Source organism: Bradyrhizobium sp. USDA 336, assembly GCF_044908355.1.
In the GTDB taxonomy this organism is placed as follows: domain Bacteria; phylum Pseudomonadota; class Alphaproteobacteria; order Rhizobiales; family Xanthobacteraceae; genus Bradyrhizobium; species Bradyrhizobium yuanmingense.
In genome coordinates this window covers 5864434-5977906 of record NZ_JBIYDC010000002.1, presented here as the reverse complement: position 1 = coordinate 5977906, position 113473 = coordinate 5864434, and the positions used below count along the sequence as shown (strand labels likewise).

At 65.2% G+C, this 113473-nt stretch carries 104 protein-coding genes, 1 tRNA gene and 3 pseudogenes (1 of these 108 cut by a window edge); 54 read left to right on the top strand and 54 right to left on the bottom strand.

What is annotated here, in order from left to right; all coding sequences use genetic code 11:
- Positions 1-913: the 3' portion of a S1C family serine protease gene (locus ABIA45_RS29035; RefSeq protein ID WP_404655768.1), read on the top strand. Its footprint begins 335 nt before the window's first position; only the last 913 of its 1248 coding nucleotides appear in the window; its start codon lies off the left edge, out of view; the stop codon is at positions 911-913.
- A 231-nt stretch (positions 914-1144) separates the two neighbouring features.
- On the opposite strand, the gene ABIA45_RS29030 is transcribed toward ABIA45_RS29035, so the two are convergent.
- The 4 genes and pseudogenes from ABIA45_RS29030 to ABIA45_RS29015 form a co-directional block, all read right to left on the bottom strand.
- The gene (locus tag ABIA45_RS29030; RefSeq protein WP_404654524.1) at positions 1145-1882 is read right to left on the bottom strand and encodes a DUF899 domain-containing protein; all 738 of its coding nucleotides are present in this window, start codon (positions 1880-1882) and stop codon (positions 1145-1147) included.
- Positions 1883-1898: 16 nt separating this feature from the next.
- Positions 1899-2234, bottom strand: a pseudogene (locus ABIA45_RS29025) (SRPBCC domain-containing protein); the annotation flags it as partial.
- Between the two features lie 8 nt (positions 2235-2242).
- Positions 2243-2695, bottom strand: a complete 453-nt coding sequence (locus tag ABIA45_RS29020) for a helix-turn-helix transcriptional regulator (RefSeq protein WP_036038647.1) — start codon at positions 2693-2695, stop codon at positions 2243-2245.
- 149 nt (positions 2696-2844) lie between these two features.
- Positions 2845-3819, bottom strand: a complete 975-nt coding sequence (locus ABIA45_RS29015; protein ID WP_157284857.1) for a tripartite tricarboxylate transporter substrate binding protein — start codon at positions 3817-3819, stop codon at positions 2845-2847.
- Positions 3820-3942: 123 nt separating this feature from the next.
- On the opposite strand from ABIA45_RS29015, the gene ABIA45_RS29010 reads away from it, so the two are divergent.
- Positions 3943-4353 carry a VOC family protein gene (locus ABIA45_RS29010; protein WP_275511846.1) on the top strand — a complete coding sequence of 137 codons (411 nt, stop codon included), beginning with the start codon at positions 3943-3945 and terminating at the stop codon, positions 4351-4353.
- A 242-nt stretch (positions 4354-4595) separates the two neighbouring features.
- The gene (locus ABIA45_RS29005) at positions 4596-6176 is read left to right on the top strand and encodes an AMP-binding protein (protein ID WP_404654523.1); all 1581 of its coding nucleotides are present in this window, start codon (positions 4596-4598) and stop codon (positions 6174-6176) included.
- Positions 6177-6305: 129 nt separating this feature from the next.
- Here ABIA45_RS29005 and ABIA45_RS29000 read toward each other — a convergent pair whose 3' ends face one another.
- The 3 genes from ABIA45_RS29000 to ABIA45_RS28990 all read right to left on the bottom strand — a co-directional run bounded on the left by ABIA45_RS29000 (position 6306) and on the right by ABIA45_RS28990 (position 10583).
- Complete coding sequence (locus ABIA45_RS29000) at positions 6306-7400, bottom strand: HD-GYP domain-containing protein (protein ID WP_036024045.1); 1095 nt, start codon at positions 7398-7400, stop codon at positions 6306-6308.
- A 412-nt stretch (positions 7401-7812) separates the two neighbouring features.
- Complete coding sequence (locus tag ABIA45_RS28995) at positions 7813-10095, bottom strand: molybdopterin cofactor-binding domain-containing protein (RefSeq protein ID WP_404654522.1); 2283 nt, start codon at positions 10093-10095, stop codon at positions 7813-7815.
- The gene (locus ABIA45_RS28990) at positions 10092-10583 is read right to left on the bottom strand and encodes a (2Fe-2S)-binding protein (protein WP_025033225.1); all 492 of its coding nucleotides are present in this window, start codon (positions 10581-10583) and stop codon (positions 10092-10094) included. Before ABIA45_RS28990 ends, ABIA45_RS28995 begins: the two co-directional genes overlap by 4 nt.
- A gap of 518 nt (positions 10584-11101) precedes the next feature.
- Between ABIA45_RS28990 and ABIA45_RS28985 the strand changes: the two genes are divergently transcribed.
- Both ABIA45_RS28985 and ABIA45_RS28980 read left to right on the top strand, forming a co-directional pair.
- Positions 11102-11866: an alpha/beta fold hydrolase gene (locus ABIA45_RS28985; RefSeq protein WP_404654521.1), complete on the top strand. Its 765-nt coding sequence runs from the start codon at positions 11102-11104 to the stop codon at positions 11864-11866.
- Between the two features lie 24 nt (positions 11867-11890).
- The gene (locus ABIA45_RS28980; RefSeq protein ID WP_157284861.1) at positions 11891-12226 is read left to right on the top strand and encodes a hypothetical protein; all 336 of its coding nucleotides are present in this window, start codon (positions 11891-11893) and stop codon (positions 12224-12226) included.
- Between the two features lie 10 nt (positions 12227-12236).
- On the opposite strand, the gene ABIA45_RS28975 is transcribed toward ABIA45_RS28980, so the two are convergent.
- Positions 12237-12368: a hypothetical protein gene (locus ABIA45_RS28975; RefSeq protein ID WP_404654520.1), complete on the bottom strand. Its 132-nt coding sequence runs from the start codon at positions 12366-12368 to the stop codon at positions 12237-12239.
- Positions 12369-12427: 59 nt separating this feature from the next.
- On the opposite strand from ABIA45_RS28975, the gene ABIA45_RS28970 reads away from it, so the two are divergent.
- Positions 12428-13099, top strand: coding sequence for a dienelactone hydrolase family protein (locus ABIA45_RS28970; protein WP_271541607.1), 672 nt, complete (start codon positions 12428-12430; stop codon positions 13097-13099).
- Positions 13100-13238: 139 nt separating this feature from the next.
- Here the strand turns inward: ABIA45_RS28970 and ABIA45_RS28965 are convergent, their stop codons facing one another.
- Together ABIA45_RS28965 and ABIA45_RS28960 are read right to left on the bottom strand one after the other, a co-directional pair.
- On the bottom strand, positions 13239-13985 hold the full coding sequence (locus ABIA45_RS28965; RefSeq protein WP_225131885.1) for a polysaccharide biosynthesis/export family protein: 747 nt from the start codon (positions 13983-13985) through the stop codon (positions 13239-13241).
- A 267-nt stretch (positions 13986-14252) separates the two neighbouring features.
- The gene (locus ABIA45_RS28960) at positions 14253-14570 is read right to left on the bottom strand and encodes a hypothetical protein (protein ID WP_025033220.1); all 318 of its coding nucleotides are present in this window, start codon (positions 14568-14570) and stop codon (positions 14253-14255) included.
- 423 nt (positions 14571-14993) lie between these two features.
- Here ABIA45_RS28960 and rpsT point away from each other — a divergent pair, with 423 nt between their 5' ends.
- From rpsT to murA, 9 genes are all read left to right on the top strand, one after another.
- Entirely contained in the window at positions 14994-15260 is a 267-nt protein-coding gene (gene rpsT / locus ABIA45_RS28955; RefSeq protein ID WP_157284863.1) for a 30S ribosomal protein S20, read from the top strand.
- Between the two features lie 1255 nt (positions 15261-16515).
- A complete protein-coding gene (dnaA, locus tag ABIA45_RS28950; protein ID WP_157284864.1) occupies positions 16516-17925 on the top strand; it encodes a chromosomal replication initiator protein DnaA in 1410 nt (469 codons plus the stop codon).
- A 380-nt stretch (positions 17926-18305) separates the two neighbouring features.
- Positions 18306-19424, top strand: a complete 1119-nt coding sequence (gene dnaN / locus ABIA45_RS28945; RefSeq protein ID WP_036002613.1) for a DNA polymerase III subunit beta — start codon at positions 18306-18308, stop codon at positions 19422-19424.
- A gap of 162 nt (positions 19425-19586) precedes the next feature.
- The gene (gene recF / locus ABIA45_RS28940; protein WP_404654519.1) at positions 19587-20726 is read left to right on the top strand and encodes a DNA replication/repair protein RecF; all 1140 of its coding nucleotides are present in this window, start codon (positions 19587-19589) and stop codon (positions 20724-20726) included.
- A 120-nt stretch (positions 20727-20846) separates the two neighbouring features.
- Positions 20847-21581, top strand: coding sequence for a hypothetical protein (locus ABIA45_RS28935; RefSeq protein ID WP_404545157.1), 735 nt, complete (start codon positions 20847-20849; stop codon positions 21579-21581).
- Between the two features lie 120 nt (positions 21582-21701).
- The gene (locus ABIA45_RS28930; protein WP_404654518.1) at positions 21702-23864 is read left to right on the top strand and encodes a hypothetical protein; all 2163 of its coding nucleotides are present in this window, start codon (positions 21702-21704) and stop codon (positions 23862-23864) included.
- A 433-nt stretch (positions 23865-24297) separates the two neighbouring features.
- Positions 24298-26733, top strand: coding sequence for a DNA topoisomerase (ATP-hydrolyzing) subunit B (gyrB, locus tag ABIA45_RS28925; protein WP_157284869.1), 2436 nt, complete (start codon positions 24298-24300; stop codon positions 26731-26733).
- A 196-nt stretch (positions 26734-26929) separates the two neighbouring features.
- Entirely contained in the window at positions 26930-27397 is a 468-nt protein-coding gene (locus tag ABIA45_RS28920) for a hypothetical protein (protein ID WP_404654517.1), read from the top strand.
- Between the two features lie 259 nt (positions 27398-27656).
- On the top strand, positions 27657-28949 hold the full coding sequence (gene murA, locus ABIA45_RS28915; RefSeq protein WP_036024088.1) for a UDP-N-acetylglucosamine 1-carboxyvinyltransferase: 1293 nt from the start codon (positions 27657-27659) through the stop codon (positions 28947-28949).
- A 387-nt stretch (positions 28950-29336) separates the two neighbouring features.
- On the opposite strand, the gene ABIA45_RS28910 is transcribed toward murA, so the two are convergent.
- The 4 genes from ABIA45_RS28910 to ABIA45_RS28895 all read right to left on the bottom strand — a co-directional run bounded on the left by ABIA45_RS28910 (position 29337) and on the right by ABIA45_RS28895 (position 31576).
- Positions 29337-29780, bottom strand: coding sequence for a periplasmic heavy metal sensor (locus ABIA45_RS28910; RefSeq protein ID WP_157284907.1), 444 nt, complete (start codon positions 29778-29780; stop codon positions 29337-29339).
- A complete protein-coding gene (locus ABIA45_RS28905) occupies positions 29777-30205 on the bottom strand; it encodes a hypothetical protein (RefSeq protein ID WP_404654516.1) in 429 nt (142 codons plus the stop codon). Before ABIA45_RS28905 ends, ABIA45_RS28910 begins: the two co-directional genes overlap by 4 nt.
- Positions 30202-30768, bottom strand: coding sequence for an RNA polymerase sigma factor (locus tag ABIA45_RS28900; protein ID WP_275501917.1), 567 nt, complete (start codon positions 30766-30768; stop codon positions 30202-30204). Before ABIA45_RS28900 ends, ABIA45_RS28905 begins: the two co-directional genes overlap by 4 nt.
- 79 nt (positions 30769-30847) lie before the next feature.
- Positions 30848-31576 (bottom strand): outer membrane protein, encoded by a 729-nt coding sequence (locus tag ABIA45_RS28895; RefSeq protein ID WP_271541587.1) that lies wholly within the window; start codon positions 31574-31576, stop codon positions 30848-30850.
- A gap of 160 nt (positions 31577-31736) precedes the next feature.
- Here ABIA45_RS28895 and ABIA45_RS28890 point away from each other — a divergent pair, with 160 nt between their 5' ends.
- On the top strand, positions 31737-33137 hold the full coding sequence (locus ABIA45_RS28890; RefSeq protein ID WP_271541586.1) for an MATE family efflux transporter: 1401 nt from the start codon (positions 31737-31739) through the stop codon (positions 33135-33137).
- Positions 33134-33622: a DUF2867 domain-containing protein gene (locus ABIA45_RS28885; protein WP_271541584.1), complete on the top strand. Its 489-nt coding sequence runs from the start codon at positions 33134-33136 to the stop codon at positions 33620-33622. Before ABIA45_RS28890 ends, ABIA45_RS28885 begins: the two co-directional genes overlap by 4 nt.
- A 36-nt stretch (positions 33623-33658) precedes the next feature.
- Here the strand turns inward: ABIA45_RS28885 and ABIA45_RS28880 are convergent, their stop codons facing one another.
- Complete coding sequence (locus ABIA45_RS28880) at positions 33659-34153, bottom strand: septal ring lytic transglycosylase RlpA family protein (RefSeq protein ID WP_404545120.1); 495 nt, start codon at positions 34151-34153, stop codon at positions 33659-33661.
- 308 nt (positions 34154-34461) lie between these two features.
- The gene (locus ABIA45_RS28875) at positions 34462-35577 is read right to left on the bottom strand and encodes an aromatic acid exporter family protein (RefSeq protein WP_404654515.1); all 1116 of its coding nucleotides are present in this window, start codon (positions 35575-35577) and stop codon (positions 34462-34464) included.
- Positions 35578-35694: 117 nt separating this feature from the next.
- On the opposite strand from ABIA45_RS28875, the gene ABIA45_RS28870 reads away from it, so the two are divergent.
- Complete coding sequence (locus ABIA45_RS28870) at positions 35695-37062, top strand: MmgE/PrpD family protein (RefSeq protein ID WP_275501718.1); 1368 nt, start codon at positions 35695-35697, stop codon at positions 37060-37062.
- 61 nt (positions 37063-37123) lie between these two features.
- Here ABIA45_RS28870 and ABIA45_RS28865 read toward each other — a convergent pair whose 3' ends face one another.
- Positions 37124-38551 (bottom strand): serine hydrolase domain-containing protein, encoded by a 1428-nt coding sequence (locus ABIA45_RS28865; protein ID WP_404654514.1) that lies wholly within the window; start codon positions 38549-38551, stop codon positions 37124-37126.
- Between the two features lie 331 nt (positions 38552-38882).
- Positions 38883-39938 carry a helix-turn-helix domain-containing protein gene (locus ABIA45_RS28860; protein ID WP_404654513.1) on the bottom strand — a complete coding sequence of 352 codons (1056 nt, stop codon included), beginning with the start codon at positions 39936-39938 and terminating at the stop codon, positions 38883-38885.
- A gap of 317 nt (positions 39939-40255) precedes the next feature.
- Between ABIA45_RS28860 and ABIA45_RS28855 the strand changes: the two genes are divergently transcribed.
- Positions 40256-41173, top strand: a complete 918-nt coding sequence (locus ABIA45_RS28855) for a pirin family protein (RefSeq protein ID WP_404654512.1) — start codon at positions 40256-40258, stop codon at positions 41171-41173.
- A gap of 62 nt (positions 41174-41235) precedes the next feature.
- Positions 41236-42150 (top strand): phosphoribosylaminoimidazolesuccinocarboxamide synthase, encoded by a 915-nt coding sequence (locus ABIA45_RS28850; protein ID WP_404654511.1) that lies wholly within the window; start codon positions 41236-41238, stop codon positions 42148-42150.
- Positions 42151-42318: 168 nt separating this feature from the next.
- Here the strand turns inward: ABIA45_RS28850 and ABIA45_RS28845 are convergent, their stop codons facing one another.
- Together ABIA45_RS28845 and ABIA45_RS28840 are read right to left on the bottom strand one after the other, a co-directional pair.
- Positions 42319-43812: an NAD-dependent succinate-semialdehyde dehydrogenase gene (locus tag ABIA45_RS28845; RefSeq protein ID WP_404654510.1), complete on the bottom strand. Its 1494-nt coding sequence runs from the start codon at positions 43810-43812 to the stop codon at positions 42319-42321.
- Positions 43813-43971: 159 nt separating this feature from the next.
- Positions 43972-44292 (bottom strand): hypothetical protein, encoded by a 321-nt coding sequence (locus ABIA45_RS28840; protein WP_100236193.1) that lies wholly within the window; start codon positions 44290-44292, stop codon positions 43972-43974.
- Between the two features lie 346 nt (positions 44293-44638).
- Between ABIA45_RS28840 and ABIA45_RS28835 the strand changes: the two genes are divergently transcribed.
- Positions 44639-45835 carry a serine hydrolase domain-containing protein gene (locus ABIA45_RS28835; RefSeq protein ID WP_404654509.1) on the top strand — a complete coding sequence of 399 codons (1197 nt, stop codon included), beginning with the start codon at positions 44639-44641 and terminating at the stop codon, positions 45833-45835.
- Between the two features lie 243 nt (positions 45836-46078).
- Here the strand turns inward: ABIA45_RS28835 and ABIA45_RS28830 are convergent, their stop codons facing one another.
- Positions 46079-47080, bottom strand: coding sequence for an adenosine kinase (locus tag ABIA45_RS28830; RefSeq protein WP_404654508.1), 1002 nt, complete (start codon positions 47078-47080; stop codon positions 46079-46081).
- Positions 47081-47204: 124 nt separating this feature from the next.
- On the opposite strand from ABIA45_RS28830, the gene murJ reads away from it, so the two are divergent.
- The 4 genes from murJ (at position 47205) to ABIA45_RS28810 (ending at position 51289) form a co-directional block, all read left to right on the top strand.
- The gene (gene murJ / locus ABIA45_RS28825; RefSeq protein WP_404654507.1) at positions 47205-48737 is read left to right on the top strand and encodes a murein biosynthesis integral membrane protein MurJ; all 1533 of its coding nucleotides are present in this window, start codon (positions 47205-47207) and stop codon (positions 48735-48737) included.
- 81 nt (positions 48738-48818) lie between these two features.
- A complete protein-coding gene (gene trpS / locus ABIA45_RS28820; protein ID WP_404654506.1) occupies positions 48819-49871 on the top strand; it encodes a tryptophan--tRNA ligase in 1053 nt (350 codons plus the stop codon).
- Between the two features lie 105 nt (positions 49872-49976).
- Positions 49977-50471, top strand: a complete 495-nt coding sequence (locus ABIA45_RS28815; protein ID WP_404654505.1) for a universal stress protein — start codon at positions 49977-49979, stop codon at positions 50469-50471.
- A 248-nt stretch (positions 50472-50719) separates the two neighbouring features.
- Positions 50720-51289, top strand: coding sequence for a NifU family protein (locus tag ABIA45_RS28810; protein WP_271541556.1), 570 nt, complete (start codon positions 50720-50722; stop codon positions 51287-51289).
- Positions 51290-51294: 5 nt separating this feature from the next.
- Here the strand turns inward: ABIA45_RS28810 and ABIA45_RS28805 are convergent, their stop codons facing one another.
- On the bottom strand, positions 51295-52329 hold the full coding sequence (locus tag ABIA45_RS28805; protein ID WP_404654504.1) for an aspartate-semialdehyde dehydrogenase: 1035 nt from the start codon (positions 52327-52329) through the stop codon (positions 51295-51297).
- A 117-nt stretch (positions 52330-52446) separates the two neighbouring features.
- Between ABIA45_RS28805 and ABIA45_RS28800 the strand changes: the two genes are divergently transcribed.
- Positions 52447-53235, top strand: a complete 789-nt coding sequence (locus ABIA45_RS28800) for a hypothetical protein (protein ID WP_404654503.1) — start codon at positions 52447-52449, stop codon at positions 53233-53235.
- Between the two features lie 170 nt (positions 53236-53405).
- Positions 53406-53792, top strand: coding sequence for a hypothetical protein (locus ABIA45_RS28795; protein ID WP_404545097.1), 387 nt, complete (start codon positions 53406-53408; stop codon positions 53790-53792).
- A 181-nt stretch (positions 53793-53973) separates the two neighbouring features.
- Here the strand turns inward: ABIA45_RS28795 and ABIA45_RS28790 are convergent, their stop codons facing one another.
- Entirely contained in the window at positions 53974-54609 is a 636-nt protein-coding gene (locus tag ABIA45_RS28790; RefSeq protein ID WP_275501698.1) for a DapH/DapD/GlmU-related protein, read from the bottom strand.
- A 130-nt stretch (positions 54610-54739) separates the two neighbouring features.
- On the bottom strand, positions 54740-55852 hold the full coding sequence (gene leuB, locus ABIA45_RS28785) for a 3-isopropylmalate dehydrogenase (protein WP_404654502.1): 1113 nt from the start codon (positions 55850-55852) through the stop codon (positions 54740-54742).
- Positions 55853-56084: 232 nt separating this feature from the next.
- On the opposite strand from leuB, the gene ABIA45_RS28780 reads away from it, so the two are divergent.
- Positions 56085-57278: a YbfB/YjiJ family MFS transporter gene (locus tag ABIA45_RS28780; RefSeq protein WP_404654501.1), complete on the top strand. Its 1194-nt coding sequence runs from the start codon at positions 56085-56087 to the stop codon at positions 57276-57278.
- Positions 57279-57350: 72 nt separating this feature from the next.
- Here ABIA45_RS28780 and ABIA45_RS28775 read toward each other — a convergent pair whose 3' ends face one another.
- The 4 genes from ABIA45_RS28775 to ABIA45_RS28760 form a co-directional block, all read right to left on the bottom strand.
- Entirely contained in the window at positions 57351-58133 is a 783-nt protein-coding gene (locus ABIA45_RS28775; protein ID WP_271541542.1) for a molybdopterin-binding protein, read from the bottom strand.
- Positions 58134-58147: 14 nt separating this feature from the next.
- On the bottom strand, positions 58148-58777 hold the full coding sequence (locus ABIA45_RS28770; protein WP_036002769.1) for a cytochrome b/b6 domain-containing protein: 630 nt from the start codon (positions 58775-58777) through the stop codon (positions 58148-58150).
- A gap of 182 nt (positions 58778-58959) precedes the next feature.
- Positions 58960-59514, bottom strand: a complete 555-nt coding sequence (locus ABIA45_RS28765; protein WP_404654500.1) for a fasciclin domain-containing protein — start codon at positions 59512-59514, stop codon at positions 58960-58962.
- A 363-nt stretch (positions 59515-59877) separates the two neighbouring features.
- Positions 59878-60639 (bottom strand): SDR family oxidoreductase, encoded by a 762-nt coding sequence (locus ABIA45_RS28760; protein WP_157284932.1) that lies wholly within the window; start codon positions 60637-60639, stop codon positions 59878-59880.
- 86 nt (positions 60640-60725) lie between these two features.
- Here ABIA45_RS28760 and ABIA45_RS28755 point away from each other — a divergent pair, with 86 nt between their 5' ends.
- Both ABIA45_RS28755 and ABIA45_RS28750 read left to right on the top strand, forming a co-directional pair.
- Entirely contained in the window at positions 60726-62255 is a 1530-nt protein-coding gene (locus ABIA45_RS28755; protein WP_404654499.1) for a malonyl-CoA synthase, read from the top strand.
- A gap of 29 nt (positions 62256-62284) precedes the next feature.
- A complete protein-coding gene (locus ABIA45_RS28750) occupies positions 62285-62782 on the top strand; it encodes a hypothetical protein (protein ID WP_404545081.1) in 498 nt (165 codons plus the stop codon).
- Between the two features lie 137 nt (positions 62783-62919).
- Here the strand turns inward: ABIA45_RS28750 and ABIA45_RS28745 are convergent.
- A pseudogene (locus ABIA45_RS28745) lies at positions 62920-63141 on the bottom strand (sulfite exporter TauE/SafE family protein); the annotation flags it as partial.
- A 450-nt stretch (positions 63142-63591) separates the two neighbouring features.
- Between ABIA45_RS28745 and sdhC the strand changes: the two are divergent.
- The 10 genes from sdhC to ABIA45_RS28695 all read left to right on the top strand — a co-directional run bounded on the left by sdhC (position 63592) and on the right by ABIA45_RS28695 (position 75553).
- Positions 63592-63990: a succinate dehydrogenase, cytochrome b556 subunit gene (sdhC, locus tag ABIA45_RS28740; protein ID WP_025033170.1), complete on the top strand. Its 399-nt coding sequence runs from the start codon at positions 63592-63594 to the stop codon at positions 63988-63990.
- Positions 63987-64403, top strand: coding sequence for a succinate dehydrogenase, hydrophobic membrane anchor protein (sdhD, locus tag ABIA45_RS28735; protein ID WP_036002745.1), 417 nt, complete (start codon positions 63987-63989; stop codon positions 64401-64403). Before sdhC ends, sdhD begins: the two co-directional genes overlap by 4 nt.
- Before the next feature lie 3 nt (positions 64404-64406).
- Positions 64407-66242, top strand: coding sequence for a succinate dehydrogenase flavoprotein subunit (gene sdhA, locus ABIA45_RS28730; RefSeq protein WP_036002747.1), 1836 nt, complete (start codon positions 64407-64409; stop codon positions 66240-66242).
- Between the two features lie 42 nt (positions 66243-66284).
- Positions 66285-67067 (top strand): succinate dehydrogenase iron-sulfur subunit, encoded by a 783-nt coding sequence (locus ABIA45_RS28725; RefSeq protein WP_036002750.1) that lies wholly within the window; start codon positions 66285-66287, stop codon positions 67065-67067.
- A gap of 186 nt (positions 67068-67253) precedes the next feature.
- Positions 67254-69398: an ATP-binding protein gene (locus ABIA45_RS28720; protein WP_404654498.1), complete on the top strand. Its 2145-nt coding sequence runs from the start codon at positions 67254-67256 to the stop codon at positions 69396-69398.
- A 52-nt stretch (positions 69399-69450) separates the two neighbouring features.
- The gene (locus tag ABIA45_RS28715) at positions 69451-71406 is read left to right on the top strand and encodes an ABC transporter ATP-binding protein/permease (RefSeq protein WP_404654497.1); all 1956 of its coding nucleotides are present in this window, start codon (positions 69451-69453) and stop codon (positions 71404-71406) included.
- Positions 71407-71569: 163 nt separating this feature from the next.
- Positions 71570-72394 carry an FkbM family methyltransferase gene (locus ABIA45_RS28710; RefSeq protein WP_404654496.1) on the top strand — a complete coding sequence of 275 codons (825 nt, stop codon included), beginning with the start codon at positions 71570-71572 and terminating at the stop codon, positions 72392-72394.
- A gap of 24 nt (positions 72395-72418) precedes the next feature.
- Positions 72419-72805, top strand: a complete 387-nt coding sequence (locus tag ABIA45_RS28705; protein WP_404654495.1) for a VOC family protein — start codon at positions 72419-72421, stop codon at positions 72803-72805.
- A gap of 83 nt (positions 72806-72888) precedes the next feature.
- Positions 72889-73131, top strand: a complete 243-nt coding sequence (locus ABIA45_RS28700) for a hypothetical protein (protein ID WP_036002774.1) — start codon at positions 72889-72891, stop codon at positions 73129-73131.
- A gap of 184 nt (positions 73132-73315) precedes the next feature.
- A complete protein-coding gene (locus tag ABIA45_RS28695) occupies positions 73316-75553 on the top strand; it encodes an OmpA family protein (RefSeq protein WP_404654494.1) in 2238 nt (745 codons plus the stop codon).
- Positions 75554-75603: 50 nt separating this feature from the next.
- Here ABIA45_RS28695 and ABIA45_RS28690 read toward each other — a convergent pair whose 3' ends face one another.
- The gene (locus ABIA45_RS28690) at positions 75604-76560 is read right to left on the bottom strand and encodes a homocysteine S-methyltransferase family protein (RefSeq protein ID WP_404654493.1); all 957 of its coding nucleotides are present in this window, start codon (positions 76558-76560) and stop codon (positions 75604-75606) included.
- Positions 76561-76790: 230 nt separating this feature from the next.
- On the opposite strand from ABIA45_RS28690, the gene ABIA45_RS28685 reads away from it, so the two are divergent.
- Positions 76791-77411 carry a TetR/AcrR family transcriptional regulator gene (locus ABIA45_RS28685; protein ID WP_404654492.1) on the top strand — a complete coding sequence of 207 codons (621 nt, stop codon included), beginning with the start codon at positions 76791-76793 and terminating at the stop codon, positions 77409-77411.
- Positions 77412-77501: 90 nt separating this feature from the next.
- On the opposite strand, the gene ABIA45_RS28680 is transcribed toward ABIA45_RS28685, so the two are convergent.
- The 7 genes from ABIA45_RS28680 to ABIA45_RS28650 form a co-directional block, all read right to left on the bottom strand.
- Positions 77502-79259 carry an alkaline phosphatase gene (locus ABIA45_RS28680; RefSeq protein ID WP_404545072.1) on the bottom strand — a complete coding sequence of 586 codons (1758 nt, stop codon included), beginning with the start codon at positions 79257-79259 and terminating at the stop codon, positions 77502-77504.
- Between the two features lie 116 nt (positions 79260-79375).
- Positions 79376-80713, bottom strand: a complete 1338-nt coding sequence (gene argG, locus ABIA45_RS28675; RefSeq protein ID WP_404545070.1) for an argininosuccinate synthase — start codon at positions 80711-80713, stop codon at positions 79376-79378.
- 91 nt (positions 80714-80804) lie between these two features.
- Positions 80805-81581: a phosphatase PAP2 family protein gene (locus ABIA45_RS28670; protein WP_404545068.1), complete on the bottom strand. Its 777-nt coding sequence runs from the start codon at positions 81579-81581 to the stop codon at positions 80805-80807.
- A gap of 83 nt (positions 81582-81664) precedes the next feature.
- Positions 81665-82159 (bottom strand): hypothetical protein, encoded by a 495-nt coding sequence (locus ABIA45_RS28665; protein ID WP_271543106.1) that lies wholly within the window; start codon positions 82157-82159, stop codon positions 81665-81667.
- A gap of 170 nt (positions 82160-82329) precedes the next feature.
- Positions 82330-83532: a 23S rRNA (adenine(2503)-C(2))-methyltransferase RlmN gene (rlmN, locus tag ABIA45_RS28660; RefSeq protein WP_404545066.1), complete on the bottom strand. Its 1203-nt coding sequence runs from the start codon at positions 83530-83532 to the stop codon at positions 82330-82332.
- Positions 83533-83689: 157 nt separating this feature from the next.
- The gene (locus ABIA45_RS28655) at positions 83690-84358 is read right to left on the bottom strand and encodes an invasion associated locus B family protein (protein ID WP_404654491.1); all 669 of its coding nucleotides are present in this window, start codon (positions 84356-84358) and stop codon (positions 83690-83692) included.
- Between the two features lie 116 nt (positions 84359-84474).
- Positions 84475-85314 (bottom strand): SDR family oxidoreductase, encoded by an 840-nt coding sequence (locus ABIA45_RS28650; RefSeq protein WP_404545064.1) that lies wholly within the window; start codon positions 85312-85314, stop codon positions 84475-84477.
- A 255-nt stretch (positions 85315-85569) separates the two neighbouring features.
- Between ABIA45_RS28650 and ABIA45_RS28645 the strand changes: the two genes are divergently transcribed.
- Complete coding sequence (locus tag ABIA45_RS28645) at positions 85570-86544, top strand: NADPH:quinone oxidoreductase family protein (RefSeq protein ID WP_404545062.1); 975 nt, start codon at positions 85570-85572, stop codon at positions 86542-86544.
- A 29-nt stretch (positions 86545-86573) separates the two neighbouring features.
- Here ABIA45_RS28645 and ABIA45_RS28640 read toward each other — a convergent pair whose 3' ends face one another.
- Positions 86574-86966, bottom strand: a complete 393-nt coding sequence (locus ABIA45_RS28640; RefSeq protein ID WP_157285090.1) for a YkvA family protein — start codon at positions 86964-86966, stop codon at positions 86574-86576.
- A gap of 100 nt (positions 86967-87066) precedes the next feature.
- The gene (locus tag ABIA45_RS28635) at positions 87067-87357 is read right to left on the bottom strand and encodes a 4a-hydroxytetrahydrobiopterin dehydratase (protein WP_036002826.1); all 291 of its coding nucleotides are present in this window, start codon (positions 87355-87357) and stop codon (positions 87067-87069) included.
- 153 nt (positions 87358-87510) lie between these two features.
- Here ABIA45_RS28635 and ABIA45_RS28630 point away from each other — a divergent pair, with 153 nt between their 5' ends.
- The 3 genes from ABIA45_RS28630 to ABIA45_RS28620 all read left to right on the top strand — a co-directional run bounded on the left by ABIA45_RS28630 (position 87511) and on the right by ABIA45_RS28620 (position 91505).
- Positions 87511-88956: a TAXI family TRAP transporter solute-binding subunit gene (locus ABIA45_RS28630; RefSeq protein ID WP_271543115.1), complete on the top strand. Its 1446-nt coding sequence runs from the start codon at positions 87511-87513 to the stop codon at positions 88954-88956.
- A gap of 184 nt (positions 88957-89140) precedes the next feature.
- Entirely contained in the window at positions 89141-90682 is a 1542-nt protein-coding gene (locus ABIA45_RS28625; protein ID WP_271543117.1) for an alkaline phosphatase, read from the top strand.
- 199 nt (positions 90683-90881) lie between these two features.
- Positions 90882-91505, top strand: a complete 624-nt coding sequence (locus ABIA45_RS28620) for a hypothetical protein (protein WP_271543119.1) — start codon at positions 90882-90884, stop codon at positions 91503-91505.
- A 4-nt stretch (positions 91506-91509) separates the two neighbouring features.
- On the opposite strand, the gene ABIA45_RS28615 is transcribed toward ABIA45_RS28620, so the two are convergent.
- Positions 91510-91890, bottom strand: a complete 381-nt coding sequence (locus ABIA45_RS28615; protein WP_128265823.1) for a response regulator — start codon at positions 91888-91890, stop codon at positions 91510-91512.
- A 178-nt stretch (positions 91891-92068) separates the two neighbouring features.
- Between ABIA45_RS28615 and ABIA45_RS28610 the strand changes: the two genes are divergently transcribed.
- The 6 genes and pseudogenes from ABIA45_RS28610 to ABIA45_RS28585 all read left to right on the top strand — a co-directional run bounded on the left by ABIA45_RS28610 (position 92069) and on the right by ABIA45_RS28585 (position 98757).
- Entirely contained in the window at positions 92069-92833 is a 765-nt protein-coding gene (locus ABIA45_RS28610; protein ID WP_404654490.1) for a Crp/Fnr family transcriptional regulator, read from the top strand.
- Positions 92834-92900: 67 nt separating this feature from the next.
- Complete coding sequence (locus ABIA45_RS28605; RefSeq protein ID WP_271543123.1) at positions 92901-93617, top strand: prolipoprotein diacylglyceryl transferase; 717 nt, start codon at positions 92901-92903, stop codon at positions 93615-93617.
- Complete coding sequence (locus ABIA45_RS28600; protein ID WP_404545056.1) at positions 93614-95059, top strand: radical SAM protein; 1446 nt, start codon at positions 93614-93616, stop codon at positions 95057-95059. Before ABIA45_RS28605 ends, ABIA45_RS28600 begins: the two co-directional genes overlap by 4 nt.
- Complete coding sequence (locus ABIA45_RS28595) at positions 95056-95343, top strand: hypothetical protein (RefSeq protein ID WP_271543127.1); 288 nt, start codon at positions 95056-95058, stop codon at positions 95341-95343. Before ABIA45_RS28600 ends, ABIA45_RS28595 begins: the two co-directional genes overlap by 4 nt.
- A 238-nt stretch (positions 95344-95581) precedes the next feature.
- On the top strand, positions 95582-97408 hold the full coding sequence (typA, locus tag ABIA45_RS28590; RefSeq protein ID WP_036002847.1) for a translational GTPase TypA: 1827 nt from the start codon (positions 95582-95584) through the stop codon (positions 97406-97408).
- A gap of 101 nt (positions 97409-97509) precedes the next feature.
- Positions 97510-98757, top strand: a pseudogene (locus tag ABIA45_RS28585) (flavin monoamine oxidase family protein).
- Positions 98758-98780: 23 nt separating this feature from the next.
- Here ABIA45_RS28585 and ABIA45_RS28580 read toward each other — a convergent pair.
- Genes ABIA45_RS28580 through ABIA45_RS28565 form a run of 4 tightly spaced genes read right to left on the bottom strand, consistent with a single transcriptional unit; the run spans position 98781 to position 101940 of the window.
- Positions 98781-99188: a thiol-disulfide oxidoreductase DCC family protein gene (locus ABIA45_RS28580; RefSeq protein ID WP_275500322.1), complete on the bottom strand. Its 408-nt coding sequence runs from the start codon at positions 99186-99188 to the stop codon at positions 98781-98783.
- Positions 99189-99248: 60 nt separating this feature from the next.
- Positions 99249-100568: an SDR family oxidoreductase gene (locus tag ABIA45_RS28575; protein ID WP_271543134.1), complete on the bottom strand. Its 1320-nt coding sequence runs from the start codon at positions 100566-100568 to the stop codon at positions 99249-99251.
- A gap of 8 nt (positions 100569-100576) precedes the next feature.
- Entirely contained in the window at positions 100577-101044 is a 468-nt protein-coding gene (locus ABIA45_RS28570; protein ID WP_271543136.1) for a DUF2269 domain-containing protein, read from the bottom strand.
- On the bottom strand, positions 101041-101940 hold the full coding sequence (locus ABIA45_RS28565) for a S9 family peptidase (RefSeq protein ID WP_271543138.1): 900 nt from the start codon (positions 101938-101940) through the stop codon (positions 101041-101043). The genes ABIA45_RS28570 and ABIA45_RS28565 overlap by 4 nt, the downstream gene beginning before the upstream one ends.
- Positions 101941-102207: 267 nt before the next feature.
- Between ABIA45_RS28565 and ABIA45_RS28560 the strand changes: the two genes are divergently transcribed.
- Together ABIA45_RS28560 and ppa are read left to right on the top strand one after the other, a co-directional pair.
- Positions 102208-102717, top strand: a complete 510-nt coding sequence (locus ABIA45_RS28560) for a GNAT family N-acetyltransferase (RefSeq protein WP_024338772.1) — start codon at positions 102208-102210, stop codon at positions 102715-102717.
- A gap of 179 nt (positions 102718-102896) precedes the next feature.
- Positions 102897-103433, top strand: a complete 537-nt coding sequence (gene ppa / locus ABIA45_RS28555) for an inorganic diphosphatase (RefSeq protein ID WP_036002867.1) — start codon at positions 102897-102899, stop codon at positions 103431-103433.
- Between the two features lie 113 nt (positions 103434-103546).
- On the opposite strand, the gene folD is transcribed toward ppa, so the two are convergent.
- From folD to ABIA45_RS28540, 3 genes are read right to left on the bottom strand one after another with little or no spacing between them, the layout of a single operon-like run.
- Positions 103547-104431: a bifunctional methylenetetrahydrofolate dehydrogenase/methenyltetrahydrofolate cyclohydrolase FolD gene (gene folD / locus ABIA45_RS28550; protein ID WP_404545049.1), complete on the bottom strand. Its 885-nt coding sequence runs from the start codon at positions 104429-104431 to the stop codon at positions 103547-103549.
- Between the two features lie 10 nt (positions 104432-104441).
- A complete protein-coding gene (locus ABIA45_RS28545; RefSeq protein WP_051056859.1) occupies positions 104442-104807 on the bottom strand; it encodes a DUF167 domain-containing protein in 366 nt (121 codons plus the stop codon).
- A gap of 15 nt (positions 104808-104822) precedes the next feature.
- A complete protein-coding gene (locus ABIA45_RS28540) occupies positions 104823-105113 on the bottom strand; it encodes a YggT family protein (RefSeq protein ID WP_036002872.1) in 291 nt (96 codons plus the stop codon).
- 204 nt (positions 105114-105317) lie between these two features.
- Between ABIA45_RS28540 and ABIA45_RS28535 the strand changes: the two genes are divergently transcribed.
- Positions 105318-105393: transfer RNA gene (locus ABIA45_RS28535), tRNA-Ala, on the top strand.
- Between the two features lie 107 nt (positions 105394-105500).
- On the opposite strand, the gene ABIA45_RS28530 is transcribed toward ABIA45_RS28535, so the two are convergent.
- The 7 genes from ABIA45_RS28530 to ABIA45_RS28500 form a co-directional block, all read right to left on the bottom strand.
- Positions 105501-106313 carry an enoyl-CoA hydratase gene (locus ABIA45_RS28530; RefSeq protein WP_271543147.1) on the bottom strand — a complete coding sequence of 271 codons (813 nt, stop codon included), beginning with the start codon at positions 106311-106313 and terminating at the stop codon, positions 105501-105503.
- Between the two features lie 98 nt (positions 106314-106411).
- Positions 106412-107206, bottom strand: coding sequence for a glutamine amidotransferase (locus ABIA45_RS28525; RefSeq protein WP_271543149.1), 795 nt, complete (start codon positions 107204-107206; stop codon positions 106412-106414).
- 129 nt (positions 107207-107335) lie between these two features.
- Positions 107336-108115 carry an SDR family oxidoreductase gene (locus ABIA45_RS28520; RefSeq protein ID WP_271543151.1) on the bottom strand — a complete coding sequence of 260 codons (780 nt, stop codon included), beginning with the start codon at positions 108113-108115 and terminating at the stop codon, positions 107336-107338.
- A 187-nt stretch (positions 108116-108302) separates the two neighbouring features.
- Positions 108303-108824: a TerB family tellurite resistance protein gene (locus tag ABIA45_RS28515; protein ID WP_271543153.1), complete on the bottom strand. Its 522-nt coding sequence runs from the start codon at positions 108822-108824 to the stop codon at positions 108303-108305.
- Between the two features lie 298 nt (positions 108825-109122).
- On the bottom strand, positions 109123-110532 hold the full coding sequence (locus ABIA45_RS28510) for an adenylate/guanylate cyclase domain-containing protein (protein WP_036038810.1): 1410 nt from the start codon (positions 110530-110532) through the stop codon (positions 109123-109125).
- Positions 110533-110582: 50 nt separating this feature from the next.
- Entirely contained in the window at positions 110583-111953 is a 1371-nt protein-coding gene (locus ABIA45_RS28505) for a cytochrome P450 (RefSeq protein WP_404545046.1), read from the bottom strand.
- A 34-nt stretch (positions 111954-111987) separates the two neighbouring features.
- The gene (locus ABIA45_RS28500) at positions 111988-113361 is read right to left on the bottom strand and encodes a hydrolase (protein ID WP_404545044.1); all 1374 of its coding nucleotides are present in this window, start codon (positions 113359-113361) and stop codon (positions 111988-111990) included.
- Between the last annotated feature and the right edge of the window lie 112 nt (positions 113362-113473).

Below are 113473 nucleotides of genomic sequence, written 5' to 3'. Positions count from 1 at the left end.
GACGACCATCCTGCCCCCCAACGTCGCTCGCACCTTCCAGAAGGCAAGCCTGATGGTGGTGACGACCAACGGCAGCAAGCCACTCCAATTTGTGCTGACGTCGACGGCGCCCCTGATCGCGGCGCTGGCGAACTGCGTCACGCGGGTGAAGGCAGATGGGCTCAGCAAGGCAGGCGATTTCACCAAGGGTGCGGCCAAGCCGGCGGCCACGGCGGAGAAGCAGGCGGCAGCGCCGGCCGGCGGCAAACCTGCCCGAGCCAGGAGCGGCAGCGGCTTCGTCGTCAGCACGAGCGGGCACATCGTCACCAACCATCATGTGATCGACGGCTGCGTCGGCGACATCAAGGGCAATCTCACCGGCGAGGCCGCAATGGTGTTGCGCGTCGTCTCGAGCGACGCCAACAACGATCTCGCTTTGTTGCAGGCGCCGTCGACAACGACCTTCAAGGATTTTGCCCGGATCCGCGACCGCTCGATCCGCTCCGGCGATTCCGTGATCGCGATCGGCTTTCCCTATCACGGCATCCTGACCTCGGACTTCAGCGTGACCACCGGGATCGTGAGCTCGCTCAGCGGCATGCGCAACGACTCGCGCTTCCTGCAGATCAGCGCACCCGTGCAGCCCGGCAATAGCGGCGGGCCGCTGTTCGACAACACGGGTCAGGTCGTCGGCGTGGTCACGGGCAAGATTCCAGCCTTGCGGATCGCGGTGGCGACCGGCAACATCCCTGAAAACATCAATTTCGCCATCAAGACCGGAGTGCTGCGCGATTTCCTCGACAATTCGATCGTGCCCTATCAGACCGCCGAGCCAAAGAGCGAGCGCAAGACCACCGACATCGCCGCCAACGCCCGGCCTTACACGATGCTGATCTCGTGCAACGCGGCGGAGCAGGCGGAAGCGAAGCGGTAGCTATCGGGGCAACGCACACCCTGCACCTCACCCGTAGCTGTCATTCCCCGCGACCCGGCTACGCCAAGGCTTCGCCGGGGTTGAGGTCCAGGGGCGCCGAAGCTTTAGCGTAGGCGGCAGGCGGGGAATCCAGTACGCCGCGGCCTCTCGATTCATCACTGCCGTCTCGGAATACTGGATCGCCCGGTCAAGCCGGGCGATGACACCTTTGATGTGCGTCGAGCGCTCCCCTCACCCGTGGCAGCACGCACCCTTCGCCGGCTGCGGCTCGTACTGGTCGCGCAGGCGCACCCAGTCCATCGGATAGGGCAGGCCTTCCTCATAACGGCCGAGCGGGGTGAGATCGAGATATTGATAAGCGGCGTTCATCATGTCGAGGCCGCGGGCGAAGCAGGAATAGGTGTGGAAGATCGCGCCGGCCTCGTCACGGTAGAACACGCTGATGCCGGGCAGCTCGGGGCCGTAGAGCGGCGTGGTGCCGAAATTGTACATCGGCTTGCCAGTCGCAACCTCTTCCTGTGAGAACGTCACGCCGTAATCGCGGTTGAAGTCGTTGCCGCCCGAGGAAACCCAGTCGAAGGTCCAGCCCATCCGCTTCTTGAAGTCTTCGAGCTTTGCGCTTGGCGCCAGCGAGACCGCAACCATCGCGGTGTCGCGCGCGGCCAAATGCGGCACCATGCGCTCGAACCCGTCTGCCCAGAACGAGCAGCTCTTGCAGGCCGCGTCCCAATCGGGTGCGAACATCACGTGCTGCACGATGAGCTGCGGCCGGCCCTTGAACAGATCGCCCAAGGACACAATGCCGTTCGGCCCTTCGAATTCGTATGCCTTGTCGACCTTGACCCAGGGGAGCCGGCGGCGCTCGTCGGCAAGCCGTTCGCGGGCCTGGGTCAATTCCTTCTCATGGGCCAGAAGGGCCTTGCGCGCGACGATCCATTGCTCGCGCGAGACGATCTGATGTTGCTGCATGGCGTTCTCCTTGGGGTCAGGCGACGAAAGCATCGAGCTTGTCGAAAATCGAGCTCCAGCCGCGCTGGTGGTTGTCGCGCGCGGTCTCGTCGAAGAACTGGGCGTGATGGAAGATCATCAAGGTGCCGGCAGCGTCCGGCTTCATCGAGATCGTCACCAGCGATTCACGCTCCGGCGTCGAGTGCCAGGCCCAGGTGAAGACCAGAAGCTCGTTCAGCACCACCTCGCGATAGCGGCCGCCGGCCTCGAAATATTCTCCGTCGTCCCCGGTGAAGCTGATGCGAAACCGGCCGCCGACGCGAACGTCGAGCTCGGCTTGAAGCGTCGCCGGCTTCATGTTCGGCGGCCCGAACCATTGCGCTAGCTGCGCGGCTTGCGTCCAGGCGGCGTAGACCTTTTGCGGCGGTGCGCGGAGCCGGCGCGTGAGCGTGAGGCTTGGTCGTTCTGCCGGGCGTTCGGCGGTGTTGGCGGCTGCGTTGGCCATGTCTCTTCCTCCACGAAGGCGGCAAGGCGATCAAGATTGTGGGACCAGAACTGCGCATAGCGATTGAGCCAGTTCATCGCCTGCTCCATCGGCTGCGCGGTCAGCCGGCAGGCGACCGTGCGCCCGGTCTTCTCGCGCACGATCAGCCCGGCATCGGTGAGCACGTCGAGATGCTTCATGATCGCCGGCAACGATACCGCAAACGGGGCCGCCAGCTCGCTCACCGACAGGCCGTCCTGCTCGCCGAGGCGCGCCAGCAAGGCACGCCGCGTCGGGTCTGACAGCGCCGCAAAAGTCCGGTCCAGCGTCTCGTCCTGATACTTAACCATGTGGTTTAGTATAGACGCGAGCGCGGCAACGTCAAGCCGGAAGGCGCAGGCGCGGATCCGCACGAGAGCGTGATCGGGTTGCCGGCAATGCAGCCAAGAAAAAAGCCCTGCCGAACGGCAGGGCTCTCTTCCTCGTCATCACGAGATTTCTACTCGACCTTCAGGCCGGCGAAGTCGACGACCTTCTTCCACTTCTCGGTCTCGGCCTTGATCTCCTCGCCGAACGCCTCGGGCGTCTGCACCCGCGGCTCGCCGCCGAGCTCGACCAGGCGCTTGGCCATGTCGGGGTCCTTGAGCACCGCGTTGACCTCGGCGTTGAGCTTGGCGATGATTTCCTTCGGCGTGTTCTTCGGCGCGCCCATGCCGAACAACGCGCTCGCCTCATAGCCCTTGACGGTGTCGGCGATCGGCTGCACGTCGGGCAGCTGCGGCGAGCGTTCCGTGGTGGTGACACCGATCGCGCGCAGGCTGCCGGAGCGGATGTGCTGAATGATCGAGGGCATGTTGTCGAAGATCACCTGCACCTGGCCGGCGAGCATGTCGGTGATCGCGGGCGCGGCGCCGCGATAGGGCACGTGCTGCATCTTGCAGCCGGTCATGGCCATGAACATCTCGCCGGACAGATGCACCGAGGTGCCGTTGCCGGACGAGGCCATGTTCACCTTGCCGGGATTGGCCTTCACGTACTCGATGAACTCGGCGACGTTCTTGGCCGGCACGTCCTTGTTGACGGTCATCACGTTCGGCACGCGCTGGAACGAGGCGACCGGCGCGATATCGTTCACGAAGTTGAACTTCAGATTCTTGTAGAGCGAGGCGTTGATGTAGTTGGCCGGATTGACCAGCTGCAGCGTGTAGCCGTCGGGCTCGGCATTGATGACCGATTCGGTCGCGATGTTGTTCCCGGCGCCGGGCTTGTTCTCGACCACGAATTGCTGGCCGAGCTTTTCCGACAGGCGCTGGCCGATCAGCCGTGCCAGGATGTCCGTGGCGCCGCCCGGCGGATAACCCACCACCCATTTCACTGGACGGACCGGATAATCGGCGGCAAGGGCCTTCGACAGCGGGGTGGCTGCAAGCGGACTGGCGGCGAGCAGGCCCAGCGCGGTACGGCGAGTGATCATCTCAAGGGTTCTCCCAGTGTTGTTCTTGAAGTCGGATGGCTTGAAAGCCGCGTCGCTGCGGTTGTAACAAAGCTTGCCCCGTGCGGAAAGTGCGCGGGGCACATCACGACGAAAGGATGAGACATGCCGGTCAAGGTTCATGCCCTGGATCATCTCGTGATCAATGTCAGCGACGTCGCGGCAAGTGCTGCGTGGTACGGCAGGATTCTCGGCATGGAAGTCAAGGTGTTCGATCCCGGCGGCGGCAAAGCGCCGCGGACTTTCCTTGAATTCGGTAACCAGAGGATCAACGTCCGACAACGCGATGCCGACAAGGTGGAGTGGTTCACCGCGAGCCATCCGACCGCCGGCAGCGAAGATTTGTGCTTTCTCACCTCGGCCACACCGGACGAGGTGGTGGCGCATTTGCAGGCACATGGCGTCGCGATCGAGGAAGGTCCGGGCCCGAGGCAAGGCGCCCGCGGCACGCTGCGCTCGGTCTATTGCCGCGATCCCGATGGCAGCCTGATCGAGATCTCGTCGTACGAGGATTGAAGCGCGCTCTCGCTCTTTGCTCCATCGTCATGCCCGGGCTTGTCCCGGGCATCCACGTTCTTCGCGCGGCAAGACGTGGATGGCCGGGTCGAGCCCGGCCATGACGGCGGAGAGAGTGTGTGCACCAAGCACGACACGCCGCGCCCCCCTCCCCCCGATTGCGTCCCGCATCATCCAATGGCAGGAAGACGCAATCATCAAAAGACAGCCGCCGGCAAGATGCGGCTGCACCGGGAGGAGCCATGCCAGTTCAACAGACCACAGCTGGAATCGTGGGCCCGTTCGACGGGCTCGACGTGCCCTGGCTGCTCAAGCTGCGCGCCGAGGTCCGGCGTGATCATCCATTCCTGATCTGGGCGCCGTTCGACGTGCCGGCGCGGCGCTGGAGCTACGGCGAGTTTCACGAGCGCGTCGGCGCGCTCGCGGCCGGCCTCGCCAGGCGCGGCATCAAGCCGGGCGAGTATGTGCTCATCCATCTCGACAATTGCATCGAGGCGATGCTGGCCTGGTTCGCTTGCGTCGAGCTCGGGGCCGTCGCGGTCACCACCAACACGCGCTCGGCGCCGGCCGAGATCGCGTATTTCGCCGATCATTGCGGCGCGGTCGCCGCGATCACGCAGCCGGCCTATGCGGAAGCCGTCGCGCAGAACTGCCGCAATATAAGGTGGCTGGCGGTGACCTCGCACGATGCGGGCGCGGCCCCCGCGCGGGGCGTCTCGCCCGGCGACAGCTTCGAATCGCTGTTCGCCGACAGTGCCGATCGTCCCCGGCGCGCGTCCGATCCGCTGGCGCCATGCAGCGTGCAATACACCTCGGGCACGACGTCGCGACCCAAGGCGGTGCTGTGGACCCATGCCAACGCGCTGTGGGGCGCCAAGATCAACGCCGCGCACGAGGACCTTCACGCCGGCGACGTGCACCAGGCCTACCTGCCCCTGTTCCATACCAATGCGCTGGCCTATTCCATGCTGGCGACGCTGTGGGTCGGCGCCACTTGCGTGATCCAGCCGCGCTTCTCCGCCAGCCGGTTCTGGGGCGTCGCGCGCGAGCATGGCGCAACCTGGACCTCGACGATTCCGTTCTGCATGAAGGCGCTGCTCGAGCAGGAGATCCCGAAAGACCACAAGTTCCGCCTGTGGGGCACCGCCATCAACGAGCCGCCGGCCTTTGCCGCCTTCGGCGTCAAGATGATCGGCTGGTGGGGCATGACCGAGACCATCACCCACGGCATCGTCGGCGAGGTCGATCAGCCCAACATCCCGATGTCTATCGGCCGCGCGGCGCCCGAATATCAGATCCGCATCACCGACGACGACGGACGACCGACGGAGGTCGGCGGCACGGGCAACCTCGCGATCAAGGGCATCCCCGGCCTGTCGCTGTTCGCCGAGTACCTGCACAACGAGAAGGCGACGCGCGAGAGTTTTGACGAGCACGGCTTCTTTCTCACCGGCGACCGCGTCGAGCGATTGCAGAACGGCTTCATCAAGTTCGGCGACCGCGCCAAGGACATGCTAAAGGTGGGCGGCGAGAACGTTGCGGCCTCAGAGATCGAGCAGGTGATCGCACTCGTGCCGGGCGTGCGCGAGGCCGCAGTGGTGGCGAAGACGCATCCGATGCTGGACGAGGTGCCGGTGGTCTTCATCATCCCGCAGGGCGGCGTCGCGGGCGCTGCACCCGATCTGCATGATCGCGTGATGGAAGCCTGCCGCAAGGGCCTCGCCGACTTCAAGCTGCCGCGCGAGATCAGGCTCGTTGACGACATGCCGCGCTCGACACTGGAGAAGGTGGCGAAGGCGGAGCTGCGGAAGCTGGTGGGGTGAGCTCGTGGGGTGGGTTAGCCGAAGGCGTAACCCACCAACTTCGTTCGGCAATTGCGGAGGCATGGTGGGTTACGCCTGGCGCCTGCGCTTCGCGCAGCCGCGAGGCTAACCCACCCTACGGCATCCCGGCTAGAACGACCCCAGCGCGACCGGGCGGAACGCCTGCAGCAGCTGCTGGTCGAGCTTGCCGCCCATGCCTTCCATCATCGTGAAGGCGCGGGAGTGGGTGAAGGGCATGCGGTAGGCGCGCTTCTCGACCAGCGCGGCGTAGATGTCGACGATCGTCGTCAGGCGCACGATGTCGCTGATCTGGTTCGACGACAGGCCGTTCGGATAGCCGGAGCCGTCGAGGAATTCGTGGTGATGCAGCACCACGTCGAGCATCTCCGGCGGGAAGCCGCCTTGCGCGGCGAGCGCGTCATAGCCGCGGCGCGGATGCTGGCGGACCTCGGCCATCTCCTCGTCGGTGAGCTTGCCGGGCTTGTCGAGCAGCCAGGCCGGAACGAAGGCCTTGCCGACGTCGTGCAGCAGCGCGGCGCGGGTCAGGCGGCGCTGGTCGTCCTCGCGCATGCCGAGATGCTGGGCAAAGGCGACGGCGAAGCCGGTGACGAACAGGCAATGGCGGTAGCTGCCGACATGGTGACAGCCGACCGTGGTGAGCCATTCGCGCAGCGAGGAATGCTTGATCGCCTTCAGGATCTTGCTCTCGGCGGCGATGACGTCGTCGAAGGTCAGAGGCACTCCGAGCGGCAGCTTCTCGAACATCTTGGTCAGCACCGCATGCGCCGCCTCGACCCCGCGGTTGAGCGTCTTGCCGCGATCGGTCGCGTCATAGGCCGCGGTGTCCGGGAAGGCGGCGCGGATGCGCTGCAGGATGGCCTCAGCCTGGAGCGGGCGTGAAATGGTGTCGGTGGCTCCTAGCGCCCAGGCCTGCATGGTGCCGTGATGCAGGGCGTCCGCGAGCACGAACAGCCGCGGCATCGAACGATAGGCGTCGCCGCGCAGCTTGTTGCGGACCCGCTGCACGCTGTCGGGCGAGCGCAGGTTGATGTCGACCACGAGGCCGGAGAGATCGCGCGAGGGCTGGGCGGGGATCTCGTCCGTCTTCACCGTGGAGACGTCGCCGACCGCTTTCAGGATGCTGGCGAGCTCGCTGCTCCCGTCGCTCCGATCGGAGGCGAGCAGGAGCCGGCGTTTGGCGGCGGATTTGGCTGTGGCGTTCATGGCTTCCCCACAAGGACCGGAAACTCGGGCGTATTGGCCGATGAGCCTAAGCCGGATCAGGTTCTCTGGCCCTTAAGAGGCGTGCTCAATGGAACCTTGGGGAATTGGGTGCAATTTTACGGATTTGGGTTCAGGGGGGAGTTTCACAACAACCCCATGCACAGTAGAAATGGCATTGATGGATAAGGGGAATTTTGGACGCTATCGCCCCGCCCTCCGCTGTCGTCGCCCGGCTTGACCGGGCGACCCAGTATGCCGTGACGGTACCGCTAGGGCCGAGAAGCCGCGGCGTACTGGATGCCCCGGTCAAGCCGGGGCATGACACCGAGATAAGGGAGACAGCTTCCAAAAACAGATCCGCCGGAGGGCATGCCCTCCGGCAGATCAGCTCATTTGGCAATCACGGCTCGACTTACGCCTTCATGCTCGCCTTCACGACTTCCGCGGTGATCGGCAGGGCGCGGACGCGGGCGCCGCTGGCATTGAAGATTGCGTTGCCGATGGCCGGCGCGACCACGGTGACCGCGGGCTCGCCGACGCCGGTGGCCTTCTCGCCATTTGCGATCACGGCGATCGCGACCTCGGGCGTCTGACTCATGCGCAAGGGCGTGTAGCCATCGAAATTGGTCTGCTCGATGCCACCGTCCTTCAGCGTCGCCTTCTCGTACATCGCCAGCGACAGGCCCCACAGCGCCGCACCCTCGACCTGGGCGCGGACATTGTCGGGATGCACCTGCGTGCCGACGTCGGTTGCGACCGTGAGCTTCTTCACGGTCACCTCCCCCGACGGCGCGACGGCGACGTGAGCCACGCACGCCGTCCAGCTCGCGGTCGCCCGCTCCTGCGACGAGACGCAGGCGACGCCCATGCCCTCGCCTTTCGGCAATTGCTTGGTGCCGTAGCCAGACAGTCCCATCGCGGCGAGCAGCGTGTTGCGCAAGCGCTGCGCGCCGCCGTCGTTCTTGCCGGCACCGTCGAGCAACGAGATGCGGAACTGGGCGGGATCCTTGCCCGTCGCCGCCGCGATCTCGTCGATCATGCTTTCGACCGCCCAGAAGGTCCAACCCGGCGCCACCGAGCGAAGCTGGCCGGACGGCGTGGCGTTGTGCGCGAGCTCGTTCTTGATCGCGCGCACATAATGGTTGGGCACGGTGTAGAAGAAGTCCGCCCCGTTCACCGTAAAGGAGTCGAGCGGGCCCTTCTTGTCGACCGAGGGCGTCAGGAAATCGGGGATTCCCCAGCGCGCGGTCGGCCAGGCCGAGACCACGTCGTGGCTGATCGCAATAAGCTTGCCATCGCCGTCCACGCCGGCCTTCACCTTTTGATAGGTGAGCGGACGCGAGAAATCCATCGTCATGTCGTTCTCGCGCGAATAGATCACCTTCACCGGCTTGCCGACGGCCTTGGCCGCCTGCACCGCCGGAATCATCATGTCGGCATCGAGACGCCGGCCGAAGCCGCCGCCCAGCCACATCTGGTGCATGACCACGAACTTCGGATCGATCCCGGCCGCCCCCGCCGCAATCGCGCCGGAGCGCGTCGCGAACTGGTTGCCGGAATAGATGTGCAGGATGTCGCCCTTAAACTCCGCAGTGGCGTTCATCGGCTCCAGCGGCGCGTGGATGTTGATGCTGGTGGTGTATTCCGCCTCCACCACCTTGGCCGCCGAACCGAAGGCTGCATTGGGATCGCCGTCCTTGACGAAGAACTGGCCGGAATCGTCCAGCTTCTGGAGCCGCTTGGCCTCGTCGAGCAGCGACTCGCTCGACAGCTTCGCGTTCGGACCCGCGTCATAGGCGATCTTCAGCGCCTGCGCGGCCTTCTTGGCGTTGGCGTAGGTGCTGGCGACGGCGACGACCCAGCCCGACGTCGTCCCGGTCTTGTCGTCGAGCGTGACGGCCTTGATGAAGCCCGGCACCTTCTTTGCCGCGCTATCGTCGACCGATTTCACGGTGGCGCCGAAGCGCACCGGCGGCGTGACCAGGGCGCCATAGGCCATGCCCGGCAGCATCACGTCGATGCCGTACTTGGCCGTGCCGTTGGTCTTGGAGGGGATGTCGAGCTGCGGAACCGAGACGCCGATCATGGTGTACTGGTCCGGCGATTTCAGCTTGATCGCCTTCAGCTCGTCGGGCGTGAAGGTTTTCGTCGCCTTGCCGCTTTTCACGACATCGGCAAACGACATCTGCTTCTTCGATTTCGGATGCACGATCATGGAATCGCGCACCACGAGCTCCAATGCCGGCACGCCCATGGCGGCGGCGGCACCTTCGGTCAATGCGATGCGACCGGCGGCGCCGGCGCGGCTCATCGCTTCGAAGTTCATCATGGTCGACCAGCTGCCGCCGGTGATCTGCGCGCCGAGCACGGGATCGTTGAACTTGGGATCGTTGGAGGCGAGCTGCACGCGCATGTCGCTCCATTTCGCGCCCAATTCCTCGCAGACGATCTGCGCCATGGTGGAGGCGATGTGCTGGCCCATGTCCGCCTTGCCGCAGGTCACGGTGACCAGCCCGTCCGGCGCGATCGCGTACCAGACGCTCGGCTCGAAATTGGCGGGCGCGGCGGCTGCCGATTCGATGCCGGGCACGCCGGCATAGCCGAGCACAAGGCCGGTCGCGGCGGCGCCGACGAGGAAGGAGCGGCGGCTGAGATCCGTCGTCTCGGGTGTCAATTTCTTCACATGCTCGTTCATGTGGGCCTCCGCTCGCTCGAGGTGGCCGAGGCGGTGCGCATCTCGGATGCGGCGCGCATGATCGCCTTCTGAATCCGCGAATAGGTCATGCAGCGGCAGAGATTGCCGTCCATATGGGCGACCACCTCTTCCTTGGTTGGATTGGGATTCTTGGCGAGCAGCGAGGCCGCCTGCATGATCTGGCCGGACTGGCAATAGCCGCATTGCGGCACCTGCTCGGCGATCCAGGCCTTCTGCAAGGGATGATCGCCCTTGGCGGAGAGACCTTCGATGGTGGTGATCTTCTTGCCGGCGACGTCACTGAGCATGGTCTGGCACGAGCGCACGGCTTCACCGTTGACGTGCACGGTGCAGGCCCCGCACAGCCCGGCACCGCAGCCGAACTTGGTGCCGGTCATCTGCAATTGCTCGCGGATCGCCCAGAGGAGCGGCGTGTCGTTCGCCGCATCCACGGACAGACTCCGCCCGTTGATGGTGAGAGTTGGCATAGGCGTCTTCCCCTGCCGGTGCATGAAGCCGCTTACGGCGGCAACTTGAATGGCGGACGCCCACCGGGCTGGCGTCAGCCTTGCCGGCGAGAATGATCGCGTTCCGACGCGGAGGCAAACGCAATTTGGAACGAGTCGAAAAAACGACCGCCACACTCGCTCGTTGTGCGCCGCGCCAAAGGCCGCGACGCAGCCACTGGACACAACAGCGCGTGCTCCGGCATGCGTGCCATCGCATTCAGGCAGTTTCTTCGAGGTAACTTGGCGAGCTAAGGTGCAGCCGCACGCAAACCTTACCCTCCCTGGAGGGGAAGGGTCGATCGCGCGGAGCGCGAGCGGGGTGGAGTGATCTCTCCACACGAACACTGTTGGAGGTGGAGAGACCGTCACCCCACCCCGTCTCACATTTCGCAGCGCTCCATGTGAGCCGACCCACGGGCGAGCTGCGCTCGTCCCGGACCCCTCCAGGGGAGGGTGAAGCACCGAGTTGGTGGCGAGAAAAGAAAGGGCCGGAAACAATGCCGGAGATCAATCGCGACGGCGTCAACATCTACTACGAGGTTCATGGCAACGGGCCGCCGCTGCTGCTCACCCACGGCTATTCCTCGACCTCGGCGATGTGGCATGGGCAAATCGACGCGCTGGCGAAGGACCACACGCTGATCCTGTGGGACATGCGCGGCCACGGCCAGTCCGATTACCCTGACGATGCGAGTGCTTATAGCGAAGACCTCACGGTCGGTGACATGGCGGCGATCCTCGATGCGGTCGGCGCCAAGCGCGCCATCATCGGCGGGCTTTCGCTCGGCGGCTACATGTCGCTGGCGTTCTACCGCGCACATCCGGAGCGGGCCCGCGCGCTGCTGATCATCGACACCGGCCCCGGCTTCAGGAAGGACGATGCGCGCGAAGCCTGGAACGCGCGGGCGCTCGCCACCGCCGACCGGCTCGACCGCGAAGGCCTCGAGGTCTTGAAAGCGGCGACGCGCGAGCGCGCAACCGCGAGCCATCGCAACGCTAGGGGCCTTGCGCTCGCCGCGCGCGGCATGCTGACCCAGCGCGATGCGCGCGTGATGGAGCTGTTGCCTGAGATCAAGGTGCCCAGCCTGATCGTTGTCGGCGCCGACGACACCCCGTTCCTCGCCGCGTCCGACTACATGGCCGCGAAGATCCCGGGCGCACAAAAGGTCGTGATCCCCGCCGCCGGCCACGCCGTCAACATCGATCAGCCCCAGGCTTTTGTTGACGCGGTCGTGCCTTTCCTGAAGAACTTGCCGGCATAGGCCGATCGAGCAGGGACACAGGCGATGAAGCTGATGATGCTGGCTGCGGGGACGATGTTGCTGTCGCTATCCGCACAGGCCGAGCCGATCGGCGCCGTGCCGCAGCGCCAGCCTTTCGTCACGACCTTGTCGAACAACATTCCGCTCGCCTTCGGCATGGATGCCGAACAGACCGCGCGCGCCCTCGGGCAGCAGCTGCAATATGTGCGGGGACGTCCCGGCCACGAGATCTATCTCGCCTTGCGCAACATCGGCGGCAGCGGCCTGATCCCCTATCGCCATCGCCTGTTTCTGCAGTTCCGTCACGGCCGGCTGGCCGGATGGAAGGAGGACTACGGCGAGAACTGGATGTGGGAGTGAGATCGGTTTTTCAAGTCGTGGAGAAGTCGTATTCGCGCTTTCCTGCGTTGAAGTTGCCATCGTCATGGCCGGGCTTGTCCCGGCCATCCACGATCTTTGGTGCAGCACGAAGGACGTGGATGCCCGGGACAAGCCCGGGCATGACGAGTTCGTGGAACGATCGAACTTCATAGCAACGACCAACCAAGAAGGACAACCCGCGTGGGACAGGACATCAAGCTGACGGCCTCGGACAATTTCCAGCTCGGCGCCTATCGCGCTGATCCCGCCGGCACGCCGAAGGGCGCGGTGGTGGTGATCCAGGAGATCTTTGGGGTCAATCACCACATCCGCTCGGTCTGCGACCGCCTTGCCGGGGAAGGCTATGTCGCGATCGCGCCGTCGATCTTCGATCGGACGGCGCCGAACTTCCAGTCGGGCTATTCGCCCGACGAGATCGCAGAGGCGCGCAAGTTCGTGGCCAATCCGGACTGGGCCGCGATGCTGCGCGACACGCAAGCTGCGATCGATGCGGTGAAGAGCGTCGGGCCCATCGGCATCATCGGCTTCTGCTTAGGCGGCAGCATCGCCTTCGTCGCGGCGACCCGACTGACCGGCCTGAAGGCGGCAATCGGCTATTACGGCGGCGCTGTCGTGCGCTTCGCCGACGAGGTGCCGAAGGTACCGACCCAACTGCATTTCGGCGAGAAGGATGCCGGCATTCCGCTCGCCGATGTCGAGACCATCAAGACTAAGCGGCCCGAGGTCGAAGTTCACATCTATCCGGGCGCCCAGCATGGTTTCCATTGCGACGAGCGCGCCAGCTACGACAAGGCCAGCGCCGACATCGCCTGGCCGCGCAGCATGGCGTTTTTTGCGAAGCATTTGAGGTAGAGCCCCGCCTCTTTCCACCGTCATTCCGGGACGCGCCGACAGGCGCGGGCCCGGAATCCATCAAGGCGGCAGAGTTGGTGGAGGAATGGATTCCGGGTTCGCGCTAACGCGCGCCCCGGAATGACGAGGGGAGAGAGTCTTAAAACCAGCGCTCGCCGACGAACACGGTGTCGCCGGGCGCGAGCGGCGTGCCGAGCGGCACCACGGCGCGCATGGCGCCGCCGTTCTCGGTGTGCGTGACGGTGACCATGTCACGCTTGGCGCGCGGCGAGAAGCCGCCGGCGATGGCGACCGCGCTCTCGACCGTCATGTTCGGCACGTAAGGATATTGGCCGGGTGCGAGGACCTCGCCGAGGATGAAGAACGGACGATAGGTCTCGATCTCGACCGCCACCGAAGGCTCGCGGATGTAGCCGTTGCGCAGGCGTGCGGCGATCTCGCCGGCCAACCCCGCCGTGGTGCGGCCGCGGGCCGGCACCGCACCGATCAGCGGCATGGTGATGGAGCCGCCGGCGTCGATCGCATAGCTGTTGGTGAGACCTTCCTGGCCGTAGACCACGACGCGAAGCTTGTCGCCGGCGTCGAGATGATAGGAGGCGCCATTGCGCACCGGCACCGCCATCGGCGCGGCGTAGCCGACCGGCATCGGTGCGGGCGAAGCGGCAAAAGAATTGCTGAGCGCTGCGATCGCGCCACCGCCGTTGTTGGCGACGACGACCGGCCGCGGCGCATTATAGGGCTGGCCATAGGCCATGGCATCGAGATCGGGACGAGGCTGCACCATCGCGACGGGAGTTGCGGTCTGCATGCAGCCGCCCAAAGCGAGCGCGGCGGACGCTGCCAAGGACGCCAAGTTCGACCATCGAAACGCGCGTGCAACCGGCACCGGACCCATCCTCGAAACGAGACAGCTCCAGTGATGCACCGGTTATGGTTAATAAAGCGTTGAGTGGAGGCTCCAACCCTCCCCTGGAGGGGGAGGGTCGATCGCGCGCAGCGCGAGCGGGGTGGGGTGATCTCTCCACTCGGGCAGTGTGGACGTGGAGAGACTGTCACCCCACCCCGTCTCACATTTTCGCTGCGCTCAAATGTGAGCCGACCCTCCCCCTCCAGGGGAGGGTAAGAGGCAGCTCGGTTACGCGCTCACGCGAGCTCAATCCCGGGAATAGCCGATCAGCGGTTTCCGCGGGCGGAACAGGATCATCAGGAGGATTCCCAGAATGCCGAGGACGGCGAAGACCGGCTGCTCCAGCACCAGGCGGATCACCGATGTCCAGAGCCAGGGCGCCTTGGCCTCGACCCAGGTGCGGAAGGCCGATTGGCTGGCCTGATTGATGTCGTTCCAGAACTGGCCGAAGCGGGTGAATTTGAGGGTCTGGTCGGCCACCCAGCGGGCGCCGTCATAGACCATGAAGATGAACCCGCCGGCGAGCAGCAACAGCCCAATCAGTCGGAAAAAGCCGCGGATCATGCCTCACCTACGATGGCCGTCCGAGCGGACGACCTTTTCGGAACGATGCCAGCCAATAGCCGGCCGACGGCAGAAATTCAACCTCTTCAGGGCGTTACGGCACTCATCCAGGCCGCCAAAGGCGCGTTTCCGGCGCCCGAAAGCGTTGACGGTGCGAAAGACCCTCTCTATAAGGGCGCCAACTGGCGGTGGGCGCAATCCCGCCGCCGCTGTTCTTTGAGCAGTTGCAGGCACCCTGGGCTTCAGGACTCATCCGAGCTTGAAGACACCTTGGAGCCTCAGAGACAGCCGCAAGGCGGTCGCTCATGTTCCGGGAACGGCCCAGCAACCGAACACCCTAAATCCGAGCGTCGATTCCGCGGTCAAGCAAGCCGGCGCTACCCGACCAAGACGCGACCGGTACCCGCAAAGGACATTGAGACCATGGCCAATACCACTTCCGCCAAGAAAGCGACGCGCAAGATCGCCCGCCGCACCGCCGTCAACAAGTCGCGCCGCACCCAGATGCGTGGCGCCGTGCGCAACGTCGAGGAAGCCATCAAGAGCGGCGACCGCGCCGCTGCCGTGAAGGCGCTCGCGACGGCCGAGCCCGCCTTGATGCGCGCCGCCCAGCGCAACATCATTCACAAGAACAACGCCAGCCGCAAAGTCTCGCGCCTCACCGCGCAGATCGCCAAGCTCGCAAAGTAAACCTTGCTAAGTCATCTTGGCGACATCGCCTGATCGGTCGATCCGGTCAGCGCGTCAAACAGCCCGGCCTCGCGCCGGGCTTTTTCGTTGGCTGTCATATTTACGCAAGCAGTCGCGCGAGGCTCACGCGTCGCTTGGACGATTTGCATCGTCCGTCAGTCTTCGTTCCGTAATTTTACCTGCTGATGTTCTGCAACAGCGGAAACTTCACTGCGTTGCAAAAAACCCCTGTGAGGCGGGCGCGAATTGAATCGGTGGCGGACGAGAGTTCTGCACACCGTAGATTCACAGGAATGCGTGTGACGATGGAGTTACCCTGTGAAACGAGACTCAAAAAACGATGTCTCGTTAATCACTTATCGACATAGCGACCGCAAGCATTTGGAAAATTCGGCCCGCGCGTCGAACGCGTGACAAATTTGTAAAAAAAATCGGCGGTGGCGGAGAATTGTCACATGAGGTCCGGCATTTTCGATTCTGTGCACGAATCCAAAAACTTGCTCCGAGCCTGTGCACAACCCACGTGCGACGTTAACTGACGTCAAGTTTTTTTGCTGGCTCAAGTGTGAATCAATTCGTTGCGAGTCTTTCCGCTTAGTGTATTCCTTAGGTCGTCAGCGGCGCCCACGATCTTGAGACCAGCGCGGTATCGGAAACGGGGCGAGCGTGCAAATCGGCGGCGATGTGCACGTAGGCGACGCTTCAACAAGTGATTGTCGGACGAACCCACAGCAATGTGGGAAGGGTAGTACTTTGTCTGAATGTCTCCAAGCGGGTTCTTATCCATCCCGTCGCGCCAAGGCGTACAAGAGAGACATCGCGAAGCTATCCCGGCACACAAGGTGGCGAAGTCGAGCGGACGGCTAGTACATTTGGGCAGGCATCCGCGACAGGAGTACGGCGCGGTTGTCTTCAGGACACGCAGGACCTTGTCGTGAGCGATCACGGCAGGACGGGGAGGTATCATGTCTTACGGACTCAACGCGGTATTTCAGCACGTTTCCTTTTCCAACGATGCCGTTTCAGCTCCGTCGGATCTCCAGCCTCCCGCGTGTGACGGAGCGCCGAGTACGCGCTGACCTCGCGACCCCTCCATCTCTGACATCGCTGATCTGACCCGCGGCGTTCGCGCCGAACGGTCGAGCTATGCCCGACGATGGACTCGCTCGAGGTCGCGCCACTTCAGGGACCGTGGCAAGAACCCTGCATGGCGCTCACAAACGCAACTATATCTCTCAAGAGAAGTTTTCTGACGATGACAATGGAACAGGATCGCTGGTCACGCGTGAAGGGTCGGTTGCGCTCGAGCGTTGGCGAGGACGTCTACACCAGCTGGTTTGCACGCATGGATCTGGAAGGCGTGCAGGACGAGAGCGTGCGGCTCTCGGTGCCGACGCGGTTCCTGAAGAGCTGGATTCAGGCCCATTATGCCGAGCGCGTGCTGTCGTGCTGGCAGGCCGAGATGCCGGAAGTGCATCGCATCGATCTCACGGTGCGGTCCGCCGTGCGCCCCTCGGCGCAGCCGAAGGAAGCGCCGGTGCCGGTCGAGGCGCGCCGCGCGCCGACGCCGGAATTGCGTTCGACCGCGACCGCGCCGGTCTCGGCCAATCACGACGCGCTCGGCGGCTCGCCGCTCGATCCGCGCCTGACCTTCGCCAGCTTCGTCGTCGGCCGCTCCAACACGCTGGCCCATGCGGCCGCGCGCCAGGTCGCCGAAGGGCGTCGGGGCGACCCCGTGATGTTCAACCCGCTCTACATCCATGCCGGCGTCGGCCTCGGCAAGACGCATCTCTTGCAGGCCGTGACCTGGGCCGGCAATTCCGGCAACGAGCGCAAGGTGCTGTATCTCACGGCCGAAAAATTCATGTACGGCTTCGTCGCCGCGCTGAAGACGCAGACGGCGCTGGCCTTCAAGGAAGCGCTGCGCGGCATCGACGTGCTTGTCATCGACGACCTCCAATTCCTGCAGGGCAAGTCGACGCAGGCCGAGTTCTGCCACACGCTGAACGCGCTGATCGATGCCGGCCGCCAGGTCGTGATCGCGGCCGACCGTCCGCCGTCGGATCTGGAGAGCCTCGACGATCGCGTCCGCTCGCGGCTCGCCGGCGGGCTCGTGGTCGAGATGGGCTCGCTCGGCGAGGAGCTGCGCCACGGCATCCTGAAGTCGCGCGTCGCGGCGGCCCGCGCCCATCACGCCACGTTCGAGGTGCCCGAGGAGGTGCTGCATTATCTGGCGCGCACCATCACCCATAACGGCCGCGACCTCGAAGGCGCGATCAACCGGCTGCTGGCGCATTCCAAGCTCAACAACCGGCCGGTGACGCTCGAGATGGCCGAGCACGAGGTGCGCGACCTGGTGCGGCCGCAGGAGCCGAAGCGGATCAAGATCGAGGACATCCAGCGCGTAGTGGCGCGGCAGTATAATGTCAGCCGCTCCGACCTCTTGTCCTCGCGCCGCACCGCCAACGTGGTTCGCCCGCGCCAGGTGGCGATGTATCTCGCCAAGACGCTGACGCTGCGCTCGCTGCCCGAGATCGGCCGCCGCTTCGGCGGGCGCGACCACACCACCGTGCTGCACGCGGTGCGCAAGATCGAGGCGCTGGTCTCCAAGGACACCGCGCTGTCGGAGGAAGTGGAATCGCTGAAGCGCCAGCTTCAGGAATAAAGGCCTATTTCTCCTTTCACCTCTCCCCGCTTGCGGGGAGAGGTCGGATCGCTCTTGCGATCCGGTGAGGGGGTACCGATCCAACGGCAGGCTCGCCCGCGGAGAGAAGCCCCTCACCCCAACCCTCTCCCCGCAAGAACGGGGCGAGGAAGCGCACCTACCCCTGGCGGCGGCCTTCGTTTTGGGGCGGTAAATCGTGGGGAACTGGCCCCAATGCCTTGAATCTGCGGGCCATCCGAGCCACCTTGCGCGGCCCTGAAGGCTTTGGTCATATCGGCAGGAATGATCCGGCTGGTCGGGGTCTTCGATGCCGTGGCGCGCGTCCCGCCGCCCGGCCTTCTCAACGCTGTGTTTTCCTAAGGGATCGGGCGAGTAGTGCAATGAAGGTTACGGTCGAACGCGCACAACTGCTGAAGTCGCTGGGCCACGTCCACCGCGTGGTCGAGCGCCGCAACACGATCCCGATCCTCGGCAATGTGCTGGTGCGCGCCGAGAACGCGAAATTGTCGCTGAAGGCGACCGACCTCGACCTCGAAGTGACCGAGACGCTGCCGGCGGAAACCGCGACCGCGGGCTCCACCACCGTGCCGGCGCACATGTTCTACGACATCGTGCGCAAGCTGCCGGACGGCTCGCAGATCGTGCTGGAGGCCGACGGCGACCGCGCGGTGCTCGCGATCCGCGCCGGCCGCTCGCGCTTCACGCTGCAGACGCTGCCGGAGAACGATTTCCCGGATCTGGCCGCCGGCGACATGTCGCATTCGTTCTCGCTCGCCGCCAAGGACGTCAAGCGGCTGATCGACCGCACCCAGTTCGCGATCTCGACCGAGGAGACGCGCTATTACCTCAATGGCATCTATCTGCATGCCGCCGGCACGCCAAAGGCCGCCACCCTGCGCGGTGTCGCCACCGACGGCCACCGCCTCGCCCAGCTCGACCTGGTGCAGCCCAAGGGGGCCGAGGGCATGCCCGGCGTGATCGTGCCGCGCAAGACGGTCGGCGAGGTGCAGCGCCTGATCGAGGACACCGAGGCCGAGATGACGATCGAGCTGTCGCAGGCCAAGATCCGCTTCACCATCGGCAACGTCGTGCTGACCTCGAAGCTGATCGACGGTACCTTCCCCGATTACGGCCGCGTCATTCCGCAGAACAACGACAAGGAGCTCGTGGTCGACAAGAAGGATTTCGAGAACGCGGTCGACCGCGTCTCCACCATCTCCAGCGAACGCGGCCGCGCCGTCAAATTGTCGCTGTCGGCGGGCAAGCTGGTGCTGTCGGTGACCAACCCGGATTCCGGCAGTGCGACCGAAGAGCTCGAGGTCGAATACGCCTCCGACGCGCTCGATATCGGCTTCAACTCCCGCTATCTGCTCGACATCGCCGCCCAGATCGAAGGCGACGTCGCCACGCTCCGCCTCGCCGACCCCGGCTCGCCGACCCTGGTGCAGGACCGCGACGACAAGAGCGCGCTGTACGTGCTGATGCCGATGCGGGTGTGAGGGGCTACCGGCATCCATACCTGTCACTACATCGTCATGGCCGGCGTAGCTGTCCGAAAGGACGGCGTCGCTTTGCTCCGCCTATGTCCCGGCCATCCACGTCTTCGGAGCCAAGAACGTGGATGCCCGGCATAAGGCCGGGCATGACGGAAAACGGATCTCATGACCCCCTCCCGCATTCATCGGCTGACGCTGACGCATTTTCGCAATTACCGGGCGGCGGGGCTCGAGACGGCGGCTGATCTGGTGGCGCTGGTCGGGCCGAACGGGGCGGGCAAGACCAATTGCATCGAGGCGATCTCGTTCCTGTCGCCGGGCCGCGGCCTGCGCCGGGCGACGCTGGAGGATGTCGCCGACAACCAGGGCGACGGCTCCTGGGCGGTGTCGGCGCAGGTCGAGGGCGCGCTAGGGCTGGCGACGCTCGGCACCGGCATCGATGCGCCGCGCGCGGACACCACGGTCAGCAGCCGGCGCTGCCGCATCGACCGCGAGCCGGTGGGCTCGGCCAGCGCCTTCGGCGATCATATCCGCATGGTGTGGCTGACGCCGGCGATGGACGGGCTGTTCATGGGCGCAGCGTCCGAACGGCGGCGCTTCTTCGACCGTCTCGTGCTCGCCATCGACAGCGAGCATTCCAGCCGCATCAACGCGCTCGAGCGCTCCTTGCGCTCGCGCAACCGCCTGCTGGAGACGCGCAATTACGACGACCATTGGTGCGACGCGATCGAGCGCGAGACGGCCGAGCTCGCCGTCGCGGTGGCGGCCACGCGCGGCCAGACCGCGGCAAGGCTCACCGGCATGCTCAACGCGCGCGCGCAAGAATCCGCATTTCCGTCCGCTCAAATCGCGCTCGACGGCTGGATGGAGAATGCGCTGCTCGAGGAGACCGCGACCTCGGTCGAGGACCGCTACCGCCAGATCCTGCGCGACAACCGTCCGCGCGATGCGATCGCCGGCCGCACCACCGACGGCCCGCATCTCACCGACCTCCAGGTGATCTACGCGCCGAAGAGCATGCCGGCGCGCGATGCCTCCACCGGCGAGCAGAAGGCGCTGCTGATCGGCCTCGTGCTGGCGCATGCGAGCCTGGTCGCAGAGATGACCGGCATCGTGCCGCTGCTGCTGCTCGACGAGGTGGTTGCGCATCTCGATCCGAACCGCCGGGCGGCGCTGTTCGATGAGCTGAAGAAGCTCGGCGCGCAGGTGTGGCTGACCGGCGCGGATCCTGCCGCCTTCGCCGAGATCGGCGCGGGGGGCGAAGTGTTTGACGTCGAGAGCGGACGAGTCTCGGCCCGCCTCTAGGCCGCCGCATTGAACCCGCCTGTTCCAGATCGCGACTAGCTGCTTGAGGCCGCAAGAAGCGGCCATCGCGCAGCACTCGGACATGCGCGATATCCTCCGCGATATTTTTGGAGCATGAGCATGACGGCGGTGAGGCATGGGGCGCAAGCCCCGGCACGATGGCAGTTGTTTGCGTGCGGCTTCGCCCTGCTTGCGATGTGCATGCTCGCGGCCAGCGCCGGTGCCTCGCTGCCGCATCTGTTTCCGACGACGCTCACGCTGGATTCCGATGCCAAGCTGCCCGCACCGACCCGCTACACTTACAGAGGGATCCACACCACGCTGATGCAGGGCGTCGACGCGCCGCTCCGCGTCAGGCTGGAGGCCACCGTGCCCGCAGGGCTCAGCGACGTGCTCGCCTTCTACCGGACCGAGCTTCGCAAGCTCGGCTGGCAAGAGCAGCATGATGGCGCCGTGGTCAACGCCGATCACGTCCGGCTCGCCTTCGTCTCGCCGCTGGGGCCGGCCGCGCTGAAGCTCGCCCGCAAGGATTCCGGCACCTCGGTTCATCTGGTGCAGAAGAACGCGGACATGGCGATGAAGGCGAACGTGCTGCCCGAGCCCGGCCAGGCGAAGCTGGTGTTCAGCAATATCGGCGACAAGGAAGCGGTCCTCACCATCAACGAGCGGACCATCCCGCGTCCGGCCGGCGCGAATGCCGTCGCGCTGGACCTCGCGCCGGGCGAATATTCGTACAGGCTAGCCGTCCCGGGCCAACCCGCCACCACGAACATCCTCACCGCCGCCGCCGGCGACACCTGGGAGCTCACGGTCGGGCGCGACGGTGACGCCTGGCCGCCGCTGCAGCTGTACTGAGCCTGTTGAACCTCTCCGGTTCCCGGCGCGACTTCTCGTCTGAGGCCGCGCCGACGGCGCCGCAGCCCGCCAACGCGCAAGGGCATGAAGACCCGCGCGACATCCAGGAGTTTTTTGACGATGCCGATGATCCGGCGCGGGACGCAAGTCCCGGCAAGATGGCTGCTGCTTGCCTGCGGCATTCTCGCGATAGGGATCCCCTCGCGTCCCGCCGGCGCGGCAGATGATGGCATCGTCGACGTCCATACGCTGCCGCGGCTCGACGGTGCGGTGGAGGACACTTCGCGTCCCGACACCTATCGCGTGATCTACACCGTGCCGACCCCGCTTGCCGCCACGTCGGACGCCACCAGGAAGCTGCTGAGCGCCGACGGCTGGGTGCCCTATGTGTATCCGCTGGATGAGAAAAGCGCAGCGTTGACCTTCAAGAAGGGACGGCAAGGGCTGCGCGTTTCCTTCACACAGGCGCGCGGGCGACCCGACCAGTCCGCCGTGTTCTACACGCCGAACCGGATCTATGCGAACGTGCCCTTTCCGGAAGGTGCGATCGATCTCGTGTTCGACGAGACCCGGCCCTATCTCAGCTGCATTGCGCCCGGCGCGCTCGATGCGACCGCAGCATTCTTTACCAAGGACATGGCGGCGATGGGGTGGCGCAAGCTGAACCCAGAGACGGCCTTGCGCTGGCCGAACGCCGATCTTGCCGGGACCGTTCCGAACGGCGTTCGCGTCTTCTATGACCACCCCGATCGCGACGCGACGCACGTCTACCAGAAGCCGGTGATGCTGACCCTGACGCGCCGCGACGATGGCCGCACCAATGTCGAGATCCGGGTCGCGCCGTTCGCGCTGCCGGAGGTGCTCGAGGCCGACGACGACATGGCCGGTCTGCCGCGGCCGAAGCCAACCAAATCTGCGCGGGGCCTCGGCAGCGCCAGCTCGAACAAGCGCGAGATCTCGGCCGCCGCGATGGCCGAGCTGCCCGCCGTGCGCGCCTTTTATCAACGCGAGCTCGCCGCGCGCGGCTGGCAGGAGGATGGCAGCGCACCGCTCGCGCCCGGCGACGAGGTGGCGATCAAGATCTCCAACTCTGATGAAACCGGCGTGCTGCGGCTCGGCCGCAAATATGATTTCACCATGGTCAGCCTGACCGCGCAGGTGAAGGAATCCGCGCTCGCCGCCCGCGCCAAGGCGAAGAAGGAGGCCGACGCGAGATTCCTGAGCGATGCCTTGGGTACGGCTCAGCAGCTCATTGCGGCCGATGATATCAGGCGCAAGACGCAGGCCGCCTCCCTGTCGGACGCCCCGCTCACCGCGCTCGCTGACAGCAAGACGCCGGTGCCGCTGCCCGAAAACGCCGAAACCGTGACGTTCGAAGGCGGCGACGGCCACCTGGAATTCTCCTCGGCGTCGAGCGTGAAGGCGCTCAGCAGCTTCTATCGGACCGCGCTGAAGAGCTCGGGCTGGAAGGAGCAGCCTTCCGTCATCAACCAGCCGAACATGGCGGTGATGGCGTTCTCGAAGGGCGGCAAGTCGATCTCGATGACGGTGATGCAGATGGGCCCGAAGGTGAATGTCCGCGCCGACGGATCGGGCCTGGTGACCGAAGCGGCCAAGCCTGCGGCCGGCGCGGCGGTGGAGATTCAGGCCAAATCCGCCGAGCCGCTCAAGCCCGATCCTGAGTCCCCGCTGCCGGTGCCGACGCAGCGTTCGTCGAAATCGCTCGCCACCACCAAGATACCCGGAGGCGAAGCGCCGCTCCGCCGCGAGCTCGAGGCCCGCATCCCCGCTTCGCTCGACGAAGTCCTCGCCTTCTACCGGGCCGAGCTTGCAAAGCTGGGCTGGCAGGAGAGAGCCGACGGCGCGACCGTGTCCGCGGAACGCGCGCAGATCGACTTCACCTCGCCGCAAGGTCCCGCCATGCTCAAGCTCGGCCGCGCCAAGGGCGAGACCACGGTCAGCCTGGCGCAGAAGAATGCCGATGTCGCGGCCAAGGCCGAGATCATGCCGAAGGCGGGACAAGCGCGGCTCATGCTCGGAAATATGGCAGCGAACGAGGCCGCGCTGACGATCAACAAGCAGACTGTGAAGATCGCAGCCGGCGCCGGCGGCCCGCAATCACCGAAAGGCCCGATGCTCGACCTGCCGCCCGGCAAATACGCGTACGCGTTGCGCCTGCCCGGCCGGCCTGCGCGTAACGAGTCCCTGACCGTTGCCGCCGGCGAGGCCTGGGGCCTTCTGGTGGGCCCGAGCGGCGACGTGCTGCCGCTGCAGATGTATTGAGGCGCCACGAAGCAGGTGCGCTCCCTCTCCCGCTTGCGGGAGAGGGTTGGGGAGAGGGTGCTTCCGCATTGGGACAATCCCCAAGATGAAAAAGCCCTCACCCGGCGCGCGGGACGATTCTTCGCATCGCTCGGACGCGCCGATCCCGTAAGCGGGAGAGGTTGCACCGACGCTGTGGCCCGACCAAAACCGAACCTTTCACCCCGCAGAATCCACGGCTTTTCGAGGAAAAAAACTGCCCTCGAATCGGGCTTTTTGCGGCGCCCAGAATCGGCCCTCCGGCGCCTTGAAAACCGGCCGAAAAACCCTATCTTCTCAAAGGGTTGCCGGAGGATACTTTGCGCTAGGCGCAAGCGGTCTTTCATGGCACAAATAGCCCCGCAAATCAGCGCCTTCTGCGCCGCTGATTCGGGCGACATCTCGAAGGCCTCTCATGACAGAACCTGCTCGGCAGCACGCTGCCGAAAACGAGCCCTCCAACGCGAGCGATTACGGCGCGGAATCGATCCGCGTGCTCAAGGGACTCGATGCCGTCCGCAAGCGCCCGGGCATGTATATCGGCGACACCGACGACGGCTCGGGCCTGCACCACATGGTCTACGAGGTCGTCGACAACGCCATCGACGAAGCGCTCGCCGGCCATGCCTCGCGCGTCGAGGTGATCCTCAACGCGGATAATTCCGTCACCGTGCGCGACGACGGCCGCGGCATTCCCGTCGACATCCACAAGGGCGAAGGCATCTCGGCGGCCGAGGTCATCATGACCCAGCTGCACGCCGGCGGTAAGTTCGACCAGAACTCCTACAAGGTTTCCGGCGGCCTGCACGGCGTCGGCGTCTCCGTCGTCAACGCGCTGTCGAGCAAGCTCGGCTTGCGCATCTGGCGTGACAACAAGGAGCACTATATCGAGTTCGCCCACGGCGATGCCGTGGCACCGCTGAAGGTCGTCGGCGATGCCCCGGGCAAGCGCGGCACCGAGGTGACGTTCCTGGCCTCGACCGAGACCTTCAAGAACGTCGAATACGACTTCGCCACGCTCGAGCATCGGCTGCGCGAGCTCGCCTTCCTCAATTCCGGCGTCAACATCGTGCTCTCCGACATGCGCCACGCGGTCGAGAAGCGCGAGGAGATGTTCTATTCCGGCGGCGTCGAGGAGTTCGTCAAATATCTCGACCGCAACAAGAAGGCGCTGGTGCCGGCCCCGATCATGGTGCGCTCGGAAGCCAACGGCATCGGCGTCGAGGCCGCTTTGTGGTGGAACGACAGCTACCACGAGAACGTGCTTTGCTTCACCAACAACATCCCGCAGCGTGACGGCGGCACCCACCTCGCCGGCTTCCGCGGCGCGCTGACGCGCCAGGTCAACGGCTATGCCGAGGCCAATGCCAAGAAGGAAAAGATCGCGCTGACCGGCGACGATTGCCGCGAAGGTCTCACCGCTGTTCTCTCGGTGAAGGTGCCCGATCCGAAATTCTCGTCGCAGACCAAGGACAAGCTGGTGTCCTCGGAAGTGCGCCCCGTGGTCGAGAACGTCCTCAACGAGGCGCTTGCCGCCTGGTTCGAGGAGCACCCGAGCGAAGCCAAGATGATCGTCGGCAAGGTGATCCAGGCCGCGGCGGCCCGTGAAGCTGCGCGAAAGGCGCGCGAGCTGACGCGCAAGAGCCCGCTCTCGGTCTCCTCGCTGCCGGGCAAGCTCGCCGACTGCCAGGAAAAGGATCCGGCCAAATCCGAGCTCTTCATCGTCGAGGGCGACTCGGCAGGTGGCAGCGCCAAGCAGGGCCGCAACCGCGAATTCCAGGCCGTCTTGCCGCTCCGCGGCAAGATCCTGAACGTCGAGCGCGTGCGTCCCGACAAGATGCTGTCGTCAGAGCAGATCGGCACGCTGATCACCGCGCTCGGCACCGGCATCAGCGACGAGTTCTCGGTCGAGAAGCTGCGCTATCACAAGATCATCGTGATGACGGACGCCGACGTCGACGGCGCTCACATCCGCACGCTGCTGCTGACGTTCTTTTACCGGCAGATGCGCGACATCATCGACGGCGGCTATCTCTATATCGCCCAGCCGCCGCTCTATAAGGTCTCGCGCGGCAAGTCCGAGCAGTACCTGAAGGACGAGCGGGCGCTGGAAGACTATCTCATCGACGCTGGCCTCGATGATTGCGTGTACATCCCCGGCACCGGCGGCGACCGCTCCGGGCGCGATCTGCGCGCGCTGGTCGACGACGCCCGCGTAGTGCGCAGCGTCCTGCGCAACCTGCACAGCCGCTATAATCGCAAGGTGGTCGAGCAGGCCGCCATCACCGGCGTGCTGAACAAGGAGATCTACGGCGATCCCGAGAAGGCGGCGGCCGCCGCGCAATACATCGCGAGCCGGCTGGACAACCAGGCCGAGGAGGTCGAGCGCGGCTGGGTCGGACAATTCGTCGAGGGCCAGGGTTTCCTGTTCGAGCGCACCGTGCGCGGTGTCAAGGAAGCCGCCGTCATCGACGACGCCCTGCTCGGCTCGGCCGAGGCGCGCAAGCTCGACGAATACACGACCAAGCTCCAGGACGTTTACGCCCGCTCCGGCAAGCTGCGGCGCAAGGACTCAGAGCACGTGGTCCACGGCCCGGTCGATCTGTTCGAGGCCGTGACCGATTCGGGCCGCAAGGGCATCAGCCTGCAGCGCTACAAAGGCCTCGGCGAGATGAACCCGGAGCAGCTCTGGGAAACGACGCTCGACACCGAGGCACGCTCGCTGCTCCAGGTGAAGGTTAAGGAGGTCGACGAGGCCGACGACATCTTCACCAAGCTGATGGGCGACGTCGTCGAGCCCCGCCGCGATTTCATTCAGGAACATTCGCTGAGCGCGACGATCGATATTTGAGGGCTCGCTGCTTCCGCGGCGTCGTGGCCGGGCTTGTCCGGCCATCCACGTCTTGCCCCGCGGAACAAAGAACGTGGATGCCCGGGACAAGCCCGGGCATGACGGCGCACCAATTCGGCTCTGAACCTCACCACGGGCCGTCGCGACGAAACGGCATGAACCCGCAAGGCCAATTCCGGCCGGGAAATGTCGCGCCATGACCGCCTCTGCAACGCCCAGCTCCGCTGTGCCCTCGCGCCGCCTCGGCATCATCGGCAGCATCGTCGGCGTGCTGGCGCTGATGGCGGCGGTGCTGCCGCATTGGGTCGTGCCGATCGTGTTTCCGCCGCCGCCGGCGGACAAGGTGATCGTCGACACCGGACATCGCATCAAGGACCGCATCGTCGCGAAGGTGAAGGGCGTCGAGTATCAGGCTCCGAAGGTCGAGAAGTCGGCTGGACGAAGCTGGAGTGAAACCGCATCGGTCACGGCAATCTCGCTCGGCCTGCTCGCCATCCTGCTTTCGGTGCTCTCCCTGATCTTCCGGGAGGAACGGCTCCTCGCCGCCGTCGCCGCCACGCTCGGCACCGGCGCCATCGCCATCGAAATCTCCTTTTTCATGATGGCGGCCCTGATCCTGATCGCGATCCTCTATGTGATCGGGAATATCATCGGGCTGTTTTGAGGGCCGCTTGCCACAAGCTCCCGTCCTCATCCTGATGAGCCCGCAAAAGCGGGCGTCTCGAAGGATGGCCACGGGCGACATAGGGGCTTGCATGGTTCGAGACGCGCGTTCCGCGCTCCTCACCATGAGGGATCAGCAGCCTCGCCTGGGCTCACGGAACGGCCACGAACCACCGCCCAGTACAATTGCTCCCGCGCTCAAATCTCTGTAGTTTCCGCCCGAAACAGGCCCTCCCACTCAACAGGACAGCGAGAACCCCGTGGCGCCCATCCAATACATCGTCGAGGGCGGTCACCGGCTCTCGGGCTCGATCGAGCCGTCCGGCAATAAGAATTCGGCGCTACCGATCATCGCCGCCGCGCTGCTGACCGAGCATCCGGTCGTGCTGGAGAACGTGCCGCGGATCCGCGACACCGAGACGCTGGTCGAGCTGGTCCGCTCGGTCGGCGCGTCGGCCGAATGGTCCGCGCGCAACACGCTTCATATCCATGCCAAGAGCATCCGCGCCGCCGACCTCGACCCCGAGCTGTGCGTGCGTATTCGCGCCTCGATCCTGCTCGCCGGGCCGCTGCTCGCCCGCTGCGGCGAAGTGATGCTGCCGCCGCCGGGCGGCGACGTCATCGGCCGCCGCCGGCTGGACACGCATGTGCTCGCGCTGGAGCAGCTCGGCGCCAAGGTCACCGCGACCGACCGGCTCGAATTCCGCGCGCCAAAGCTCGCGGGCGCGGACGTGTTCCTGGACGAGCCGAGCGTCACCGCCACCGAGAACGCGCTGGTCGCGGCGGTCGCCGCCGACGGCATCACCTATTTGCGCAACGCGGCCTCCGAGCCGCATGTGCAGGACCTCGCCAATTTCTTGGTCGCGCTCGGCGCCAGGATCGAAGGCATCGGCACCAACACCATGATCATTCATGGTCAAGCGACGCTCGGCGGGACGACGTACCGGATCCAGCCCGACCACATCGAGGTTGGCTCGCTGATCGGGCTTGCCGCGGTGACGCGCTCGCCCTTGCGCATCGCGCGCGCGGGCGTCGAGCATCTGCGCTCGATCCGCATGGGCTTCGAGCGGCTCGGCATCGTCTGCCGGATCGAGGGCGACGACCTCATCGTGCCCTCCAATCAGACATTGAAGATCCAGGACGATTTCGGCGGCCATGTGCCCAAGCTGGAGGACCAGCCCTGGCCGGCCTTCCCCGCCGACCTGATGTCGATCGCCATTGTCACCGCCACGCAATGCGAGGGCGTGATCCTGATGTTCGAGAAGATGTTCGAATCCAGGATGTTCTTCGTCGACAAGCTGATCGCGATGGGCGCGCGCATCGTGCTGTGCGACCCGCACCGCGCCATCATCGCCGGCCCCAGCCGCCTGCACGGCGCCACGATGACCTCGCCCGACATCCGCGCCGGCATGGCGATGCTGCTCGCGGCCGTGTGCGCCGAGGGCACCTCGACGATCAACAACGCCGACCAGATCGAGCGCGGCTATGAGCGCATCGAGGAGCGGCTGAACGCGCTTGGCGCGAAGATCAAGCGCGTGCCGGAGCGGAGCTAACCTGGTCTATTTTGACGGATTCGCGTCGACGGCCTGTTTGCAGGCCCCGGACAAGCTCGCGTAATTGTCGCCGAGGCATTTGCGGATGCGGCCGCCCCCGGGCATGGTGCCGGCGCAGAACCGTGAATAGTCTGCCTTGCAGGCCTGCTTCGCCTCACTCCGCGCATCGCCTGCGGAGGCTTGCGAAAGAAACAGCACGAGAAGTGCGACCAGACTCGCGGCCGCAAGACCCGCACGCACGTAGACGGCCGTCCGATGCGAGAACCTCACCACTGGTCCGCTTGCCGTCCTGTCAAATCGTTGCACCATATCATCTCCACCAATTCGCAGACATCGATGTAGGTGATACGTCTGGACGGGCCGAATCCCTCGTTCACTCTGCGCGGCTCAGCGAAAATAGCCGCCGACGAGTTGTCGGCGTCCTTTCGCTGAAATTCGTTCCAGCATCTCGACGAAGGTCGAGACGACGAGGTCACCGATCTTCACGCGCTTGTCGCGGGCATCCTTCACGGCTGCTTCCAGCTCGGCCTTGTCGAGATTCGTCTGCGCCGCCGTTTTCATCGCCTTCATCAATGCGAGCCGGTACTCGGCCTGGAGCGGAGCCAGCTCCGCCTCCTTGCCGCGATAGATGCTCCACAGGATCTCCGCGTCTTCCGCCGGAAGTCTTTCGGCGACACGCTCGATCATGCGTAGCGGCACGGCTGCGCCCGGTCGAAAGCCGCCGGACAGCAGCCATTGCGCCGAGACATAGGTGAACAGCACGACGTTGACGCACAGCGACAGCAGCATGAGCGCCCGCCAGGGAGTGGACCATTCTCGCCAGAACTTCATTGCACCGATCCATAGCCGATTGCGTAGATGTCGAAGACGCCGCTCATGACGGATAGGGGGTCCGACGGCGCGTGGGCATAGGGCAGCGCTCCCGCCAGCCACACACCCACCATCACGGAGCAGGCGAGACTTGCGGCGGGAACGAGCGCCGGCCGGCGCAGCAGGCGCTGATGCCATGCCGGCCTATGCTGCTGCGGGATGGCGGCGAGCCTTTGCAGGACCAGAAAGCTCGAACGATCCACCCTCGCCGTCTCGATCTCTGGGGCGACGGCAAGGAGCCGGTCGAGGCGCGACTGCTGGTCCAGGACCGCAGCGCCTTCCGCAGTCGCCGCAATCCGCCGCGCGGCCTCGCGCGTCGGCGCGGGCCAGCGCTCGACGTCACCTCCCCATGTCTCGGCCAATTGTCTGAACTGTTCGGGCGTCATACGTGGCTCCCCGTCTGCTGTATTTTCTGAACATTTGCCTTGAGCGCCGTGCGGGCGCGGCCCAGCAGCGATTCGAACGCCTTGGCGCTGAGATTCATCGCGTTCGCCGCCTCCTCACCGCTCAATCCCTCCATGTGAAAGAGGGCGATCGCGCCGCGCTGCCGGTCCGACAGGCCGGCCATCGCGCGGTTGAGAAGGCGAACCTCCTCATCGGCGATGAGCCGTTCGACGGCGTGCGGTCCCGAATCGGGCACATCGCCAGCGTCTTCGAGGGGCTGGAACGTTCGGCGCCGCGTGCGGTCGAACGTCAGGTTGAGGACGATGCGGTAGAGCCAGGTCGTGAATTTCGCAACCTCTGGGTCGAAAGAGGCTGCGTGCGTCCAGACACGCATGAACGCCTCCTGGCCGATGTCGTCGGCCTCGACCGGGTCGCGCACGATCCGCTCCGCGACCCGCAGCGCCCGAGGCATATGGCGCCGCATGAGGACGCGAAACGCGTGCTGCCGCTGCGCCGAAACCTCCGCCATCAAGGTCTCGTCCGATGGCTCTTCCATCACATCGATCTGTTGCTCTGGCCTGCGGACATCGTAGCCGAGAATTGCGAACCGATCCTACCAGGCGATAGCCGCCTCCAACCGAGCATCAAAAGCGCCAATAGACTCCGGCTCGTACTGTGTGCGTGTCGAGCCGGGACTCGCGCGCGCCGAACGTCGTCGCGCCGATCGTCTGGGCGGCCAGCGTCTTCGAGCCGTAATTGTCATAGAGATATTCGAGCCGGACCGAGGCCTGCGGTGCGAAGCGGAATTCCCCGCCCGCTCCGATCGACCAGCCGATCCGTGTATCGCTCCAGCTCGCAACGGCGCCGATCCCATTGTCGAACGCCTTGCTCTCGACGCCCGCGACGGCAAGGCCACCGGCGGCGAACAGCAGCGTGCGGTCGAAAGCATAGCCGATCCGTCCACGGAGGTGGCTGTTCCAATTGACCGCGGATTGGAGCTGCGTGACGGCGGGTGTCGGCGCAAAGCCGGTATCGATCGTCGCGCGCGCATCGACGAAGTTCACGTCGCCCTCGAGCCCGGCGACGATCCGGCCCCATTGCGCCGAGAAGCCCGCCGTTGCACCGACGATCGCGCCCTTCGGATCGACAAAGTGGAATTCACCCGTCGCCGGCAGCGAGATCTCGGAGCGGCCCGACAGATAGCCGGCCAGAACGCCGAAATAGGGCCCCGCCCAGCTCAGCAGGGCTGCCGACGCCGCATGCGGGGGCGGCGCTGCGGGCAGCCTCAGGTCGGCCGCTGCAGCGGCGCCGGCACTCAGGATGGCAGAACCGATGAACAGCGCGGCGAACGTCAGTCTGAATCTCGTTATCATGCTCAATTTCCAATGTGAGACCGGCCCAGATTCGCCGCACATGACGAATACGGCGCAACCCGACCTTTCCTTCGCCTGAGCCCGCCCTTTTTTTTCAGCGGCACCCGCCCTCACATTTCTTTGCCGTTACTTCGCCGATCGAGGCTGCTATGTCCCCGGCATGACCGAGCTTTTGGACACCAAACGGCGGTACCGGGCACGCCTGGACGCACGGCGGAACCACCTTGCCGAAGAATTCATCGAGACGCTGCGCCTCGCCGTGCCGCTGATGCTGACGCAACTCGGGCAGATCGCGATGATCACGACCGATCTTGCGATGATCGGGCGGCTCGGCGAGGAGGCGGTGGCCGCGGCGGCGCTGGCCCATACGGTCTATTTCGTCAGCTTCACGTTCGGGCTCGGATTGACGTCCGCAGTGTCGCCGCTGGCGGCGCAGGCGTTCGGCGCCGGCGACGTCAGGCGCATTCGCCGCTCCTTGCGCGTCGGTCTATGGGCCGCGCTGCTGATCTCGCTGCCGATGATGGCCTCGCCGCTCTATGGTGAGCAGATCTTGCTCGCACTCGGTCAAACACCGCACTCGGCCGCGCTTGCGCAGCACTATCTGAACGGCCTGGCCTGGGGCATCGCACCGGCGCTCGGATTCATCGCGCTGCGCAGCATGATGAGCGCGGTGAACCGGCCGCAGGCGCCGTTGTGGATCACGCTGGCGGCGATCCCGGTCAATGCCGCGCTGGTCTATGCCCTGATCCACGGCCTGTTCGGCCTGCCCGAGCTCGGCCTGTTCGGCGCGGGGCTTGCGACCACGCTGGTCAATCTCGGCACCTTCCTCGCCGCGCTCGCGATCGCCGGGCTGCGCAAGCCGTTCGTGGACTATCATCCGCTCGCCCGCCTCTGGCGGATCGACTGGCCCTTGATGCGCCAGCTGATCGCGATCGGCGCGCCGATCTCGTTCTCGCTGCTGCTGGAATACGGATTGTTCTCCTCGGCCGCGCTGCTGATGGGCCTGATCTCGACCACCGCGATTGCCGCGCACCAGATCGCGCTCCAGATCACCGCCGTGCTGTTCATGGTGCCGCTCGGCATCGGCATGGCGGCGACGGTACGAGTCGGTCATGCCTTCGGCCGCAATGATCCGGCGGCGGTGAAGCGCGCAGGGCTCGTCGCAGCCGTGCTCGGCCTCGCGCTGGTCTCCGCGCTGACGATCGCCATCGTGATCGGTCGCTATCAGCTCGGCCGGCTGTTCTTCGGCGGCGGCAGCGAAAGTGCGGCCACCGTCGAGCTGACGGCAACGCTGCTGCTGGTCGGGGCCAGCTTCTTCATCGCCGACGGCCTGCAGACCATCATGGGCGGCGCGCTGCGCGGCATCAACGACACCAAGATGACGCTGCTGTTCGCCGCGATCGGCTATTGGGGTGTCTCTTTTCCCATCGGCTGGTTGCTGGCGTTCCACACAGGGCTGGGCGCGGTCGGCGTCTGGATCGGATTCTCGATCGGCACGTTCGTCTATGCCGGGCTCCTGATCTTGCGCTTCCGGATGCTGACGCGCAAAATGGCGGGATGATCGGGACGGTCCGCGAAGTCGCGCCTGAAGTCGATGCCGATGCGCTGCTCGGCGGCGCGCAGTTCATCGACGCGTTTTGCGTGGACATCGGCGCCGCAGCGGTGAATGCCCGCGAGGCCTGCACGAGAATGGTGCTGAACGGGCCGCGCTGGATCGACGCGTTGCTGCGGCTGCGCAACATTCTGGTGAGGCCGTTCGGGCTGAAGACATCGGGCGAAGGCGCGCCGGCCCCACGCGGCATGATCGGCCTGTTTCCGGTGCTGAGCGAGACGCCGGAGCAGCTGGTCGCAGGCTTCGACGATTCGCACCTCGACTTCCGCATCGTCATCGACGTTTCAGGCGATGCCGCGAGCCGGCAGGTGACCTCGACCACGCTGGTGCGCACGCACAACCGGCTCGGCCGGACCTATCTTGCGCTGATCATGCCCTTCCACAAGCTCGTGGTCCGCAACATGATGGGACGGATCGTGGAGTCTGTCCGATGAACTGTGCGGGCCGATATTTGAACGAACACCCCGTGTTCAGCCCACCGGCCCTGGAGTCCAATTGTCGCCCGCGAGCGGACTGACTTTCACGTCAGGAATGACGCCGAGGTCCATGCTCGGATCGAAATGGCGCATCGTCCGTTCATTGAAGTCGATGATGCGGCCAGGTCTTAATGGCCCGACGTCGTTGATCTTGACGATGACCTTCTTGCCCACGGCCTCGACGAGAGCATATTTCGGCCTCGCGCCAAATCCGACTCCACCGAATTTCCGGCGCAAGCTCGTCTTGATGGCGGCGGTCCAGGCAGAGGGATCATAACGCTCGCCGGAGGCCGTCTGCGGACCGCCCTCCTCCTTGCCAGGCTTGAACGGATTGTAGGTGGACGCCGCGCCAATGATCGCATCGCCGGAGGCGGCATCGACGACGGCACTTGAGTGATCCCCACGCGTTTCACTTCGAGCAACGGCAACAGAGAAGGCAAGCGTAACCAGGGCGCCGCAAACTGCGGCGCTCGAGCGGAAGAGCATCATGAGTCCTGTGATTTTTTAGATTGTCCGGTTCCAGAACCGCAAACGTGGTCAAGCGAACGCAGCAGCGCTCATGAACTTGCCGATCGTTTTGCGGATTCGAGCCAACCCCTGGCTACGGAACCGTTGTGAGAACCGGGGTGGTCCTCACGTCGTGCTTCTCTGCGATTAAAACAGAGAATGCGTCAGCAACATGACCCGATGGAACCTCGTGCGTGGAGCGACTCAGAGCCGCAGACCGCCGATCACCGCCGCGCTTCGCATACGCGCATTACTGTCGAAAGCCGACGTTGACGACGACGCGCCCGAACTCACTCCGCAACGCGTGCGGTTTTATCTGTCGAGGCCTCCGACCATTCGCCGACGACGCGGTCGAGGTCGCCGAGATTCTGGTGCATCTGCTCCAGGGAGAAGCCGAGCGCGAAGAAGCGCTCGGCGGTGTCGCTGGGGTGACCGCGGATCAGGCCATCCTGACGGACGGACGCGACGGCCTCGGCGTAGTGCTGGAGCGCGACATGGACGGGATGGATCGGCGGCGCGCCGGCGCCCTCGCGCAAAGCGCCAGCGGCCGAGCGGAGGAAGCGGGCGATCACGGTCGACACTTCCGACAGGGGCGCTGCCAGCCGCAATTGCACTTCCACCGGCAGCGGCACCACCGTGGCGCGGCCGATCATCACGACGTCATGGCGCAGCCGCAGGATCGTTCGCAGCAACGGGCCGGTGTCCGGACCGCTCGACAGCCGCGCCGCGCGCTCACGCTCGGCTTCGGAGCCGATCGCATCCAGATTGACCATCGCGGTGCCGATGCCGTCCTGGATCCGGTGCAGCGCGTCGTTGTCGCGACCGCGCGTGAGGCCTGCCAGCAGCTCGGCGAGGGCATCGGCGATCAATTCGAGCAGAACCGCCGCGCTGGCGCGGATCTGCCGCACCGCGCGCGAGGGCAGCACCAGGAAGGAGACCAGCAATCCCGTGACGGCGCCGACACCGACCTCGCTGACCCGATCGATCGCCGAGGTCAGGGGATCGGCATGATGCAGGGTCGGAACCAGGAGCACGATCACGGCGGTGACAGTGGCGGCGCTGAGGCTCGGATTGATCGCGGCGATGAAGGCGAGCGGGGCGACGGAGAGGACCAGCAGGCCGAGCAGGCCCGCCTCGCTGGAATAGGGAATCAGGATGGCGATGGCGCCGCCATAGACGGCTCCGCCGATGGTGCCGAGCATGTAGTCGCGCGTCGCCTTCAGCGAGCGGCCGACGCTCATCTGGGTCACGATCAGCGAGGTCAGCACCGCCCAGAGCGGCAGCAGCAGATGCAGCGCGGTCGCGATCGCATAGGCCGCGGTCGCGGCGACGGTGACCCGGATCGCCAGCCCCAATTGCGTCCGCCGCGCGCGAATCCGGTCGAACAGCTGCCTTGCGCGCGTCATGCGGAATATCCCGATCCTTTTCGCCTAAGCAAAAGCATGGCTGATCCCCGCCGACGCAAGGCCGCTTGAAAGGCCAAATCAGCCCGCCTAACTTGCGCGCCAAATCGAGGAAACACGATGGCTCACGAAACCGCAACGCTCGCCGCCTATGTCTTCAATCTCAAGTACCAGGATATTCCGGCGGAGGTGCTGGAGCGCGCCAAGGTTCTGACGCTGGACTTCCTCGGCAGCGCCATCAGGGCACGGCGCGAGGCGGAATCGACCCCGTCGATGCTGAAGATGCTGGAGGCGCTGGCGCTCGACACCAAGGGCGAGTCCACCGTGTTCGGCGATACCAAGACCTGGACGCCGGCGGTCGCGGCGCTGCTCAACGGCGCGCTCGGCCACTCCCTCGATTTCGACGACACCCATGCCGATTCCTCGCTGCATCCGAGCGCACCGGTGGTGCCGGCCGCCTTCGCCGTCGGCGAGATGGTCGGCGCCTCCGGGCGCGACGTGCTGACGGCGATCGTCGCTGGCTATGAGGTATGCTGCCGGCTCGGCAACGCGCTCGATCCGACCTCGCATTACGCGCGCGGCTTCCACCCGACGGCGACCGCCGGCACCTACGGCGCGGCTGCGGCGGCCGGAAAACTGTTCGGCCTCAGCGAGAAGCAGCTGATCGCCGCGTTCGGTGTCTCCGGCAGCCAGGCCGCGGGCTCGCTGCAATTCCTGGTCAACGGCGCCTGGAACAAGCGCTACCAGGTCGGCGCCGCCGCGATGAACGGCGTGATCGCCGCGACGCTCGCGCGCAACGATTTCGTCGGTGCGACGGAATCGGTCGAGGGCAAGCACGGCCTGCTCGCCGGCTACACCGACGATGCGCATCCGGACAAGGCGGTCGCCGAGCTCGGCAAGACCTATGAGACCATGAAGATCGGCGTGAAGCCCTATCCGAGCTGCCGCTACACCCATGCCGCGATCGACGCGCTGATCGCGATGCGGCGCGAGCACAATCTGACGCCGGAGCAGGTCAAGCGCGTCGAGATCGGCCTGCACCGCAACGGCATCACGCTGACCGGCGACGCCGCGACCAAGCGGCACCCGCGCTCAATCGTCGGGGGCCAGTTCTCGATGTTCTTCACCGGTGCGCTCGCACTCGACCAGGGCTCGTTCGGCTGGGACGATTACAACCGTCTCGGCGACGCCGCCATCGACGCACTCGCCGACAAGTTCGACGTGGTGCAGGACGACCGGCTCGAGATCGGCCGCACCCATCCGTTCGGCGCGCGCGTGAGCATCACCACGGACGACGGCGTGCACGAGCGGCTCTACGCCGATCCGTCCGGAGAGCCGACCTCGTTTCCGGATACGCAGGCGATGCAGCAGAAGTTTTTGACGCTGGCCCGTCCCGTGCTGAACGCGCGCGCGGAGAAGTTCGCGGATGCGATCATGACCCTGGAGCGGTTCGACCGCGTGGCGCAGGCGACGGAATTGGGGAGGTAAGAGCTAGAGCCGCAGCCGCTTCTTACCCTCCCCCTCCAGGCAGGGGAGGGTAAGAGGCGTCTTAATCCTCTCCCGCCAGCTTCCCATTCTCGCGCGTTGCTGCCACGACATCCCGCACCAACTCGAACACACCATCGGCTTGCGGCGGTGCGTTTGGGGAACGTCCGAGCCGCACGATCACCAGCTGCTCCGACGGGACCACGATCGCGTACTGCCCGATCGTGCCCTTGGCGAAGAAGGCATCGCGCGGCCAGCCGTGCTCCACGCGAAAATTTGCGCCAAAGCTGTCGCCCTGGTTGGTCCAGAAGCCGGCGCCGATGCCGACCCACGCGTTTGGCGTGGCCGTCGCCGAATAGCTGACCCACCCTTCCGGCAGGATGCGCTTGCCGCCGGCGACGCCGTCATTGAGATAGAGTTGGCCGAAGCGCGCCCAGTCGCGGGCGGAGGCGAGCATCTCGCTCGACCCTTCGATCGTGCCGGCGCCGTCGAGCTGGAGCACCACATTCCGCATGCCGAGCGGGGCGAACAATTCGCGGCGCGCAAAGCCCAGCGCGTCTTGCGGTGTGCCGCCGGCCGCATCACGGATCAGACGCGAGAGAATGAGGGTGTTGCCGTCGTGATAATTCCATGCGGTGCCGGGCGCGGTTGCGAGCGGCATGCTCTCGGCATAGGCGGCCATGTCCTTCTCGGCGAATTTCATCCGGTTGACCGGCTCGAAGGCGGAGCCGAGCGAGGCCTGCAGCGAGCTGCCGAGCGCAAGACCCGCGGTGTGACGCAGCAGCTGATCGACATTGATGGCATGGCGCGGATCGTCGGGATCTTTCCAGGCGGCGACCGGTGCGGGGCCGTCGAGCTTCAGCTTGCCCTGGCGCACCAGCACGCCGATCAGCGCCGAGACCACCGACTTGGTCATGGAGAAGCCGAGCAGCGGCGTCTCGGGGCCGATGCCGTCGGCGTAGCGTTCGGCGACGACGCGGCCGGCCTTCATCACGACGATGGCGCGGGTGCGGCGGTAAGGCGGTTGAGCGGGCTCGGCGAAGGCCCGGTCGAGCGCGGCGCCGAGCTCGGGGCTCTGCGGCGGCACGATCGCGGGGCCGGCGATCGCGGGAAGCAACGCGGGCCGCTTGTCGTCAGGCAGCGGCTCGACGGAGGCAATGCCAGCGCCGTGCTCGAGCGTGCAGCCGAGGCCCTCGCGATACATGGCATGGCTGCGGCCGAGGCCGAACAGCGTCACCGTGACATCCTTGCGGACGCGGTCGACCCTGTACTCCATCGCCCAGTCGATCAGACTCGCTCCTGGCATGGCATCCGTGGTCTCGGCGAAGTTGCGCCTGGGATCGAGGCCGGAGACGAACGTCTCGGCGCACAGGATGTCGGCGACGAAGCCGGTCGCGACCTTCGGCACGTCGCGAGCCCGGGCCGCGCCGAGCGCGAGGCCGGCTGCGGCGATGGCGGAGGCGATGAGGAGGATCTTGCGGCGGCGGGTCACGGGCGTTCTCCGGCTGGGGCGTATGCCGGGAGGAAGCGGGATGCGGGCGGGAGATGCTCGCCGGATTTGGAAAAGGGGTTGGTTGAAATCGGGACGGGCTGGCCGATTTTGGAATAAGCGAGCAATTTCAGAGTGATACGAGAATGAGACAGCGATGGGTCTGCTTCCCTCTCCCCGTTCTTACGGGGCCGCGACGAGCTTCGCTCGCGCTGAGAGGGTTAGGGTGAGGAGCCTCTCTCCGCACGCGAGACTGCCGACGGACCTGTACCCCCTCACCCGGATTGCTTCGCAATCCGACCTCTCCCCGCAAGCGGGGAGAGGTAAAGAAGGATCAAGCCGCACTCGTCTTCAGCCGCCGGTACTCGGTCGGCGTCACGCCTGTCACCGCCTTGAAGGCGCGGTTGAATGGGCCCAGCGACTGGAAGCCGGCGTCCATGGCGATGGTGATGACGGGGACCTCGGCCTGGGAGGGATCGGCGAGCGCGGCCTTGGCTTCGTCGATGCGGTGGTTGTTCAGGAATACATTGAAATTGCGATAGCCGAGCTGCTGGTTGATCAGCCGGCGCAACCTGTATTCGGGAATCTTCAGCCGGCCCGCCAGCACACCGATGGTGATGTTCTCCTGGCGATAGATCCGCTCGTCCGCCATCAGGCGCATCAGGGCATCGATGAGTTTCTGGTTGGAGTCCTCGGCCAAAGGCTGGATCGGCGCGATCGCCAGTGCGGGCTCTGGCGCAATCGGAAACAGATCGGCGCCATCGACGCGCAACATGGCGTAGGCGATCGCGGCAACGATGCAGGCGAGCACGCCGGTATTGATCGTGTCGGCGACATCGCCCACGCTGAAGGCCACGAGGATCTGGAGCAGCGCATTCGACCCGCCATAGAGTGCGGCGGCGCAGACGATGAACACGCGCAGGCGGCGGCGGCGCTCGACCAGATCGGCGGACCACGATCCGATCGTCTGCGCCACCGCGAGCGCGATGAAGCCGAGCACGATCAGGTTCACTGCCGTCACAGAGAACCGCGCGTTGCCGCCGGGCGCGATCCAGAGACATCCGACCAAGCTGAAGGCGGTCACCGCGGCCCAGATCAAACCATGCCACCAGCGTAGCCGAAAGTCGTCGTCGAACAGCGCGCGAGTGAACAGCCAGAACACGACGATGTTGCCGGTCGACAGTGCAATCAGCGGCGCGTGCCAGATCGGAACGGGCGACGACACGCCGATGGAATAGCTCGCGGCATGCGCCGCCGAGCCTAACGCGAAGACGGCGCCGAGGCGGGCTGCCAGCACATGACGGAGGCCGGAGACAAGCGAGGCCGCGAGCACAAGCAGCAGCGCGACGCTGGCAGCGCGGAAGGCGAGCTCGGTTGCGGCAAGGGTCATCGGCTGGGTCGAACGGTCGCAGTTGAAGGCAGCCGAACATCGTTCGTCAGGCTCGCTTTTTCAAGGTCCATCCGCATGCAAGGGCTAGCGGCGGCATCCACAGCTGTCATCGCCCGGCTTGACCGGGCGATCCAGTACTCCGAGACGGCAGCGGTTGAACCGATGGGCTGCGGCGTACTGGATGCCCCGGTCAAGCCGGGGCATGACAGCGGAGTATGTAGGCTATCGCAGCTGCGACGTCGGGCGCTCGCTTTGTCGCGACGCTGATGTGAAAGTCTGCTACCGTCGCGTCCAACAAAGCCAAAAGGAGTCCACTCATGAGCTGGCAGCCCTCGAACGATCCCGTGCTCGGCGATCCCATGTCCTGCGATGCGCTCGATCTCGTCATCGTGCCGCGCACCCGCGATCTCGGCGACGGGTTCGCGGTGCGGCGGGCGCTGCCGCACGGCAAGCGGCAGATGGTCGGTCCTTTCATCTTCTTCGATCATTTCGGCCCGGTGCAGTTCGTCTCCGGCAAGGGCATGGACGTGCGGCCGCATCCGCATATCGGGCTTGCCACCGTCACCTATCTGTTCGACGGCGCGATCATGCATCGCGACAGCGAGGGCAATGTCCAGGAGATCGCGCCCGGCGCGATGAACCTGATGACCGCCGGACGCGGCATCGCGCATTCCGAGCGCACGCCGGATGCGCAGCGCGCCTCCGGCCAGAAAATGCTCGGCCTGCAAAGCTGGATCGCGCTGCCGGCCGGATCGGAAGAGATCGCGCCGTCGTTCCAGCACTATGGGGCGGGCGATCTACCGATGATCTCCGAGCGCGACTTCACCGCGCGGGTGATCGCGGGCTCCGCCTTCGGCATCACCTCGCCGGTGTCGATGGTCTCGCCCTGGTTCTACACCGAGGTCACGGCGGTCGCGGGCGCGAGCGTGCCGCTCGACCCCGATCACGAGGAGCGCGCGATCTACGTGGTCGACGGCGAGGTCGAGATCGCGAGCGAGCGCTACGAGGGGCCGCGCCTGCTGATCTTCCGGCCCGGCGACCGCATCACCGTGAAGGCGCTGAAGGCGACGCGGATGATGTTTCTCGGCGGCGATGCGCTGGAGGGCCCGCGCCACATCTGGTGGAATTTCGTCTCCTCCAGCAAGGAGCGGATCGAGCAGGCCAAGCAGGACTGGAAAACCGGCCGCTTCGCGGCAGTTCCGCAGGAACACGAGTTCATTCCGCTGCCGGAATAGGCTAATCCGGTGTCCGGCCGCACAACGAATGCGGCTGGATTCCCTGTGCGAAGGCTTTGCCGATGACCACCATGCTCTCCAGCGACCTGCCGCTTGCCAAGATCGGACGCGGCAAGGTGCGCGATATCTACGCTGTCGACGACGACCGCCTGCTGCTCGTCACCACCGACCGCATCAGCGCCTTCGACGTCGTGATGGGCGAGACCATCCCGATGAAGGGCGCAGTGCTGACGCAGATCAGCGCGTGGTGGTTCAATGAGCTCGAAGGCGTGGTGCCGCATCACATGATCAGCGCGGATACCGACGAGATCATTGCCGCCGTGCCGGCGTTGAAACCGCATCGCGCGGAGATCCTTGGCCGCGCCATGCTGTGCAAGCGCACCACCGTGTTTCCGATCGAATGCGTGATCCGCGGCTATCTCTCAGGCTCCGCCTGGAAGGAATATGCCGCGAGCGGCACGCTCGCCGGCGAGAAGCTGAAGGCCGGCCTCGTCGAGAGCGAGAAGCTGGAGCCCGCGATCTTCAGCCCGGCGACCAAGGCCGAGAGCGGCCATGACGAGAACATCACCATCGCGAAGATGCGCGCCGTGGTCGGCGACGAGGTCGCTTACACGCTGGAGAGCATGACGCGCGCGATCTACACGCTCGGCGAGGAGCTCGCCCGCGAGCAGGGCATCATCATCGCCGATACCAAGTTCGAGTTCGGCCGCGACAAGGACGGCCGCATCATCTTGATCGACGAAGTCATGACGCCGGACTCGTCGCGCTTCTGGGCGGTAGATGCCTACAAGCCGGGTCAGCCGCAGGCGAGCTTCGACAAGCAGCCCTTGCGCGACTATCTCGACGTCGAACGCCGCGCCGGCCGCTGGAACGGCGACGCCCCGCCGCCGCCGCTGCCGGCCAGCGTGGTGGACGCGACCAGCAAGCGGTACCTGGAAGCGTATCGGCGCGTGACGGGGACAGAGCTGAAGATTTAGGCCCGACTGTTACCGCAGCTCCGTCATTGCGAGCGCAGCGAAGCAATCCAAAGTCTTTCCGTGGAGGGATTCTGGATTGCTTCGCTCCGCTCGCAATGACGTGGAGAGGCCGGGAGCCCCTCTCCACCATTTCTGCCTGCCTCGCGTTCGCGAAGAGGACGGCGGCTCTCACACCCCCGCCATCATCACGTATTTGATCTCGACATATTCTTCCATGCCGTGACGCGAGCCTTCGCGGCCCAGGCCGCTTTCCTTGACGCCGCCGAAGGGCGCGACCTCGGTGGTGATGAGGCCGGTGTTGACGCCGACCATGCCCGATTCCAGCGCCTCGGCGACACGCCAGACCCGGCCGATATCGCGGGAGTAGAAGTACGAGGCGAGGCCGAAGGGCGAGGCGTTGCACATCGCGATGACGTCCGCCTCGTCCTTGAAGCGGATCACGGGTGCGAGGGGGCCGAAGGTCTCCTCCTGCGACACCAGCGAGTCAGGCTTGACGTCGGCCAGCACCGTCGGCTCGAAGAAGGAGCGGCCGAGCTCGCTGCGCTTGCCGCCGGTGACGACCTTGGCGCCGCGCTTGACGGCATCGGCAATGTGGCGCTCGACCTTGTCGACCGCCTTCATGTTGATCAGGGGCCCCTGCGTCACTCCGCTCTCGGTGCCGTCGCCGATCTTCATTGCCGCGACCTTCTTCGACAGCTTCTGCACGAACTCGTCGTAGATCTTGTCCTGGGCGTAGATGCGGTTGGCGCAGACGCAGGTCTGGCCCATGTTGCGGTATTTCGAGACGATGGCGCCTTCGACCGCGGCGTCGATGTCGGCGTCGTCGAACACCACGAACGGCGCGTTACCGCCGAGCTCGAGGCCGAGCCGCTTCACGCCGACCGAGGCCTGCTGGTAGAGGATCTTGCCGACGGCGGTCGAGCCGGTGAAGCCGACGAAACGCACGGCCGGATGCTCGCACAGCACCTTGCCGATCGGCGGCGCATCGCCCGTGATGATGTTGAGCACGCCCTTGGGGACGCCGGCCCGCTCGGCGAGCACGGCCAGCGCCAGCGCCGACAGCGGCGTCTCGTTGGCGGGCTTGAGCACCACCGTGCAGCCGGCCGCCAGCGCCGGCGACACTTTGCGCGTGATCATCGAGTTCGGGAAATTCCACGGCGTGATCGCACCGCAGACGCCGATCGGCTGCTTGATGGCGAGCAGGCGCGCATCGGCGCGCTGGGTCGGGATGGTCTCGCCATAGACGCGCCTCGCTTCCTCGGCGAAGAACTCGATATAGGCCGCGCCGATATCGACCTCGCCGAGCGCCTCGGTGAGCGGCTTGCCCTGCTCGGAGGTGAGGATCAGCGCGAGATCCTCGCGATTGGCCGTGATCAGCTCGAACCATTTACGCAGGATGTTGGAGCGCTGCTTGGCGGTGTGCTTTGCCCAGGCCGGAAAGGCGCGCTCGGCGGCTTCAACCGCCCGGGTGGTGTCGTCGGCACCAAGCTGCGGCACCTTTGCGAGCTCGACGCCGGTGGCGGGATTGTTGACGGCGAAGACCGGCGTGCCGACCCAGGCGCCGTCGATGTAGCAGGCCTCCTTCAGCAGCGATGGGTCCTTCAACCGGTCGCGCAGAGTGGCGGTGGCTTGCGAGGCGCGTGCGGCGGCGGTCGGTGTCATGGCGTTTCTCCCTGGGCGATCGGATCGGCCGCAATATAGGGACAGACGGTACGCAATGCACCGCCCGGCAACGCACATCTGCTGGGAGTTAAGCTGAGGGCCGCTGGTCCTTCACCTCTCCCCGGCGGGGAGAGGTGAAGCACCACCGCCGCGGAAGGATCAGGCTGCGCCGCTCATATAGGTCTCGCGGCGTCCGATCATGCGTTCGGCCGCGGCCTTGGCGTCCGCCTTCGTGGAGGTCGCGCAGGTCCGGTATTCCAGATCGGGAACGTGGGAGGTGTCGCGACGGCCGAACCACGACTTCGAGCCGACCGGCAGCAGCGCCAGCGCCTGCGCCAGATTGTCGACGGCGCCGAAGGAATAGAGCGCGCCGGTGCCGGCGATGCGGACCTCGTAAATGCCGGGCGAAATCGGCGCCTCCAGATTCTCGCCTCGTCCGGCACGGGGATAGCGTTTCCATTCGCTCCAGGTCGAAATCATCTGAGGTCCCCCTCGCCGCCCATCCACGGCCGGCACATTTGCATCAAGTCTTAACGGCTCGTCGATCGGGCCGGGTGCTGAACGCGGCAGCTCACGAAATGTTTCAGGGGTTCGAAAACCACGAAGCATATCGCGAGAAACCCATCCAAGGTGAGGCGAGACACGCCGATCCACCGCAGATTGTAAAAGAGCGTACGCGCTCAGCCTCGTTGTCGTCCTGCGTTGGATCAAGACCGTCAAGTCACGACATCGCGACCGGTGCAGGTACATAGATGGCGCTTGCCGCGCCGGAGATCCGGGAAGACAATCGATCACTTCCAACAATAATCAAACCCGAGGAAACGCCATGCAAAGCCAAGCCCAGATCGATGAGATTCTGCGTCAGAAGAGCGAGACCAAGGAGATTCCGGGCGTCGTCGCCATCGCGGCCAGCGGTCAAGACGTGCTGTATCAGGGTGCGTTCGGCAAGCGCGATCTGTCCAAGCCCGATCCGATGACCGCCGACAGCGTGTTCTGGATCGCATCGATGACGAAGGCGGTGACCACAGCGGGCGCCATGCAGCTGGTCGAGCAGGGCAGGCTGTCGCTGGATGCGCCGATCGGCGATGTTTTGCCGGAGCTCGCCAATCCGCAGGTGCTCGAAGGTTTTGACGCCAATGGCGAGGCGAAGCTGCGCCCGGCCAAGGGGCCGATCACGCTGCGCCAGCTCATGACCCACACCGCCGGCTTCTGCTACAACATGTGGAACGGCGATCTCGCGGTCTATCTGGACAAGAACGGCATTCCCGCCATCACCACCTGCCAGAACGCGGCATTGAAGACGCCGATCATGTCCGACCCCGGCACGCGCTGGGAGTACGGCACCAACATCGATTTCGTCGGCAAGGCCGTGGAGGCCGCCAGCGGCAAGCGGCTCGACGCGTACCTGCGTGACAATCTGTTCGCGCCGCTCGGCATGCGCGACACCGCTTTCAAGATCACCGACGACATGCGCAAGCGCCTGGTCGGCATGCATGCGCGCGGCGAGGACGGCCAGCTCGCAGCGATCCCGTTCGAGCTGGAGCAGGAGCCGGAATTCCACATGGGCGGCGGCGGCCTCTACTCGACCGCGTCCGACTACATCAAGTTCACCCAGATGATCCTCAACAAGGGCCGCGGCAACGGCAACCAGGTGCTGAAAGCCGAGACGGTCGCCATGATGAGCCAGAACCAGATGGGCGATCTCAACATGACCAAGATGACGACGGCGGCGCCGATGTACACCAACGACGTCGATCTCTATCCGGAGCAGGTGAAGAAGTGGGGCCTCAGCTTCATGATCAACACCGCGAAGACCGCCGAGGGCCGCAGCGCCGGCAGCCTCGCCTGGGCGGGCCTCGCCAACACCTATTACTGGATCGACCCGGCGCGAGACGTCACCGGCGTCATCCTGATGCAGCTGCTGCCGTTCGCGGACGCGAAATGCCTGGAGGCGTTCGCAGGCTTTGAGCGCGGCGTTTATGCCGGGCTCGATGCTGCCGGAAGCGGACAGAGGGCGGCGTGAGGGGGCGCGCGGCTTTCACCATGCGTCATGGCCGGGCTTGTTCCGGCCATCCACGGCTCACCGCACGGCACGTAGTACGTGGATGCCCGGGACAAGCCCGGGCATGACGACAGTGAGTGGGAGGCGCACATGCATCAACAGCGTCATTGCGAGCGCAGCGAAGCAATCCAGTTTGCCGCCCTGGAGAGACTCTGGATTGCTTCGTCGCTGCGCTCCTCGCAATGACGGGGAGAGAGCCTCGCCCTACCCCGTCAGCCCGCGCTGCTCGGCCAGCTCCTTCAGCGACACCAGCGGGCGGGCGCCGATGTGCTGGATGACTTCGGCGGCGGCGAGTGCGCCGAGCTCGCCGCACTGCTTGTATCCGAAGTTGCGCGCGAGGCCGTAGAGGAAGCCGGCGGCGAAGAGATCGCCGGCACCGGTGGTGTCGACCACCTTCTCGACCGGGAAGGCCGGCGCGGCGACCGCGTCTTCCGACGACACCACCATGCAGCCCTTCTCGCTGCGGGTGACCACACCGAGGTTGACGTCGTTGCGCAGCTGCTTCAGCGCGGTGTCGAAATCCGAGGTCATGTAGAGCGAGTGCAGCTCGGACTCATTGGCGAACACGATGTCGACGGTGCCGCTCCGCATCAGCGAGAGAAACTCGTCGCGATAGCGATCAACGCAGAAGGAATCCGACAGCGTCAGCGCCACCTTGCGCTTGGCGTCATGGGCGATCTTGGCCGCCTTGACGAAGGCCTCCTTGGCGTTCTTGGGGTCCCAGAGATAGCCCTCGAGGTAGACGATGCCCGCGCCCGCAATCTCGGCCGGATCGATGTCGGCGGGCGACAGGTCCTGCGCCGCGCCGAGATAGGTGTTCATGGTGCGCTCGCCGTCGCCGGTGACCAGGATGTAGGAGCAGCCGGTGGCGGGGCCGTCCTTGGCAGCGGGCGTGTTGAAGGCGACGCCGGCGGCGCGAATGTCGTGCACGTAGAGCTTGCCGATCTGGTCGTCCTTGACCTTGCCGACATAGGCGGCGCGCGCCCCCAGGCTGCCGATGCCGACGATGGTGTTGGCCGCAGATCCGCCCGAGACTTCCGTGGCCGGACCCATGTCCTTGTAGATGGCCGCCGCGCGCGCCTCGTCGATCAGCGACATGCTGCCCTTCGCCATGCCATGCTTGGCCAGAAAGGCCTCGTCGGTCCGAACCAGCACGTCGAACAGCGCGTTGCCGATGCCGAGAACGTCGTATTTCACGTCAGCCATTCACCTTGATCCTGTTTGCCGGATTGCGATCTAACCAGAAATCCGCTTCCTGTCGGCCTGAAATCCAAGCTCGCGGCCTATCACGACCGGGCCTCGGCGGGCAAGCAACGGTATTTTCGAGAGCATGATCCGCTCCTTCCTGACCGTCTCGACGGGAACGCTGGCCTCGCGCCTGCTGGGTTTCGCCCGAGATTCCCTGATTGCGGCGCTGCTCGGCACTGGCGCGGTGGCGGACGCGTTTCTGGCGGCGTTCCAGCTCGTCAACGTGGTGCGGCGGCTGCTCAGCGAGGGCGCGCTGAACGCGGCGCTGATCCCAGCCTGGCTGCGGGTGCGGGACCGCGACGGGGTGGCGGAAGCCGCGGCGTTCGCCGGGCGCGTGCTCGGTACGGTCAGCGCGGCCCTGATCGCGAGCTCGATCCTGATCGCCTTGTTGATGCCGCTGATCATGACGATCATCGCGCCGGGATTCCTCGGCAGCGGCACGCTCGATCTCGCGGTTCAGAACGCGCGGCTGATGCTGCCTTACCTCGCCTTCGCCGGTCCCGTCACCGTGCTGATGGGGCTTCTCAATGCGCAGGGGCGCTTCGCGCTGACGGCGTTCTCGCCACTGCTGTTCAACATTGCGCTGATCGCGGCGATCGTGATGCTGCTGGTCTGGCATGCAGACGCCGGCTTCGCCGCGTGGATCCTGGCGGCGACGGTCGGCCTGGCCGGCCTGCTGCAATTGCTGATGCTGCTGTCGCGGCGAAGCGCGCGCCTGGCGACACCGCTGCGCGCCAGTTTCGACAAGGAGATGCGCGGCTTCTTCGCCAAGGCGATCCCCGGCATGATCGCAAGCTCGGGGCCGCAATGGCTGATGGTGGCGGGTGCGATCATCGCGTCCGCAACGCCGTCCGCGGTGTCCTGGCTCTATTTCGCCAACCGCTTGATCGAGCTGCCGCTCGGCATTGTCGGCGTCGCCATGGGCACCGTCCTGGTGCCGGAGCTGACGCGCGCCGTCGCTAGCTCCGATCGCGACGCGGTGGCGCATGCCGAATCCCGCGCGCTGGAGCTTGCGGCCGGGCTGGCACTGCCGGCCACGATCGGCCTGATCGTGCTCGCCGAGCCGATCGTGCGGCTGTTGTTCGAGCATGGCGCGTTCGGTGCGGAGGACAGCTCGGCCACTGCGCGTGCGCTGATGTGGCTGGCGCTGGGCCTGCCGGCGCATGTGCTGATCAAGGCGCTGTCGCCGGCCTTCTATGCCCGCAACGACACGATGACGCCGCTGCTCGCGACAGCCAAGGGCTTCGTGGTGACGGTCGTGCTCGCGATTCTGCTCGGCCATCTCCTTGGCGCGAGCGGTATCGCGACTGGTATCGCGGCCGGCGCCTGGAGCAGCGCGCTCTCCTTGATCCGGAAGGGCACGGCCGCGTTCGGCTTCTCGATCGATGCGAGTGCCCGCACGCGATTGCCGCGGATCGTGCTGGCCGCGATCGCCATGGGCGCCCTGCTCTGGCTGACAACGGGTCTGGTGCCTGCCGGCGCCCATGGGCTCATCCACTTCATTGCGCTGGGTGTACAGATCGTGGCCGGGATCGCCGTCTACGGCTTGCTGCTGCAAACCGTCGGCGCCGCCTCCTGGCGTGAGGCGGTTAACGCGTTGAAACGGCCCGGCTAAACCGCGAGCCCGGCGAAAGACCCTTGACGGGGCAGCGCCGCTGTTGGAAACGACGGCCGAATACCTATGGGAAGGCTGACCATGCCATTCGTTGAACGGGTCTTTTCGGGCGTCCAGCCGACGGGCAATCTCCACCTCGGCAATTACCTCGGCGCCATCGTCAACTTCGTGAAGATGCAGGAAACCCACAATTGCATCTATTGCGTCGTCGACATGCACGCGATCACGCAAGGGGTGGACGTCTGGGGCGGGCCGGTCGAGCTCGCGCGCAACACCCGCGAGGTGACCGCCGCGTTCATCGCGGCCGGCATCGATCCGAAGAAGCACATCGTGTTCAACCAGAGCCAGGTCTCGGGCCATGCCGAGCTCGCCTGGATCTTCAACTGCGTCGCGCGCATGGGCTGGCTGGGACGCATGACCCAGTTCAAGGAGAAGGCCGGCAAGGACCGCGAGAACGCCTCGGTCGGTCTATTCGACTATCCCGTGCTGATGGCGGCCGACATTCTGCTCTACCGCGCCACCCACGTTCCCGTGGGCGAGGACCAGAAGCAGCATCTCGAGCTTTCGCGCGACATCGCGCAGAAGTTCAACAACGACTTCGGCGACTCGATCCGCGCGCAGGGCGTCAATGACGGGCTGTTCTTCCCGCTGCCGGAACCCTTGATTACGGGTCCGGCGACGCGCGTGATGAGCCTGCGCGACGGCACCAAGAAGATGTCGAAGTCGGACGCCTCCGACAATTCGCGCATCAATCTGACCGACGATGCCGACACCATCGCGCAGAAGATCCGCAAGGCGAAGACCGATCCGGAGCCGCTGCCGACGGAAGAGAAAGGCCTGGAAGCGCGGCCCGAGGCCGACAATCTCGTCGGCATCTTCGCCGCGCTGTCCGGCCGCTCCAAGGCGGACGTGCTGCGCGAATTCGGCAACGGCCAGTTCTCCAGCTTCAAGAACGCGCTGGCAGAGCTGTGCGTGACAAAGCTCGCGCCGATCGCCGGCGAGATGAAGCGCCTCGTCGCCGACCCCGGCCATATCGACGCGATCCTGAACGAGGGATCCGATCGGGCGCGCGCGATCGCCGACGAGACCATGAAGCTCGCCAAGGACATCGTTGGCTTCATCCGCCGGCGCTAGGGCGCGCTTCACGATACCGGCTGGCGCCACGGCGCCGGCCGCTTCGCCCCTCCCAAACATCGCGGGAGTGTGGCAGCATGCTCCCGTGCACAATCCGGGACATGCATGACCAGCAAGCGACTTTGCTACGAGCCGGGTCACAAGCCCAAATGCCTCGTCATCGTCGACGACAGCGCCGAATGGGATCGCGCCGTCTATTACGCAAGCCGCTGGGCGATCCGCGCTGGCGGCGGCGTGGTGATGCTGCGCATCATCGAGCCGGAGCAGCAGAGCCAGGAATGGCTGGGGGTCGCCGACATCATGCGCGCCGAGGCGCAGGAAGCCGCCGAAGCCGCGCTCGACCGCGCCGCCGGGCGCGCCAACGGCATCGCCGCCATCACGCCGGAGCGGGCGATCCGCGAAGGCAGCGCTATGGAACAGCTGCTCGCAGTGATCGACGAGGACCCCGATATCGCCATGCTGGTGCTCGCCGCCAATCCTGGCGCGGAGGGGCCCGGACCATTGGTCTCGCTGCTCGCAAATGCGCTCGGCACCTTCCCGGTGCCGGTGACGATTATCTCGGGCGCGCTGAGCGACGAAAGCGTGGATTCGCTGTCGTAGGCGGCTCTGCCGGTGGGTTACTCGTCATGCCCGGGCTTGTCCCGGGCATCCACGTTCTTGGCACGACGAAGCAAAGCGTGGATGGCCGGGACAAGCCCGGCCATGACGACGAGAGAAGATTGCGTACCTTAACCCACTGAAATTGCACCGAAACGTCCAGCCTTCCCCTTGACCGTGCGTTCGCCGTCGCCATCTGCTAGGGGATAGAGCACGCGCCGGCCTTGAACCGGCGACGTCTGGAGAAAACCATGTTCATTCAAACCGAAGCCACCCCCAATCCCGCCACGCTGAAGTTCATTCCCGGCCGCGTCGTGGTCGACGGCAGCCCGATGGAATTTTCGAGCCGCGAATCGGCGGCGCGTTCGCCGCTCGCCGAAAAGCTGTTCGAGGTGCCCGGCGTCACCGGCGTGTTCTACGGATCGGACTTCATCACCGTGACGAAGGCGAGCGGTGAGTGGCAGCAGCTCAAGCCCGCGATTCTCGGCGCCATCATGGAGCACTACATGTCCGGCGCGCCGCTGCTCGCCGACGGCGAAGCGCACAGCGATGCCGATCTCGACGACGAGGACGAGTTCTTCGATGAAGCCGACGCCGAGACCGTCGACATGATCAAGGACCTGATCGAGACCCGGGTGCGGCCGGCCGTCGCCAATGACGGCGGCGACATCACCTTCCGCGGCTTCAAGGACGGTATCGTCTATCTCAACATGAAGGGCGCCTGCTCCGGCTGCCCGTCATCGACGGCGACGCTCCAGCACGGCATCCAGAACCTGCTCAAGCACTTCGTGCCTGACGTGGTCGAAGTCCGGCCGATGTAAGCCCCTTACGCCGCCTTCTGCTTGGCGGTGATCAGCTTGCGGTTGATCAGCACTTCGGCGATCTGGATCGCGTTGAGGGCGGCGCCCTTGCGTAAGTTATCGGATACGCACCACAGCACGAGGCCGTTCTCCACGGTCGCGTCCTCGCGGATGCGGCTGATGTAGGTCGCGTCCTCGCCGGCCGCTTCATAGGGCGTGGCGTAGCCGCCGGGCTCCTGCTTGTCGATGACGAGGCAGCCCGGCGCCTTGCGCAGGATCTCGCGGGCTTCGTCAGCGCTGATCGGGGACTCGAACTCGATGTTGACGGCCTCGGAATGGCCGACGAACACGGGCACGCGCACGCAGGTGGCGGACAGCTTGATCTTGGGATCCAGGATCTTCTTGGTCTCCGCCATCATCTTCCACTCTTCCTTGGTGTAGCCGTCCTCCATGAAGACGTCGATGTGGGGGATGACGTTGAAGGCGATGCGCTTGGGGAATTTCTTCGCGACCAGCTCGTCGTTGGTGTAGACGGCCTTGGTCTGCGAGAACAATTCGTCCATCGCGTCCTTGCCGGCGCCCGACACCGACTGATAGGTCGAGACCACGACGCGCTTGATCGTCGCCTTCTCGTGCAGCGGCTTGAGCGCGACCACGAGCTGCGCGGTCGAGCAGTTCGGGTTCGCGATGATGTTCCTCTTCTTGAAGCCTTCGGTCGCGGCCGCGTTCACCTCGGGCACGATCAGCGGCACGTCCGGATCCATGCGCCAAGCCGAGGAATTGTCGATCACCACAGCGCCGGCGGCGCCGATCTTCGGCGACCATTCCTTCGACACCGACCCGCCCGCCGACATCAGGCAGATGTCGACGTCGGAGAAGTCGTAATGCTCGAGCGCTTTGACCTTCAGGGTGCGGTCGCCATAGGAGACTTCGACACCGACGCTGCGGCGCGACGCCAGGGCCACGACCTCGTCCGCGGGGAATTTGCGCTCATCCAGGATGTTGAGCATTTCCCGACCGACATTGCCGGTCGCGCCGACGACTGCGACTTTGTAACCCATCGTTCACTCTCCGATGAAAAAGCCCGTTCCCGAAGCTGACGCTTAAACAGGAAGAGCAGCGCTTCTATGCGAGAACCGGCCTCAAGACAACGTTAAGACCATGCCTTAGGGACGTGGATGCAGTCGCCTGAGGCCAGCACGGCCGTTAGCCCTACCCAGATCCAGCTGACGCTCTTGGCCTTGGCCGACGAGGTCGTCGGCACGCTGGCGCATCTGGTCGCCTATGTGGGGGCGCTCGCCCTGTTTGCCATCCTCGCCCTTGCGGCATTGGGACAGCTGCCTGACCTGCGCGGCGATGGTCCCGCGGACAGACCGGGTTGGAGCATCGCCGACCGCTCGCACCCAGCCTTCGCCGTCAGCCGGATCGATTCATCAGAGAAAACAGCCTCTTACATCATCTTTCGGCATCCCGAAGGCGGCCGCAGGGACGTGCTGCACTGGACCGATATGGCGGACAAGCCGGTGGCCGAGCTCGAAATCTACCGCCAAGGCGCCGAATTCGACGTGACACGGCCGGCGGCCGCGGGCTTGGCCGCTCGGATGGGTTTGAGTGCAGATGCCCCGCTCGAGCAGGCCGGCCTGATCGACAGCAAATTCGGCCCCGTCGCCCTGTTCCGGCCGGTCGGCGCGACAGAGGGTACGCGGGCCTGCCTCGGCTATCTCAAGCGCTACGAGGAGCCTGCCTTGCAGATCTCCGGCTTCTCTTGCCAGGGCGACAGCTTGCCCGCCCGGCGCGCGGCGATCGCCTGCACGCTGAACCGGCTGACGCTGCTGGCCTCGGGCAACGAGCCGAGGCTGGCGGAATTGTTCGCCCATGCCGAGCTCAGGCGCCGCGGCTGTGACCCCCAGGGCTCGCCGGACTGGCTGCTGGGCGCCGCGAACGCGCAATTGCGTGGAGCGCTTTGACCTGCATCAAGGCTTCTGCATCAAGCTCAAGTGGCTGGTTTGCATGCAACTTTTGCCGGCGCGCACGATTATTCCGAGCTGGTGTGACCCAATTGACCTAGTTGCGTCCGCCCCGGCCGGGCTAGTATGGGGTGAAATCGACTGGCGGCCTGCCGCCTGAAGGGGACGTGATGAGCTTGAAATTTTCTGCCGCGAACAAACTGGCGACATTGCTTGCGGCGGGCGCCGCAATTGCCGTTGCGTTCGCGACCCCGACTTCCGCCGACACCAGGACCAAGCAGCGCTATGACGACCGCGGCCGGCCCTATTACGGCCCGAGCGGCCCCAACACGGTCTACCAGCAGGGCCGCACGCGCCTCTATGTGAGCAAGCGCTCCTGGCTGGACGGCGGCACCGAGGTCAATCCGGGCGACCGCAAGTTCACCGACTATGCCTTCCCCCCGGCCGTGGGCTATCCGTCCTTCGCCCGCGAGAACCTCAACCGGCCGATCGACCGCCAGCCGCTCTCCCCGCCGCAGGATGTCGGCGGCTATCCGCAGAACTTCCCGCTGTACTGAGGCGGGCAGCGATCCGAATCAAAATGGCCGGGCAAAAGCCCGGCCATTTGTTTTCGGGGCAGTGCCGTGGGCACTTCCGCTTCTCCATCGTCATTGCGAGCGCAGCGAAGCAATCCAGAATCTCTCCGCGGAACGTTTCTGGATTGCTTCGTCGCTTCGCTCCTCGCAATGACGGCTGAGGCTACGCGTTGGCTGCCGGGTCATAGCGCCGGCAAAATTCTTCGATGGCCTCGGAGCGGAAATCACTGAGGCGCTCGAAGATCAGCGCATCCGGCCAATCCCACCAGGCGATGCGGCGCAGGCTTGCGGAAACGGTATCGTCAAAGCGCTTGCGGATGGGACGGGCGGGAACGCCACCGACGATGGTGTACGGCTCGACATCGCGGCTGACGACGGCGCCTGCGGCGATCACTGCGCCATCGCCGACGCTCACACCCGGCAGCAGGATGGCGGCGTGGCCGATCCAGACGTCGTTGCCGACGATCACCCGGTCGCCGCGCCTACCTGCGAAGAAGTCGCGGTCGCGCGTCGCGCCCCCCTCGTAATATTCGGGGACGTAGGTGAAGCGGTGCTGCGAGGGACGGCCCATCGGGTGGTTTGGCGCACCGATCCGCACCGAGTTGGCGATCGCCGTGAACTTGCCGATCACGGCGTCGGCGACGTCGCAATTCTCGCCGAGATAGGAGTAGTCGCCGAGCGAAGCATATTCGATGCGCGTGCCCGCAAGCACCTCGCAACGCCGCCCGACCTGCGCCTCGCGCAGGCGCACCGTCTCATGGATGACGGTTTCCGCGATCTTGGGGCGGGGTGTATCCATGAGGCGGCTCCGATGAGGCCGTAGGGTGGGCAAAGGCGCGCTTGCGCCGTGCCCACCATCTCTCGGCAATCGCGATAGAAGCGGTGGGCACGCTTACGCTTTGCCCACCCTACGATGGCGGTGCTTGTGGCTACGCGTGCAGCTTCTGCAATTCCTTCAGGATCGCTTCGCCCATCTGCGTGGTCGAAGCCGACGTCGTGCCTTCCGACTTGATATCGGCGGTGCGCAGGCCGCTGGCCAGCACGGCAGCGATTGCCTGGTCGACCTTGTCGGCGAGATCGCCCATGTCGAAGGAATAGCGCAGTGCCATGCCGAAGGACGAGATCATCGCGATAGGATTGGCGAGGCCCTTGCCGGCAATATCGGGGGCCGAGCCGTGCACGGGCTCGTACAGCGCCTTGCGCTTTTTGGTCTTGACGTCGACCTCGCCGAGCGAGGCCGAGGGCAACATGCCGAGCGAACCCGTGAGCATCGCCGCGATGTCGGAGAGCATGTCGCCGAACAGATTGTCCGTCACGATGACGTCGAACTGCTTCGGCCATTTCACCAGCATCATGCCGCCGGAATCGGCGAGCTGATGCTCGAGCGTGACATCGGGGTATTCGCGCTTGTGGACCTGAGTCATGACCTCGTTCCAGAGCACGCCCGACTTCATGACGTTGCGCTTCTCCATCGACGTCACCTTGTTCTTGCGCTTCCGGGCAAGCTCGAAGGCGACGCGGCCGATGCGCTCGATCTCATAGGTATCGTAGACCTGGGTATCGATGGCGCGCTTCTGGCCGTTGCCGAGATCGGTGATGATCTTGGGCTCGCCGAAATAGACGCCGCCGGTGAGCTCACGCACGATGACGATGTCGAGGCCCTCGATCGCCTCGCGCTTCAGGCTGGAAGCATCCGCGAGCGCCGGATAGCACACGGCGGGACGGAGGTTGGCGAACAGCGCGAGATCCTTGCGCAGGCGCAAGAGGCCGGCCTCCGGGCGCACCTCGTAAGGCACGGCATCCCATTTCGGGCCGCCGACCGCGCCGAAGATCACGGCGTCGGCGTCCTTGGCCTTGGCCATGTCGCCTTCGGAGATCGACACCTTGTGCGCATCATAGGCGGAGCCGCCGACGAGGCCGGTGTCGGTCTCGAACTTGGCGATCCCGGCCGAATTGAGCCAGTCGATCAACCGCTTCACCTCGCCCATCACCTCGGGGCCGATACCGTCGCCGGGAAGCAGCAGCAGTTTGTGGGTCGCCATGGTCGTGTCCTTTTCGATCCTCTCTCGTCATTCCGGGACGCGCCTCTTAGCGCGGGCCCGGAATCCATAGCCACCAGCCGGGGTTATGGATTCCGGGCTCGCGCTTCGCGCGCCCCGGAATGACGGCGCCGGAGTGCTAGAGCGGCGTTGCGCGCTTGGCAAGACACCATTGCCGCCGCGCCGCTGTGCAAGGCCGGCGGGGCCTGCCACACTGGGTAGGCCGGAGTACCCCTTGCACGCACCTGATCGCCCCCTGCCCGCCGCGCATCCCGCGCGGCTGATCCTGACGCTGTCGCTGGCCGCCACCGTGGGGCTCGGCATCGGCCGCTTTGCCTATGCGCTGGTGCTACCTGACATGCGGGAGGACCTCGGCTGGTCCTACTCGGCGGCCGGTTTCATGAACACGATCAACGCCGTCGGCTATCTCGTGGGCGCGCTGGTGGCGTCCCGCCTGATCCGGCGCGTCGGCTGGGCCGCCGCGATCCGCGGCGGAACCATTGCCTGCGTCGCAGCGCTCGCCACCTGCGCGCTGACGGGGGATTTCGTCGCGCTGAGCCTGGCGCGCCTGGTGCTGGGCCTGGGCGCGGCGGCCGGCTTCGTCGCCGGCGGCGCACTCGCTGCCACCATCGCCCAGTCGCGGCCCGAACGGGCCAACTTCCTGCTCAGCCTGTTCTATGCCGGACCCGGCATCGGCATTCTGTCCTCGGGGCTGATCGCCCCGTTCACGCTGCAACATTTTGGGCCGGGCTCGTGGTGGATCGTGTGGTGGGCGCTGACGCTGCTGTCGGTCGCGATGACGATCCCGCTGTTCCTGATCCGGATCGAGAGCGGCGCGCGCTTCTCCGAAGGCGGTCATGCCTCGTTCGCGATCCTGCCGGTGCTGATTTATCTGGCCGGTTATTTCCTGTTCGGCGCCGGCTATATCGCCTACATGACCTTCATGATCGCCTATGTGCGCGACGGCGGCGGCGGGGCCGCGGCGCAGGCGGCGTTCTGGGGCCTGATCGGCCTATCCGCGTTCGTGACGCCCTGGGCCTGGCGCGGCGTGCTGGCGCTCGATCGCGGCGGACTTGCCACCGCCATCATCCTCGGCACCAACGCAGCCGGCGCAGCGCTGCCGATGATCGGGCATTCGCCGGCCTGGCTCGCGGTCTCCGCGATCGTGTTCGGCGTCGCCTTCTTCGCCGTGGTCGGCTCGACCACCGCCTTCGTCCGCTTCAACTATCCGCCAGAGGTGTGGCCGACCGCGATTGCGGCGATGACGATCTCGTTCGGCGTCGGCCAAACGCTCGGGCCGATCGTGGTCGGCGCGATTACGGATGCGCTGGGGAGCCTGAGTTACGCGCTGAATGTGTCGGCGGCGCTATTGGCGCTGGGCGCGGTGGCGGCGCTGTGCCAGAGGAAAGTGGGTCCGAAAGGCGAATAGCGAGTAGCGAATTGAGAGCGGGTTGGCTTCATTGCTTCCCTATTCGCCACTCCCGATTCGCTATTCGCCCTCTCAGCTCCCGCTGAACGAATTATATCCCTGGTCTTCCCAATAGCCGCCCTTGTAATCGTTGGTGACTTCCATCGAGACCACGTATTTCGGGTTCTTGAAGCCCAGCTTGGTGGGCACGCGGATCTTCATCGGAAAGCCGTAGGCGCGCGGCAGGATCTCGTTTGCGTATTTGAACGTCATCTGGGTCTGCGGATGCAGCGCACTGCGCATGTCGAGCGGTGAATTGTAGCCGTCCTTGTCGGCGCACTGGAACCAGACATAATTCGCGCGCGTGTCGGCGCCGATCAGCTTGAGGAAATCGCGCAAGGGCGTGCCGGTCCAGCTGCCGATCGCGCTCCAGCCCTCGACGCAGATGTGACGCGTGATCTGCGTGACCTGCGGCAATTGATGGAGTTCATCCAGCGTCCAGGACTTCTTGTTGTCGACGAGGCCGCGCACCTCGAGCTTCCAATCGGCGGCCGAGATATCGGGCGCGTCGTCGAGATCGTAATAGGCGTTGAACGGGAAGGGCTTTGTGATCGCGCTTTCGGGGAAGGTCGGCGCCAGCGCGTCGGGATTGAACATCCAGGCCTGCACGGCATCGTTGAACTTCGAGACCTTCGCCAGCATGGTCTCGGCCGAGGACGAGTCGATGACGTCGCAACCCGTGAGCAGCGTCAGCGCTCCCAGGCTGGCGCCGCCCGCAATGAAGCGGCGGCGCGTGACGTCAGGCATCGTCTTGATGGAATCCTTGATCAGCAGCCGCTTGTCGACGCCGGGAATGAGGAACGGACGCTTCGCCATGACGATTCTCCTCCTCAGCGACCGATGATCATCGCGCGCAGACTCTTCGGCACGAGCAGCGCAAGCAAGACGTGAACGACCAGAAACGCGCAGATCGCGGCCATGCAGAAGAAGTGGACATAGCGCGCGGCCGGATAATCGCCGAACAGCATCACGAGATAATAGAGCTGCACGGGCTTCCAAATCGCAAGGCCCGACAGCACGATCAGCACGCCGACCACGATGATGCCGGCATAGAGCAGCCGCTGCACGTAATTGTAGACGGTGAGATCGTCATGGCCGAGCTTGAAGGTCAGCGCCGCCCTGACGTCGTGGAGCACGCCCGATGCCGTGATCGGCAGCAGCTTCTTGCGGAAGCGGCCGGTGGCGATGCCGGTGACGAGATAGGCGAGGCCGTTGATCATCAGCAGCCACATCGCCGCAAAATGCCAGAGCAGGCCGCCGCCGAGCCAGCCGCCCAGCGTGTACTCGCGCGGAAAGCGGAAGTCGAACAGCGGCGAGGCGTTGTAGATCTGCCAGCCCGACAGGATCATCAGGATCATGGCGAGCGCGTTGATCCAATGCATGACCCGCACCCAGGCCGGCTGGATCACTTTGGACTTGGTGGCCGTGACCTGCTCGTCGGTGACTGTGAGGCTCGCCATGGCGGGTTCCATCCTGAGGGCGTGTGACAGCGATTATACGCCGGTGTTTCGGCTTTCGTTACATCCCGTTCGCCATCGAATCGATGTCGTGAGGCTATTGTGGTCACAAAAGAGCGAGCCGGGTATCCCCGGCTCGCGGTCTGAGGACGTCCTGTTCGGGGATGAAACAGGATCGCGCGGTGTTACGTCGCCGGCATCAGCACGGTATCGACCACATGGATCACGCCGTTCGACTGGTTGACGTTGGTGATCGTCACCATCGAGGTGCCGCCCTTGGCGTCGACGATCCAGACCTTGCCGTCCATTTTCTTCACCGTCAGCTCCTCGCCTTCGGCGGTCTTCAGCTTCTTACCGTCGGTGAGGTCGGAAGCCGCGAGCTTGCCGGGCACGACATGGTAGGTGAGGATCTTGGTCAGCGTCGCCTTGTTCTCGGGCTTGACCAGGTTGTCGACGGTGCCGGCCGGCAGCTTGCCGAAGGCGGCGTTGGTCGGCGCGAACACCGTGAACGGGCCCTTGCCTTCGAGCGTCGGCACCAGGCCGGCCGCCTTCACCGCCGCCACCAGCGTGGTGTGATCCTTGGAGTTGACCGCGTTCTGGACGATGTTCTTGGACGGGTACATCGCGGCGCCGCCGACCATCACGGTCTTTTCCTCGGCACTGGTGGGCGCGACGACGGTCGCGGTGAGGGCCAGGGCGCTGAAGGCGGCGGCAGCGAGATAGGTAATGCGCTTCGACATGAGAGAGTCTCCCGATTGAATTGAGACCGGCGAGGGCCGGCGTTGAGCTGAGCAACAACGGCGCCTGCGACAGTTGAGGGTGATGCAGCAGTGCCGTCGTTGGACCGAACTACGGGAGGGTTTCAGGTGCGGTTTCGGGGAAAAATTCTTTGTGATGGGTGAAACTATCGGCGGGGATGTTCGTGTGCGAACCAGAGCACGCGACAAAACCCCACTGCCGTCCTGGACAAGCGTAGCGAAGCCGTAGGGTGGGCAAAGCGAAGCGTGCCCACCAAACGCAAATGCGGAGAGAGACGGTGGGCACGGCGCTTCGCGCCTTTGCCCACCCTACGACGGCGTGCCCGTTGAGGCAGTGTCCTCGCCTCAATCCCTGTTGTTCGGGGTCTGAATGAAGCCGCGATTATGCGTCGGGCTGATCAGCACTTCGTTGATGCAGACTCTCGCCGGCATGCTCGCGATGAAGGCGATGGTACGACCGAGGTCTTCGGGCTGCAGCATCTTCGCCTGCTCGGCTTCGCTCGGCACCACCGGGCGCAGCTTCAGGATCGGCGTCGCCACCTCGCCCGGCATCAGGCAGCAGGCGCGCAGGCCGTTGACGCATTCGTCCATGTTGAAGGAATGGGTCAGTGCCAGCACCGCGTGCTTGGTGGTGGTGTAGGCCGGGCCCGGCATCTTCGAGACGTGACGGCCGGCCCAGGACGAGACGTTGATGATGGAACCGTCCTGCTGCTGGCGCATCGTCGGCAGCACGGCGCGCATGCAATAAAGCACGCCGTTGAGATTGACCTGGACCAGTCTGTCCCAGCCCTCCAGCTCCATGTCCTTCCAGCTGCGTTTGGGGACATTGATGCCGGCATTGTTGACGAGCAGGTCGATGCGCCCGTGCTTCGCGACGATCTGATCGGCCGCCTTCTGGGCTGCGGCCGCGTTGGCGACGTCGAGCGCAATGGCCTCGGCCGCCCCACCGTCCCCCGTGATCTTCGCCACCACGGCATCGAGGGCTGACTGCCGCCGGCCCGAGACCACCACCGTCCAGCCGTCGGCAGCTAACGCCTCGGCGCCGGCCTCCCCGATCCCGCTGCCACCACCCGTGACCCAGGCCACGCGTTTCCCGCTTTTTGACATGCAAACTGTCTCCGTTGCTTCATCGGGGCGGTTTTTGCTAATCCAGCCCTCGGTTTTGACCGGCCTATGCCGGCGAGGAATGTTGCATGAACCAAGCTGCCAACGCCAATTTGTTTTCCCGCCTGTTCGAGGGCCTCGCCGATCCGAAGCGGCTCGCGATCGAGACGCACGACGGCGCCCATATCAGCTATGGCGACCTGATCGCGCGCGCGGGCCAGATGGCGAACGTGCTGGTCGCGCGCGGCGTGAAGCCGGGCGACCGCGTCGCGGTACAGGTGGAGAAGTCGGTCGCCAACATCGTGCTGTATCTCGGCACGGTGCGCGCCGGCGCGGTCTTTCTGCCGCTGAACACGGCCTATACGCTGAACGAGCTCGACTACTTCATCGGCGATGCCGAGCCGTCGCTGGTGGTCTGCGATCCCGCCAAGGCAGAAGGCCTCGCGCCGATCGCAGGCAAGGTGAGGGCGAAGGTCGAGACGCTCGGGGCTGACGGCAAGGGCTCGCTGACGGAGGCCGCAGACAAGGCGAGGAGCGAATTCACGACGGTGCCGCGCGAAAACGACGATCTCGCCGCGATCCTCTACACCTCGGGCACCACCGGCCGCTCCAAGGGCGCGATGCTGACGCATGACAATCTCGCGTCCAACTCGCTCTCGCTCGTCGACTATTGGCGCTTCACCGACAAGGACGTCCTGATCCACGCGCTGCCGATCTACCACACCCACGGCCTGTTCGTGGCGACCAACGTGACGCTGTTCGCGCGCGCCTCGATGATCTTCCTGCCGAAGCTCGATCCGGACCTGATCATCAAGTTGATGGCGCGCGCGACGGTGCTGATGGGCGTGCCGACCTTCTACACCCGCCTGCTGCAGAACCCCGCGCTGTCGCATGAGACGACGAAGCACATGCGGCTGTTCATCTCGGGCTCGGCGCCGTTGCTCGCCGACACCCATCGCGAATGGTCGGCGCGCACGGGCCATGCCGTGCTCGAGCGCTACGGCATGACCGAGACCAACATGAACACGTCGAATCCCTATGACGGCGAGCGCGTGCCCGGCGCGGTCGGCTTCCCGCTGCCGGGCGTCTCTGTGCGCGTGACCGATCCCGAGACAGGAAAAGAGCTGCCGCGCGACGAAATCGGCATGATCGAGGTGAAGGGACCGAACGTCTTCAAGGGCTATTGGCGCATGCCGGAGAAGACCAAGGCCGAATTCCGGCCCGACGGCTTCTTCATCACCGGCGATCTCGGCAAGATCGATGCAAAGGGTTACGTGCACATCCTCGGACGCGGCAAGGATCTCGTGATCTCGGGTGGCTTCAACGTGTATCCGAAGGAAATCGAGAGCGAGATCGACGCCATGCCCGGCGTGGTGGAGTCGGCCGTGATCGGCGTGCCGCATGCCGATTTCGGCGAGGGTGTCACGGCCGTGCTGGTGCGCCAGCCCGGCGCGAGCATCGATGAAGCAGCCGTGCTGAAGGGCCTCGACGGGCGCCTCGCGAAATTCAAGATGCCGAAGCGAGTCTTCGTGGTCGACGAGCTGCCGCGCAACACGATGGGCAAGGTGCAGAAGAACGTGCTGCGCGAGACGTACAAGGACATTTACGCGAAGAAGTAGGAGCGAATGCTCCGGGGCTGGAGAGATGCATGAAGCGCGAGCAGGCTGTCCGGATCAACGATCATCTCCTCGATGCTTATAGGGCCCTCGACCAGGCCCGAATGGGCATCGCGGCACTTGGCAAGGCTGAGCGGATCGGGTTCGGAGATTGGCTTGAGGAAGTCGTTGCCGCCTTAGAGGACGAACTGCTCCAGCCGATCTACGATCAGTACCCGGATCTGGAGCCGCCAAAATCCGATCGAGAACCGCTGAGGTATATTTGCGAACTCACGTGGGATGAGGTGCAGCTCCCGGCGTCGACGACCGAAAAGCAACTCGACGAGATTATTTTTTCGGTCATGAAGCCGACCTGGCGAAAAACCGCGATGATGGTCACCTATGTGTTGGATCGCTGCAAAGAGCTTGGATTGCAGATCGAAGGCGAAGTGATTGCTGCGCGATTGAAGGTGCTTTCCGACTCCGATCGCATCGAAGGCATCGGCGATCTCCGATCATGGTTCCACAGCGAAGTGCGACTGAAGGATTAGTCCGCCTTGCGATTTCTGAGCTCTGCTCTCCCCGTCATTGCGAGGAGCACTTGCGACGAAGCAATCCGGAATCGTTCCGCAGAGACAGCCTGGATTGCTTCGCTTCGCTCGCAATGACGGTGGATGTGGCGGCTACAGCTGCCTACGATCAACAGATAACACCCGAACGCCATCTCCAGCGTGCGCTTCGACATTGCATCCGCGGCCTTCACGCCGAGCGGCAGGGTGACGAGGCTCATCGGCATCATCAGCGCGGCGCGGAGCAGCGAGACGAGCTGAGCCCGAAGGGCACTTGCAGGGCTGCGACAAGCCGGATAGCTCGCCGCGGCGGGCCATCCGGCATAGATGTAGCCGAGCGCATCGGCAGCAGTAGGCGATCCGATCTGGGCGGTCGAACGTCGCGCGGCCCGGCTGGGGTGGAATGCAGGTTGCGCATATCGGCCCGAAGCGCGTGAACCGGTGAGAGTGCCAAAAACCCAATCGGGCAACGGCCGGGCCCGGCATCCTTCGCTGGCGCATTGCCACGCCCCGGCGCGCAACGGCTTAGAGGCGTTCCAATAGTGATTTCAATGCGCCAAACGCCGGCCCCGAAGTGATGAATTTAGATTCCTGTGTTCGCTTGCGGACCGATATGCTGGTATACCAAGACCCTGATTGGCCTTGGTTCATCAAGGCCATAGAGCTGAACCACAGTTCGGTTTATGGCGATTTGGTGATTGCGCAGGCCAGATCGACTCCGTAAATAGAGCCCACCTTTCGCGATCCCCGCGCGCCCCATGCTGGGCCGCAACAAACATCAAAAGCCGCCCATGACCGCACGGATCGAACGACCGCTTTCGCCGCACATCCAAACCTATCGCTGGACGCTGACGATGGCTCTATCCATCGTGCACCGCGCCACCGGTATCGCCCTTTACGTCGGAACCCTGCTGCTGGTCTGGTGGCTGGTTGCCGCGGCCTCCGGCCCGGCCGCCTATGCCCATGTCCAGGCTTTCTCCAGCAGCATCATCGGCCGGCTGATTGTGTTCGGCTACACCTGGGCCCTGATGCACCACATGCTCAGCGGCATCCGGCATTTCGTCTGGGATCTCGGCTACGGCTTCAAGGCCAATGAGCGCGAAGCGCTGACCTGGGGCGCCCTGATCGGCGGCATCGCGCTGACGGTGCTGATCTGGATCATCGCCTATGCGAACGGAGGCGGCCGATGAGCTTCGACGAATCCCACGGCTCTCCGAAGCGTCCCTCGATGCGCACCCCGCTCGGGCGCGTCCGCAATCTCGGCGCCGCGCATTCCGGCACGTCCGATTTCTGGCGCCAGCGCATCACCGGCGTCGCCATGACGCTGCTGATGATCCCGGCGCTGGTCATCATCATGATGCTGCTCGGCCGCAACCAGGTCTACGCGGCGCAGACCCTGAGCTCCATTCCCGTTGCGGTGATCCTGCTCCTCTTCATCTTCGCCAGCGCCTGGCACATGAAGATCGGCATGCAGGTGGTGATCGAGGACTACGTCCATAACGAGAAGCTCAAGCTCACCGCGATCATGCTCAACAATTTCTTCTCGGTCGCCGTGGCGCTCGCCTCGACCTACGCGATCCTGAAGCTCTCTTCCGGAGTGTAACCCATGGCCGCTGAGACCAATGGCAAGGGCAACGGCGCTCCCGCCACCAACGGAAAAGCCTATCCGATCGAAGACCACACCTATGATGTCGTCGTGGTCGGCGCCGGCGGCGCCGGCCTGCGCGCCGTCGTCGGCTGCAGCGAAGCCGGCCTCCGCACCGCCTGCATCACCAAGGTGTTTCCGACCCGTTCGCACACGGTCGCGGCGCAGGGCGGCATCTCCGCCTCGCTCGGCAACATGCATAAGGACGACTGGCGCTGGCACATGTACGACACCGTGAAGGGGTCGGACTGGCTCGGGGACCAGGACGCGATCGAATACATGGTGCGCAACGCGCCCGACGCGGTCTACGAGCTCGAGCATTGGGGCGTGCCGTTCTCGCGCACCGAGGACGGCAAGATCTACCAGCGTCCGTTCGGCGGCATGACCACCGAGTTCGGCAAGGCCCAGGCGCAGCGCACCTGCGCCGCCGCCGACCGCACCGGCCACGCCATGCTGCACACGATGTACGGCCAGTCGCTGCGCCACGCGGCCGAGTTCTTCATCGAGTTCTTCGCCATCGACCTGATCATGGACGACCAGGGCACCTGCCGCGGCGTCATCGCGCTCAAGCTCGACGACGGCACGCTGCATCGCTTCCGCGCCCAGACCACGATCCTAGCGACCGGCGGCTATGGCCGCGCCTACGCCTCCTGCACCTCGGCGCACACCTGCACCGGCGATGGCGGCGGCATGGTGCTGCGCGCCGGCCTACCGATGCAGGACATGGAGTTCGTGCAGTTCCACCCGACCGGCATCTACGGCTCGGGCTGCCTCGTCACCGAGGGCGCCCGCGGCGAAGGCGGCTATCTCGTCAACGCCGAAGGCGAGCGCTTCATGGAGCGCTATGCGCCGTCGGCCAAGGACCTCGCTTCGCGCGACGTGGTCTCGCGCGCGATGACCATCGAGATCCGCGAGGGACGCGGCGTCGGCAAGAAGAAGGACCACATCTTCCTGCATCTCGACCATCTCGATCCCGCCGTGCTCGCCGAGCGTCTGCCGGGCATCTCGGAATCGGCCAAGATCTTCGCCAATGTCGACGTGACGCGCGAGCCGATCCCGATCGTGCCGACCGTGCATTACAACATGGGCGGCATCCCCACGAACTATCATGGCGAGGTGCTGACCAAGAAGGACGGCGACGACAACGCGGTGATCCCCGGCCTGATGGCGATCGGCGAAGCGGCCTGCGTCTCCGTGCACGGCGCCAACCGCCTCGGCTCCAACTCGCTGATCGACCTCGTCGTATTCGGCCGCGCCGCCGCGTTGCGCCTGGCCGAAAAGCTCACACCCAACGCCAAGCAGCCCGAGCTGCCGACGAACTCGGCCGAGATGGCGCTCGGTCGCCTCGACCATTACCGCTACGCCTCAGGCGGCACGCCGACCGCGAAGCTGCGCGAAGGCATGCAGCACGTGATGCAGAACAATTGCGCGGTGTTCCGCACCGGTGAAGTGCTGAGCGAAGGCCAGAACCTGATCGCGAAGGTCCACAGCGGCATCACCGACATCGCCGTCTCCGACCGCTCGCTGGTGTGGAATTCGGACCTCGTCGAGACGCTGGAATTCGACAATCTGATCTCGCAGGCGGTGGTGACGATGAACTCGGCCGCCAACCGCACCGAGAGCCGCGGCGCCCATGCCCGCGAGGACTTCTCCGAGCGGGACGACAAGAACTGGATGAAGCACACGCTGGCCTGGCTGGACGATGCCGGCAAGGTCAGGATCGAGTATCGCCCGGTTCACAACTACACCATGACCAACGACGTGCAGTACATCCCGCCCAAAGCTCGCGTTTACTAAACGTCGCGCGTGTATTGATCGAACAGCGAAGGCCTTAATCGAATGGTTGAATTCGCACTTCCGAAGAACTCCAAGATCACTGGCGGCAAGACCTGGCCGAAGCCCCCGGGCGCGACCGAGCTCCGCGAGTTCAAGGTCTATCGCTGGAATCCGGACGACGGCAAGAATCCAAGCGTCGATACCTATTACATCGACACCAATGATTGCGGCCCGATGGTGCTGGACGGCCTGATCTGGATCAAGAACCACATCGACCCGTCGCTGACCTTCCGCCGCTCCTGCCGTGAAGGCGTCTGCGGCTCCTGCGCGATGAACATCGACGGCCAGAACACGCTGGCCTGCACCAAGTCGATGCACGACGTGAAGGACGGCGCGGTCAAGATCAACCCGCTGCCGCATCAGCCGGTGGTCAAGGACCTCGTCCCCGACCTCACCAATTTCTACGCGCAATACGCCTCTGTGGAGCCCTGGCTGAAGACGACCTCGCCGACCCCGCAGAAGGAGTGGCGCCAGAGCCACGAGGACCGCGAGAAGCTCGACGGCCTCTACGAGTGCATCCTCTGCGCCTGCTGCTCGACCTCCTGCCCGAGCTATTGGTGGAACAGCGAGCGCTATCTCGGCCCCGCCGCGCTGCTCCAGGCCAACCGCTGGGTCTCGGATTCGCGCGACGAGGCCACCGGCGAGCGGCTCGACAATCTCGAGGACCCGTTCCGGCTCTATCGCTGCCACACCATCATGAACTGCGCCAAGGCCTGCCCGAAGGGCCTCAACCCGGCCGAAGCCATCGCCGAGCTCAAGCTCAAGATGGTCGAACGCCAGATCTGAGGCGAAGTCCCCCTTCCGCCCCGGCCAAACCGGCCGGGGTGTTCTGCATTTGCCGTCAATTCGAGCAGAATTTTTCTCTGACCCGCTCGACGCGCAAATTTCCGGCTCGCAACCAACGGTTCCAGCACAAGCTGCTTCCTTCCTTGCGCGGGATTCAGTTAAGCTCCCGTCAGGGACGGAGCGACTGTGCAGAGGGCGCAACGCAACTCGCTGAGGCTGTTACAGTGGATGATGGCGGCATCCCTGGCGCTGCCGATTGGGCTGTTCGCAATCGCCGCCGCGATCTCCTACACATCGACCAAGGATACCGCCGACCGCGAGATCGAGCGCACGGTCGATGTCGCACATGAGCACGCGCTCAAGGTCTTCGAGACCATCGACCGCAGCATCGCCGAGCTCAACGAGGTCGTGCGTGGCCTGCCCGACGGCATCATCCGCGACCGGGAGCCGACGCTGCATCGCCGGCTGAAGCGGCTGACCGATTCGCTGCCGCAGCTCAAATCGGCCTGGATCTTCGACGCGAACGGAAAGGCGCTGGTCAACAGTCTCGTCTCGCCGCCGCCGGACCTGAGTTTTGCCGACCGCGATTACTTCTATTCCCATGTCGACCAGAGCATCGGCACGTTCATCGGCACGGCCCTGACGCCACGACCGCCCTATCAGGGCGCCCGATTCTTCGGAGTCAGCCGCCGCCGCGACTCCGACGACGGCCGCTTCATCGGCGTGATCCAGGCCTCCGTGCTGCCGGAATATTTCGAAAGCTTCTATGCCAGGATCGGCACCGATCCCGGCAGCTTCTTCGCGATGGGGCGCACCGACGGCGCAATGCTCGCGCATTTTCCCCGGCTCGACCACGAGCTTCGGCTCGATCCGACCGGACCGGTGGGCCAGAAGATCGCGACCCAGCCCGTGCACGGCCTCATCACGGTCGCCTGGCCCTCGGACGGTATCGAGCGGCGCATCGCCTATCGGCGCGTCGCCGAATATCCGATCTATGTCAGCGCCGGGTTGGAGACCTCTGCGATCCGCGCACGCTGGCTCGCCACCATCGGCCAGCATCTGGTGTTCGGCATTCCCGCCACCGCGCTGCTGTTCCTGCTGCTGGCGCTCGCTCTGCGGCGCACCCAGCACCTTCAGGCCGAAGCTGCAAAGCGGCGCGAGGCTGAGGAGGCGCTCAAGCACAGCCAGCGCTTGGAAGCGCTCGGCCAGCTCACCGGCGGCGTCGCGCATGATTTCAACAACCTCCTGACGGTGATCCGCGCTTCGGTCGATCTCTTGAACCGTCCGCAGCTGACGGAGGAGCGGCGACAACGCTACATCACGGCCATTGCCGATTCGGTGGCGCGTGCGGCCAAGCTGACTTCGCAACTGCTCGCCTTTGCGCGGCGCCAGACCCTCAAGCCGGAGGTGTTCGACGTCGGCGCACGGGTGCAGTCGCTGCACGACATGCTCGCCACGCTGCTGGGCCCCGCGATCGAGATCGTCATGCAGCTGCCGGCGGAGCCGTGCCTCGTCAATGCCGATGCCAGCCAGTTCGAGACGGCGCTGATCAACATGGCGACCAATGCGCGCGATGCCATGCAGGGCCAGGGGCGAATCGTTTTCAAGGTCGAGGCCACGACGACCGTTCCGGACGCGCTGGTGCAGCTTTCGGCCAGCCCGGACCACGGCTTCGTCCGCGTCACCGTCAGCGATACCGGCGTCGGCATTCCCGCCGCGCGGCTCGGGCGCATCTTCGAGCCGTTCTTCACCACCAAGCAGGTCGGCCGCGGCACCGGTCTCGGCCTGTCCCAGGTGTTCGGCTTCGCCCGGCAGTCCGGCGGCGAGGTGACCGTGACGAGCGAGGTGGGGCACGGCAGCACCTTCTCGCTCTATCTGCCGCGCGTGCCGCCGGGCCTGCTGCCGCAGCGCCAGGCCCCCAACACGGCGCCGGCGGTGGCCGGCAGCGGCATGTCGGTGCTGGTGGTCGAGGACAATATCGAACTGGCCAATTTCGCCGCCGATGGCCTCACCGAGCTCGGCTACAGCATCACGCTGGTCGACAACGCGGCCGACGCGCTCGCCGAGCTCGTCGTGGACGCCGACCGCTTCGATGTCGTGTTCTCGGACGTGGTGATGCCCGGGATGACCGGGCTCGATCTGGCGCAGGCGATCCGCGAGCGCGGCCTCAGCGTTCCGGTCGTGCTGACCACCGGCTACAGCCAGGCCCTGTCGCAGGAGGGTACCGGCGGCTGCGACCTCGTGCAAAAGCCTTATTCGATCGAGGAATTGTCGCGCGTTCTGCATCGGGCGGCGCGGATCCGGCACGTCAGGGACGGCGCCGCCGAATAGGGGCTCCGGAACCTCGCGGGAACCGGCCGAGTTCCCTTGGCGTTGTCCGTTCATGTACAAGCCGGCCGCGACGCGTGAAAAGGGCAAGAAGCCGCCCATCATCGATATCCAGGGCGAGAACGGCGACGAGGTGACACCGCCGCCGCCCGAGCTGGTCGAACCCGACCCCGAATTGTCACCCGAGGAAGCCGAGCAGGTCCGCAAGGATTATCTGCTGACGCGGTTCTGGATCAGCGCCCGCGGCTTCTGGGGCCGCAACGGCGACCGCCTCGCCTGGCCGTTCTCGGTTGGTCTCGGCCTGCTGATCGTGCTGACCGTCGGCTTCCAATACGGCATCAACGTCTGGAATCGCGCGATCTTCGATGCCATCGAGAAGCGCGATGCAGCGAGCGTCTTCCATCTCACCGCAATGTTCTTCCCGCTCGCGATCGGCAGCATCGTGCTCGCAGTCGTGCAGGTGTTCGCGCGCATGGGCATCCAGCGACGCTGGCGCGCCTGGCTGACGGCGAGCGTGCTGACACGGTGGCTCAAGAACGGGCGCTATTACCAGCTCAACCTCGTCGGCGGCGATCACAAGAATCCCGAATATCGGATCGCGGAGGATCTGCGGATTGCGACCGATTCCCCCGTCGACTTTCTTGCCGGCGTGACGTCGGCGCTGCTGTCGGCCGCGACCTTCATCGTCGTGCTCTGGACCATCGGCGGGGCACTTACAGTCACGATCGGCGGTTCGTCCGTGACCATTCCGGGCTTCCTGGTGATCGCCGCGATGCTGTACGCCGCGATCGCATCCGGATCGATCGTGGTGATCGGCCGGCGCTTCGTGCAGGTCTCCGAGGGCAAGAACCAGGCCGAAGCCGAGTTCCGCTACACCCTGACGCGCGTGCGCGAGAACGGCGAGAGCATCGCCCTGCTCGGCGGCGAGGAGGAGGAGCGCGACGGCATCGATCGCAACTTCGCGAGCGTGCTGCGGCAATGGGCGCGGCTCGCCGGCCAGCACATGCGCACCACGCTGGTGTCGCAAGGATCGAGCCTCGTCGCGCCGGTCGTGCCGCTTCTGCTCTGCGCGCCAAAATTCCTCGACGGCAGCATGACGCTGGGCCAGGTGATGCAGGCCGCATCCGCCTTCACCATCGTGCAGAGCGCGTTCGGCTGGCTGGTCGACAATTATCCGCGGCTCGCCGACTGGAACGCCTGTGCGCGGCGCATCGCCTCGCTGATGATGTCGCTCGACGGCCTCGAGCGCGCCGAGCAGGGCGACGGCCTCGGCCGCATCAAGCGCGGCGAGACCAGCAACGAGGCCATGCTGGAGCTGAAGGATCTCTCGGTCACGCTCGACGACGGCACCGCCGTGGTCGGCGAGACCGAGGTGGTGATCGAGCCCGGCGAACGGCTGCTGGTCGCCGGCGAATCCGGCACCGGCAAGAGCACGCTGGTGCGCGCCATCGCCGGGCTGTGGCCGTGGGGCGGCGGCAGCGTGAATTTCCATGCCGATCGCCGGCTGTTCATGCTGCCGCAGCGGCCCTATGTGCCCTCTGGCTCCTTGCGGCGAGCGGTCGCCTATCCCGGCGCGGCCGACCACTGGACTTTGGACGAGATCAGCGCAGCCCTGCACAAGGTCGGCCTCGATCATCTCAAGGAGAAGATCGAGGAGGAGGCACCGTGGGACCAGACCTTGTCGGGCGGCGAGAAGCAGCGCCTCGCCTTTGCGCGGCTGCTCCTGCACAACCCCGACATCGTCGTGCTCGATGAGGCGACCTCGGCGCTCGACGAGAAGAGCCAGGACAAGATGATGCAGATGATCACCGAGGCGCTGCCGAAGGCGACCATCGTCAGCGTCGCGCATCGCGCCGAGCTGGAGGCTTTCCACAGCCGCAAGATCGTGCTGGAGCGGCGCAAGGGCGGCGCCAAGCTCGTCAGCGATATCGACCTGATTCCGCGCAAGGGCCGGCGCCGGCTGCTCGGGCGGTTCTTGCGGCAGCGCAAGGCGCCAAAGAAGGCGGCGTGATCCGTAGCCGGGATGGAGCGTAGCGCAATCCGGGAAGGTCCATCCGCCCGGCAAGAATCCCGGATTACGCTGCGCTCCATCCGGGCTACCGGACTGTGATCGAGCGTTGGAGTCCTCGTTAAAACCCGCTATGCATGCGCCGCCTGCAACGAGGATCTGCTGCTTGACGTCCGACAATGCCCCTTCGCCCGCGCCGTTCGGTGCGTTCGCGCCCAATGCGGCGCAGGCTGCGATCATCCGCCTCGCTCAACGGTCGGGGCTGAAGCGCGGCGCGTTCCGGCCGTGGATGTCGCGGCTGGTCAATCTGCTGCGCAGCGGCCCGGTCGACGTGCAATATCAGGGCGCCTCGTTCCGCTTCCATCACCAGGGCAGCGCGACCGAGCGCGGCGCGCTGTTCAATCCCGACTACAATCTCGACGAGCTCGACTTCCTGCGCCAGCACACCCCGGCGGGCGGCACGTTCGTCGATGTCGGCGCCAATGTCGGCACTTTCGCACTGGTGATGGCGCATCAGATCGGGCCATCCGGACAAGTGGTGGCGATCGAGCCGCATCCGCTGACCTTCGGACGGCTCTCGTTCAACCACGCCGCATCGAAGACGCCGCAGGTGCGCCTGGTGCAGGCCGCCGCGGGCGACAGCGACGGCGAGCTGATGATCGAGAGCGGCGGCGGCAACCTCGGCGCTACCCACGTCGTCACCGGCACGGCCAGTGCCGAGGCCATCAAGGTGCCGTCGCTGCGCCTGGTGCGCATTCTGGAGGAGGCCGGCGTCGGCCAAGTCGATTCGCTGAAGATCGACGTCGAGGGCTTTGAGGACCGCGTGCTGATCGGCTTCTTCCGCGACGCGCCGCAATCGCTCTGGCCACGTGCGGTGGTGATCGAGCATCTGTCACAAAACGAATGGCAGCAGGATTGTATTGCCGACATGGCCGGGCGCGGCTTTACGATCGCACGCAAGACACGAAGCAATACATTTCTGTCCCGCTGACGGGTACGAACAAGGGAGGTTGCGATGATCGATCATCTGGGTTTCTCCGTCTCCGACTATGAGCGCGCCAAGGCGTTCTATGCGAAGGCACTGGCGCCGCTCGGCTACAGCCTGATCATGGAGGTCACTGCCGAGCAGACCGGACACGCTGCGGCTGCAGGCTTCGGAGCCGACGGCAAGCCCGATTTCTGGATCGGGGGCGAAGGCGCGATGAACAAGCCGGTGCACGTCGCCATCCACGCCAAGGACCGCGCCACAGTCAATGCATTCTACAAGACGGCGATGGCGGCCGGCGGCCGCGACAACGGCCCGCCCGGCATCCGCCCGCATTATCACGCGAACTATTACGGCGCCTTCGTGCTCGACCCCGACGGCCACAATATCGAAGCGGTCTGCCACACGCCGGAATAATCCGGTCTTCGAAGCGATGTGACGCGGAACATCGGTGCTGCACCTTCGTTGTTGTTCTCTGGACAACGATCCCGATGATGCCGATGCCGATTGAACCGCCCGAGATTCCGCCGTCGACGCCCGGTACGCCAACTGAGCCGCCGCCCGGAATCCCGCCCGGCAATCCGCAGCCCGAAATCACGCCGCCGGTGCGCGAGCCCGGCTCGCCGCCGCGGCCCGACGAATTGCCGGGCCGCATGCCTGAGGAGATCCCATCGCGCGGACCGAACGGGCCGCTCACGCCCAATCCTGCGACGGATGCGATTCCGCCGCGCGATCACGCGTGAAGCGGCGAAGCAATGTCAGGCGATTGCCACCAGCGCCTGAATGCGCAATGAACGTTGCCATAGTGAGATGATTTGCGTGCAGAAATAAATCGGGTCGCAGTTGCATCGCCCGCCACAATGCGGCCTAACGCTTAGCCGTTCATCCCGACACTTCGACAAAGAACCTTCCGGGGAAGTTCACCACATGACCAACCTTCGTTTCGTGCTGCTTGCGACGACGGCTTTGACCGCGATGCAATTGGCCAACACCGCATCGCATGCGCAAGACGCTGCGCCGTTCGTCGTCGCTCAGGCCCAGCCGCAGGACGCGGGCCCTGACGGAAGACCGAAGCAGCCGCCGAAGGGACCGCCAGGCGCGGCGCCGCCTGCAGCACCCGCACGCCCCGCGGCTCCGCCGCCGGCGGCTGCACCGCCGGCGGCTGCACCGCCCCAGCCGCCTGCAGCTCCTCCGCCGGCCGCAGCACCGCCGCGCCCGGCAGCGCCGCCACCACCTCCGCCTCCCCCTGCGGCCCGCCCGGCACCTCCGCCGCCGCCTCCCCCTGCAGCCCGTCCAGCGCCTCCGCCGCCCCCGCCGCCGCCTGCTGCTCCGAAGCAGCCTTCGCCGCCCCCGGCCGCGGCCCCGCAGCAGCAAGCCCCAACACCGCCGCCTCCGGCTGCGCGTCCCGCTGCCCCGCCGCCGCCCCCGCCTGCCGCACGCCCGGCTCCCACGCCGCCCGCACCGCCCCCTGCGGCGGCGCCGCAGCAGCAGGCCCCCACCACACCGCCGCCTGGGGCTCGCCCGACGCCGCCCCCGCCGCCCCCTCCCGCAGCGGCTCCGCCGGCCCGGCCGACTCCCGCGCCTGCGCCCACGGCAACACCGCCTGCTCCGACAGTCGCGCCCCCGGCGCGCCCCGGCGCGCCTGCGCCGGCAGTCACGCCGGCTCCAACGGCGACACCAACACCGACGACGCCACCTGCGCCAACCGCAACGCCGGCTCCCGGCAGCACGCCCGGCGCACCGCCGGCTGGTCGCCCCGGCGCACCTCCGCCCGGCGTACGTCCTGGCGCGCCGCCGCCCCCGGCGGGATCACCCGCACCCGGCGCCACGCCCGCTCCAACGGCAACGCCCGCGCCCGGCAGCACGCCGCCGCCGCCCGGACGTCCGGGGTCGGCAACGCCCGCGCCCGGCGCAACCCCGGCCCCGACAGCGACGCCAGCCCCGGGGCAGCAGGGTGGAACGCCTCCTGCCGGCGCGCCCGCCGCCGGGACTCCGGCTGCGCCGCCGCAGGCTGGTGCGCCCGCCCGGCCGCCGGCACCTCCCGCCGGCGCCGCGGCTCCGACCGTGGTGCCCGGCACGCCCGCCGCAGCGCCGCCGCCCGACCGGGCACAATACAGACCGCCGACGGTCGCGCCGGCTTTCCGCGCCGCGCCGACAGTCTCGGCGCCCTTGCCGCCGCCGCCGCGTCCGCAGCAGCGTGACCTGACGCCGCTTGCGATCGGCGCGGGCGTGGTGGCCGGCGCCGTGATCGGCGCCACCATCGCCGATATTCATAGCCAGCGGCGCGAGGTCGTCGAAGGCGGCCGCACCGTCTATACCGAGCCGGACCGCATCATCATCCGCGATCCGGGCGGGCAGGCCTATGTCCGCGGCAACGATCTCTATCGCTTCCGCTACGGCGCCCGCGACATCCGCACCGACACCGTCGGCGGCGAAACCCGCACCGTCGTGATCCGTCCCGACGGCAGCGAGGTGATCACCGTGGTCGGCCCAGACGGCTCGCTGCTGCGTCGTATCCGCAGGGACCCGCGCGGACGCGAGATCGTGATCATCGACAATACCTACCGCGATCCGCGGGCGGTCGGCGGCTTCTACGTCGACGTGCCGCCGCCGGTGGTCAGCATTCCCTATGATCGCTACATCGTCGACGCCCAGGAAGCGCCGCCGCAGGTGATCTACGAAACGATGCGGGCTCCTCCGGTGCAGCGGATCGATCGGCGCTACTCGCTCGACGAGATCCGCTACAGCCCGAATGTTCGCATGCAGATGCCGAGCATCGACGTCAACACGATCACCTTCGAGACGGGATCGTGGACCATTCCGCCGGATCAGGCGGCGCGGCTCCAGGTGATCGCAGAAGGCATCAACCAGGCGATCCAGGCCAATCCGCAGGAGGTGTTCCTGATCGAGGGCCACACCGATGCGGTCGGCAACGAGGTCGACAATCTGTCGCTGTCGGATCGCCGCGCGCAGGCCGCAGCCGAATTGCTGACGCAGCAATTCAGTGTGCCCGCGGAGAACCTGACGTCGCAGGGCTATGGCGAGCAGTATCTGAAGGAGCAGACGCAAGGCTCGAGCCTGATCAACCGGCGCGTCACCGTCCGCCGCATCACGCCGTTGCTCAATGGCGGCCAGGCCAATGCGGCGCCTCCGCCGCGCCAGTAAGACCTTCGCAAGAAGACAATGGCCGGGAGCGATCCCGGCCATTTTTCTTGTCACGCCGTCATCGCTTCCGACGGCAGACATGCCTCGCAAACGGCGGCAACATGCCGGTGATCGGTGCCGCAACAGCCGCCGAGAATGCGCATGCCAGGGAATGCGCGCCTGAGCAAACGGTAGCGGCGGCCGAGATCTGCGGGATCGCCACTGTCCAGCGCCTCCGATTCGTCGAGCTCGGCGTGGCTCTTGACCGATGCATTGGCTCTGATGCCGTGGATGCGCTGAACCCACGCCTCGCCTGCGGCGAGTGCACTCTCGAAGTGAGTTGGGTGCGCGCAATTGATCAGGAAGTATTCGCAGGCACGTTCAGTTGCGTCGTCGACCGCCTCGATCGCCTCGCGCAGCGACTCTCCCCGGACGAGGCGGCCATCGGTTTCGACCGTGAAAGAGATCGCGATGGGAATGTCCTGCCTCTTGGCTGCACGGACCACGCCCACCGCTTCGTTGATGCTGTTCAGCGTGAATGCAGTCACCATGTCGGCACCCGCCTCGGCGAAGGCCGCGATCTGGTCTGAGTGGTAGGCTTCCGCCTCCGCCGCGTCCATGTTGCCGGCCTTGTAGCCGTCGCCTCGCGGACCGATCGCGCCATTGATGACGCAAGGCGTGGCGGGGGACTCCCAAGCGCCGCGCAATTCGTCGAGGAAGCGGATGGCGCGCATGTTAATGGCCTTAAGCCTGGCCGCATCATAGCCGAGCTTGGCGCCCCAATCAGGGTTGGCGCGCCAGGTCGGACTGTCGAGGACAAAGCCGAGCCCATGCTGCCGCGCGATACGCAGGTAGGCTTCGTAGTACTGCCTCAAATGCGCACGGCCATCCGCGCTGTCGAGCAGCACGAATGCCGCAAAGTGGGGCAGCTCCAGCCCGTGCTGAAAGATGAGAGTTGTTTCCATGCCGCCATCGGTCAGGAAAATGCCGCCGCCGCGCTGCGGCAGACCATGTCTGTATCTGGCCATTGATCGCTCCATGATTTGGACGGGCCGCACTCTTCACTCGGTCGCGCTACGCCCGTGTTCGGTCGCGGCATTTGGTGCCGCATAATGTCGCGTCGCTCTAGAAGCCCCATGGTGCGGCTGAACTTCCACCCGCAAGCGGAGACAAATCAATGATTTGCAGGAGTCACGCGGAGTGGGCCTTGGCCCCAAGGGCCAATTTCTGCACCGTCGGTACAGTTCTGGAGACATCGATGGGAAAGGGCGAAGCGACGCGCGAGCGCATTCTCGAGATCGCGGAAGCGGCGGTGCTCGCAAAGGGCTTCGGCGGCACCTCGATCGAGGAGGTCATTGCCGAGGCCGGACTGACCAAGAGCGGGTTCTTCTATCACTTCAGGGATAAGAACGCGCTCGCACGGGAGATGCTGCGTCGCTACGTGGATACGAATGACCGCCTGTTCGACGAGATCTTCAGGCGCGGACGTGAGCTCTCCGACGACCCGCTGCAGTCGTTCCTGATCTCGCTGAAACTACTCGCCGAAGTCATGGCCGATCTGCCGAACGGCCATCCCGGCTGCCTGATCGCCAGCATCTGCTACCAGGAGCGCTTGTTCGACCGCGACGTTCGCGATCTGACCGCGCAATCGGTCCGGAGCTGGAATGCGCACTTCCGCGAGATTCTCGACGGCATCGCCGCGGTCTATCCGCCCCGCGAGCCGATCGACCTCGACGATCTCGCGGAGATGATCTCGTGCGTGGTCGACGGCGCAATCATCATGTCGAAGACGCTCAACGACCCGAAGCGGCTGGAGCGGCAGATCATGCTCTTCCGCAGCTGCGTGAAGCTGGTCTTCACGCCGCCTCACGCGTCGTGAATTGATAGAACGTGAGCGGACCAGGGCGGCCCGTCCTGCCGCGCTCGCATGCGGCAGGAATAATTGCGCCCAGGTTGGCAGTCGCCCCCATCATTCTCGCGCAGCCAATCCCAGCGCCTCGGCCATGACACGGAACACTTCGGTATTGTCCATCGAGCCGTGCACGCGCTCGCTCCCCGGGCCCGTCGCCGTGACAATGACGTCCTCGCCCGAATGCACGCTGGCGCCGACCAGCGACGACAGATTGCCGGGGCGCAGCACCGCGCCCGGGACCTCCTTGTATTTCTCGTTGGCCTTGAAGGTGCCGTCGTCGCCGGCCTTGACGGTCGGCTCGTTGGGATTGTCGAGCTTCGGGCGGAACGTCTCATAATGATCGGGCAGGCTCGCCGAGAAGATGGCAAGCCGGCGGCTCACGTCGACGCGTGACGGATAACCTTCCGCATCCGGCGCGGGATAGTTGGGAAATCCGGCCTGATCATAGACCCCGACGCGCTCGCGCAGGGGCACGTTGGGCGTCGTGCCCATGTCGTCGTTCACCGTGCCGACCAGGCTGTTGGGATGATTGTGATCGGCCAGCACCAGGATGAGGGTGTCGTCGCCGCGTGCGCGCGCCCATTCGCGCGTCTGACGCACCGCGTTGTCGAGCATGATCGTGTCGTAGACGGCACGCTCCATGTCGAGCAAATGCGCGTATTTGTCGATCATTCCGGATTCGACCATCAGGAAGAAGCCGGCTTCGTTCTTCGAGAGGATTTTCAACGCCGCCTGCACCTGTTCGGTCAGATCAGGCTGCTCGGGAAATTTCTTGACGCCGCCGCCCTTGAGGAATTTGCGGTCGAGCGCGCCGTCCATGTTGCCGGTGGCGAACAGGCCGAGCAGCTTGCTCGTCTCTTGCTTGGCGGCAGAGGCGCTGAGCTCGCCCGCGGTGGTCGCCACCTGATAGCCGGCATCGCGAAACTTCGCGATGTAGTCGGTCTCGTCCTTGCGCTTGGAGCCGGCAGCCGACTTCGGCAGAAAATTCGCGCTGCCGCCGCCCATCATCACATCCGGCTTTGCCGCGAAGAACTGCTCGACGATGTCGTCGTAGGCGGCGCGCCGGCGGGTGTGCGCGACCATCGCCGCCGGCGTCGCGTCTTCGATCTCGGTATTGGTGACCACACCGATCGCCATGCCGAGCCGCCTTTTGGCAAGGCTGGTGATGGTTTCGACCTTGGGATCGTCGAGCGGGCTCGCGCTGCGGTCGGCATAGACGCCAAGGGCATTGACGGCGCTCTTGTGCCCGGTCGCATAGGCGCTCGCCGAGTTCGCGGAATCCGTGATGATCGAGTCCGAGCCGGCGGTTGCCACCAGCGCCATATGGGGCATGTCGTCGATGGCGAGCTTGCCGCGGCTCTTGCCTTCCGAGATGCCCTTGGACAGAATCCGCGCGGCGACCCGATGCGCCGGCGACATGCCGTCGCCGATGAACAGGATGACGTTCTTCGCCTTGCGCGGGCCGGTGTCGTAAACCGTCCATGTGACGCTGCGCTGGCGCGTGCCGTCGCTCACCTCCACGGCAACGCTGCCCGGCTTGGTCAACGTGACGTCGCGCAGGACCAGGGACGACTGCTCCTTGCCGTCCTCGCGCTCGATGAAGGTTCCGGAGCGGCCGAACGCGGCCGCATAATCCGCGCCGTTCACCGTCACCTTCAACTTGGCGGGATCGACCAGCCCGGGGAGCTCGACCTTGAAGTCGAACTTGGCTCCCGCCAGGATCTCGGCGCGATCGATCGGATAGATCGTCTGCGCCGACGATGATGATGCCCAACAGAGAACAATGAGAGAGGCGAGTGCCGATCCCCTGACCATGTGCGATGCTCCGCAATCCCGTTTCCAACAGAAGTGGAAGCGTAGCGGTCGAGAATGACAGCGTCATTAAGCTCGCAGCCCGGACTTCGCTTCGCTCCATCCGGCTACGGAAAGCCTCAGCCCTTGTCGCTCTCGAGCCGGAAGATCTGCGAACCTTCGCTGCCCGAGAGCAGGCCGGTCTTCGAATAGAGACCGAGCTTGGTGCGGGTGTCGGCGATGTCGAGGTTGCGCATGGTGAGCTGGCCGATGCGGTCGGCCGGCGTGAAGGCCGCGTCCTCGACCTTCTCCATGCTCAGCCGCTCCGGCGCATAGGTGAGGTTGGGACTCTCGGTGTTGAGGATCGAATAATCGTTGCCGCGGCGCAGCTCGAGCGTCACTTCGCCGGTGACGGCGCGGGCGACCCAGCGCTGCGCGGTCTCGCGCAGCATCAACGCCTGCGAATCGAACCAGCGGCCCTGATAGAGCAGACGACCCAGACGCATGCCGCTGATGCGGTACTGCTCGATCGTGTCCTCGTTGTGGATGCCGGTGACGAGGCGCTCATAGGCGATGTGCAGCAGCGCCATGCCGGGCGCTTCATAGATGCCGCGGCTCTTGGCCTCGATGATGCGGTTCTCGATCTGATCGCTCATGCCGAGGCCGTGACGGCCACCGATCGCGTTGGCTTCGAGGAACAGCGCGACGGGATCGGAGAAGGTCTGGCCGTTGAGCGCGGTCGGCTGTCCTTCCTCGAAGCGCACCACGACCTTCTCGGCCTTGACATTGCAGTCCTCGCGCCAGAACGGCACGCCCATGATCGGGTTGACGATCTTGATACCGCTGTCGAGGCTCTCGAGATCCTTCGCCTCGTGCGTGGCGCCGAGCAGATTGCTGTCGGTCGAATACGCCTTCTCCGCGCTCATCTTGTAGGCAAAGCCTTGCGCGGTCATGAACGCAGACATCTCGGCGCGGCCGCCGAGCTCGTCGATGAACTGCTGGTCGAGCCAGGGCTTATAGATCTTCAGGCCGGGATTGGTGAGCAGGCCGTAGCGGTAGAAGCGCTCGATGTCGTTGCCCTTGAAGGTCGAGCCGTCGCCCCAGATGTTGACACCGTCTTCCTTCATCGCTGCGACCAGCATCGTGCCGGTGACGGCGCGCCCGAGCGGCGTGGTGTTGAAATAGGTGATGCCGCCGGTCGAGATATGGAAGGCGCCCGACTGGATCGCGGCAATGCCCTCGTGGACCAGCTGCGTGCGGCAATCGACGAGCCGCGCGTTCTCGGCGCCGAACTCCAGCGCCTTGCGCGGGATCTCGTTGTAGTCGGCTTCATCCGGCTGGCCGAGATTGGCGGTGTAGGCGTAGCAGCGCGCGCCCTTCTGCTTCATCCAGAGCAGCGCCGCAGAGGTGTCGAGGCCGCCCGAAAAAGCGATGCCGACTTTCTCACCCTTGGGCAGGCTTTTCAGGATCGTGGTCATGGGGCTTCCAATCGGGTCTCAAGCTGATGTGACGGGTGCGTTCGACCGCGCGAATATCAAATTTCGCGGGGCTCGGCACCCCTTTAATGGCTCAAACCGAGGGCTCGGGGCCGGTCTTGCGGCCGAACAGGCGCTGCCGGAGCCGGTAAGCGGGCATGTTCAGCCGGGTCAGGGCGGCATCCACCGCTTCGTCCGAGAACCGCGTCCGCGGCCAGCGATAGATCAGCGCGTAGGCGAACCAGATCACGACGAAGGTGACGAGGCCGGCGATCGACACGTCCGTGAAGAAGTGCCCGCCGAAGGCCATGCGCAGGGCGCTGGTGAGCGTGCCGAAGATGACGGCGCCGGCATAGGCGAGCGGCCGCCACGACGGCGGGGCTAGCGCCGCGGGCGCAAGCGTCCAGAAGGCGGTCGCGCCCTCGCCCGAGAAGAACGAGCAGTTGCGCGCGCAGCCGCCGCGGGGATCCCACCACGGCACGAATTGCTGGTCGCCGGCAAATTCCGTCACCACCACCGGCCGCGGCCGGCCCCAATAGGTCTTGAAGGTCAGGTTCGTGAGGATGCCGGCCGACATGATCATGGTCACCAGCAAGAAGATGATCGTGCGTCCCCGCACGATTAGCGGCCGGTCCGGCCGGATCATCTTCACAACAAGCGCCGCGATTGACGGCAGCACGAAGGCCCAGGCGATCCACATCGCCGCATCGCGCGCAAAGCCGGCCCACCCGTTCAGCTTGAGCGGGAACGTCTTGGTGGCGGGATCGAAGAACAGCGATGCGAGCTTGAGGTCGAGCTCGGGATAGAGGCCGAAGACGACGCCGATCACGAGCCACAGCGCCAGGGCAATGAAGAGTCCGGTACGGTTCATGGCGCGCGGTTTAGCGGAGTGGGATGGAGATGAAAACCCCAAGGGAGGTATCCATGCTCCCCTGGAGGGGGAGGATAAGAAACTCACCGCGCATCCGGCCTTGAATTCGATGGCAATGGCGGCGGTGGTTTGCGCGGGGGCGGCGGGATCCGCCAGGCGCCGGCGTTGCGGCCGGCGATCAGCCAATAGACGAAGCCGGCAACGATGCCCGCGCCGGTCATGATCTCCAGGTGACGCCGTACGATGCCTTCGAACTGCAACGTGTCGGAATGGAACGGGACGAGGCCGAGATAGCAGGCGAGCCCGACGAGGCCGCCGCCGACGGCGTAGGCGAGCGCGCTACGGATGTAGAGCGCTTCGGTGATCGCGACGATCACCGCTGCCGGCACCAGGGCAAAGCCGGACACGAAGATGAAGCCGAAGCCGAGCAGGATGTCGATCGTGCCCTGATCGACCGGACCGGCGCCGAGATCGGCGAACTCCGGAAACAGCAGCGCGACGACGACGATCATGCCGCCGACAAAGCAGGCGGCGAGGAAGCCGATGAAGATGACAACGAGGCGGCCGATCAGGGACATGACGAAGAAGTCCCGATTGTCGTCATTGCGAGCCACCGGGTCCGCGCGAAGCGCGGCCCGATGACAGGCTCAGCGAAGCAATCCAGACATACGTCCGCGGAGACAGTCTGGATTGCTTCGTCGCTACGCTCCTCGCAACGACGAGGAGGCGAGAGCACGGGCATGACACACTAATCCGTCATCGCCATGGCGCGCAGCGCCTGGCGCTCGCGCGCCGAGAGCTTTTCCGTCTCCGACTTGAGCTGGCCGCAGGCGGCGAGGATGTCGCGGCCGCGCGGGGTGCGTACCGGCGAGGAATAGCCGGCGTTGAAGATGTATTCGGAGAACTTTTCGATCTGGTCCCAGTCCGAGCATTCATAGGCGGTGCCGGGCCAGGGATTGAATGGGATCAGGTTGATCTTGGCCGGAATGCCCTTGAGCATCTTCACCAGCAGCTTGGCATCGTCGAGCGAATCGTTGACGCCCTTGAGCATCACATATTCGAAGGTGATGCGGCGCGCGTTGGAGGCGCCGGGATAGTCGCGGCAGGCCTGCAGCAGCTCCTTGATCGGATATTTGCGGTTGAGCGGCACCAGCTCGTTGCGCAGCTCGTCGCGCACCGCATGCAGCGAGATCGCGAGCATGACGCCGATCTCCTCGCCGGCGCGCACGATGTTCGGCACCACGCCCGAGGTCGACAGCGTGATGCGGCGGCGGGAGATGCCGATGCCTTCGTTGTCGCCGACGATCAGAAGCGCATCGCGCACCGCGTCGAAATTGTAGAGCGGCTCGCCCATGCCCATCATCACGATGTTGGTGACGCGGCGCGTGCCGTCCTCACGGTCGGCCCAGTCGTTGAGCCGATCGCGCGCGACCATGACCTGGCCGACGATCTCGCCGGCAGTGAGGTTGCGCACCAGGCGCTGTGTGCCGGTGTGGCAGAAGGCGCAATTCAGCGTGCAGCCGACCTGCGAGGAGACGCAGAGCGTGCCGCGGTCGGTCTCGGGGATGTAGACGCACTCGACTTCATGCGCCTTCTGAACATTGTCGCCGCTCGGCAGCCGCAACAGCCATTTGCGGGTACCGTCGTTGGAGATCTGCTCGGCCACGACCTCGGGCCGGTCCACAGTGAAATGTTGGGCGAGCTCGGCGCGGATGCCCTTCGAGATCGAGGTCATCTCGTCGAAGCTCCGGGCGCCGCGGAAATAGAGCCAGTGCCACAGCTGCTGCACGCGCATCTTGCGCTGGGCCGGTGCGACGCCGATCTCGCCGAGGCGATCGGCAAGCTCGGTGCGCGACAGGCCTATCAGCGACGGCTTGGCCGGCGGCACATAGGTTTCGAGCGGGGTCTTCTCCACCAGGAGGCCGTTGTGCGGCTCGGTCGTCGGTTGCATCGGTTGCCTGATATCTCTCGTCATGCCCGGGCTTGTCCCGGGCATCCACGTTCTTTCTCGCCCGTTGCCAGCGCGTGGATGGCCGGGACAAGCCCGGCCATGACGGCTGCACCTTTGGAATACACCTATATAGCAACCGGAACCACCGATTGCGACCTTAACGCCGGCAATCCTGCGCGATCTTGTCGAGCGCCTGGGCGAGGCCCTTCAGCGAGAAGGTGTCGGTCGTCTCGGTACCCTTGGCCGAGACGCCCTTGACGACGAGATCGGCGGATTTGCGCATGGCTTCGACCATCCGCTCCTCCTCGGCCGCGTTCTTGATCCAGAGCCCGTCGCCCTGCGTGTACATGGCGAAGGAGGCGCCGCCGACCTCGGCGGTCGATTCCGAGCCCGGCTTCAGCGCATAGCCGATCATGACCGAAACTTCGTTGTTGACCTTCTCCGCCGGCCGGGTCGAGACGAAGGCATAAGCGGGATCGCGCGGCCGGTTCGGCGGGTTGGTCTTCGACGATGACGGCTTGGCCAGCGCGAAGCAGACCTTCTTGCCGTTCGGCGTCGCCGAATAGGCACCCCAGGTGCCGAACTGCCCGATCAGGGTCGGCTCCGCGCCCCCCGCAACGGCCGCAGCCGGGGCCGCCGGCTTGCTCTCGGGCTTCGGGGCCGCCTTTGCGTTGGTGTTGGCCGGCGGCGCCGCCGGCTTCGGTGCCGCCTCTTTTGGAGCTGGACTGGACTTGGGCGCCGGTTGCGCCGTCTGCGCCCGCGCAGACACGGTGATTCCCCCGGCCGCCACGCCAGTCATCAAAGCTAAAATCAGCACCCGCCACATGCCGCGTTGGTTCCCTCAATATTGTGACTGGAAGATGGCCCGAGCGCGCTTTGTCCCCGGGCAGGGATAGCCGGGAAAGTTCAATTTGGGAAGGCAGTTAGCGGTATCGGCGGCGGCTAGGCCCTGGATCGGGCGGTGCGTTGCGCGGCCCATTGCGCCTCGGTCCAGCCGAGCAAATCCTCGGCGCCGGAACTGCGCAGATGCGCGCCGCCGTCGATCACCACCATCTCGCCATTGATGTAGGCGGCGCGATCCGAGACCAGGAAGCTGGCGAGATCGGCGAGCTCGCCGTGCTCGCCGGTACGTCCAAGCGGATTGCGCGCGGTCCAGCCTTCGTCACGGCCTTCGGGACGGAGCTGCCCGGTGGCCCCTGCGGTCGGAAACGGGCCCGGCGCGATCGCGACGGTCCGGATGCCCTTCGGGCCCCATTCCACCGCAAGACTCCTGGTCATCGCCAGCAGTGCGGATTTCGCCATCGCCGAGGGAACGGTGAAGGCGCGGCCGGTGATGGTGGAGGTCGAGAGGATCGACAGCACGACACCGCCATGCTTGGCCTCGATCCAGCGCCTGCCGGCGGCGAGCGTGCAATACATCGCGCCATGCAGTGTCGGCGCCAGGATCGCGTCCGCGGCGCGGAAGGAGAGATGCTCGCTCTGTGCGATGAAGGTGGCAGCGGCATTGTTGACGAGGATGTCGAGCGGCGCCTCGCGCCAGATCGTATCCATCATGCCGTCGACCGCCGCACCGTCGCGGATGTCGCAGGCGATGGTCGTGACCGTGCCGCCGGTCTCGTCGCGCATCTCGCGCGCCGTCGCCTCGAGCCGCTCGAGCTTGCGGCCGCAGATCACGAGCTCGGCGCCGAGCGCGAGGAAGCGACGCCCCATTGCAGCGCCGAGACCCGAACCACCACCGGTAATGAGGATGCGCTTGTTCTTGAGCAGGCCTGTTTCAAACATCGTTTGAATCCTTTCTCCGCGGATTTCGCCATTGCGAGCCACCGGGTCCGCGCGAAGCGCGGCCCGATGACAGGCTCAGCGAAGCAATCCAGACTATTTCCGCAGGACGGACTCTGGATTGCTTCGCTGCGCTCGCAATGACGGAGGATAGGCCGTCGCTGACCCCAGACAAAGAATCCGGATTGTCGCCACTGCCTAAATCCGGCAGAAACGGCCAAACTATAATTCCACCCGAAACGCCCTCAAGGTGCCGCCATGAAAGCCATCCTCTGCTCGCAATATTGCCAGCCCGACGACCTCGTCCTGACTGAGGTGCCGGATCCGGTGGCGGGGCCCGGCGAAGCCGTGATCGCGATCAAGGCGGCGGCGCTGAATTTTTTCGACATCCTGATGATCCAAGGCAAGTACCAGATCAAGCCGCCCTTCCCGTTCTCGCCGGCCGCGGAAGTTGCGGGCGTGATCGAGAGCATCGGCGCTGGCGTCACGGATCTCAAGGTCGGTGATCGCGTCGTCGCCTCATGCGGCCACAACGGCGCACGCGAGAAGATCGCGCTGCCGGCGAGCTCGATCGTGAAGATCCCCGACAATCTCGACTACGACCGCGCGGCCGGCATCATCATCATCTACGGCACCGCGCTGCATGCGCTGGAAGATCGCGCCAGCCCCAAGCCGGGCGAGACGCTCGCTGTGCTGGGCGCAGCCGGCGGCACCGGCCTTGCGGCCTGCGAGCTCGGCAAGCTGATGGGATTGAAGGTGATCGCCTGCGCCTCGTCGGACGAGAAGCTCGAATTCGCCAAGGCGCACGGCGCCGAGCTGACGCTGAACTACGCCAAGGAAGATCTGAAGGAAGGCCTGCGCAAGCTCACCGGCGGCAAGGGCGTCGACATCATCTTCGATCCCGTTGGTGGTGCTTACGCCGAACAGGCGCTGCGCTCGATCGCATGGGAAGGCCGCTTCCTCGTCATCGGCTTTGCCGCCGGCGACATTCCGAAGATGCCGCTGAACCTCGCGCTGCTGAAGGGTTGCGACATCCGCGGCGTGTTCTGGGGCGCCTGGACCCGGCTCAACCCGGCCAAGAACCGCGCCAATCTCGAGAAGCTGGTGAAGTGGACCGCGGAAGGCAAGATCTCATCGCATGTCGACCGCACCTTCCCGCTGGCTCAGACGGCGGATGCGTTGAAGGTGCTGGCGGGACGGCAGGCGATGGGCAAGGTGATCTTGCATCCGTGAGCTGATGCAGGTGGTTGAAGTCGCGTCGGCTACGCGACTTCTGCTTTGCCGTCCGCCTCCTCCACCCCACGCTTCAGCGCGGCGCGGGCGGCCTCGCGGTGCTCGTTCGTGATGTGGCTGGCAACCATGCGGATGGCGGTGGCGAGCACGGCAGCGTCATCGGCGAAGCCGAGCATGGGCATCACGTCCGCGACGAAATCGAACGGCAGGACGAAATAGGCGATTGCACCGAGCAGCGAAGCCTGGACGTGACGCGGCGTCTGCCGGTCGAACGCGCAGTAATAGGCGGCAAGCAGATCCTCCGCGAACGGCAGATGCGCAGCGACCCGCTTCAGCTTGCGCCAGAAGCGGCGGCGCACGCTCTCGCGATCTTCCGCGAGCCGATCGGCCGGCTCGAAGCCAACGCTGTGCTCGGCAGCCATGCTCAAATGCTCCCCGTTCTGCGGGAGGCGGAGGACCGCCCGATCCCGGCTGATCACAAGATGGGGATGCAGCCGGTCCCTGCAAGGCGTCTGCTTGGTGTCAGCCTGCGATGGCGTTCATCGCCTTGGCGAGCGCCATGTCGCGCGCGGTGACGCCGCCGGCGTCGTGGGTCGACAGCACCACCTCCACCGTCTTGTAGACGTTGCGCCATTCGGGGTGGTGATCCATCTTCTCGGCGACCAGCGCGGCGCGGGTCATGAAGCCGAACGCCTCGTTGAAATCCTTGAAGACAAAGGTTTTCCCGATGGCGTCGCGGCCTTGGACGTCAGTCCAGCCGGACAATCCGCCCAACGCCTGCCTGCGCGCCTCCGCCGAGAGCCGTTCTGCCATCACCATCTCCATCCTTCGGAGGAACTTTACCCTAACACCGTGCCGACGCCCGGGTTCATACGGGGGATTTCCTCCATCCGCTAACCATGACGGAGATGTAACCCCGCCGGACAAGAAATTTGCTACAATTGCGGACGTAAATCGCCGGCCAAGATGAAACTGAGCCTGAAGCGCCTGTTTGGGAGACCGATGACCGGGGGATTGGACCTGGCCGAAGCGCCCCCTCCGCCTTCGCCGCGATCCGCGGCGCGGAAGACGGCGCTCGTGTCTCTGGCGTTCCTGCTTGCGATCGTCGGCGTGGTTGCCGGCGGCTATTACTTCGCGATGCGTCCCGTGACGCTCAGAATCGCGGTCGGCCCCGCCAACAGCGACGACGTCAAGGTCGTGCAGGCGCTGACGCAAGGCTTTGCGCAGCACAAGAGCTACGTGCGGCTGCGCCCGATCCAAACCGACGGCGCAACCGCCAGCGCCAATGCGCTCGCCGAAGGCAAGGTCGATCTCGCCATCGTGCGTGGCGATCTCGACGTGCCGAAGAACGCACAGGCGGTCGCGACCCTGCGCAAGAACGTCGTGGTGCTGTGGTCCGTGCCCGCCAAGGGCAAGAAGAAGGGCGCGAAGATCACCAAAGTCGCACAGCTCGCCGGTCACCGCATCGGCGTCGTCGGCCGTACCCAGGCGAACGTCAATCTGCTCAAGGTGATCCTGCACCAATACGGCGTCGACCCGGCCAAGGTCGAGATCGTGCAATTTCCCGCCAACGAAGTTGCCGAGGCGATCAAGGCGCAGAAGGCCGACGTCTACCTCGCGGCAGGCCCGGTCAACAGCAAGATCACCGCGGAGGCGATCTCGGCATCGGTCAGGGAGGGCGGCACGCCAACCTTCCTCGCCATCGATTCCGCCGATGCGATCGCGCAAAACCATCCAGTCTATGAAGCGGGCGAGATCCCCGCCGGCACCTACGGCGGCTCGCCCGACCGTCCCGAGGACGAGGTCAAGACCATCAGCTTCGCGCACCACATCGTGGCGCGCAAAGGCGTGTCCGAGGCCGACATCGCAGCGTTCACGCGCCAGCTCTTCGCCGTGCGCCAGCAACTGGTGACGGAATTCCCGCTGGCGGCGAAGATCGAGACGCCCGACACCGACAAGGATGCGGTGATCCCGGTGCATCCGGGTGCGGCCGCCTTCGTCGACGGCGAGGAGAAGACCTTCCTCGACAAATACAGCGATTACATCTGGTGGAGCCTGATGGCGCTCTCGGCCATGGGCTCGGTCGGCGCCTGGTTCGCCGGCTATCTGAAGAAGGACGAGCGCGACAACAACAATCACCAGCGCGAACGCCTGCTTGACATGATCGCCGCGGCACGCAAGTGCGAGACGACCGAAGAGCTCGACCAGATGCAGACCGAGGCCGACGAGATCCTGCGCGACACGCTGCGCTGCTTCGATCACGGCGCCATCGAGGAAGCCGCGCTCACCGCCTTCAACATCGCACTCGACCAATTCCACGCCGCCGTCGCCGACCGCAAGGCTGTGCTGTTCAGCCTGCCGCCGAACCTGCAACGTGCCAGCGCGCAGTTCCGGGCCGCCGGCAACGCGTGAGCGCCCGCGCGCGTTATTGCTGCGTCACATTGTCTCAATATAGCTCCCAACGTCATCCGGGGCGATGCGAAGCATCGAACCCGGAATCCATTGCGCAGCATTCGCGGGGAGACATGGATTCCGGGTTCGCGCTACGCGCGCCCCGGATTGACGGACTCGCCCGCAAGCCCGGGGTCGGAGCCTCATGACCATCACATTCTCCCGCCGCCGCTTCCTCACCAGCAGCGCCGGTGCGCTCGGCACGATGGCGATGCCGTATCTTTCGCGCGCGGCTGATCGGCCGGCGGTCACCCACGGCGTGCAAGCGGGCGACGTTACCGTCGACGGCGGCGTGGTGTGGGCGCGAACCGACAGGCCCGCGCAGATGCTGGTCGAGGTCGCCACGAGCGAGTCCTTCAGGGACGCCCGCACATTGCCGCCGATCGCGGCGCTGCCCGAAAGCGACTTCACCGCCAAGATGCTGGTCGAAAATCTTCCCGCCGGCCAGGACATCTTCTACCGCGTCCGCTTCCGCGATCTCTCGCACAGCGCCATCGAGGGCGAGGCGGTGACCGGCCGCTTCCGCACCGCGCCGGCCGACCGCCGCGACGTCAGCTTCGTCTGGGGCGGCGACGTCGCAGGGCAGGGCTGGGGCATCAATCCCGACGACGGCGGCATGGTCACCTTCTCGACCATGCGCAAGCACCGGCCGGATTTCTTCCTGCACTCGGGCGACACGGTCTATGCCGACGGTCCGATCCAACCCGAGGTGAAGCTCGCCGACGGCAAGATCTGGAAGAATCTCACCATTCCGGAGAAAGCCAAGGTCGCCGAGACGCTGGACGAGTACCGCGCCGCGTACAAATACAATCTCACCGACGACAATCTCCGCGCCTTCAATGCCGAGGTGCCGGTCTTCGTGCAGTGGGACGACCACGAGGTCACCAACAACTGGTCGCTGTCGAAAGACTTGCCGGCCGCCTACAAGGTGCGCGACATCTCACTGCTCGCAGCTCGCGCGGGCCGGGCCTTCCACGAGATGTACCCGATGCGGGAGAGCATCATCGAGCCCGGCCGCGTCTATCGCCAGATCTCCTACGGCCCGCATCTCGACGTATTCGTGCTCGACGAGCGCAGCTATCGCGGGCCGAACGGTGCCAATCTCGAAACCGCCTATGGCCCCGCCAGCTATTTCCTCGGCCCGGAGCAGATCGCCTGGCTCAAGCGCGGCCTGCTGAATTCGCGCGCGACATGGAAGGTGATCGCATCGGACATGCCGATCAGCCTGATCGTCTCCGACACGCCGAAGGGCGGCTCGGAAGCCGTTGCGCAGGGCGACGGCCCGGTGCGTGGCCGCGAGTTCGAGATCGCCGACATCCTGCGCTTCATCAAGATGGCGCCGATCAGCAACACGGTGTGGCTGACCGCGGACGTGCACTACGCCGCCGCGCACCATTACGATCCGAACAAGGCGCAATTTCAGGAGTTCGAGCCGTTCTGGGAATTCGTCTCGGGCCCGCTGCATGCCGGCACGTTCGGCCCGAACGCGCTCGACAATACCTTTGGCCCCGAGGTGCGCTTCGTCAAGGCGCCGGGCAAGGACAGCCAGAATCTGCCGCCGTCCGCGGGTATGCAGTTCTTTGGTCACGTCAAGATCGACGGCGCGTCCGGCCGGATGACGGTGACCCTGCGCGATCGCGCCGACGTCGCGCTGTGGTCGACCACGCTCGATCCGAAGCTTGCGTGACGGCCAAGTCGAACCCGGATGAACCATCCGCCCGGCCCGGACGACAATTGCAGGCGCCCGCGCATTTTCGAGGGCGTGATGCCGTCCGAGCCATGTTCGAGTTGATGCCGTGCCGTTCAGCCGCCCAACGATCGTTATCGCGCTGCTGCTGAGCGCAGCATCCCCCACATGCGCGCAAACCCAGGACAGAGCGACGCTGGTGCGCGAGGCCCTCGCTTCGCCTTACGGCAAGGCGCTGACCGCCGAGCTCGGCAAGTCACTGCGCGCAAGCGCCGACCCGGCATGTCTGACGGACAAGGGGTTGGCTGCCGACCAGCTCGAACCGCGCGGCCGCGATATTGTCATCAGATGGGGCACGCATATGCTGGAAGGCGCATCGGCGTTCATCGACCGGCAGATCTCCGACAATCCATTTGCCGGCGCAGCCGAATTGGTAAGCCTGAAGAGCAATCCGGATGTGAAGCGCTATCTCGCGATGGAAGAGCCGATACGTCAGGCGAAGATCCTGGATTTGATCTTCGAGCATTTCGACCGCTACAACGTGATCGCCCGCGTGAAACTTGGAGGGGTCTATCCATTGCAGACAGGCAACGAAGCTCTGCTCCGTCTCAATCCGACCGATGCAACGGAAGAGCGGTTGGAGACGTTCGCCAGCAAGAGTCGTTCGAAAGCGCTGAAACGTTTCCTGCAATTGTCCGATCAAGAGGCGATTGCGCAGAGTGCGGCGATCAAGAAGGCCTCATCGCCGCCGCCGTTTCCGCACACATTCTTCAAGGGCGTCGAGACCGACCTCGCCGAGCTCTGCATTCGCTCCGGCAAATAGGCGATCAGGTGTCCCGTGCCTGCAGCGCCGCCTCCAGCGCCTCGCTCGAGCACGGCTTCTGCAGCCGCGGCCGGCCCGCCAGTTCGGACGGAATGCGTACCTCTGCGCCGTAGCCGGTGACGAACACGAACGGAACCTTCAGCGCGATCAGCCGCTCGGCGATCGCAAAGCTCGTCTCGCGGATCAGCTCGACATCGAGCAGCGCGAAATCGGGTGCCCGTTTTGCGATGGCATTCAACGCCTGCGTTACCGACCCCACGGTCCGCACGGTGGCCACACCAAATCCGAGCAGGCGATCCTCGAAATCGATCGCGATGATCGGATCGTCTTCGACGATCAGAACATCAGCCGGCCGGCCTGTGCCATTGCAGTTTGCAGGTGCCATGATCGCATCTTGGTTCGGGGGTTTTGGGATCAGGACTGCCGCGACACGATGCCTGCGCCCAGCGCATCGGAGGGTTCCCGGAACGAAACTCACCACATCCTCGTTCTCTGGTCTGTCCACTTGTGCACACAGGAAACGGATGGAACTCGCTAAGGTGGGAGGAAGGTGGGAGTTCAGGATGGATGCGCGTATCGGCAAGGTCACCGAGGTCGAGAGCCGGCCGGCCAACAATCTGCTGCGGCGCTTGAGTCAGGTCGACTACGGCCTCCTGGCGCCGCACGTGACCGTCGAGCACTCTGCAGCCGGGCACTTGCTCTACAATCCCGGCGATGACGTGCAGGTCGTCCATTTCCCCTGCGGCCCATCGCTCGCGACTTTCCTCGTCCCCAACGAGGATGGCCGCGACGTCGAAACCATTCTGGTCGGCCGCGAGGGCGCGGTGGGCGGCATCGTCAGCGAGGGGTTTCTGCCGGCCTATACCCGGATCTGCGTCAAATTCGGTGGACCGTTTGCGCGCATTCACGTCGCCAAGCTGGAAGCAGCCAAGCTGCGCTCGGCGTCGCTGCGCAACGTCTTTGCCCGCTATGCCGATTGCATGCTGGCCCAGATCTTCCAGTCGACCGCCTGCAACGCGATCCATTCGATCGAGCAGCGCACCGCCAAATGGATCCTGGCGGCGATGGAGCGGACCGGCGACGAGACCAGTGTGCCGCTGACCCACGAACAGCTCGCGACTTTGCTCGGCGTTGGCCGCTCCTATGCCAGCCGCGTGCTTCAGTCGTTCAAGGCCGAAGGCGTGCTCGACACGCGGCGCGGCTCGATCCTGGTCCGCAACCGCGACGGCCTGAGGCTGCGCGCCTGCCTGTGCAACGATGCCGTAAAGATGCATTTCGAGGAAGTGCTGCGCGGGGTCTATCCGACCGAGGAGCGGGAGGCCGGGTAGCTTCTTCTCCCCTGCAATAATGCGCGGCGCGCCGTTGTAACCGCGGTCGTGCTATACTGCCGCCCGCATGAGCGGGGCTTTGCTTCACACTCTCTTCGACATCCTGGCCTGGCTGGCGGCGGCGGCCGCCATCTATTGGCTGTCGCGACGGGGCTTGCAGTTTCCCTCGCAATCCTTCGCGCTGCCCTATATCGCCACGCTGGTGTTTGGCGCAGGCCTTGGCGCCTATCTGTTCGGCTCCGCCAATCTGTGGCTGTCGGGGCAAAGCGGCATTGCGCGCTCGGTCGAGGGCGGGCTGGCGGGCGGCATCGTGGCGATCGAGCTCTACAAATGGTCCGCAGGCGTCACGGTGCGAACCGGCGCGCGCTTCGCGCTGCCGCTGGCGCTCGGCATCGCGATCGGCCGGATCGGCTGTTACCTCGCGGGCCTCGACGATTTCACCTATGGCACGCCGACGGCGCTGCCCTTCGGCCATGATTTCGGCGACGGCGTTCGCCGCCATCCCGTGCAGCTCTACGAGAGCGCGGCCATGGCCCTGTTCGCGCTCGCCTATGTGCTGGCGGTCTTGAACCGGAACGCGTTCACGATCACCAATGGTTTCTACCTGGTGCTCGCTTATTACGGAGCGCAGCGCTTTCTGTGGGAATTTCTCAAACCCTATGGCACGCTGGTTGGGCCCCTGACCCTGTTTCACCTGCTGTCGCTGTCGATCCTGCTCTACGCCGCCTTCATGCTGGCAACAGCACCCAAAGCGAGACGCTTGCAAAAAGAGTCACTTGCATGAACGCGCCGTTGCGTAAGTCGCGCCCCTACATCTTCTGGGGCCAGACCCAATCCCTATGCGAGACCTGCCTGAAGCTGGTGCCGACCAAGATCCAGATCCTCGGCAACGAGGTCTGGTACGAAAAACGCTGCAGGGAGCACGGCGTGCAATCGACGCTGGTGTCGACCGATGCCGCCTATTGGCGGTTGTGCAAGGATTTCATCAAGCCGGGCGACCGGCCGCTGCAATTCCAGGAACGAACCCAATTCGGCTGCCCCTATGATTGCGGTCTCTGTCCCGACCACGAGCAGCATTCCTGCTTGGCGCTGATCGAGATCACCGAGCATTGCAACCTCACCTGCCCCGTCTGCTTCGCGGAGTCCTCGCCGGCACGAACCAAATTCACGCCGCTCGCGACGGTGGAGAAGATGCTCGATGCGCTGGTCGCGGGCGAGGGCGAGCCCGATCTCGTGCAGATTTCCGGTGGCGAGCCGACGCTGCATCCTGACTTCTTCGATATCCTGGACGCGGTGCGCGCGCGCCCGATCCGCCATGTCATGATCAACACCAACGGCCTGCGCATCGCCCGCGAAAAGGATTTCGTGGCGCGGCTCGCCGAGAACAGGCGCGGGCTGGAGGTCTATCTCCAGTTCGATTCGCTGCAGCGCGACGCGCTGATCAATCTGCGCGGCGCGGACTTGCGAAAAATCCGCCAGCAGGCGCTGGAAAATCTCGAGCATTACGGCATCTCGACCACGCTGGTCGCGACCATCAAGCGCGGCGTCAACGATTCCGAGATCGGCGACATCGTGCGCCACGCGCTGACCTGGACGTGCGTGCGCGGGGTGACATTGCAGCCGGTCCAGGATGCCGGCCGCAACGAGAGTTTCAACAAGAATACCGACCGCATCATGCTGTCGGAGATCCGCAAGCGCGTCGTCGAGACTGGCGTGTTCGGGGACAAGGACATGATCCCGCTGCCCTGCAACCCCGAGAGCATCTCGATCGGCTATGGCCTGCGCAACGGCGAGAAGGTGCTGCCGCTGACCTCGCTGATCCCGCAGGAGCAGCTGGTGGCGGTGATGCCCAACACAATCAGCCCGGAGAAATATCCGGTGCTGCGGGAAAAGTTCATCGACCTGTTCTCGCTCTCCTCAGGGCCCCTCAACACGTCCGAGCGCGTCTGCGAATTGTTGTGCTGCCTGCCGAGCTTTCAGGTGCCGGACGGGCTCACCTACGAAAACGTCTTCCGCGTCACCGTCGTGCAGTTTCTCGACCGCTTCAATTTCTGCGTCGGCAACGTCAAGCGCAGCTGCATCCATTTCGTGACCGAGCAGGGGGCGATCATCCCGTTCGACACCTACAATCTGTTCTATCGGAATGGCGCCATCTCCCGGATTCGCGCCGGGCTCGAGGGGCAGACCTATCACGAGGCGAGGCAAACCGAGGAGGCACCACGATGAGCGACACGCCACCGCCGGTTCTACCGCCACCCGCACCAACGCCCGGCCCAGCTCGCAGCGGCTGCCTTACCGCCCTGATGGCGATCGCCGGGATCTTCATGCTGCTGCCGGGTCTCTGCGCACTCCTGTTCGGCGGAGTGTCGATGTTCGAGGACGGCAAGATCGCTGGCGACATCGCGCCGTTCGTCCTTCTGGGACTGGTCGTGGGCATCGGCGGGGTCGCGATGATCTGGGCGGCGATCAAGGGGCGCAGGGTCCCCGCTCATCCCCCGACCCAGCCCTAAGCCCCGGGGATTCCCGGACAAAATTCAGTCAACCAACGGCCAAAGAACACATTGTTTTTTGGCCGTTTTTGCATATATTGCGCCGCAACGCGCAGGGCGCCCGGTCGATATGGCCGGGCTTCCTTTTTGGGCGGAAAGCGCCCCGTTTCCAGTCTTCCAGCGTTGTTTCGAGAAGAGGTCCCGGTCCGACCGGCGAGATCGCGCTTAACCCATTGTTCGACCGCAAAGAAGCTCACTCATGAATCTTCGTAACGTCGCCATCATCGCCCACGTCGACCACGGCAAGACGACCCTGGTCGACAAACTCCTGCAGCAATCCGGCACGTTCCGCGAGAACCAGAAGGTGACCGATCGCGCCATGGACTCCAACGATCTGGAGCGCGAGCGCGGCATCACCATCCTGGCCAAGGCGGCCTCGGTGCAGTGGAAGGACACTCGCGTCAACATCGTCGACACCCCCGGCCACGCCGATTTCGGCGGCGAGGTCGAGCGCATCCTGAACATGGTGGACGGCGCCCTGGTGCTGGTCGACGCCGCCGAAGGCCCGCTGCCGCAGACCAAGTTCGTCGTCTCCAAGGCGCTCAAGGTCGGCCTCAAGCCGATCGTGGTCATCAACAAGGTCGACCGCCCCGACGCGCGTCCGACCGAAGTCATCAACGAGGTGTTCGACCTGTTCGCGGCGCTCGATGCCAGCGAGGAGCAGCTCGATTTCCCGATCCTCTACGGGTCGGCCAAGCAGGGCTGGATGGCGGATAGCCCCGAAGGTCCGCAGGACAAGGGCATGGAGCCGCTGTTCGACCTGATCCTGCGCCACGTCGCCCCGCCGAAGGTCGAGGAAGGTCCGTTCCGCATGATCGGCACCATCCTCGAAGCCAACCCCTATCTCGGCCGCATCATCACCGGCCGCATCTCTTCCGGCACGCTGAAGCCGAACCAGCAGGTCAAGGTGCTGAACGCCGACGGCAAGCTGGTCGAGTCCGGGCGCATCACCAAGATCCTGGCGTTCCGCGGACTCGAGCGCACCCCGCTCGATGAAGCTGAAGCCGGCGACATCGTCGCCATCGCGGGCCTCACCAAGGGCACCGTCGCCGACACCTTCTGCGATCCGACCGTCGAGGTGCCGCTGCCGGCGCAGCCGATCGATCCGCCGACCGTGTCGATGTCGTTCATCGTCAACAACTCCCCGCTCGCCGGCACCGAAGGCGACAAGGTGACGAGCCGCATGATCCGCGACCGTCTCCTGCGCGAAGCCGAGGGCAACGTCGCGCTGCGCGTCGTCGAATCCGCCGACAAGGACGCAATGGAAGTGTCCGGCCGCGGAGAACTCCAGCTCGCGATCCTGATCGAGACCATGCGCCGCGAAGGCTTCGAGCTCTCGGTGTCGCGTCCGCGCGTCGTCTACCAGAAGGACGAAGCGACCGGCGCCACCATGGAGCCGATCGAGGAGGTCGTGATCGACGTCGACGAGGAGCATTCCGGCGTCGTCGTGCAGAAGATGAGCGAGCGCAAGTCCGAGCTGATCGAGATGAAGCCCTCGGGCGGCAATCGCCAGCGCCTGGTGTTCTACGCGCCGACCCGCGGCCTGATCGGCTACCAGGGCGAATTGCTCACCGACACCCGCGGCACCGCGATCATGAACCGCCTGTTCCACGGCTATGCCCCTTACAAGGGCGAGATCCAGGGCCGCCGCAACGGCGTCTTGATCTCCAACGACCAGGGCGAAGCGGTGGCTTACGCCATGTTCAAGCTGGAAGACCGCGGCCCGATGATGATCGAGCCGGGCTGGAAGGTCTATCGCGGCATGATCGTCGGCGAGCACACCCGCGACAACGATCTCGAGATCAACGTGCTCAAGGGCAAGCAGCTCACCAACATCCGCACCACCTCGAAGGACGAGGCGGTGCGCCTGACCCCGCCGATCCGCATGACGCTGGAAAAGGCGCTCGCCTATATCGAGGACGACGAGCTCGTCGAGGTCACCCCGAAGTCGATCCGCCTGCGCAAGAAGCACCTCGACCCGAACGAGCGCAAGCGCGCGGAAAAGGCCAAGGAAGCGGTGGCGTGACTGAGCGAATGGGGAATGGCGAGTAGCTAATAGGGGCGTTTGGCCAGAAGCGGCGTTTCTTATACTCTATTCGCCATTCGCCACTCACTATTCGCTTCTCCATGTCCCTCCCCTCCTCCGTCGACGTTGCGATCATCGGCGCCGGTGCTGCCGGCCTCGGCGCAGCCCATGCGCTGACGGACACCGGCCTCTCCGTGATCGTGCTGGAGGCCCGTGACCGGCTCGGCGGCCGGGCTTGGACGGTGCAGGCCTCACCCGAGGTGACGTTCGACGTCGGCTGCGGCTGGCTGCATTCGGCCGACAAGAACTGCTTCGTGCCGATCGCGCGACAGCTCGGCTTCGAGCTCAACAAGGACCTGCCGCCCTGGCGCGAGCGGGCCTACGGCAATGCCTTTCCGGAAAGCGAGCGCGACGATTTCATGCGCGCGATGGACGCGTTCTATGAGCGTCTGTGGGAAGCAGCGCAAACAGGTAAGTAGGACGAGCCCGCGAGCTCGCATTTGGAGCCGGGCAATCGCTGGAATCCGATGATCGACGCGATCTCGACCTATATCAACGGCTGCGAGCTGAAGGATATGTCGACGCTGGACTGGGACGCCTATGAGGACACCAACTTCAACTGGCGCGTCCGCCGCGGTTATGGCGCGCTGATTGCGGCCTATGGTGCACCCTGCCCGGTGGCGCTGAACTGCAACGTCGCGCTGATCGATCATTCGGACAAGCGCATCCGCATCGAGACGTCGCGGGGCACGCTGACCGCGGACAAGGTGATCGTCACCGTGCCGACCAATCTCATTGCGGAGGAAGCCATCCGCTTCTCGCCCCCGCTCCCCGCAAAGGTGAGCGCAGCGGCCGGCCTGCCGCTCGGTGTCGATGACAAGGTGACGCTGGCGCTTGAGGACGCCGAGACCTTCCCGATAGAGGGGAACCTGCGCGGCGCCACCATGCGCACGGAGATGGGCACCTATCACATCCGCCCGTTCGGCCAGCCCTGCATCGAGGGCTTTTTCGGCGGCAGCTTTGCCCGCGAGCTCGAGGATGCCGGCGCCGGCGCCATCGCCGCCCAAGCCATCAACGAGATCGCGGGTTTTCTCGGCAACGACATCAGGCGCAAGCTGAAGCCGCTGTACGAATCGCGCTGGGCCCGCGATCCGTTCGCGCGGGGGTCGTATTCGCATGCGCTGCCCGGGCACGCGAGGGATCGCGCAGTGCTGGCCGCGCCGGTCGATGGGCGACTGTTTTTTGCGGGAGAGGCGACGTCGCCGAATTTCTTCACGACCGCCCATGGCGCGCGGGATAGCGGAGAACGGGCGGCGGGGGAAGCGCTGGCGGCTCTGGGCAAGCCATAACCCGCAAGCTCCGTCAGTGCGAGCTACTCGATCACCCGCGCCCGCAAATCGGCATCCGGCACGAAGCAGGCGTCATACCTCCCAAAAATGCGATAGCGGTTGCGCGCGACGAGGCTGTAGACCGCGTCCCGCAGCGGCTTCGGCACGGCGAACAGCCCACGCACCCAGCCCCAGCCTGGGAGCTGCGACAGCACCGTCAGCGCAGCATCCGACTTCATGAACACCTCGCCGCCGTGGACAACCGCGTTGGTGTCGGGATCATCGGGGTCGATGCCGAACGTGTGCGCGAGCCGGGCGCCATAATCCGACTGGATCGGCGTGAACCGAAACTGCCTCGCCGTGTCGCGCTTGGCGACGAAGCGGACCCAGCGTGAGCAGAAGATGCAGACGCCGTCGAACAGAATGACGTCGTCGTCAGGCCATTTGGGCATCAGACTCTCTTTTTGACGCGTTTTCTTCACGCGAACCGAAATCCACTTAGCTCGAAAACGCTATCGGTTATCCAGCATCAGAAGCGCGACGACCATCAGCACGATCGCCGGCCCGGTCTTCACCAGCGCGCCAAGCGGCTCGATCCAGAGGTCGGGCGTGAGAATCGCTGCGCCAACCATATAGCCGAGCGAAGCGAAAATACCCGCGACCAAGCCGATCGCAGCCGTCCGGCGGAAGGCGATCAATACACCGATGCTCATGTCCATCAGGCTGGTGCCGATGGTGATGGGATCGACCAACGCGGGCGGAAAGTCGTGCGCGGTCAAGATGCCGGCGGCGGCACCGTAGGACACGAACAAGGCGATAAAGCCCGAGACGACCCAGAACGCGACCAGGCTTGCGAAAATCAGCGCCTTGACCAGGAACAGACGCGCGAACCATTTGTCCTGGATGCTGGCAGGGTGGCGTCCGATTAATTCAGCCAGCCTCCTCGGCGCGATGCCCGTCGCGGCGATCCACGCTGTCGGATCGCCAGTCACGCCGCGACGGAGCTCGGCAATGGCGGTGGAGCGCATCGGTGGCATCCAGCCAAGATAGCTGGCGACATCGCCGAGTTTCGCGCCGAGATCAAGCAGGAAGCGCGGCATCGCGTTGCGTGGCCAACCGGCCGTGCCGAACGCATGGCGAAACGGCTTGATGACGCCGGCCATGGTGACCGGTTCGGCCTGCATCAGGTCCCAGCTCACCGCCCTCAACGAGGCATCGTCAATGTCGCGCGCGGCGAGCCAGGCGATGGTCGCCGTAATATCCTCGATCGCCACGGGCTGAAATGGCGTTGCCATGTCCTTGGCCGGCAAATCGATCGGAAAGGCTGCAAGCGCGCGGAGCAGGGCGCTGCCGCCATAGGCTGACGGTGCGACCACGAAGCCGGGCCGCAGGATGGCATGGGGAATGCTGCTAGCCCCGATCAGGCGCTCGGCCTCGCGTTTGGTCGTAGCGAAGGCGGTGCGGTCCGCCTCCGCGGAGCCGGGGATCGAGATATGCACCAACCGGATTGCGCGGCCGCTGCCGCCGATCGCCTGAAGCAGTCGCGCGACGAAATCGCGATGCACCGCGCTCGTGTTGCTGCCGGGACCATCCTGGAGCACGCCGAGACAGTTCACGACGACGTCTACCGCGTGCTCGCTGAGGAGACGCGTCAGCGCGGCCGTGTCGAGGATGAGGATCGGCAGCTCGATGTCCAGCGCGCTCATCCTCTGCGCCGGCGACAGGCTCCGCGCCACGCCGACGACGCGAAAGCCCCGCGTGCGCAAATCATCGGTGACGAAGCGGCCGATCAGGCCAGAGGCGCCGAGTACGAGAATGGTGCGCTGGTTCATCACGTCTCTCAAAACGGTTTTGCGATCATCAGCCACAGGATCAGCACGGTTGCCCCAAAACCGGGGAAGCCGAACGCGAACCAGCGGCGGAACAGTACGAAATAGCGCTGTGGGAGCGCACTGCGCTGCGCAGCAGCCTTGCGCGCGAGGTCGCGCATTTCGATCTGCATGAACACGACTGGCACCCAGAACAAGCCGGCAATCGCGTAGAGCGCGAGTGAGGCCAGCAGCCAGCCCTCCGTGATCGAGGTCGCCGACAGCATCATCAGCACGCCGCCGCTGACCGGCTGGAGGATCACGGCCGACAGCGTGAAGATCGCATCCGCGATGACCACGACCGAAGCGGTGCGGGCGATGAACTCCGGCTGCTGCGTGCGATGCGCCATCAGCATGAAGAAGGCGATGCCGGTCCCGGTGCCGAGAATGACGATGGCGCCGAGGACGTGAACAAATTTGAACAGGAAATACAGCGTCATGGCTTCTTGGTCGCCACAGGCTTGGGCGGGTTCAGCGCCCGCGCGAGCTCGCCGCTGGCGGCTTTGACGCCGGCTTCGGTTTCGATCATCCAATGGCCTTCGCTGCCGACGGCCGGCAGCGGGCGAAACTCGGCCTTGCCGCTCGTGCCGCGAAACGCATCGACGAGCTTCTGCGAGAATGCTGGCGCGAAATAGCTGTCATTGGGCGCAACAAGCCAAGTGACGGGAATGCGCGCGGTCTTGCCGAATTCCGCTGCGGCGGCGAGCAGGGTGTGCGGCGCGCAGATTCGGTTCGGCTCATCATTGGCATGGCCGCCGCGTCCCGGTGCAAACACGGTGATGGCGGAGATCACCTTCGGATCGGCACCGGCGAGCGCCAGCGCACCCCATCCGCCGGCGGAATGTCCGATCACGATCGCGCCATCCTTGCGGATGAAGTCCTGCTTTTGCAGATGGACCAGCGCCAGCTTGATTGCGTCGGCCGTTGCGCGGCCCGAGCGCGCGTAGTCGGCCTCGTCGCAGCCGCCCTGATCCTCGAGGTAGCGGCCGCCGGTAGCACCATGGCCGGGCCGCTCCGGCACCAGCACCGCAAAGCCGCGCGCGACGAGATAGGCGGCGAGCGGGCGGTATTCCGGCTGCGGCATTTGCGCCCGACGCAGCGTGTTCTGCGTTGAGGCGTGTGCGATCACCGCGAGCCGGAACGGACCTGGGCCCGAGGGGCGAAACAGCAGGGCATGCGCAGCAAGATCGGTATCCGGCGTTGGCACGCGCCATGCCTGCCGACGAAACGGCTCGCCCTCTTCTCCGGTTGGACCGAACCCGACCTGCGCGCACAGAGGCGACGCAGTCAGCAAGGCCAGCAGAGGCAGGAGCGCGATGGTGTTGAGGAGCCGCATGAATTGCCGAGGGCGAACAAGAACAGCGACAGCCACACTAGTAGGAACGAATCAGCATGGGCGGACTTTCTGCGGTGCCCATCGCCGTTCCTTCGTTACCGCAACAGGAGTTTTGCACCGAGGCACGGCCCGCCGGTGCCCTCAGCATTGGGCCCTGTCCTTTTTCGGCACAACATGGCCAAAATACTGATGCAGAAAGTCCACAGGTTAACCGATAATTAACGATAGGTCTTGCCGCCGGCGCGGCGACTTGGTTTGATCGCGTCCATGAGCACAACCCTGATCGAGGTCCGGCCGGCCAAAGCTGCAGATGCAACTGCGGTGGCGTCGACCCATGACGAAGCGTGGCGTTCGGCCTATCAGGGCATCATTCCCGGCGCCGAGCTGGAGAAGCTGATCAACCGCCGCGGTCCGCAATGGTGGGACAGCGCGATCCGCAAGGGCAGCCGTGTCAGCGTGCTGGTGTTCGGTGACAAGATCGCGGGCTATGCCAATTACGGCCGCAACCGAGCCCGCAGCCTGCATTTCGACGGCGAGATCTACGAGCTTTATCTGCGGCCCGAATTTCAGGGCCTCGGCTTCGGCCGCCGCCTGTTTGCCGCCGCCCGCCGCGACCTGATGCAGAGCGGCCTGAAGAGCATGGTGGTGTGGGCGCTCTCGGACAACGACCCCGCTACCGAGTTCTATCGCGCCCTGGGGGGCCGCATGGTGGCGCGCTCGTCGGAGCGTTTCGGACCGAAGGCGCTCGACAAGGTTGCCTTCGCTTGGACCAATTGAGCTGCTGAAACTCTAGCCGGGCAGCGTTCCCATCCGTCGATACCGCAGGCCGCTTGCGCCGGTGATCGCCGGATTCATTATTTCACAAAAACGCGATGGATCAGCGGGCCAAGCCCGCGTATGACAGCGCCAAAATCGCTGCCGGGCGCGATTTATCCTCGGCAACAACGGAGCCTTGAATGCGTATCGATGCGGTCTCGATTGGAAAGAACGTCCCCCACGACGTCAATGTCATCATCGAGGTCCCCGTGGGCGGCGAACCGATCAAGTACGAGATGGACAAGGAGGCAGGCACGCTGGTGGTCGACCGCTTCCTCTACACGCCGATGCGTTACCCCGGTAATTACGGCTTCATCCCGCACACGCTGTCGGATGACGGCGATCCCTGCGACGTGCTGATCATCAACACCCGCGCCATCATCCCCGGCGCCGTCATGAGCGTGCGTCCGGTCGGGGTGCTGTTCATGGAGGACGAAGCCGGCGGCGACGAGAAGATCCTGGCGGTGCCGTCGTCCAAGCTGACGCAGCGCTACGACAAGGTGAAGTCGTATTCCGATTTGCCTGACATCACGCTGCAGCAGATCCAGCACTTCTTCGAGCACTACAAGGATCTCGAAAAGGGCAAGTGGGTGAAGATCCTGCGCTGGGGCGGCCCGGAGGAAGCGCACCAGCTGATCCAAGAAGGCATCGAGCGCGAGAAGAAGAAGAAGGGCTGAGCTTCCGTGCCCCGGACGCAGCGCCCCATGAAACGATGCGCTGCTGAGCTGGGGCCCAGCACAGTGGCGCCATGGGTCCGGCTCGGCGTCGCGTCCGGGACAGGAGAGCTTTCTTACACCGCCGGCTTCGGCAGGCCGGCGATCGCGCAGGCCGCGCGGAGCGTGTTCACCAACAGGCACGCCACCGTCATCTGGCCGACACCGCCCGGCACCGGCGTGATCGCGCCGGCAACGGCAAGCGCTTCCTGATAGGCGACGTCGCCGACGAGACGCGTCTTGCCGTCCTCCTTCGAGATGCGATTGATGCCGACATCGATCACGGTCGCACCCGGCTTCAGCCAGTCGCCGCGCACCATCTCTGGCCGGCCCACCGCCGCATAGACAAGATCCGCTTTCTTCACGAGGCCAGGCAGGTCGCGCGAGCGCGAATGCGCGACCGCCACCGTGGCGTTCTCGTTCAGCAGCAATTGCACGAGCGGGCGGCCGACCAGGTTGGAGCGGCCGATGACGATGGCGTTCATGCCTTCGAGCGAGGCGTGCACGCTTTTGGTCAGGATGATGCAGCCGAGCGGCGTGCAGGGCGACAGCGCCTCGAAGCCGCCGGCGAGCCGGCCGGCATTGTTCGGATGCAGTCCGTCGACGTCCTTGGCGGGATCGATGGCATTGATGACCGCTTCGGTGTTCAACCCCTTCGGCAACGGCAATTGCACGAGAATGCCGTGCACGGCGGGATCGCGGTTGAGCTTTGCCACCAGCGCCAGCAGGTCTGCCTGCGAGACGTCGGCCGGCAGCTTGTGCTCGAACGAGGCCATGCCCGCGGCCTGGGTCTGGGTGTGTTTTGAGCGGACATAGACTTCGCTCGCGGGGTCGTTGCCGACCAGGACCACCGCAAGGCCCGGCACCAGATTGTGCTCGCGCTTGACGCGGGCGACCTCGCTGGCGACGCGGCCACGGAGTTCCGCCGCAATGACTTTTCCATCGATGATATCAGCGGTCATGTCCGTTCTCTCAATCTGTCGGTTTGGCCGATGTGAGCTGGCGCAGGGTTTCGCCGAGACGCGCCGGATCGCCGTCGACCGCGATCTGCTTCAGCCGCGACGTGGCTCCGGATAGCAGCTTTACATTGCTCTTGGGCACGCCGAGCGATTTCGCCAGCAGCGCCAGAACGGCCTTGTTGGCCTCGCCGCCATCGGCAATGGCGCGCACCCGCACCTTGAGCACGCTGCGGCCATCCGAAAGCTGCTCGATCCCGTCGATGTCGTCGCGGCCGCCGCGCGGAGTCACCCGCAGCGCGATGCTGATTCCTGCGGCCGAGTAGCGCCAAGGGTCCTTAGGGCAAGGCTCCTGACAACAAGGCTCCTTGTTGGCAACCAAGGCGCTCCCGCCCGCTTAGACCACGTTCGGATAGATGTAGTACAGGATCACCCGCTCGATGAACATGATGATCAGGATCAGGATGATCGGCGAGATGTCGAGACCGCCGAGGCTGGGCAGGAAATTGCGAATCGGCGCCAGCAGAGGCTCGGTGATCCGATAGAGGAACTCCGCCACCGCCGACACGAACTGGTTACGCGTGTTCACCACGTTGAAGGCGATCAGCCAGGACAGGATCGCGGAGGCGATCAGCAGCCAGACGTAGAGGTCGAGCACGATGATGACGATGTCGAGAACGGCACGCATGGCTTATGAGGCCTCTGGCTTTTGAAAACTCTGGCTCGGTCGGGATTGATGCCCCGTTTGCTAGATATCGGTTCCGTCAGGCCCAAACAAGGGAAGTCGGCACCCTGAGAGCTAAAACCGGGTTACGCCCGTCCTTGACTTGACCTTGGCGGGGACTTAAATGGCGCCCGGTTGTCGGCCGCGTTCACCAGAGCGGCCAGCAAAGGGGCCATAGCTCAGCTGGGAGAGCGCGTCGTTCGCAATGACGAGGTCGGCGGTTCGATCCCGCCTGGCTCCACCAGCCTTCGCTGGCTTCGCCAGCTTCGGCTCGGCAAGCCTTTTCGTAGCGAAGGCTGCCGCGGCGTAGCCCGAAGGGCGAAGCCGGGCTCTCTCGGAATCTCTCCTCCCCTACCTCCCCGTAAACCGCGGCGGCCGCTTCTCCATGAAGCTCGCCACGCCCTCCCGGAAATCACTCCCGTTCAGCGCCACCATCATCTCGCGGTTGGCCTCGATCGTCGCCTCGGCCAGCGTCTGGAACGGCACCTCGTAGAGCTGGCGCTTGATCACGGCCATCGCACTCGGCGAAACGAAATCGGCGAGATCGCGCGCATAGGCATAGGTCTCCTCGCGCAGCTTCTCCGGCGACCAGAGCCGGTTCACCAAGCCCATCCGCAGTGCCTCCTCGCTCGACACGCGCCGCGCCGAGAGCAACAGATCCAGCGCATTGGCGTGGCCGACGATGCGCGGCAGCATCCAGCTGATGCCGTGCTCGGCGATCAGGCCGCGCCGCGCGAAGGCCGTGGTGAACACGGTATTGTCGGCAGCAAAGCGCAGGTCGCAATAGAGTGCATGCACCAGTCCAATGCCAGCCGTCGCGCCGTTGAGCATGGCGATCACAGGCTTCTTGATCGAAGGATAATAGCCGTACCGCGTCTGCCAGTCCGGCCGGCGATTCATATCGAACGGCGGCAGGTTCGAGGCACGCCTGACGTCGTCGGGATCGAGGCCCTTCAGCGCATCCATGTCGGCGCCGGCGCAGAAGGCGCGGCCCGCGCCGGTGAGGACGATGACGCGGACATTGTCGTCGGTGCTCGATGCCTCCATAGCGTGGCGCACGTCGCGCTCCATGACCGGCGTCCATGCATTCATGCGATCGGGGCGGTTGAGCGTGATGGTCGCGATCTTGTCGCTCACCTCATAGAGAATGTGTTCGTAGGCCATGACGCTCTCCCTTGTTTGCCGGCACGCGTTGGCACGCGCTCGTTAGAAGCGAGCCTAGCATACCCAGGGATGGGAGAAGGACTTGCGCGAAGCCGCGATCACTCGGCGGCTTGCGCCAGCATCGGCCGGCGCTCCAGCCAGCCGTCGAGGAAATGATCGAGCCAGGCGCGTTCGGCGACATCGTAGACGGCGCGATCCGCGAAATGATGATGCCGCTGCCGTGCACCGGGCGCGCTGAAGCCGTCGTAACCGCGCGTGGTCCAGCGGCACATCATCGCATAGGTCACATCGGGGTGGAACTGCACGCCGAAAGCATTGCCCGTGCGGAATGCCTGCACCGGGAAATCATCGCCTTCGGCGAGCAAGTCGGCGCCTTCAGGCAGCTCAAAGCCCTCGCGATGCCAGTGATAGACCTGCGCCGGCCAGTGCGGGCAGAGCGCGCGGCCCGCGAGGGTCGGCCTGATCGGGTAGTACCCGATCTGCGTCAGCGCCTGCGCATGCGGCGCGACACGAGCCCCGAGCTGCATCGCCAGCATCTGCGCCCCCAAGCAGATGCCGAGCAACGGGCGCTGCTCGCGGAGCGGAATTTCGATCCAGTCGATCTCGCGGCGAATGTAGTCGTCGGAATCATTGGCGCTCATCGGCCCGCCGAAGATCACGGCACCGGCGTGCTGATCGAGCGTCTCGGGCAGGGGATCGCCGAAGCGGGGACGGCGGATGTCGAGGCGATGGCCGAGTGCGCGCAGCGCATTGCCGACGCGCCCGGGTGTCGAACATTCCTGATGCAGGACGATCAGCACCGGCAGCCGGGTTTCAGCGGCGGCGACGCTCGCCGCCCTCTGTGGGAAGGCGACCACCTCTGCGCCACCAAACCTGTCCGTCCGGAACGACATGGCCTCTGCGAGTGCTATCGGTTCAGACCGCCAGCATAGCTAAGCGATGGTTAACATCGTGTGAGTTTGCGCACACACGCGCACGTCTGGAAGCAAGCTCCGGGCCACTACGGACGTGGGCGGCGGCGTTCAGCGCCGCTGCCGCTGGAACCGGCTAGTGGCGGCCAGGATGAAGCCGCGCGGGAAGAAGCGCAGCGCGAACGGCACAATCTTGTTGCCGAGGCCGGGCAGCACTGCCCGTTTGTTGGCCATCAGAGCGCGATACGCCTCCTGCGCAACCTCGGCAGCTGAGACGTTGAGAAAGGCCGTGTCATGTTGCGAGCCGACGCCGGCGCGGGCCTGGAATTCCGTGGGGACCGGGCCCGGACAAAGCACGGTGACGCGGACGCCGCGGGGCGCAAGCTCCGCCCGCAATGCTTCGGTAAAGGAGATCACATAGGCCTTGGACGCGTAGTAGACGGCCATGCCGGGGCCGGGCAGGAAGCCTGCGACCGAGCCGACATTGAGAAGACCGCCCTTGTTTCGGATGAGCTGATCGGCGAAGCGCAGCGACAGATCCGTCAGGGCCCGGACATTGACATCGACGATGCCGAGCTGCTCGGCGCGATCGCGCTCGATCGCATCGCCGAACACGCCGAAGCCGGCATTGTTGACGAGATGATCGAGCTCGACGCCTTCGGCGGCAAGTGCCGCGGCGATCCTCTCACCGGCATGCGGGTCCTCGAGATCGCAGGCGATCACGATCGGCTTCTTGCCACCCTTGGCGGCGATCTCGTTCGCGAGCGCTTCGAGCCGATCCACCCGTCTCGCCGTCAATGCGAGGCGATGTCCATTGGCGGCAAACACACGCGCCAGCTCCATCCCGATGCCCGCCGAGGCACCGGTGATCAACGTTACCCGCTCAGTCACGATCGAAGTCTCTTGAATTGAACTCTGTGGCCCCGGCAATACCAGAACGAGAGCATAAGCCGTGCGCGGCAGGCAAGCGGCGGCGGCAGCATGGCTGCTTGTGAGAGCGACAGGGGAAGCAGGAAAGCCCGGTATTTGCAGTCGAATCCGCAAAGCGGGGGACCGCCGGGCTTATATTAAAGTTTCGTCATGTGGCTCGCAGGCCAGGCAATCCGCCGGGGACAGGTCCGACGGCGCGATCCTTGACCTGGCCACCAGCACGCTCCGCAACAGCGTGCTTCAGCTCGATCCGGTCGCGCTGGGCAATGCCGAGCAGGTCGGACGCGCGCCAGACCACATTGTCCTCGAACTCGCTGACCTCTCCGTCGGCATAGACCAGTTCCCACATCATCTGCACGATTCGCTTGCGACCCGCTTCATCGAGCGAGCGCATGATGACGCTGGTGAAGTGATAGAGGTCGACGGCCTCGCCTTCGACCTGGGTCGCGTCGGCGATGAGACGGTCGGCGGTGCCGCGGTCGAGCCCGAAATGGTTTTCGATCAGGCTGTGCAGCTTGCGCTGCTCGGCCGCGCTGGGCTGGCCGTCCAGCGAGACCACATGGACCAGCAGCGCGGTCGCGGCCAGCCGGTAATCGCTGTCGCCAAATGCGCGGTCCTGGGCTTGGGGACCGACAATGTCGGCGATGAATTGGCGCAAGCCGTCGAGCATGGGTCCTACCGAGATTGATGACGCCGCAAGGAGCGCGGCCGTTACCAGCATTATATGAGCAGGAAACCCAACCGGCGCAACGTGCGTCAGTTCCGCGCGCGTATTACGTTTCGGCAATCTGGGCGCGCTTTCTGCCGTCATGGCCGGGCTTGACGATGGAGAGTGGGGCGCACGTCCGCTTCCACAACGTCATTGCGAGCGCAGCGAAGCAATCCAGAATCTTTCCGCGGAGGCGGCCCGGATTGCTTCGTCGCAAGGGCTCCTCGCAATGACGGAGCAAGCAGTCGCATCCCCCGCCTCACGGTATCTCGTACACCACCATCTTGTCGGCGATGCCACGGAGCGCGGCCTGCTTCTGGATCGGCTTGATCGCGCGCTGCTCGAGCACTTCGGCAACGGCGGGAGCGTCCAGCACCGGACCGGTGATGTGAATCTCCTGTGCGGTCGAGAGGCTCTGCACGCGCGCGGCGATGTTGACGGTCTGGCCGAAATAATCCTGCCGCTCGTTGAGCATGACCGCGAGGCAGGGGCCTTCGTGGATCCCGATCTTGAGAATGAGGTCGTTGGCGCCGCGCTGCTTGTTCAATTCGTCCATCGCCGCGCGCATCCGCAGTCCCGCGGTAATGGCGTGCTCGGGCCTGACGAAGGTCGCCATCACGGCATCGCCGATCGTTTTCACGACCGCACCCTTCTCGGCGGCGATGATCTCCAGCAGCGCGCGAAAATGCGCCCGCACGAGATCGAAGGCATTGAGATCGCCGACCCGCTCATACAGCGCCGTCGAACCCTTCAGGTCGGTGAACAGGAACGTCAGGGACGTGATCTTCAGTCGCTGGTCGACATTGAGGTTGTCGGCCTTGAAGACGTCGCGGAACGTCTGGTTGGACAGCATGCGCTTGGCGGTCAGGATCGGCTTGCGCTTGCCGATCATCTCGTGCAACGCGTGGTCGGCAATCCAGACCGAGGGCAATACGCGACTGTCCGATTGGTTCTCAAGCATGAGACGCAACGGTCCGGGGCGCATCACGGTGGTCCCCGTCGGCGCCTCCAGCTTGTTGAACATGATCGACAGCTGCTGACGCTCGCTGGTCGGCTCACCCTGAACGTCCAGGAAATGGGCGGAATGGGTGACCGGCTCGAACACGATGATGAACTGGCTCGGCAGATTGAGTGAGAGGATCGCCTTCTCGCCGGCGGGCAATTCGAGGGCTTCGAGCGTTACCTGGTTGATCAGGCGGGAAAAGGATTCGTCGTTGATGTCGACGCCTGAGCTCCAGAACATCTGCCGCACATACTCCCAGATCGGCAACGTGTCGGGATCATGAGCGCCGATGCGGCGGACCCGCGGGCTGACGGTGAAGGCCACTTCGACCATCTCGTCGACGGAGGCCTCGTATCCGGCGGCGCAGAGCGCGCAATTGTAGTCGTCGTGCTTCAACGACTTCAGCGTGGCGTGCGCGCCCAGCACGCCTCCGCAGCCGGGACACAGCACGTTCCAGCTCATGTCGAACAGGCCGAGCCGCGAGGCGTGCAGGAAGCCGGAAATGACCTTCTCCTGGTCGAGCCCGGTCCGGTCGGCAAAATCCAGCGCATTGATCCGGTTGAGATCGCGATCATGACCGTTGGCGATCAGCTGCGCGATGGCCTCCACCACAACGGGGTCGGCGGTCTGCTTCAGAACGGAGAACTGGGCCTGAATGTCGCTCATGGCGGAACTCTATGTAGGCTGGGTCACGCCAGCGGCCAGACGCGAGCCTGTCACCGACGCGTGATGCGGAACAGGGGTGAATGGTCCGGCTGGGTGGTGACGACGCCGAGCGGGATCACGGGGGTCGCGGGGTCGGCAAGCTCGATTCGGAATGCGCCGATCAGCCGCGCAAGCGCCAGCACGGATTCGGCCTGGGCAAACGGTGCGCCAATGCAGACGCGCGGACCTGCGCCGAACGGCAGATAGGCAAAACGGTCCGGCGCCTCCTTCGACATGAAGCGCTTTGGAATAAAAGCGTTCGGCTGATCCCACAGCTTCTCGTGCCGGTGCAAGAGCCAGGGCGCGATCATGATGATGTCGCCCTTGCTGATCTCGACACCGGCCGCATTGTCCTTATCGCGCGCGGCACGCGCGACCAGGAAGGCCGGCGGATAGAGCCGCATGGTTTCGTCGATCACCGCGCGGGTGAATTTCTGGCGATCGATGTCGGCCATGCTGTCGAGATGCTCGCCGCGGGTCTCGGACGCCACCTCCTCCTGCGTATCAGGATCGAGCGCGAGCAGGTAGAGTGCCCAGAACAGCGCCGTTGCCGTGGTCTCATGACCGGCGAGGATCATGGTCGCGACCTCGTCGACCAGCTGCTCGTCGGAGAAGCCCTGGCCCGTCTCGGGATCGCGTGCCTCGTCCATGAGATCGAACAAATCGCGCGGCGGCGCACCGTCCTTCTTGCCCGCCTTACGCCGCTCGGCGATCAGCATGGCCACGAACTCGGTCCAGCGCTTACGGAAACGGGCGCGGGCGAAATCCATCGGGCTCGGCCAGGACACCGGCAGCACCATGTCGAGGAAATAGGGACGTCCCAACCGCGCGGCATATTCCATGATGAAGTTGCGCAGGGTCGCGCCGTGCTGGTCCATGCCGAACGAGAACATCGTGCGCCCGGCGATCTCGAGCGTCATGCGTTGCATGATCGCGCGCAGGTCGACCGGCTCGCCGGTTTGCGCGTCCAGCTTGGCGATGGTCTCGTCGAGCACCGCCGTCATGTGCGGAACGAGGTTTGCGGTCGCGCGCGGCGTGAAGGCCGGCGCTAGCGTGCGGCGCTGAAACGTCCAGGAATGACCTTCCGCGATCAGAAGGCCGTCGCCGAGCACGGGGCGCAGCATGCGGATGCCGGCCGGCGTGCGCGTGTAGTTCTCGTAATTGCTGAGCAGCACGTGCCGGATCGCGTCCGGCTGGTTCAGGATGAAGCTGTTGCGGAAGATGAAGCGGCCCGGGATGACCTCTTCCTCATAGGCGCGTTGCCCCCAGGTCGCGATCATGTTCTGCCTGATGACCGCGAGCCGGGCGTAGAACGACATATTGTCGGGCGCCCGCGGGGGAGCCGGAGGGATGATGGGCCGACGCACGCTGGCGATATTCATGGCTCTCTCCCGCAAGTGGGACGCAGGTAAATAGCTAGTAAGTCAGCTCGGCGATGGCAATCCGGTTCTCGGACGCAGGCCAGGCGCGTGTCACAATCCGTTCTTCGCCGAATTGGGCCACGATGTTACGTCCAACCTCGCTGGCCGGAAGCCGCAGGGTTGCTGCCGCATCCGTGGGCACGCCCGGCTTGACGTCGGCCGGCTCCTTGCCATCGAGCAGCACCACATCGCGCGGCAGGCCGAAATAGCCGCGCGGGCGCGACATGATCACGACGGCGCCAGCGTCCTTGTCGGCAGGCCCGAGCGGCCGCGCGGGCCGCAGATGCACGACCTCTGACGAGCGCGGGAAGGGCGAGCGGTAAATGTGCGTCGTCGGCGCATCCGGCGAGGTCAGCACGAATTCGAGCGACCAGGCGGGATCGACCTGCGCTGGCCCCCAACGGCCATCGGCGCCGGTCTTCGAGCTGTACAGCGCACCACCTTTGCGCTCACCGGTATCAGGATCGACACGGAAGACATCGACGGTTGCACCCGCGACCGGACGATTGGTCGGCACGCCGCCGGGCGTGCCCGTGACGAGGCCGCTCAATCTCACGCTGGTCTCCGGCACGATCGCGATGCGCGCAGGTTCGCGCCCCGCGATGAACTTGTAAATCTCTCGGAACGCGCGCGGGTGGAACGCCACCTCGCGATGGTCGAGCGCGCCGAGCACCATATTGGTGGCGCCCTTCAGCTCCGGCCCTTGGGCGGTGACATTGGTCGGCGTGCCCGGCTTGCCGATGAAGCGGCCATCGGGTTGCGCGAATTTGTCCAGACCGTCGCTGCGCAGCGTGAGGAAAGCGACTCCCGGCGTCACCTCACTCTCGCCCTCGTTCAAGCTGCGCAGGAACCTGCCGCGGCCGTTGAACTCGTTGTTGGGCTGGTCGTCGGTCGCGAACACACCGTGATTGGGCGTACCGCACAGCACGGCATGACTGACATCCCCGGCGCCGCCGTTTCTGATGACATTGCGGATCGCGTAGCCGCCGCGCGAGCTGCCGACCAGAGCCACGCGAGGTGCGCCGGTGCGGCGCTTCAGCTCAGCAATCGCAGCAGCGAGCTCGCGGCGCTGGTCCTCGGTCGAGGAGCGGCCCGCCTGCTCGACCTTGTCGTCGTTGCGCGCCAGGGGATCGGTGAAATTGATCGCCATCATGCGATCCCGTGCAACGCCATTGGACTCCATCCGCCACAAGGTCGTCATCCAGAGCGCGCCGTAATCGCCATTGCCGTGGACGAACAGAATCGGCGGCAGCTCCGTGCCGGGCGCGGCGGCAGGCGGAGTCTGGGCCAGCGCGCCCGTCCGCAAGCTCGCAAGTGCGAAAGGCACGCTCGCAGCCCCTTGCAAGATCGTCCGTCGCGACAGCTTCATCAGTTCCTCCCGGCAAGCCTAGCTCTTTGCACTGCTTATACCGGCCTAAGCACTGGACAGCGAAGGACTTTCGCGGGCATCACTGAATTGGCCGGAATCACCACAACCACTT

Coding starts and splice junctions, on each gene's coding strand:
- ABIA45_RS29030 (WP_404654524.1), bottom strand. CDS start 1,882: ATGCAGCAACATCAGATCGTCTCGCGCGAGCAATGGATCGTCGCGCGC.
- ABIA45_RS29020 (WP_036038647.1), bottom strand. CDS start 2,695: ATGGTTAAGTATCAGGACGAGACGCTGGACCGGACTTTTGCGGCGCTG.
- ABIA45_RS29015 (WP_157284857.1), bottom strand. CDS start 3,819: ATGATCACTCGCCGTACCGCGCTGGGCCTGCTCGCCGCCAGTCCGCTT.
- ABIA45_RS29010 (WP_275511846.1), top strand. CDS start 3,943: ATGCCGGTCAAGGTTCATGCCCTGGATCATCTCGTGATCAATGTCAGC.
- ABIA45_RS29005 (WP_404654523.1), top strand. CDS start 4,596: ATGCCAGTTCAACAGACCACAGCTGGAATCGTGGGCCCGTTCGACGGG.
- ABIA45_RS29000 (WP_036024045.1), bottom strand. CDS start 7,400: ATGAACGCCACAGCCAAATCCGCCGCCAAACGCCGGCTCCTGCTCGCC.
- ABIA45_RS28995 (WP_404654522.1), bottom strand. CDS start 10,095: ATGAACGAGCATGTGAAGAAATTGACACCCGAGACGACGGATCTCAGC.
- ABIA45_RS28990 (WP_025033225.1), bottom strand. CDS start 10,583: ATGCCAACTCTCACCATCAACGGGCGGAGTCTGTCCGTGGATGCGGCG.
- ABIA45_RS28985 (WP_404654521.1), top strand. CDS start 11,102: ATGCCGGAGATCAATCGCGACGGCGTCAACATCTACTACGAGGTTCAT.
- ABIA45_RS28980 (WP_157284861.1), top strand. CDS start 11,891: ATGAAGCTGATGATGCTGGCTGCGGGGACGATGTTGCTGTCGCTATCC.
- ABIA45_RS28975 (WP_404654520.1), bottom strand. CDS start 12,368: ATGCCCGGGCTTGTCCCGGGCATCCACGTCCTTCGTGCTGCACCAAAG.
- ABIA45_RS28960 (WP_025033220.1), bottom strand. CDS start 14,570: ATGATCCGCGGCTTTTTCCGACTGATTGGGCTGTTGCTGCTCGCCGGC.
- rpsT (WP_157284863.1), top strand. CDS start 14,994: ATGGCCAATACCACTTCCGCCAAGAAAGCGACGCGCAAGATCGCCCGC.
- dnaA (WP_157284864.1), top strand. CDS start 16,516: ATGACAATGGAACAGGATCGCTGGTCACGCGTGAAGGGTCGGTTGCGC.
- dnaN (WP_036002613.1), top strand. CDS start 18,306: ATGAAGGTTACGGTCGAACGCGCACAACTGCTGAAGTCGCTGGGCCAC.
- recF (WP_404654519.1), top strand. CDS start 19,587: ATGACCCCCTCCCGCATTCATCGGCTGACGCTGACGCATTTTCGCAAT.
- ABIA45_RS28935 (WP_404545157.1), top strand. CDS start 20,847: ATGACGGCGGTGAGGCATGGGGCGCAAGCCCCGGCACGATGGCAGTTG.
- ABIA45_RS28930 (WP_404654518.1), top strand. CDS start 21,702: ATGCCGATGATCCGGCGCGGGACGCAAGTCCCGGCAAGATGGCTGCTG.
- gyrB (WP_157284869.1), top strand. CDS start 24,298: ATGACAGAACCTGCTCGGCAGCACGCTGCCGAAAACGAGCCCTCCAAC.
- ABIA45_RS28920 (WP_404654517.1), top strand. CDS start 26,930: ATGACCGCCTCTGCAACGCCCAGCTCCGCTGTGCCCTCGCGCCGCCTC.
- ABIA45_RS28910 (WP_157284907.1), bottom strand. CDS start 29,780: ATGAAGTTCTGGCGAGAATGGTCCACTCCCTGGCGGGCGCTCATGCTG.
- ABIA45_RS28905 (WP_404654516.1), bottom strand. CDS start 30,205: ATGACGCCCGAACAGTTCAGACAATTGGCCGAGACATGGGGAGGTGAC.
- ABIA45_RS28895 (WP_271541587.1), bottom strand. CDS start 31,576: ATGATAACGAGATTCAGACTGACGTTCGCCGCGCTGTTCATCGGTTCT.
- ABIA45_RS28890 (WP_271541586.1), top strand. CDS start 31,737: ATGACCGAGCTTTTGGACACCAAACGGCGGTACCGGGCACGCCTGGAC.
- ABIA45_RS28885 (WP_271541584.1), top strand. CDS start 33,134: ATGATCGGGACGGTCCGCGAAGTCGCGCCTGAAGTCGATGCCGATGCG.
- ABIA45_RS28880 (WP_404545120.1), bottom strand. CDS start 34,153: ATGATGCTCTTCCGCTCGAGCGCCGCAGTTTGCGGCGCCCTGGTTACG.
- ABIA45_RS28875 (WP_404654515.1), bottom strand. CDS start 35,577: ATGACGCGCGCAAGGCAGCTGTTCGACCGGATTCGCGCGCGGCGGACG.
- ABIA45_RS28870 (WP_275501718.1), top strand. CDS start 35,695: ATGGCTCACGAAACCGCAACGCTCGCCGCCTATGTCTTCAATCTCAAG.
- ABIA45_RS28860 (WP_404654513.1), bottom strand. CDS start 39,938: ATGACCCTTGCCGCAACCGAGCTCGCCTTCCGCGCTGCCAGCGTCGCG.
- ABIA45_RS28855 (WP_404654512.1), top strand. CDS start 40,256: ATGAGCTGGCAGCCCTCGAACGATCCCGTGCTCGGCGATCCCATGTCC.
- ABIA45_RS28850 (WP_404654511.1), top strand. CDS start 41,236: ATGACCACCATGCTCTCCAGCGACCTGCCGCTTGCCAAGATCGGACGC.
- ABIA45_RS28845 (WP_404654510.1), bottom strand. CDS start 43,812: ATGACACCGACCGCCGCCGCACGCGCCTCGCAAGCCACCGCCACTCTG.
- ABIA45_RS28840 (WP_100236193.1), bottom strand. CDS start 44,292: ATGATTTCGACCTGGAGCGAATGGAAACGCTATCCCCGTGCCGGACGA.
- ABIA45_RS28835 (WP_404654509.1), top strand. CDS start 44,639: ATGCAAAGCCAAGCCCAGATCGATGAGATTCTGCGTCAGAAGAGCGAG.
- ABIA45_RS28830 (WP_404654508.1), bottom strand. CDS start 47,080: ATGGCTGACGTGAAATACGACGTTCTCGGCATCGGCAACGCGCTGTTC.
- murJ (WP_404654507.1), top strand. CDS start 47,205: ATGATCCGCTCCTTCCTGACCGTCTCGACGGGAACGCTGGCCTCGCGC.
- trpS (WP_404654506.1), top strand. CDS start 48,819: ATGCCATTCGTTGAACGGGTCTTTTCGGGCGTCCAGCCGACGGGCAAT.
- ABIA45_RS28815 (WP_404654505.1), top strand. CDS start 49,977: ATGACCAGCAAGCGACTTTGCTACGAGCCGGGTCACAAGCCCAAATGC.
- ABIA45_RS28810 (WP_271541556.1), top strand. CDS start 50,720: ATGTTCATTCAAACCGAAGCCACCCCCAATCCCGCCACGCTGAAGTTC.
- ABIA45_RS28805 (WP_404654504.1), bottom strand. CDS start 52,329: ATGGGTTACAAAGTCGCAGTCGTCGGCGCGACCGGCAATGTCGGTCGG.
- ABIA45_RS28800 (WP_404654503.1), top strand. CDS start 52,447: ATGCAGTCGCCTGAGGCCAGCACGGCCGTTAGCCCTACCCAGATCCAG.
- ABIA45_RS28795 (WP_404545097.1), top strand. CDS start 53,406: ATGAGCTTGAAATTTTCTGCCGCGAACAAACTGGCGACATTGCTTGCG.
- ABIA45_RS28790 (WP_275501698.1), bottom strand. CDS start 54,609: ATGGATACACCCCGCCCCAAGATCGCGGAAACCGTCATCCATGAGACG.
- leuB (WP_404654502.1), bottom strand. CDS start 55,852: ATGGCGACCCACAAACTGCTGCTGCTTCCCGGCGACGGTATCGGCCCC.
- ABIA45_RS28775 (WP_271541542.1), bottom strand. CDS start 58,133: ATGGCGAAGCGTCCGTTCCTCATTCCCGGCGTCGACAAGCGGCTGCTG.
- ABIA45_RS28770 (WP_036002769.1), bottom strand. CDS start 58,777: ATGGCGAGCCTCACAGTCACCGACGAGCAGGTCACGGCCACCAAGTCC.
- ABIA45_RS28765 (WP_404654500.1), bottom strand. CDS start 59,514: ATGTCGAAGCGCATTACCTATCTCGCTGCCGCCGCCTTCAGCGCCCTG.
- ABIA45_RS28760 (WP_157284932.1), bottom strand. CDS start 60,639: ATGTCAAAAAGCGGGAAACGCGTGGCCTGGGTCACGGGTGGTGGCAGC.
- ABIA45_RS28755 (WP_404654499.1), top strand. CDS start 60,726: ATGAACCAAGCTGCCAACGCCAATTTGTTTTCCCGCCTGTTCGAGGGC.
- ABIA45_RS28750 (WP_404545081.1), top strand. CDS start 62,285: ATGAAGCGCGAGCAGGCTGTCCGGATCAACGATCATCTCCTCGATGCT.
- sdhC (WP_025033170.1), top strand. CDS start 63,592: ATGACCGCACGGATCGAACGACCGCTTTCGCCGCACATCCAAACCTAT.
- sdhD (WP_036002745.1), top strand. CDS start 63,987: ATGAGCTTCGACGAATCCCACGGCTCTCCGAAGCGTCCCTCGATGCGC.
- sdhA (WP_036002747.1), top strand. CDS start 64,407: ATGGCCGCTGAGACCAATGGCAAGGGCAACGGCGCTCCCGCCACCAAC.
- ABIA45_RS28725 (WP_036002750.1), top strand. CDS start 66,285: ATGGTTGAATTCGCACTTCCGAAGAACTCCAAGATCACTGGCGGCAAG.
- ABIA45_RS28715 (WP_404654497.1), top strand. CDS start 69,451: ATGTACAAGCCGGCCGCGACGCGTGAAAAGGGCAAGAAGCCGCCCATC.
- ABIA45_RS28705 (WP_404654495.1), top strand. CDS start 72,419: ATGATCGATCATCTGGGTTTCTCCGTCTCCGACTATGAGCGCGCCAAG.
- ABIA45_RS28700 (WP_036002774.1), top strand. CDS start 72,889: ATGCCGATTGAACCGCCCGAGATTCCGCCGTCGACGCCCGGTACGCCA.
- ABIA45_RS28695 (WP_404654494.1), top strand. CDS start 73,316: ATGACCAACCTTCGTTTCGTGCTGCTTGCGACGACGGCTTTGACCGCG.
- ABIA45_RS28690 (WP_404654493.1), bottom strand. CDS start 76,560: ATGGCCAGATACAGACATGGTCTGCCGCAGCGCGGCGGCGGCATTTTC.
- ABIA45_RS28685 (WP_404654492.1), top strand. CDS start 76,791: ATGGGAAAGGGCGAAGCGACGCGCGAGCGCATTCTCGAGATCGCGGAA.
- ABIA45_RS28680 (WP_404545072.1), bottom strand. CDS start 79,259: ATGGTCAGGGGATCGGCACTCGCCTCTCTCATTGTTCTCTGTTGGGCA.
- argG (WP_404545070.1), bottom strand. CDS start 80,713: ATGACCACGATCCTGAAAAGCCTGCCCAAGGGTGAGAAAGTCGGCATC.
- ABIA45_RS28670 (WP_404545068.1), bottom strand. CDS start 81,581: ATGAACCGTACCGGACTCTTCATTGCCCTGGCGCTGTGGCTCGTGATC.
- ABIA45_RS28665 (WP_271543106.1), bottom strand. CDS start 82,159: ATGTCCCTGATCGGCCGCCTCGTTGTCATCTTCATCGGCTTCCTCGCC.
- rlmN (WP_404545066.1), bottom strand. CDS start 83,532: ATGCAACCGACGACCGAGCCGCACAACGGCCTCCTGGTGGAGAAGACC.
- ABIA45_RS28655 (WP_404654491.1), bottom strand. CDS start 84,358: ATGTGGCGGGTGCTGATTTTAGCTTTGATGACTGGCGTGGCGGCCGGG.
- ABIA45_RS28650 (WP_404545064.1), bottom strand. CDS start 85,314: ATGTTTGAAACAGGCCTGCTCAAGAACAAGCGCATCCTCATTACCGGT.
- ABIA45_RS28645 (WP_404545062.1), top strand. CDS start 85,570: ATGAAAGCCATCCTCTGCTCGCAATATTGCCAGCCCGACGACCTCGTC.
- ABIA45_RS28640 (WP_157285090.1), bottom strand. CDS start 86,966: ATGGCTGCCGAGCACAGCGTTGGCTTCGAGCCGGCCGATCGGCTCGCG.
- ABIA45_RS28635 (WP_036002826.1), bottom strand. CDS start 87,357: ATGGCAGAACGGCTCTCGGCGGAGGCGCGCAGGCAGGCGTTGGGCGGA.
- ABIA45_RS28630 (WP_271543115.1), top strand. CDS start 87,511: ATGAAACTGAGCCTGAAGCGCCTGTTTGGGAGACCGATGACCGGGGGA.
- ABIA45_RS28625 (WP_271543117.1), top strand. CDS start 89,141: ATGACCATCACATTCTCCCGCCGCCGCTTCCTCACCAGCAGCGCCGGT.
- ABIA45_RS28615 (WP_128265823.1), bottom strand. CDS start 91,890: ATGGCACCTGCAAACTGCAATGGCACAGGCCGGCCGGCTGATGTTCTG.
- ABIA45_RS28610 (WP_404654490.1), top strand. CDS start 92,069: ATGGATGCGCGTATCGGCAAGGTCACCGAGGTCGAGAGCCGGCCGGCC.
- ABIA45_RS28605 (WP_271543123.1), top strand. CDS start 92,901: ATGAGCGGGGCTTTGCTTCACACTCTCTTCGACATCCTGGCCTGGCTG.
- ABIA45_RS28600 (WP_404545056.1), top strand. CDS start 93,614: ATGAACGCGCCGTTGCGTAAGTCGCGCCCCTACATCTTCTGGGGCCAG.
- ABIA45_RS28595 (WP_271543127.1), top strand. CDS start 95,056: ATGAGCGACACGCCACCGCCGGTTCTACCGCCACCCGCACCAACGCCC.
- typA (WP_036002847.1), top strand. CDS start 95,582: ATGAATCTTCGTAACGTCGCCATCATCGCCCACGTCGACCACGGCAAG.
- ABIA45_RS28580 (WP_275500322.1), bottom strand. CDS start 99,188: ATGCCCAAATGGCCTGACGACGACGTCATTCTGTTCGACGGCGTCTGC.
- ABIA45_RS28575 (WP_271543134.1), bottom strand. CDS start 100,568: ATGAACCAGCGCACCATTCTCGTACTCGGCGCCTCTGGCCTGATCGGC.
- ABIA45_RS28570 (WP_271543136.1), bottom strand. CDS start 101,044: ATGACGCTGTATTTCCTGTTCAAATTTGTTCACGTCCTCGGCGCCATC.
- ABIA45_RS28565 (WP_271543138.1), bottom strand. CDS start 101,940: ATGCGGCTCCTCAACACCATCGCGCTCCTGCCTCTGCTGGCCTTGCTG.
- ABIA45_RS28560 (WP_024338772.1), top strand. CDS start 102,208: ATGAGCACAACCCTGATCGAGGTCCGGCCGGCCAAAGCTGCAGATGCA.
- ppa (WP_036002867.1), top strand. CDS start 102,897: ATGCGTATCGATGCGGTCTCGATTGGAAAGAACGTCCCCCACGACGTC.
- folD (WP_404545049.1), bottom strand. CDS start 104,431: ATGACCGCTGATATCATCGATGGAAAAGTCATTGCGGCGGAACTCCGT.
- ABIA45_RS28540 (WP_036002872.1), bottom strand. CDS start 105,113: ATGCGTGCCGTTCTCGACATCGTCATCATCGTGCTCGACCTCTACGTC.
- ABIA45_RS28530 (WP_271543147.1), bottom strand. CDS start 106,313: ATGGCCTACGAACACATTCTCTATGAGGTGAGCGACAAGATCGCGACC.
- ABIA45_RS28525 (WP_271543149.1), bottom strand. CDS start 107,206: ATGTCGTTCCGGACGGACAGGTTTGGTGGCGCAGAGGTGGTCGCCTTC.
- ABIA45_RS28515 (WP_271543153.1), bottom strand. CDS start 108,824: ATGCTCGACGGCTTGCGCCAATTCATCGCCGACATTGTCGGTCCCCAA.
- ABIA45_RS28510 (WP_036038810.1), bottom strand. CDS start 110,532: ATGAGCGACATTCAGGCCCAGTTCTCCGTTCTGAAGCAGACCGCCGAC.
- ABIA45_RS28505 (WP_404545046.1), bottom strand. CDS start 111,953: ATGAATATCGCCAGCGTGCGTCGGCCCATCATCCCTCCGGCTCCCCCG.
- ABIA45_RS28500 (WP_404545044.1), bottom strand. CDS start 113,361: ATGAAGCTGTCGCGACGGACGATCTTGCAAGGGGCTGCGAGCGTGCCT.